The following is a 115343-nucleotide window of genomic DNA, read 5'->3' on the forward strand; positions in this document are numbered from 1 at the left end:
AAGATCGGGGAACCGCAGCGGGTCTCTGAAAAAGAAGACTGGTGTGTTGTTGCCGACGAGATCCCAGTTTCCTTCTTCAGTGTAGAATTTCACTGCAAAGCCACGGATGTCGCGTTCGGCATCGGCCGCCCCCCTTTCACCGGCAACCGTCGAAAACCGTACAAACACCGGAGTCTGTTTGCCAACACTGGCGAATAGCGAAGCCTTGGTAAACCGGGTGATGTCCTTGGTGAGGGTGAAAGTGCCGTGGGCCCCGGAGCCTTTAGCGTGCATCCGGCGCTCTGGGATGACTTCTCTGTCGAAATGGGCGAGCTTTTCAATTAGCCAGGTGTCTTCTAACAAGGCAGGCCCACGACTGCCAGCCGTCTTGATATTGAGATTATCAACAACGGGCGCGCCGCTAGCATGCGTTAACTTTTTATCGGTCATGCTATTCTCCGATCGTTTGCGTCGTTTAGCTGGTTCACCTGACTCCGACATCATCTTTGCTTCAGTTTATACGGAAGTCAGTTTCGTGGCACAGATTGAGGGCGCCAGAGGCGCGTTTCATGCATATTCTTGGTAGGCAAGGTCACCTATTAGCGTGGGCACGAGCTCGGAAACTGTAGGATGTATAGGCACGGCCCACTTGAGCTCGGATGTTGCGGCCTGTAGATTCATGGCAGTCAGAATACTGTGGATCGCTTCGTCTCCGCCCGTCCCCAAAATTGCTGCTCCGAGAATACGATCCGTCTCCGCGTCAGCAATAAGCTTCATGAACCCAAGGACCTCACCTTTCTCTATCGCTCTTCCCACCTTGCTCATTGGACGGCGCGAAATCTTGAGCCGGTAGCCGGCCTTTAGCGCTTGCTGCTCGCTTAATCCGACGCGGCCTAAAGGCGGATCGATATAAAGGGCATAGCCGACAATTCGATCGGAGACCTTCCGGTCGTCACCGTCAAGAAGATTGGCCGCCACGATCTCAAAGTCATTGTAAGAAGTATGAGTGAACGCGCCCCGGCCGTTGCAGTCCCCCAACGCGTAGACACCGTCCACACTTGTCTGCAGATGTTCATTTACGACGATGTAGCCGTGACGATCGAGATCGATGCCTGCCCTTTCCAGCCCGAGATCGTCGGTATTCGGCTTGCGGCCCACCGCTACCAGAAGGTGGCTTCCACGAATGGTTGTCTTATTCGTGTGAACCAATATGTCATCGTCCAGCTTTCCAATGGAGGTCACATCACATTGAAGAAGAAGTTCGATTTGGTCCTGCCGGAGAATATCGGCGATTGCTGCCGATATATCTAAGTCCTCTCGCGAAGCTACACGCGGGCCGCGCTCGATGATTGTCACCTCAGCACCGAATCGTCGGTACATTTGAGCAAATTCAAGACCTATATAGCTTCCCCCCAAAACAATAAGATGTCTTGGCAGCTCACGAAGGGCTATGATTGAGCTGCTAGTTAGATGAGGCACAGTAGCCAGTCCCGGTACATCTGGAATATACGGACGGGCGCCAACGTTGATGAATATCTGCGGGGCGCAATAGCATTCACTATCGACCGACACAGTTTTCTCACCGATGAACCGCGCATGGCCGTAGACGATATCCACCGTCTGAAGACTGTTCAGCCAAGAGGCCAGACCACCTCTTGCGTGTAGCGTCACCGCTTCGGCGCGATCCGCCACGACATTCATATCGACGGAAACATTTATGCCAGAGCTAACACCGAATTCAGAAGCGCGGCGCGCCACCTCCGCAGTCTTGGCACATGCAACCAGCGTTTTGGTGGGCATACATCCGGCATTTACGCAGGTGCCGCCGAGATACTTTCGCTCAATAAGCGCCACTTTTGCACCCATGGCAGCCATTCGTGCGGCAAGGAAGGGAGCGGCTTGTCCCGCGCCTAGAAAGATCGCATCATATTTCTTCATGACACGGCCGCCACAGTGAGAACTGCAGTTACTATAGCGATGGCGTCTTCGATGAGTGCCGCGGGTCGGTCACTGCCTAAGCGTCCTGCGAGGTAGTTCCGCACGGAAGCACCGCCAAGTGTTCCCAGAACCGCTCCGAGCGTGCCCAAAGCCAACCCGACGAGCCAGTGCCCCTGTACAGCCATAATGGCCGCACCGCTAAATGCGCCCGTGAAGAGGCGTGTCCCGAATTGGACAGGGACTCGCCGGGAGGGTGTGCTCGGCAACTGGTCCGCTATGAACTCGGCGAATGCCAGAATAGAAAGCGCCAGGACGCTTCCAGCAGATCCGATGAAGGAAAAGCTGCTTTGAGAGTAGTCTAGCCAGCCGAGGTACGCGGCCCAAGCTATAGCAGCAGGCGCAGTCATAGCTCGTAGACCGGCCACTATCCCGATCATCAAAGTTAACAAGGCCAACATTAAATAAACCCTTTCTGGCGTCTGCGTTGTTCATCCAACGGGGTGCCTTTGGACAACATCGTGCCGAACAGGGAGGTGTGAATCTAGTAAAGCGTCGTAAATGACCTGAGCCCCTGAACTTCCACCAGAATTTGGTGGAGTCCGTCAGGTCAAGGAGCCGGACGGATCAAGCGTTCACGTTTCACAGAAGAACAGATCATCGGGTAGCTTCTGAGCGGCGGCGCTTCGTTTACCGGCGCCTCCACGCCATGGTCAACCAGGCAGGGACCGTCATGAACCTGAAGAAGCTTCGACGTCATTATCGGGAGGAGAAGCTGACGGGGCGCAAGCGTGTAGCTGAAGGCCGGCCTTGGAACGAGGCGCCCTCTGGCTCTGCCCTCACGGCCCAACGAGCGCTGGAGCCTGGACTTCATCAGCGATGTCTTCACCGACAGCTGCGGATTCCGTGTTCTGGGGGTGGTCGACGACTCCACGCGTGAATGCCTGTGGCTGGTCACAGACACATCGCTGTCAGGCGCTCGGCTTGCCTCGGACCGGACAGTCTCATCGTCAGACGCGGCAACCGAGGACGATTGTCTCGGGCAACGGCACGGGGATGACCAGCATTGCCGGCCTCAAACGGTGCCAGCAAACCAAGGTCGAATGGCACTGCATCGCCCCCGGCAAGCAGATGCAAAACGCCTTCGTGGAAAGCTTCAATGGCAGCCCCCGTGACCAACGCCTGAACGAGACGCTGTTCTCGTCGCTCACCCAAGCCCGCACCGCCTTCATTGTACGGAAGGAGGATTACAACAGAAACAGACCGCACTCGTCGCTGGCAATATCACTCCCGACGAGTTCACAATGAAAATGGCTATGGAAAACAGGCTGCATGAGGCTAGATTGAAAACCCAAGACTCCCCCGAAAATTGGAGGGACGTCGGGTCTGAAGTCGAGTGACGCCTGGCAAGCGCCACTCGGTTTTTGCCCATCACGACCTTGCTCTCACTGGTGCGAGGCGGATCCGCACGGATATCTGTAGAGGCAACGACAATGCACCACTGGAGACGGTTGAGCAGAACCTAATCAGATGCCAAGGCTTTATGTTAGTCCGTGCGCTGGCATTGTTCACTTTGACTAGCGAAGGTTATGCTGCGGCGAAATTGGCGCGCCCCGCCTCAGAGATCTTAAGTATTTCAGCCATGCGAACTAAATCAGGAAGCGTCCTAGCGCCCATTTTTCGCATTGCCGCCCCGCGATGCATCTTCACAGTGATCTCGCTAAGGCCCAGTTCACCGGCGACCTGTTTGTTCAAAAGCCCCGCCGTTACCATACTCATGACTTGCTGCTCACGCAGCGACATGGCCTTGAACGATTTAGCGAGCCGTTCCGCATTGGAACTTGCTTGGCGGCCCATCCTATCTTTTTCGATCGCAACACCGACAGCATCCAGTAATTCTTGATCCCGAAACGGTTTTGGCAGGAAATCGACTGCGCCGGCCTTCATTGCTCTTACTGACATTGGAACATCCGCGTGCCCTGTCATCATGACCACCGGAAGGTCCACCCCGTACTGCGCAAGCTTACACTGAAAGTCCAGTCCGCTGATGCCTGGCAGCCTCACATCCAGCAGGAGGCATCCAGGCTCCGGTCCGCGCTTTGCAACCAGAAACTCTTCTACGTTTGAGAACGTATTGCAACCTACTCCTACACTGTCGAACAGGAGTGACAGGGCTTGTGCGAGAGAAGCATCATCATCGATGACATACACAGTGGAAGCATTTGCTGACATTGCCGAACTCCGTTCTAATGATGCCCGGCGTGGGCTTCTTGACGATTGGCAATATCCCATGAAAGGCGCGGACGGGCGAATAAAAAGGTGTAAACCCGCATTCAGGAAGTTACAGATGCGCCAAGAAGGTCCGTGATTAGTGACTATGGAGCGAGAATTCCATCTGAAGACGGTGAAGAAACATCAATCGCCCGCAGGCAAGATTATCCTGAACAAGGCACCATCCCCAGCGTTGTGAGCGGACAGCTCTCCCCCGTGAGCTTCGACAATCTGCTTACAGATCGCCAGCCCCATACCAAGTCCAGTGGCTTTCGTAGTGAAAAAATTGTCAAATAAGCGGTGGAAATTCTCCACCGGAATGCCCAGCCCAGTGTCTTTGACTTCGATCGCTATACGATCGGCCTCGGCAAATGTGCGAAAGGTAAGCGATCGCCGAGTATGCGGTACCTTTTGCATTTCCTGAATGGCGTTCAATGCCAAATTTACAAGCACCTGCTGAAGTTGAACCGGATCCACAGCGACAGTCAATTGTTCATCCGAGAAAACCATACTCAGGCGCACCGAGTTCATTTTCAACTCGTGCTCTGCGTATTTCATGGACTCCCCTACGAGCGTACTCAACTTCACTACGGTTTTGTCTGTTCCCTGACCGTTTGCCATTGTGCGCGTTCGCGCGATGACTTCCGCTGTTCGTCGCGCATCAGCAACGATTTGGTCGTGGATCAGAATGAGCTTCCCCTTATCAACCTGTGGGCGCTCTAAAAGTCTTTTGGCGGCGGCTCCATAAGTCATGATGGCGGTAAGTGGCTGATTAATCTCGTGGCTGATAGAGGCAGTGAGTTCACCGAGCAGGGCGAGGCGCGTGTGGTGTGCGAAGGATTTGCTTACCTCAGCCAGGGCTGTTTCTGCCGCAACTCGCTCACTGATGTTAAGTAAACCGACCAGCAGCCGACCCTGCTCCCTGAGCGTCGGAGAGGGGTTGAATGACATACGTACGGCGACTGGTGTGCCATCCACCCGGAGTTGCTCCGTCTCCTCCTCAAATCCCGGCATAAAGTTATAGCCAGCCTCAAGGGCACGGAGGAACGTCGGGATCCCTTTAGGCGACCAAAGGCCCTTAACGCTCTCCCCTACCAATTCCTCAGCACACTTCGCCCCATAAAGCGCAACGGCCGCGTTGTTCACTTCTGCGATGATGGTCGATTCCATTGCCTCGAGAATGAGGTCTGGGTTAATCTCGATGTAGGCGCGCAGATCTTCCACGCCCTGTTGTTTCAAGCGATCAAAGATCCGCCAAAGCTGACGAGTATCCAAGTGGACAAGCCCCATACTCATTGCCTGAAATAGCTCGCGGTAGCGGGCTTCGCCAGCGATGAGTTCAGCCTCAGAGCGCTTTCTGTCCGTGATATCGATCACTCCAACGAGCACGGATCCGTTGCCTTCATGACCAGGAGGCCAACAAACAGTGAAAAGAGCATCAAAGAGGCTGCCATCAGTGCGGCACAAGACCGTTTCTGCAGACAACCGCTGCTCTTTTCGGACCGCGTGTAGAAGAGCGTCAGCAAACAGATGCCGGCTCTCACTCGGCCAGGCTGAGATGATATTGCCGCCGATTAACGCCTCGCGACTTTCAGCTCCAAAAATCTCGACTGTCTTTTGGTTAACGTCCAAAACTATTGTGTTTCTCAAGGCTTCTTCCAGCCATTTTTCGTCATTGTGGAAATGATATGCCAGATCAGAAACTCCATTTCGAATAAGTTCACCGATCATTCGTCGAACTTCCGAGAAGTCGAGTTCCCAAAAAGACGCAGCCATGGCTTGAAAAACGTTCTCATAACGGTGAGATGCAGTGCGAGCTTGCTCGGCGATTGCTGTCAATCTCGTTATGTCCCAGCTACGCTCAACCACGAACTCAGCTTCGTCGCAGTCAAGCGTCCATTCTAGGCCGATCTTAAGCTCTGCACCTGTAGAAGAGCGTCGGTATACGTCGCCTTTCCATGAACCCGATGCCGCAAGATTATCTCTGATTGATTGCAATCCGTGGGGATGACGTGTCGCCAGCAAATCGTCGACGATACTTCCCTCCGCTACCGAGGCCGGAAAGCCGTAAAGCGTCTGCGCCGCCTGGTTGAGCAAGAGGATCCGCCCGTCCCTGTTGAATACGATCACAGCGTCCGGGACGGCCTCGAGGGCTGAGCTTAGAGTTCGCATTCTCAAACTTGCTGCCGAGACAATCGTCGCGGATGACATGATCTCTGCCCCTTTTCAAAACTTCGAAAAAACGCGGTCGAGACAGCCAAGCAGTTGATGGCTTTCAAACGGCTTCGACAACACGCAGACCGGATGAGACTCCCTTGCGCTATCCAAAGCGAGCTTTCCCTGAAGCGCGGTCATGATTATCACAGGAAAGGGCCCACGCCTCTGCCTAAGAACTCGATTGAGCTCTATCCCGTTCATCCCCGACATCTGGATATCCGTGATCAGGCAATCCGTTGTTTCACTCTCGGCTGACTCCAAAAAGCTTTCAGCATTGTCAAATCCCTTCGCGTGGTAATCGAAAGCCTGTAGCAGACTTACGAGAGCGTTGCGCAGGGACGCATCGTCATCAACGACAGCAACGGAAATTTCTACCACGAGCTTATCCTTCAGGGATCCTTATTCTATAAGTCTAATGCTCAATGGTAGAGAAAGAAATCATACGATGGTGCGCTCGGTCGGGACAAATGTCTGTATTCAAGTGCTCCCAGTTTCGACTTGCAGATAGTACGCTTCTGACATGGGACGAGCTTCGCCATAACTCAACGGCTGGGAGAACTGGCTGTGGGAGTGCCGCGCTGGACGACGGTGGGACCTCGAGCAGGAGCGACAGAGGCGAACCGCCACGCCTGATGTTCTGTTATGGGAACTATCGGTCGAATATCCTCGCCGCTATCTTGGCAACATGAGCGCCTTGATATCTTGCGCCTTCGAGCTCTATGGGCGAGGGCTGCCTAGAGCCGTCACCGACAATCGTCGCGGAGCCGTATGGTGAACCTCCGTTGACATCTTCCACGCCGGACTGGCCAGAATACGTGTAGGGAAGGCCGACGACCACCATCCCATGATGCAGGAGCGTTGGAATAAAGCCCAAGATCGTACTTTCCTGCCCGCCGTGCTGAGTGGCAGAAGATGTAAAAATTGACCCGACTTTCCCTACCAATCTGCCTTCCGCCCAGAGGCCTCCGGTCTGATCGATGAAGTGTCGCATTTGCGCAGTCATCGTCCCAAAGCGCGTCCCAGAACCAAAGACGATAGCATCGTATTGGTCGAGTTCCGCCGGCGATGCAAAGGGCGCGGCTTGGTTGGTCTTGTAACCACGGGACAGACAAAAATCGTCCGGGTACAACTCTGGAACTCGCTTAACATCGACCGATGCCATCGCAGATCGGGCACCTTCTGCGACTGCGTGAGCCATTGTTTCGATGTGCCCATATGCTGAGTAATAGAGGACAAGTACCTTAGCCATTTCGTTGGAACCTTCCTATGATCTGAGCCCGAGAGGGCACGAGGGAGTTCTTTCTGTAGCTCCACTCGTGCAACTAGATTCAAAAAGTCGCATTACAGGTCGGCCTTTACGAAGGCGTCGATGTACTCTGCGGACAGCTGCGGAAACTGATGTTGAGGCCCATGGCCGGTGCGCGGCATTATAAGGAGTTGCCCACGGGGCAATGTACGAATAAGCGGCAGCCAATTGTCAGCAGGTGTTCCGGGGTCATTGTCGCCGCAGATAATGAGCATCGGAACATTGGACTCGGTGAGTGCCTTACGAACCCCCTCCTTATCCTCGTGAAATTTTTGTGCTGCCGCGAAGTAAAGTTTGAATTCTTCCATAGTGGACGGGATGCGGTCTGCTACACCAGGGCGGGAATAGATCCGGTCGTGGGAGGCTCTCGCTGCGGCAAGGCTCTCTGGATACGCTGGCTCAAAGAACAGGGTTTCTTCGTCTTTCAGGTCATTGATCGGCTTCACCGCGAGTTTGAACCAATCATCACGCATCTGGTGTTCGATTGTGCCTGCCGGGTTCGTCCCAATTAAGACTGCCCGGTTGATCATCTCAGGGTGCCGGACCAGGAAAACCTGTCCCAACGCTCCACCCCATGACCAACCAATCAGGTTGAATTTTGGAGCTTGTACGGCCTTGGCGAAGTTCGCCATTATGTCGGACAACACGACCATGTCGGGCGGCAGCTCACCATTGGAGTAGCCGACTCCAGGATAGTCCACCAAGATTACGCGGTAGTCCTCAGCCAGAGCGTCGATAAAGGCGGGATCCCAAGTATCAACTGTGCCGCGCAAGCGGTTGAAGAGAATAAGGGGATCACCAGAACCGACTTCTCTGTAGGCGAGTTTCAAGCCTTCGACGTCGGCGAACTCTGTCTTAGCGCTCAAAGCGCTGTCGGCTGCAAAGGCTTGCAGAGGCAGTGACAGAAAGTAAAGAACCAATGCGACGAACTGTTTCATGTTGAAGTCCTTTGGTTAGGGGCCACCGCTACACCAGCGGCGACTGCTTCAGGAGCCCGCCGCAGCCAGGCGCGCGGGGATAGCCTCAACGTGTGGCGCACACGCGAATGAAATCGTATTGAAGTGGATTTTGGTTGCTGAGTGTTCGACTACAACGCGAAGCGGGCAGCCGGCTTGTTCAGTGAGAGATAGGGGCTCATTTGAAGCCGTGCGCTTTCAAACGCAGCCCAGAGTGCCTCGTTTTCTAGAGAGGGTATGGTGATAACCTCTCCCGCGTCAAAACCTGCGAGAGCGGCATCTACCATATCACCCGGGTCCATCATCATCTCCGTTGGAATAGCGGATGTGTCGACACCTGCACGCTCAAATATCTCAGTCCTGGTAAATCCTGGTAGGACGGCCTGAATTCGCACCCCTTGCGGTCGCAATTCGGCGTCGAGTGCTTGAGAGAGTGAAACCACAAAAGCTTTACCCGCGGCGTAACTTCCGTTGAAGCGTTCGGGCATAAGAGCAACGACGGAGGCAAGGTTAATGATAGCTCCCGATCCCCGCGCTGCGAAGGCCTTTGCCGCGGCTACGGTAAGAGTGTGGAGCACGTTTACATTCAGAAAGACCATCCGATCTAACGAAACATCGTCGGATGCGATGACGGTGGCATGTGGTCCGACGCCTGCGCTGTTGACGATAAGATCGATGCTTTGGTCGCGGCGGATACGGCCAAGGAGTGTGTCCATGTCGCCATCCCTGCTTAAATCAAGAGGAAGAGGTGTGGTTGCGACACCGTACCTGTCAGCGATGCGATTGGCACGATCACTGAGCCGCTCCGTGTCCCGCGCGACCAGAATCAGGTCATATCCCCTGGCCGCCAGCCGATCGGCATATACTGCACCAATGCCAGACGAAGCACCGGTGACGATTGCGGAAGACATACGCATGTCAATCTCCTTTTAGCTCCCGAAGGATTGAGCGCATAGCGCTCGACGATTAAGCAGCGTCTGGAACCAACTTTTCTGATTGTTGCGAGGAAGCCGGCTGAGCATGGCGGACGGCCCAATCCAGAGCATAATCGGCAACCTCTTCCCAGCCAGGATCTATGCAAGTGAAGTGAGATCGCTCTTCGAAGATTTTGAGTGCTGTATCAGACCCAGCCCGCTTTTGTTTTAGATATATCGCTTTCGTCATGGTTGCATCAGCGATAAGATCGATACCACCCCCAATCAAAAGCAATGGGGCACGGTTGGGATTGTCCCAATGGATCTTGCCGACTGAGGTAAGGATGCCGTCCCAATAGACCTTACCCGCAGTGGGCACCACGAAACGGTCGTAGTAATAGTCGACTAGATCCCGCGGCAAGGTGTTGGCAAATCGGTCTGCGAAGAATTTGCGTGACATGTGCATAACGCGACGCCAGCTTCCCCAGGAGCCCAGGACCGGCAAGGCTGAAACAATCGCGTGACGCCCAAGCCGAACACCTGTTGTCGGCGCTGGGTTGATGGCAACACCGGACGCTCCTAAACCCCGATCGAGTAGAATCTGGACGAAGACCGCGCCGGCAGAGTGACCTATCAAAATTGGCGGCTCTTTGAGTTTCCGGATCTCGATCTCGAAACTGTCAACGATGCCTCCGACACCCACTGCTGCGAGTCGCGGGTCGGGCGCTGAGCGCAGCACTTCAGGGTCGCGGTCGTCATATGGCCAGTTAGGAGCAATCACGTTAAAGCCTCTGGCCTCGTAGTGCGTCTTGAAGTTCTCCCAACTCTTTGCGTTTAGCCAGGCGCCGTGGATTAGCATGATGGTATTCGTCATGGCAGTTCTCCATAGAACGGGAATGGTCACTCGACTTTGGCTTACGTCCTGAAGAACTGCAGGAGATCGGCGTTGATAATCTCGGGGTGCGTTGTGCACATGCCATGCGGCAGGCCAGCGTACGTCTTCAAAGTGCCATTTTTGAGCAACTTTGCCGACAAAGGTGCGGATGCCGCGTATGGGACGATTTGATCGTCGTCGCCATGCATAACCAGAACAGGCACCTCAATTTTCTTGAGGTCCTCGGTAAAGTCCGTTTCGGAAAATGCTTGAATGCAGTCGTAGTGCGCCTTGGCACCGCCCATCATCCCTTGCCGCCACCAGTTCTGAATGACGCCTTCCGATACTTCCGCACCGTCTCGGTTGAACCCGTAGAAGGGTCCGGCGGGAACATCGCGAAAAAATTGGGCCCGGTTCGCTACGAGTGCGGCGCGAAAACCATCGAATACCTCAATGGGAAGTCCTCCTGGATTCTTCTCAGACTTCACCATAACGGGGGGAACCGCACCAATGATCACAGCCTTCGAGACGCGTCCAGGTTCTGCTTGAGCGACATATCGTACGACTTCGCCCCCGCCAGTAGAGTGGCCGACATGGATGGCACCCTTAAGGTCCAGAGCTGCGACCAGCGATGCGACGTCAGCCGCATAGGTGTTCATCTCGTTCCCGGTATCTGTCTGGCTCGACCGACCGTGTCCACGCCGGTCATGGGCGATCACGCGGAAGCCCTTCTCCAAGAAGAACATCATCTGATTGTCCCAATCATCTGCCGAAAGCGGCCAACCATGATGGAAGACGATGGCCTGAGCGTCTTTCCGACCCCAGTCTTTGTAGAAGATTTCGGTTCCGTCAGTGGTGGTAATATACGACATCGAGGTTCTTCCTTTTTTGCCTGAGGCTGCCGCAGCCGCGGCCGGTGAAGGTTTTGGGAGCGCGATCACGGCGAGGGCCGCGCCACCTCCAAGGAGCAGATCGCGCCGGGTGGTGGTGATCGAAGAAAGAGCAATGGATTGAGCTGTCATTTTCGTCCCCGTTTCGGCTTGAGTGCATCTTGTCGGTGAGATCAATCTCGCTCACTCGGCGGAACAACACGAGTAAACGCTCGTGAATCGGTGATAATTGACGTGGCTTGGCGGATACAAAAAAGCGAACGAGGGACCTGCATAAAACAGGCCCCTCGTTCGCCGTGGAGAGCACCATTAGGCTCCGACGAAACGGTAGGCTTCGCCTTTTCGCTCAGCGTATCCGACCCCAGGGTAGGTCCAGTGATAACCCAGCATCTTCAGTTTTTCCGTCGCTGCTCGATCCAAAAGTTGGCGACGAGACTTCAACGCCAGTTCCGGGTCTGTATCAAAGCCGAAATGCCAGTTCGGATTTTGAAAGAAGATGACGTCGTTGGTGCATGCGTCGCCTGTAATCAACAAGTTGTCACGGCCCTGCAGTTCAACTGAAATGTGCCCGGGCGTGTGACCTGGTGTATTTACAATGGCCATACCTGGCACTACCTCGTCACCCTCCCCTACCAGCTGAATACGATCCTTGACGGCTAGAAGATCGCGCTTCGCCCCTTCGGCGAAGGCGTGTAGGGCATGCGGCCTTCGGCTCTCAAAATCTCTGTCGGTCCAGAAGTCCCACTCAGTTTGACTCACGTAATAGGTCGCGTTTGGATAGAGAATTTCACCTGACGCAGTAGTCGTCGCACCGGAGTGGTCGGGATGCGCGTGTGTGAAGATGACTTTGGTGATAGCCGCTGGGTCGAAACCAGCTGATAGAAGGTTCTGTAAAAGACGACCGGTGCTTGGCTGAAAATTGTCACCGCCGCCATTATCAATCAAGATTAGGTCTTTCCCGTAGCGAACGAGGGGAACATTAGCTTGCACTCTGGCGCCTGAATCGTCCCCTCCAAGTGACGTCAGAATGGGAGAACGAACTTCTGGCGACGCATCTGGGAGCAGAATATCTGCTGATAGCGTTAGGAAGCCGTCGCTTAGAACCGTGATATCAAACTCGCCGTGTAAAAAACGGTGCCTTCCTGAGGCCCTGCTGGGAGACGGGACCGCACCTGCGATTGCCGCACCGCCAGCAACCGAAAGAAACTCCCTTCTTTTCATAGGAGAACGCGTGAGCTTATTCATGATAGGTCTCCATTGCTTCTAAGGTGACCTGAGGATTTTGACGTCAATCACGGACGCTGTACGAGTGAATCATCGTAATTCCATGCGAACCTTATCGTAGAAGCTTGTCGAGCCACGTCACATCACACGTTGGACTGGAGATGATGACAAACTTCCGAGGAAGCTTCGCCAACGACCAGCTCTCAAGAATCGCGATAGGCTTGCCTGTTTCCAAGAACGTCTGCTTGAGAGCTAGCGCCGCTCCCAAACGGTCACCTTCGCTTGGGAAAAATACAGCGGCGTCGAAATCTTCCACGATTATATGCTCGATCGGCAGGGTGTCGGCTATCTCGCTTCGCGCGACAGGATCTTGAAGAAAGGGCGCTATGCCTGGATCCTTTGCGAACCGCCGCATGTCTGCTGCTACGATTGGGAACCCTCCGCCTTCGCAGGCGAGCACTGGTTCGAGGTCAGCATGCCGAATGCTGAAGTAGATTCTTGCAACCGCACGCGCGAGTTCTTTGTCGGGTGCGGCGACAGAATCACCGCCATCCACGACAATTAGTATCCTGGTTTGCACGGCCACCATGCCTTCGCCTCTTCAAAACAAGGCTATGGGCTCGTTCCTCTGGCAACCAGTAAGGACTTGTAAATCGGTGTAAATGCAATATGGCTAATGAAGCGGCCTTCCGCCCGGTCCTTCTGAATCGGTCCGTGCTTGTTCCCCCCCTTGACATCGAGGGTTGTCGCCGGTGCCGCTCAAAATCTGGGCTTCATCTAAACACACCATTCGCTCCCACCCGATCGCTTTCTGCTTCCTTGCTTCGATCTTGGCGGCCTCGAGCCATTCAGCTGCAGCTAACGCAACGTCCGGCCCCTGTGCGTTGTAGTACAATCGGCCTTTCAGTCGCAAAAGGTGTGGCTTGCACCACCTTTCCCCTGAAGATTCGCAATGGGCCAGAGCGACGTCGAGAGCTTCGTCTGCTTCGGAAAATCTTCTAAGGCGACAAAGCGCGCGAGCCTTAACTGATATAAAATACGTCCTGAAAAGACTAAATCCCGCGCCTTCAAGCACCGACGTGCTGACAGAAAGGTCTTTTAGGCATTCCTCGGCGTATCCATCTCGGAGCTTTATTTCAGCTTCAAAGCAGGTCGCGTATGAATTCCAAACATCTAGCGAAAGCGCCTTGGTATGTTCCTTTAGGAGGGCAATATAGTATTTCGCGAGATCAATCTTTTCTTCGAGAAGTGCGAGAGGACACGCAGCTTCCGCAAGTACATTGGTGAGCGAAAGCTCATGCCCAATTGACACCGCTTGCTCCACACTGGACTGAACTTCTTCCAAGGCTCGGTCAGCATCCCCCAGCATCCATAAATCACGTGCAAGTATAATCCTCGCGGTGATCCGCTGATCGAATTGGAACCGGGTCGTCTGCGGCGACGGTAGGCGGTCATACTCCATTATCATTTCTTGCAAGAGGTCACGTGACTGCTCGTGCTGGCCAAGCCAGTGCAACGTTGCGCCTAGAAGGCGTTTCGCCACCACCTTGTCAAAAGGATCACTGGAAGCGGCTGCCACGCTGGAAAAGCGGTGTGCGAAATGGAGACCCAGTTGCGGTTCCGCCCTGTTGATCGCGTCCACCCAGATCGCCCAGATCGCTCGGAGCTGATAGTCGATATCGCCGAGCTTCTCTGCGATTTTCAACACCTCGCTCCAGGCGTCAACTCCTTTGCGCGGAGAGTCGGCAGAGTGCATCTGCGGCCATCCCAGCGCGGTGTAAAGCTTCATCTTGCGACGCTCATCAGCTTCGGGGTCTGCTTCAACGCGAGCTATCGCCTCGGTGACTGATCGGAAGCACTCGTCGAGCATGGATAGACGAAAGAACAGAGGCAGTGCCGCGACTGTGAGTCGGACCCCGATCGATGGATCGCCCTCACCGCCAAAAGCCCACTCCAGCGCCAGCCTCAAGCTTGGCACATGCTGCCCGAAATCCTCTGCCCAGTCGTCGGTGGACGTCGAATAAAGCTGCTGTTCGTTGAGCTCGAACAGGCTGGAAAGATATGCGGCGAGCCGGGCTATCGCTTCATGATGTAGTCCGCTTTCCTGGAGCTTTTCCGCTGCATATATCCTGGTGGTGTCCAAGAGCCTGTACCGGGTCAGCTCGGATAGCGGTTCAGCCACGACTAGAGACTTCTGGACCAAGCTTTCTACAACGTCATCCGGAGCCGCTAAGACAGACAAGGCAGCATCGCCTGTAAACCAGCCTCTGAAAATTGACAGCTTTTGCAGAGCGCTTTGCTCCTCTGCAGTAAGGACAAAGTAGCTCCAGTCTAAGGTAGCTCTCAAAGTCTGATGACGCGGGAGAGCCGTCCGTCTCCCGCGGCTCAATACCCGGCAACTCTCCTTCAGAGACGCAGAAAGTGCTTTGGCCGACATACTATCCATACGCGCTGCTGCCAGTTCTATAGCAAGCGCGATGCCGTCGAGTTGTTGGCACAGCTCAACCACGTGGTGAACATCCTCACCATCCAGCTCGTATCCTCCTCTACAGGCTGAAGCACGTTCAACGAACAGCTGCACCGCTGGCGATTCCATCGCACGTGCCACGTCGGCTTGAAGTTCGGGAAGATCTAGTGATCCGAGGCGGTGGACCCATTCGCCTTGCGCCCGCAGGGGCTCCCGACTTGTAGCCAATACGCGGGGCGTTGAAGTAAGATAAAGGAGAGACTCCACAAACAATGCGGCCTCATCTACTACATGCTCACAGCTATCCAGAACAATGACGATATCGCGCCCTTCGAGCTCCCTGGCAATATCTCCATCGATGTCGTCAGTTTTTGAGAGAATGTCGAGCTTAGTAGCCACCTCAGTAGATATAATTTCACCCGAGCTCAGTTCGGCAAGATCCACCCAGACTACTTCCGCAGCAACCCGTCGCAGCAAAGCTCGCGCCACCGTTGACTTGCCGATGCCGCCCGGCCCAACGATGGTGAGTAGCCGAGCGTCGGATAGCTTCGTGGTCAGCGAGTCGATGACTTGAGCACGGCCAAAGAGCTTGGCGTCAGCCATTCTGCGGTCCGTGTTCAAGCTATGTGCAGATCTTTGCGCACCGTCATCAAGTGATGAGGTGGCATGCGTCACGACCTGCGCAACAAACGTATAGCCGCGACCCGGCACGTTGGTGATGTAAACAGACTCTCGCTTTGCATCACCTAAGGCACGGCGGATGGCAGAAATATGGACTCGCAGGTTTGTTTCGTCGACGAAGGTATCAGGCCACGCGTACCTGATAATTTCAGCATTGGTCAAAAGCGTCCCAGGATTGGAAACGAGGCACGTCAAAATGTCCAGTGCCCGACTGCCCAAGGCTACCGCGCTACCTTCTTTCAGAAGTGTTCGTCTTGACGGTCTTAATACAAAAGGACCGAATTCTAGCTCGACTTCCACGATCTATCGGCCTTCGTCTTCCCCTGCTAATTGGCACCGTTACTGCAGTCGCTCAGTATCGGACAATACGATACAGATTCACACTCACCCACACGGGTACAACGTAGGAGCCAACTGGCAGCATCGACTCGTCGGATGCATCTGAGACCAGCTCCCCGCTCTTAACCAGCAGCATCGGTCACCCGACGCAACGTTTACCTGAAGAAAGCGCACAGCCACGGCCAACGCAAGTCTCTTCGCCTGAAATTAGCAAATGTGAAGCTGAAGTTCGACTAAAGTTTTGCACCAGTCGCCCCGAGCACTGACCACGAGATACACCTTTACTATTCCTAGTTGAAATCCTACTTTGAACAGCCATTCCTGATTGCGGGCAGCATCGTGCATGCTTTGTCACTTTAACTGCACATCAAACATGCAGGAATGACCTCACTCACTCCAAAGCCATACCATCGTTCATTCGTCACTGCCTTTTGCATAGCGTTCCCGAACCAATGTGCGTCGCGGGTAGACACAGGTTCAGTAGCGATCAACGGGTGCCGATGACATCCTGAACTGGCTGATCAACCACGCGGTCACCCCCCAGAGACGCGGATTAGCACCCTTCAAGGGTTTTCCTCTTGAACGTTACAGCGCGATCAACTTGCCAACTTCGGCATCACAAAACTAGAAGGACTCTTAAAATGAACGTCATCCTCTCCACCCTTTCCGCCGCCCTGATCACAGTCACGTTCGGTTCTGCTGCCTTTGCGGCGCTTCAGCCGATCCCGGGCTCCATCACCTACGATAATCCGAATGCCATGCTCGAGAAGGCACCAGCTGGTTCGACCTTCTTCCATACATTTCCGAATGGCGACGGCCGCGATGTTCGCGAAATTTACAAGGTGAACCAGGACAAGTCTGTGACCCTGGTCAACCGCACCGTCTCCAACGCTTCTTAAGCTCATACTTCTGAACCTAGCAAAAAAAGGCCGGCGGCAGCACCTCCCCGCCCGCCGGCCTCATCCCTGCACTGCGAAGCTCACCACATTTGTCCCGGAAAGGAAACAAGATGCGCTCCATCATTTTCGCAGTGACGCTGACACTCGCCACCGGCGCAGTCGCGTCCGCCAACATTCCTCCGTTTAACCAGATACAACCTGATCTTTCGTTCTGGCCCAAGCCTCCTCAAAGCCAACTTCCGCCCGAACCTCTTTGTTCGATCCCGAAGCCTCATCCTGATGTCGCCGCGCTCAACCTCCGGGTTAAAAAATCTGCACGGCTCCCAAGGTGTCACCAGCGCGTGCTTTGAACAGCTTTCAATGCCTTTTTCTGAGTAACTGGCGGCTATCAGGCGCGACAGCTAGGCGCACTCCCACCCACCGCCTGTTGGCTCAAGAGACAACCCGCACCTTTACCAGCCTGCGCGTTGACCACACAGGGTCGAGCGGTTTCGGCAGCGCAGCATGCGCACCGGAAAGCCAGGCTCATCAAAGCTCTCGAGGAGAAAAATATGCGTCTCTTTCTTACACGTATGATTAGCACCATCGTTCTTCTCTCGCCGCTCGTAGGCGAGATGCAAGCACAAGCGTCAATTTCGATGAACTGGCCCACGGAATTGGCGGGAACGATCGCGACCTTCAACGGAGGCTTCAATGTGCAGAATGTGCGCCACTACAACACGGATCGGGATAATCAGAATCCGTCAGCGAAATCTCTTCGAGAAAGGGACATTGCGTTGATCCAGCGCGCTATAAGATCAAATAGCGGATTGGCGGATAAGCTGGCACTCGCAGGTGTGAACGTTGCACATGTTGTGAACGCCCAGCAAGCGGCAAACGGAAACATTACGTTCTGGATCCGGTAGATGCGGCACGACAGTATGAGTTGCTGTCAAGCGTTTTGAGGAACTGTCATGTGGAGCGCTTCGGTCGGCTCGGTTGGATAAGTGCCTCGACCCTTGGCGCAGTTTCGTGCGCGGGTCGGGCTCGATAGAGACATTAATCCGGGCACAAGTAGTTCCGATGCTGCATACATTTCACGGCGGTCGTGGCGTCGCCCGTTCGGCCGCGCAGCGGGCGAAGGATCCGTTTGAGCCAGACAATGCACTCCCTGCCGTTGAACGTGACCTGCAACAACTGCGTTGCCTCCAACGCTCTTGAAGAGAATCGAACCGTCACTCGACAAGTTGTGGGAGTACTGACTTCCTAAGCATTTGATTTGTCGACCGTTGCTATTCCCACATCAACCCACCGCGGCGGTGCGCCAATATGGGCCTTGAGTGCTTCCGTAAACGCCCTGACCTTGGCGGACGGCACCTGGAGAGCACGCAGGAGATAGATGCCTGACGATCGCTCGTTCCATCGCTCGCCGCGGAGCTTCAGCCGGATGAGATCACCTGCCTGCGTGGAGGGTCCCGAAACCCAGCTTGGCAAAAAGGCCACTCCCATTCCGGAGATCGCAGCGCTGTTTAACGCTTCGAAATCATCGGACCGGAAAGCCACCTGTTTGCAGGCTTCGCCGGCGGGGCTTCCGAAAACATCAGACCATCCGAGCAGATCATTGCCATGGAGCTTGTCGAGAAGGCGATGATGGCGGAGCGCATTCTCGTCTCCCGGCTCGCCATGCTGTTCGACATAGCCACGGCTTGCAACGAGGATGCGGTCAAGCGGAGCAAGCTTCGTGGCAATCAGGGAGCTGTCCGCAAGCTCCCCCATCCTCACCACCAGGTCGAGCCGTTCGGCCACGGGATCAGCCAGCCGCTCGGTAAGATCCAGCTCGACATGCAGGCCCGGGTGTTGATGGGCTAGCGATGCGAGAACAGGAATAACATAGCGTTTTCCGAAAGTCGGGAAACAAGCGATCCGCAGCGTGCCGCTGACCGCACTATCGAAGGCGGCAACCTCGGCATGGGTATCGGCCAAATCGTCGAGCAGGCGCTGGGCGCGTTCAAACAGGTGACGGCCCGCGTCCGTCAATGACAACGCCCGTGTCGAGCGAACAAGGAGAGTAACGCCCAGGTCCTGTTCGAGCGCATCGATCTGTCGAACGACAGCCGAAGGCGTGACAGCCCTGCGCCGAGAGGCAGCTGAGAAGCTCCCTGTGCGGACAACGTCGACGTAAACAGCAAGATGTTCAGCGAACCGTGGGTCTCTCATCTTTGCCTACAGCGCAAAACCGTTTCGACCATTCAGTTCGTTATCATCTGCGGGCATCCGGAGCACTTTCCTTTTCGTCAACGGGCGGTCGCCCAACAAACAGAAGGAACACTCCAATGGTCAAGGTCCTAGATACAATTCTCTCCCAGTCCGCCTATTCCGCAGAGATCGACGTTCCGTTCGAAAAGATCGACATTGCCGACTGGCTCTTCACCCTGCCGGAAGCCGAATACCTGCGCTGCTGCCCGCCTGATCACATTGCAGCCGGCGTCACATGGACCGACGACGGTCGTCGCATGTCGATCAATGTTGAGCAGATCGGCTCGGGCCTCGTTGTGCAGCATTATGTGGCCGAGGTCGCCGAGCCTGCCTACTGCCGCATGAACTCGATCTCCGATGTCTTCACAGCCAACGGACGGACCCAGGTGAATGTTGTCTGGGAACTGATTGCCGAGAAGATCGACGATGGCAGGACCCGCTATACCAACAAGGTTACCGCCCATCCTACGGATGTGTTCATGGCTTTCCTCAGCGAGCACAGCATCAAGTTCGAAGATGCTGCGGCAGCCCGTCAGGCCGCAGGCGGCGACCACAACAGTCGTGAGACACCACTCTTTGCTGCAAGCATCGCCCGCCGGGCCCTTTCCAAGTAAGGAGATATCCAAATGAAGGCGATCATCTTCGATGACTTTGGAGGCGCGGATGTTCTGCACCTCGCCGATGCACCCATGCCCGAATTGCGCCCAGACGATCTTCTGATCAAGGTCATGGCGGCCGGTGTCAACCGCGCTGACCTTCTTCAACGCGAAGGCGTCTATGGCTCGCAAAGCTACGGAGACAGCCCTATTCTCGGGCTTGAGGTCGCTGGCGAAGTCATGGCCATTGGAGACACCGTTAGCGGTTTTGGTGTCGGAGACCGTGTCATGGGCATCGTCGGTGGGGGCGCATATGCCCAGTATGCCCGCCTCGATAGTGGAATGGCAGTTGCCATTCCGGCGAGCTTGTCCTTCATCGAGGCTGCCGCAGTCATGGAAAGCTTTGTCACGGGCTGGGAGGCGCTTGCCCATCTCGGACACGTCGCAAAAGGCGAGACCGTCCTCGTTCATGCTGCAGCAGGCGGCATCGGATCGGCTGCCGTCCAGCTTGCGAAGACTGCCGGAGCCACTGTCCTGGCCACTGCTTCGGCAAGCAATATCGACAACGTGCTGTCACTTGGAGCCGATGCTGTTTTTGATTACAAGCGGTCGGACTTCGAGGCGGAGGTCGTCGATGCGACAGCATCTCGTGGGGTCGATCTGATCATCGACTTTGTCGGCGGGCCCTACCTCGCCCGCAACATTCGCAGTCTTGCTCCCGGCGGGCGGCTCGTCCAGGTTGGTCTTTTAGGGCGCGATGACAACGCCATCATTCCGCTCGGCGTCGTGCTTCATAACCACCTACGGCTGATCGGAACGGTCATGAAGTCACGGTCGAGGGCGGAAAAGAGAGCAATGGTCCAGCGCTTCACGGAACAGGTTCTGCCGATGATGGGACAAGTGCTTAAGCCGGTCATCGGAGCGGTATATCCGCTCGCGGTTACATCGGAGGCCCATCGCCGAATGGAGGCTGGCGGGTTGTTTGGGAAGATCGTTCTGACAGATTTTCCTGAATGACGCAGGCACACGGCGCGTCCGACCAATCGCCTTGAAGGGATCTGAACCGGCGACCCGTGGCTCTGAAAAGCTAACCGCCTGATACTGTTTGGCAACGTCGTCCATCATATGAATGGGCATAGGATCAGGAACAGATGCTGGGGCTACAACCTGACAATAGGTAATCTGACCACCCGACCGTTCGGCTGTGCTCACCAGGATATCGATGTGATCGGGTATGCACCTAAACGGCTTGAGTCGTTGTATTCCGAGGCAAGGAGGGCTCGGGGCGAAGCCTATCCCTTGCGCGCCACTTGGGTCGCCACAAGCTTTGCTACCAAATGAACCAGGTTGCGGGCGTCGAAGCGGTTTTTCAGCTTGTCGATACGATGCTCAATAGTGCGCGGCGAGAGGTGAAGCACTTGCGCGATTTCCTTGGCGGTGTGTCCCTCGATGAGAAGCTGGATGACGTTGTCGTCCGTCGTGTCGGTCTTGGCATCCTGCACCGGCGGCATGAAGAAGCGGCCCTCGGCGAGACTGATGCACCAACCGGGTTTTCCTTGGCTCTTCTGTGGTAAGATCAGGCGCTCGTAGCCGATGCGAATGCCGATGAGCTTCACCTTCACCATGTCGATGGTCGGGCGACGCAACTCAAGCGCACTGAGATAAGCGGGAATGATGGCATCGTCCACGAAACCACGATTTAGATCGCGCAGCGGAGCATCCGGGAATTCACGCTTCATCCGATCAAGCTGCGGGCTTTTGAAGCCAAAATCCGTGACCCGCCGAAACTGCCAGTCATAAGGATCATCGGGCACGGTGCCAACAACCGAAAGCGCCATCTTGATGGTCAACTTTCCTAAAACCGCGGCGTAAAGATCTTCCGACCTCGTATTGGAATCGGATTGCAGCCAAGCGTCGATCAACTCATGGCAAAAGGTATTGAAAGAAGTCATTCGATCCGGAAACTGTCATTATTTGCAGACGCATATACACTGTATATTTGTTAGCAAACCATTGTCCGCATGACTGAATCTCAAAGGTTTTTCAGCGCCTAGAGCACGCAGAGGACACGCGCGCATCCGCTAACGATTTCTTCAACATAAGAGGTCGCAGTTAACCCGCGACATCAGCAGAGGGTAATTCTACCGTCGGCATTTTTGCCCTGTTTAAGATTTTGGTGAAAATGTGGCAATCGACAGCGGCGATGATTGCCGTGGCCATCCGCCCGGATGGCGCCACTTGGGACAGGCCACTCCGGCCATACCCCGCATCATGAGAAGCGGCCCCATTTTCTAGCCCAAATGATTAAACGAAAACGGAGTTGCCGAAATGACCGACGTCACACAACAGATCGTTGAAACGCAAGAGAACAAGACCCTGGGCTATGTGGCCGGTTTTCTCATGCTGGTCTGCGCGCCCGCCGGCGTGATCCTGAGCTATATCGACCGCGGCAAGGCTTCCCCGCTGCTCGCTTCGCACTACAGCTACCTGATCGGCACGTTCTGGAAGGGCCTGCTGTTCCTTGTCATCAGCGCCATCCTGACCTTCGTGCTGATCGGCCTGATCGCCTATTTCGTCACCTCGATCTGGTATCTCGCCCGCTGCATCAAGAGCCTCGTCTACCTGCATCGCGGCGATGCCATCGCCACCCCCTCGACCTGGCTGTTCTAAGACATGGGCAGACAGGACAAGGCAATGCGCATGATTTCCATGAATTCGATGACACGAATTGCAACGCTGGGCGGCCTCGCCGTCCTGCTCGCCTCCTGCTCGGGCGAGCCGTCGGCGAGCGACATCAGCAAGGCGATGAATGCCTCGATCCAGGCAGAAATGCAGCAGGTGAAGGGGCTGACGGCAGGGCTTGCGGCGGGATTGCCCTCCGGCACTGCCAACCCGATGGATGACCTGATGTCGATGCAGGTTTCCGACCTCGAGAAGATCGGCTGCAGCGAGAGCGGCGACAACGCCTATCTCTGCGATGTGAGCTACACGCTCAAGGGCGGCATGTTCGGCAAGAAGGGCAAGACCATGACCGCGCCGGTGCGCATGCTCAATGCCCGCGACGGATGGGTAGCCTCAGCCCGCTGACGCCACTGCTGGCCCTACCGCCGACCTATGGCCGCCCGAGGGCGGCCCCTTCCACGGCTGCAGACTTCAATCCAGAAAGACATAAGATGCGATATCTCTTCACGACGGCGCTGGCCTCCGGCGCGCTCATCGGCACGGCTCTGAGCGCTGTTACCGCCAGCGCCCAGCAGGCGCAGAAGATCCACTATTCCGGCGGTTTCAACTGCGGCGAGGACGAATACACGACGAACTGGAACATCCGCAAGGATGCCGCCGGCGAGATCGCCTTGACCGTCTACTTCCAGCAGCGCGGCTCCAGCCAGGTGAGCTGGCTCGACCTGACCGAGCACAAGTCGGCCAAGGGCATGGAGCTTCGTGATGCCAATGGCAATCCGCGCCTCGACGTGGCGGCCGATGGCGACACGATCCGCGCGTCCTGGATGAGGGGTGCGCCCCAGCAGGATTGCTCGATCTTTGCCGTCAGCCGCTCGGACAGCCCGCGCGACCGTTTCGACCAGCTGTTCACGCTGCTGGATGCACCCGCCGCTGACGAGGACGCGGCGGCGAAGGTGGCGGATGAGACCCGTTTCCCGCCGATCGTGCATGCCCTGCCGGAACTGGACCAGAACAGCTATTCGCAACGTTACCAGACGTCGCTGGCCGAATTCTGGAAGCGCTATCGCGAAACGATGACCAGCGAGATCGCCGCACTGCCGATCACCACCGAGGCCGAGCGCCAGGCGCTGAAGGCCCGCGTGGATGCGGCCCTTTCCAGCACGATGCGCGCATCGGCTGCCCAGGGCGGCCATGAGGATATCCTCAGGATGCTGCAGACAACGGCCGACCGGCTGGCGGATGCCGGCATTGATCCGGCAGCCATCCTTGGCACCAGCGATGCAGCCTTGATGTGCCAGCGCTATGCCAACATCAACTACGCGTTCCACTATCAGGACATGGACAAGGTGCAGATCGCCATGGCCGTGCCGCTCGATTACTGGAGCCGTGACCTTGCCGAAAGGTTCCTGGAGGATGCTCCGGGCTGCAGCGTCATGCACAGGAGCTACACGGAATCGCTGGTCAACACTTGGGGCGACATCCAGCAGCGCCAGCAGCTGATCCAGACCATGCGCGAGGAACAGGCGCGCCTGCGGGCGCTACCGGCAACGATGGACACGCTGGTGGACACCAACAATCTTCAGCCCGATTCCGAGAAATTCCGGCGGGGCTACATGCCTTCCGACCTAGCGGAACGCTTCTTCGGCGCGCCGCTCGATGCCCGCCGCGCGGAAATCCTCTCTGTCGCCATGAGGGAACTCGACGGCAAGGTCGCAGCCTACACAATCGACCAGCCGGAGACGGCGACGCAGGTCAGCGATCTCTGCAACCAGCTTTCCTACCTGCGCAATCTCGATGACGTGGCCAAGGGCTCCGTACACGAAAAATGCGAGACGGCGCAGGCGACGCTGGAGGAAAAGCAGAGCGTTGCCGCGCTGGCGAAGATCGAGGCTGCCTTTGCCTCCGCGGAGCCGGACAGCGATGCAGCCAAGGCGGCGCGCGAACTCTGCGACAGCCTGCCGGCAAGCCTGAACGGCAGTGCACGCACCGCCGCCTACGGCGCCTGCCAGGACGAGACCGTGAAGCTGGCCAAGAAGCAAGACGAACTGCGCTGCACCACTGCGCTGGCCAATTCCGGTGTTTCCGCCGACTTCCTCGAAACCACCGTGGCGGTAACCGATACCGACGGCATGTCGAAGGCCCCGCTGAAGGACCTGGTCTGCGGCGGCGCCACCCGCGAGATCGCCGTCAGCTTCTCCTCCAGCGGCATCCTGATGTGGAAGACCCACGCGATGACCGTGAATTTTCCCCGCGACGATGCCCCGTGGCGATTCGTGCTTGTCAAGGACGAGGCAGAGGACGGCGCCGACTGGACGCTGGCCGTCGAGGATCCTTCGACGCTTGAGCGGCTGGACAAGGAGGACATGCCAGTCGAGATGGTCTCGGCCTGCTTCACCGGCTCTTCGGCCTGCCGGCCCGGCCGGTAATGCGCAAACACGGCGGTGGGCGAAACAGGCCCGCCGCTCCCCCTTCCTCCATCGCGGATCCCCTCCATGACTGCTTCCAGACTGTCCGCCCTCGGGCTCATTGCCGGCCTTGGTCTCGCGCCCGCCGCCCCCACCGCCAATGCCGTCGAGTTCCGTTCGACCTATTCCGAAACCCGCAATTGTCCGGTGACGGAGGAAGGCGACGATGGCTTCATCCGCGAATGCACGGGACCGGGCAATGTCCGTGCCGTGCTTCAATATGTTGATGGCCTGTTCGGCGTGTTCTATCTGCCAATGGGCGGCAAGGCACGGATGGGGCTCGACGACATGCTGGAGGTTAGCCCCAACGCCCGACAACCGTATGGCGCAAAACACGAATGGCGCCAACGGGTCGGCGATGGCGCTCCCTGTGCCGCCATCATCCGCGCCTACACGCCGCTCGGCGAACTGCTGGTCGTGACCGAGCTTGCGACCGGCAGCCGGCTCGGCCGGGTCAAGACCAACCAGCAGGCTCGCGACCTCGCTGACCGCGCCTGCAGGAACATGGACCAGCAGCCCGCCGTCGCAGCCACCACCACCAGTATCGAGACTGGTTCCGCCTTGGCGGCAAGGCCCGCATCCCTACCGCCATCCACAACGACGACGACCGCCGCGGCGATGGTTCCGGTAGCAACCGACGACATTGACGGTCTGATCGCGAGCGGCCAAGAGCGCTTTAGGAAGGTATATATCGAGACCGGCATTTCAGGTGCGATCGAGGCAATCGAAGAGTGCTACAGCGCCTTTAATCGCGAGCCGTCGTTCGCGCGGCTTGTCCAATGCGGCGCCCTGGACCTGGTCGCAGCTGATACTGATCAGTCGGTTCTCGCCGGACAAAGCGATCTGCAGCAAGCCTTTCTTGCAAAGGAAGCCCCGGCCGAGCGGATTGCAGCCGGAGTGGCTCGACTCGGACTTGACCACGCGGCGCGTGACAACCTTAGCGAAGTCCTTGGAATCGGTGCTGCACCTACGCGGCAGTCACAGAAGGAAACTGGGTCGGTTTTTGATTTTTCAGAATAACGATGGCGTATCACCGAGAGGTCGGCACCTAATGCAGGTGGCCAAAGACTGAGCTCCAAGCACGGAACAGCTGGGCCAAATGGGCGGAGCATTGCAGCTTTTCGGCGATCAGAGATGAATTGCTGAGGCGGTCGCATAGGCCAAAGCAACGGCTTTCGCTTTGAACGGATTCGAACTAGCGACGCGTTGGTAACAGCCGCATCTCAATTGTTTTTGCTTCTGATTTCTAACGCCACCGCGCCGTTCACATGAGATTTTTCCTGGGCATCAAAGGCAGCTTGGCTGACCGACCGCTGCGTAAGATGCGAATGGAACCGCTTGCAGTCCAATCGCGAACAATATGCCGTGGCATGCGGCCCAGAACAATTTGCTGGCTCGGAGTTGAGGCCGGATGATCGATGTCAGCAAGATCGCGATACTAACGAAACCCACGGCAAGCCAAAGGAGCGTTAGCGGGGGGTTATAAATCATAATCACCTGGAGACAGCTCGTAAGCATATAGTGTCCTGCCGTCGCGTAAGACCAAGCCACCACCGCTATCCAAAGCGCCGTATGCGCGAGCATCGCCCCGCGCCTCAAACTCGTACTCTTTCGCAGGTCTGCCTCCATCGTTGCAGCTTCTTCGTTCATCAGGATTTCGCTCTATGGCAAATGGAACTGCCGGACGTGACCGCACGTCATGTGTTACGTCACCTCCCGCCAGATCTGGGCTCGGCACGCTGCCAGATATGGACTTCCATGAGCTGCAACAGATGCCTCCTGACCACAAGCTTACTTTGAAAACCTGCCGAAGCGTACGCTAGTCCGCCTTGGCACCTTTTCTTCGCCCTCGAACCTCCAAGTCACGCTGAACTGGTGCCCGCCCACCGAAGGAATCCAGGCAAGTAGAGTGTTTGCAAGCACGTACCCTCCGGTCCAATCAGAAACGGCCGGGAACGAGCGCAAGACATCTATGAAAGCAAAAAACTCTCTACTGCATCCAACCGCATGTTGCTGCCGGGTATACATAGAGTAGTCGTGATACCGACACCGAAAGCCATCGCTTTCCAGAATTTTCATGAGATTGAGGCTATGCGGATTCTTCTCATGATGCGGTTTCGCGCCAGACAGAATGAGATGCAGGCAAACCTCCATATCACGCTCATTGCGAACACGGTGGAATTGCAACCGGCGCACTCCCGAGCTGTCCGTCCATAAGCAATCATCAGCTGACTGAAACCTGTAAAACGCAAGCGCGTAGCGTCCGCGATCGATTGGATGGCGGGTGGCCCACAGCGCTGGCAGGCGATGCCCCATCTCGAAGATCTTCTGCTCGGCGCTCAGACGACGAGGATCCCAATCTGTTTGCCAAAGGCCTACGGCTAAAGCAGGAAGCAGCAACCAAGCGAGGAACAAATTGATAAGGCCGCCCAGCATGGCCACGAACATCAACAGATATTTCAGCATCCGCGATGTCCTATGAGATGATCGGAATTCATCACGGTCCACATTTTGGCGCCACCTATAGGTGTTCCGCTGCAAACCTAAACCTATACGCATGCTGCTCCAACGGCACAAGGTTTGTCCGCCGTCTGCAAGATAGGCTTTCAGCCGCGCATGGCGTGGCAGCTTCATGCGGAAAGCGCGACTGACTACCTGGCCTTTATGGAGACGAGCGCCGCAGATTGGAACATCTACGGCTGCCAATCCTTCATCTGCAGCACATTTCCTCCTAGCTTCTGAAACGCCCGCTGACGGCAGGAGAACACGATAATCTGCTGATCTCGAGACTGCCTGTGGAGTGCGTCGAACATCCTTTCGATGCGGTCGTCGTCCGAATAGACCAGCGCATCATCGAGGATGACGGGGGCCGGCCGGCCGTCACGCGCGAGGAGCCGCGCAAACGCCAGCCGCGTCAGCACTGACAACTGCTCCCGCATTCCGCCGCTCAGGCGGTCGACATCCTCTTCCTGCCCATTGCGCAGGATGGTCTGGGGTAGAAGCGTCTTGTCATCGAAGGTGATCGAAACATCGTCGAAGAGCAGTCTCAGCAGCGGCCCGAGCTCAGCCATGACAGGTTTGAGGTAGAGTTCTCGAGCCTCAGACCTGGCATTTTCCAAGGCAGTGGTCACACGCTGGAGGACAGCCACCTCCTTCTCGAATGCCGCCACCCGCGCAATCGCCGCAGTGAGTGCCTCCGAGGTCTCCCGCCACTTCTCTTCTACGGCTTCGTCGGATTGTGCCCGGATCTCTGCGTTCAGGCCGGCCATGGTCTCCCGTAGTGTATTGATCTCCTTGTCGACCGCAGCTTCGATCGAGCGAGCACGGGTCAGCGCCGCTTCTATAGACGCGAGATCACCGGCATCTTCACCCAGTTTGAGGACATAGGCCTCCGCCTCAAAAAGCGATTTATCCAGATCGCTTAGCTTGGCAGATAATGTGTGCTCGCGCTCTGCACGCGCTTCTTCCGGCCCGAGGATCACAGCCAACTGTGCCTGATCGGAAGTCAGAGACGCCAATCTCGTCTCCGCGGCGACGAAGGCGTCATCGGCACGAGACTGGTTTGGCTCTACCTCACGGAGGGCGAGACGCGCCTGCTTGCGGCGTTCTTCGGCTTGTGCCAGCGCGGTGCGAAGCAGCGCCGGATCCTCATCCAGGTCGAGACCCTCAAGGCCGGTCGTGTTACCTGCTTCGACTTCCTCTCTGAGTTTCGCCAGGCCCTCTGGAGCAATGAAGGACAGCCGGTCTTTCAATCCCCGCAAGTCAGAATCGGCCAGTTGTGCCCTTGCCTGCCTGTCTCGCGCTGCAGAGAGTCTATCGACGCCCATTGACGCAAGAAGGGCGGTTCTTGCCGCTTCTGCCTGCACCAGTTGGTTGTCGCTCCGACCGGGGCGGTTCGAACGCAAGGTAATTGTCCCAATTCCTGCGACTTCAAGCCGAGCATGTCCGTCGTAGGTCCGGTCTTCGCCATCTACCAAGGGCTGGCCGTCGAGGGTCACCGTTCCGGCTGTATCGGCTTCGTAGTGGATCGAGACTGACGGGCGAGCGGCCTCATCGATGGCACGCAGCTTGGCGATTTCGACTTCGCATGCTTGCAGTTCCTCGATGGACTTTGTCGGGATTTGCAGAAGTGCGAGTTGAGCCTCACCCTCTTCAATGCTCTGACGTAGCTTCTCCGCCTCGGCCAATCGCTGCTTCAAGTCAGCCAGGCGTTTGTGCGCCTCGCGTGCCTTTGTTGCCGCCTCGAAGTGGGTTAGCCGCTCGCGGAGCTCCTGCTCCTCAGCCTCCGCGAGGTCCACGTTCTCACGTGCCTTTTCGATTGCGTCGGACGCCTTCCGGCGCCGCTTGATTGCTTCAGCCCGATTGATCTCTGCAGAAGAAATATCGCCTTGCAGAAGGGCTGCCCTCTCCCGAGCGCTGGTAAACGCCTTAAACTCCCGCTCTGCTGCGTTTCGCCGTTCGCGAACAAGCTTCAGTTCCGCTTCTGCCGTCTTCAGCTTTTCGTCCTGCGCCTTGGCGGCATCGAACCTGATCTGGGCTGTCTGAATGGCCGCCCTGCGCTGTTCTCTTTCTGGAGGACTGTCGAGTTCGACGAGCTTCGCTGCTGCGTTCGCACGTTGGTCTAGCGCTTGGCGCAATCGAGTTACCTCGGCTGCCAGCCGCGCCTCATCCGCGGCGAGCCTATCACGTTCCTCGATCGCAGCCGCGTAGCGACCGCCAGCCTTCGGCCTGCCGGTCCCCGTGACCATGTCTGACAGGGCCTCTTTCACGGCCGCCATAATCTCGGCCATCCGACGCCCACCAGTGACTGCCTCCACTTCGCCTTGGACGGATTCGAGGAGGCTCTGGCGTACCTGTTTCTCCCCCTCCTCCTCGGTCCGGCTTCGCTTTTCAATGCCCGTGATGCCTTGGCGTACCCAGAGGAGGCCTGCAGGTCCAGAGGTCCCTCCCCTGATCAGGCTGCTGATAAAGTTTTCTGCCTCATCCGCTTGAGCGACGAGCTGACCGGAGCCAAGATCGAGCACTCGGGCTGACCGACCACCATAGTACTGCTTGGTAATTCGGAAGTTGCCCTCGCCGGTCGTGATATCGGCCTCGACCAACGGGTTTCCACCACTATAGGGGCGTAATCTCTGAACATCACTCGGGGTGCCCGAATGAGGTTGGAAGAAAAGTGCATGAAGGGCTTCAAAGCTCGTCGATTTGCCGTACTCGTTGGCGGCGCAAAGCACGTTCACGCCATCTCCGATGCCTTCGATGGCAACACCGCGGCCGGCGAACCGTTTGACGTTGAAGAGACGTAGGGCCGAGATCTTCATGCCGTAATCGCGTGAGTATAGGCGTAGAGGCGCATCAAGGCCGCCCGCGCGATCTCGCGCTCAGACAAGGGTCGACGTTCATCCGTAGACTCGGCAAGCAGCGCATTGGCAGCTTCACGCAGCGCGCCGCCGCGATCGATCTGGTCAAGGTCTTCGAGCTCGCATTCCGTGGCTAATCCATCGTGAGCCAGCTCCAGAAAAGCGAAATCCGGAGCTGCCCTTTCAACCGCGGCGACGAGCTCAGCACGCCCTGCGAGGCGAGTGTACCCTGATGCCACCACCCGGATCAGCGAGTTTCTGCGTTCCCGCAAAGCCGGGAGCAGGGAATTGAGTGCAGACTCTGGAGCGTCGCTTTCGAGCAGATGAAGATCGAGGCTACGCCAAGCGAAGGTCGCGGTGGGCAACGCCTCAATGTCCGGGATGCTCGACGGGCCGGCAATCGTGACCAAAAGGGCCGTACCCGGCGCGTCGTGCTTGAAACGGTCAGGCTCTGGCGTCCCACAATAATGGGTTCGCTGGTCTACACTGACCATGCCGTGCCAATCGCCGAGCGCGAGATAGTCGAGCCCTGCACGTCTTGCCCGGTCCGGCGCGATGACCTCGGACACGGCACCCTCTTCTGAAAAACTGCGAATGGCTCCATGAGCCAGTCCAATCCGCAGCGTCCCATCGGGTGTCGCTTGGCCATCCATCCATTCCGTCAGGTCTCGGCCAGGGCGACGGGTGGTGCACGGTGCGGGCAACAGGACGACACCGCTCGCCTCGACCGGCTGAGGCTCCACCGCGAGCACAACGTTTTCGGGTGCTTCTGCCCTTAACGTGGTCCAGAGCTGGGAGGCCTGCAGGGAGTCGTGATTTCCCGGCAAGATGACCCACCTGATCGCGGGATCGTGCGCCATCTCGGCAAAGGCTTGGCGTCGCACGTGCGAGGCAGGCGTCTCGGTATCGAAGGTGTCTCCTGCGAGAAGCACCGTTGTCGCGTTTTGCTCGCGCGCGTGTGCAGCCAGCCGGGCGATCGCGTGGTGTCTTGCATCCCGCAAACGGCTGGGCAAATCACCCTCGAAGTTGCCGAAACGCTTTCCAAGATGAAGATCGCTGGAATGAATAAATCGAAACATGACCACCAGACTTTTGAGAGGCTTATCGGGACCTAGATGCAGAACCGCCCCGAGCTCGAATACCTTCAATTTGAAGGATTGAGTTCAGCTGTCCTTCAAGGATTTCCGCTACCAAACCGCGATGTTTCACGAGATTCTCGCATCAAGAGCCGTCTCAGCGAAAGGGCCTGTCGCTCAGTTCGCTCCTTATCTTGTTCTGCAGGCACTGCCATGGCTTCTCCTAGCGACTGTCCTGCGGTTGTATATGAAGACCGCCCCAAACGCACTTGTGCTTTTGATGTTCGTCTCGGTCCAACTATGTGTCTTCATAGCCTTTCTGGCCACCTGCGAAAGAATGATCAAGCTGTCAGGTGGCTGGACGTCGTTGGATCGGCTCACCATGAGGCAACGGGCACGCTTTGCTTGGCAGGTGATCTGGAGGTTGCTCACTGTCTTTCTCGGCGCGGTCGTGTTGGCCGTCACTACAGGGGTAGACAGATATGCGGCTGCAACCTTGTGGGTCGGTTTTGATGGGCTGGCGTTTCCGTGGCGTCAGGGAGTGCTGCAGGTGTGGATCGCTTTCATCGCGGTAATCACCTTCATCTTTGTCCTTGAGAAAGGGACTGGAAATCTGGTGAGGTTCACAGGCGTACTCAGACAGGTAAGAATCCACCGACATTCCCTGTTCTTCTCCGGGATTTACCTGGGGGTATTCCTGGTGAGCATCACGTTTATTCAATCCAAACTTGCACTGGTGCTGGGTGGCCTTCTTGATGACGGGAAGCTCGGAACGGTCCGAACATATCTGCTGATCGGCTTTCTCGTCCTGTTCTCATATCTCCGCATTTGGGTCGTCGTGGCAATTTTGACCTATTCGATTAGAGCCTCGTATCGGCGCCTGGCCTCGGGCCGAAGTTTACATTGCCCGTGACCTGATCACGCCCGATGAGATCATGCGACTGCCGGCTGAGGCCATGATCCTGTGCGCCCAAGGGCAGAGGCCGGCGTTGGCGCGGAAGATCGGCTACTATGCGGACCCGGAGTTTTAAACGCTATTCGATCCGTCTTGAGCAGCAATCAACGTACCTATCGAAACAGCCGCCCAAAACCCGCCCGGATCAAAGCCGCGCACGCGAGATCCGGGCCGGACAATGAAGAATATCGGAGCTTTCAGCATCGCGGCGACCGCAGGGCGCGAAAGCGGGAATTCTCGTCACGTCAGGGCCCGAAGAAGGGAAGCCGCAGGAGCCTGAGCGGAGCGACCCGAAGGGTCAGGCGGGACCGACTTCCCCCGGCCATGGCGTTCCGCATGAAGGGGCACTGAGCTTGCTGACCACAGTCGCAAACCTCGCCGCCCTCACCTGCCCGGCCGCCCCAGAGACCTCGCGATGTCAATGATGTCATCGCGTGCAGCCGTCGGATCATCCTTGCTCCAGGCGACACCGAGCCCGATCTTCAGATCGATACCCGTCACCTTCTTCAAAACGACGTCCCTGCCCGGCAGATCCCCCGTCCATTCCGGGGCAAAGCCGACACCGAGGCCTGAGGAGACGAGTGAGATCAGTGAGAAGGTATCGTCACAGGTATAGGCGACATTGTCATTCAGCCCGTGCTCCGCGAAGGTCTCGGAGAAATAGCGCTCCGTGTAGGAAAGATTCTGCCGCTTGAATGCGATGATCTTCTCAGCTTTCAGATCCTCGATCGTCACTTCTTGTCTCGATGCAAGCGGATTTCCGATCGGCACCGCCAGCAGATAGCGCTCATGGGCAATCGAAAAGAAGCGCAAGGATCCGATGTTCTCGACAGGCCGGATGAAGCCAAGATTGAGTTTGCCGCATTCCAGCTGGCGGATGATATCTGCGGTCGAGCCATTGGAGACATGCAGGCGGATATCAGGAAACTTCCGCCCGATCCGGGCGAGAAACGCCGGCAACACGCCCGTCGTTGCCGGATAGATCGTCCCAATCCTGATCTCCCGCATCGTCCTTCCCCCCGCCGCACGCGCCATCTCCGCTGACAGATCGAGCTCTCCCAGCATCCGCACGCATCGATCGTAGAACACTTCCCCTGCCCGCGTCAGTTCGACCTTGCGAGTCGAACGCACAAGCAACGGCACGCCAAGCCCCTTCTCCAAGGCCTGGACCTGCGTACTCAATGCCGGCTGAGCAATGTTCACCCGCATGGCCGCACGCCCGAAATGCAGCTCTTCAGCAACGGCGACGAAGTAGGAGAGTTGGCGGAGTTCCATACGCAGCTCCATTCGTTGCATCAGCCACTCGATACAAGCTGATCAGTGGCTCCCGCAGAAAGAATACCCGATTTTGGGGTACTCGAAAAGAGGGTTCAATGTGCTTTGGTCACCAATCGAGCTTGGCCTTTGAATGTCTTCCTTCCACGCAATTGTTTACGGGCGACTGATTGATGCGTTGATAGTTGCTCGCAAGTCCGCAAACCTTACTCAAGCCGAGGTGGGGGAACGCATCGGCGCGCGCCAAACCTTTGTATCGAAAATAGAGCTAGGAGAGAGACGCCTGGACGTGGCGGAGTTTCTTAAGGTAAGCCGAGCCATTGGCGCAGATCCGCATCAGCTCATACGAGATGCAGAGTCCGACATACCCCCTCAAAACACAGACAGTTAATAGACATGCTATTTTTGGCGGGCTTCGGGTTCCAGGCTTACGCCGGGAATTCGCTAACCGTTCTTGCAGTTGATCGAAGTCGAACTGACAACCCCGTCATTTTTTTCATCAGTGCCTTGATAGGTATCGAACCTGCCCCCTGTTCGTCTTGACCCTCGAGTTAACTGTGACTGCAGGCACTTGGGATAGACAGCTCAACGGTGCGGCATATCGTTCAATTATGAAACTTGCAGCTTCGGCGACCAACAACCAGTTTACGGACCCAAGTGACTGCGGCCAGCTGCCATTGTCGGTGTGAACGGAATCGAACCTAAGCCACGCTCGGAACAGCGCGCAAAGCTCAGTCCTCAGTCATCGCCCTTGCTAACTGATCCGACAACGGCTTGAGCAGATAGGACATGGCCGTCCTTTCACCTGTCTTGACGAACACCTCCACTGGCATGCCTGAAAGCAAGGTTAGGTTTCCGAGCTTGGCCATCTCTTCGGCCGGGATTCGGATGCGGATCGAATACCAGGCCTCGCCAGTTTGCGGATTTGTGACGAGATCGGCAGCGACCGTTTCCACCTTGGCAAAAACCTCCGGCGTCGTGCGCTGGTTGAAGGCAGAAAAACGCAGGACGGCCTTCTGCCCCGGATGAACCTGATCGATATCGGCCGGCAGAATACGGGCTTCTACGACGAGGCTGTCATTGCTGGGCACGATCTGCATCACAGTTTCGCCCGGCGCGACCACGCCACCGATCGTGTGCACGGCAAGCTCATGCACGATCCCGTCCTGGGGCGAACGGATGTCCACTCGCTTCAACTCATCCTCAGCCGTGACCTGCTGCTCCTCGAGCTCCGCAAGCTTGTTGTCGACATCACGGAGCTCCGTGACGATCTCAGTCCTGCGATCCTGGTCCAGTTGAAGGATCTGCAATTCAGTCTCTGTGACCCGCGTCCCGGCCCGGGCGATCTCGGCGATCAGCTGGCCCCGCTCCCCGTCTAGCTGCGCTTTCAGCCGTTCCAGTTCTGCCAGCCGGTTGAACTGGATGAGCTGCTGGCCGCTGAGGCTGCGGACCCGCACGAGCTCCTGTTCGACCCAGGACAGTTCCTGCTCCTTCGCCTTCAACCGCACGGTGAGCCCATCAGTCTCCTGCCCAATCTGGTCGATCCTCTGTCGCAGCTGGCTCTGCTGGCTCTGAAGCGTCTCCCGACGCGCTGTAAACAGCGCCTCCTCGGCTCGGACATAACTCCCACCATCTTCCGTTTCGCTCATATCAGACAAGGCCATGGCTGCAAGCCCATCACGCTCAGCGACAAGCCGCAGCCTTCGGCCGGACAGTTGATCGACCTGCTTGGTGACAATGGCAAGGTTGGCACGCGTGATCGTATCATCCATCCGGATCAGCAGGTCACCGACCGCAACTCGAGCACCGTTGCGAACGAGGATCTCGCCGACAATGCCGCCTGTCCGGTGCTGGATCTTTTTGACATTGCCATCCACCACCACGACACCGTGACCTATCACGGCCCCGGAAAGCTTCACCGTTGCAGCCCAACCACCGAAGCCCATCACCAGGATCAGAATGGTCACGAAGGCCAGGAGCGAATAGTTGCGGATCGAACGCGCGATCGGCGTCATGCTTTGTCTGTCTGTCATTTCTCGCCCACCGCCCGCATGGTCGTCTTGCGCAGCACCTCGTCTCGAGGGCCAAAGGTGACCATCGCGCCTTGCGCCACCACCAGAACCTGATCGACCGCCGCCAGCGCGCTCGGTCGATGCGCAATGACAATGACGATTGATCCCGCTTCCCGCAGTGCCAGCATAGCATTTGTCAGCGCTGTCTCGCCCTCCGCGTCAAGGCTCGCATTAGGCTCGTCGAGCACGATGAGGAACGGCTTGCCAAACAGCGCTCTCGCAAGCCCGACCCTCTGCCGCTGGCCGGCTGACAGGATCGCGCCACTTGCGCCAATCCGCGTGTCGTAGCCCTCCGGCATCGAGAGGATGAGATCATGCACGCCGGCAAGCTTTGCCGCCTCGATGATCTGGTTTGGGTGTGCGTCCACAGAAAACCGGCAGATGTTCTCGGCGATCGTGCCGTCGAACAGTTCGACACCCTGCGGCAGATAACCGATGGAAGGCCCGAGCGCCTCTGGATCCCATTGGTCGAGCTCAGCACCGTCCAACCGCACACTGCCTCTTGCCGGCGGCCAGATACCGACCAGCGCCCGTGCGAGCGAGGACTTCCCAGACCCACTCGGCCCGATGATGCCGACACCCTGGCCCGCACTGACGCTGAAACTGATATCCCGGATGATAGGCGTATTGGCGCCTGGCGCCACGACAGTCAGAGCCGCGACTGTGAAAGATGCCGCCGGTTTCGGTAGTGCCATGCGGGGACCATCCTCGTGGAACTGCTCCAGAAGCTTGTACAGTCGATCCCGCGCCTGCCTTGCATTGACGAAGCCCCGCCACTGGCCAATTGCCTGTTCGATCGGGGCCAGCGCTCGTGCGGTTAGGATCGAGGCTGCTATCATCGCGCCCGGAGAAGCCATCCCGTTGATCGCAAGCCAGGCGCCGAGTGCAAGAACGGCCGATTGAAGGGCCAACCGGAAGATCTTCGACGTGGTTGAGAAGCTGCTGGTCGCATCGCCGGTGCGCTGCTGCTCGGCCAGGTACTCTGCATTCGCCTCGCGCCAGCGCGAGGTATAGGCACCTCGCATGCCCATCGCTTGCAACGCCTCAGCGTTTCGCCGTCCAGCCTCAAGGAATTCTGCTCGCGCCGCTGAAAACTGCGCAATGCGCCGCATCGGATCACGCAAGAGGATTTCGCTGATGATCGTGAGCGCAATCAGAACCACCGCACCGGCAATCGCGAGCCAGCCCAGCAGAGGATGGAAGAGGAAAAGGATGCCGACGTAGAGCGGCAACCAGGGCATGTCGCAAATCGCGACTGGCCCTGGTCCGCCCATGAATTGCCGGATCTGTTCGAGATCGCGGATCGGCTGCGATACAGCTTCCTTGCGCGACATCCTAAGCGGCAGCACCATCACCGAGCGGAAGGTGGCATCGCCGAGATCCTCCTCAATCCGCTGCCCAACGCGCGTCAGGATCCGGGATCGCAGAAGTTCTAGAATGCCGAGGAACAGGTAGAGACCCACTGCCAGCAGCGACAGCGCAACGAGCGTGGGCACGCTTCGGCTCGCAAGCACCCGGTCATAGACTTGCATCATGAACAAGGGACCGGTCAGCATCAGCACGTTGGTTACCGCGCTCACGACAGCTACAGTTAGAAACGTCGACCGCACCTGGTTCAACGCAGCGGCGACCAATGGCCGCCGCTGCTCAGTGTTCAGAGATTTCATCGACATTCAGGTTATGCCACAAACCGGAAGTCATCCTGATGCAGCGACGTCAGCGCTACGTTACTCAAGGTAATGACGTTGTCGACATCGTATGTGATGAGGGTATCGGATCCCACTTGGTTCGAAGCGGCCAGCACCTCAGCGAAATTGCTGAAAAGTGCGTTTTGGAACTCGATCACATCTTCAGAGGAGGCGCCGGCCTGAAAATCAACGACAGTGTCTTGGCCAAAATTGGCTCTGAAGACAAAGACATCATCACCGAGGCCACCACTCAACTCATCGGCGCCTGCGCCGCCGATCAAAGTGTCGTCCCCTTCGTCGCCAAACAGGGTGTCCGCACCCGCTTCACCATCGATGACGTTGGCCGCCGATGTCCCCCAGATCGTATTATCTCCAGCCCCAGCTCTCACATTTTCGAAGGAACCCTGTGCTAGCGCGTACTGGAAGTTGTTAGAACCTGTGTAGACCAGAGTATCGATGCCGTCACCTCCGCTGAACCAGGTATCCTCAGCATCAGCATGTATTTCATCGTTGCCATCGCCACCCATCAGCGAATCAGCACCCTCACCACCAATGATTAGGTCGTTGCCGCCATAACCAAAGAGTGTGTCATCACCACCTTCACCCAGCATAACGTTATCCTGGTCGGTGCCCCAGACGATGTTGCTGCCGGTACCGGCCCGTATGTTTTCAAACTCCCCTTGTTCCAACGACAAATCGCGGTTGTCTTCGCCGTGATAAAAGAGAGTGTCAGTCCCAGCGCCTCCGCTAAACCATACATCGTCGGCGTCCGCATGAATCTCGTCGTCACCCTCGCCGCCCATAAGCGAATCCGCTCCGGCGCCCCCGATGATGACATCGTTGCCGCCGTAGCCGAACAATGTGTCGTCACCAGATCCGCCGTCTATGATGTTATCTGCTTCAGTGCCCCAGATCGTGTCGTCGCCGGAACCTGATCTTACGTTTTCGAAGTCGCCCTGCGCCAGGGAGTACGCGAGAGCACTCGTCCCGGCGAAAAATAGTGTGTCTATGCCTGCGCCGCCGCTAAACCAAATATCCTGTTCGTCCGCATAAATTTCGTCGTCCCCGTCGCCGCCTGAAAGGGAGTCCGCCCCTGCCCCGCCAAACAGCTTGTCGTTACCCGCGTCTCCCACAATGGTATCGTCACCACCTCGGCCGTATAAAACGTCGTCTCCAATCGAGCCCGTGATGATGTCTCCATCGGGTGTGCCCTCCGCAGCCCTCACTCCCGACGAAGCGCCGACCAGCTCCACGATTGGCCCAGATATCTGCAGGCCAAAAATTGGCTCCAGGAACAACGAGGAAAAATTGTAGAAGAACACCAGTACCTTGATTACATCACCAACGAACTCGTCGAAATATTCGTCTTCGATTGCGGAAAGGCTGAATGTGCCGAAATCTGCAACAAACACCTCCCGATCGCCATACTGATATCCGTCGCTCGTGAGCGTATAGGAGTCGAACACATAGTCCTGCTGAAAGTCACCGTTCACGTATGTCGAGACGGTGACCGTATCCTCCAGCTGCTCAAAATCGCGGATGATATCATACGACCCACGCGAGCCTTCATTGAAGACTAGGTCCTCAACGTCGTCATTCCAGGTCATGAGAACTTCACCAGACCCGCTCACCGTGTTCTTGCCAAGGAATATTTCGTCTTTGCCCTGCCCCGAGGTTATATAGTCACCTGCCTCGTCGTAGGGAGCGATAAGAAATGAGGCGTAAATTGTGTCGTCGCCCATTCCACCAACAATCCGGTCCGTCCCAGCGCCCCCGGCGATCAGATCGTCATTGTTGCCTCCTCGCAGAAAGTCATTTCCGTCCGTTCCAGCGAAATTAACGCTGAGACCATCCTCAGAGAGCGTTCCGCTTTCGATGACAGACATTAGGACGTTAGTTGCCACTCCAGGAAATCGCTGAACATCTTCAGGCATCACCTGAAAGATGTAATCACCGACGTTGATGCCGGCTGCATAAAGAGCTGATGTAACAAAGCTGTTGCTATTTTGGGCCGGTATGTAGTCGTAGTCTACGTTCGACCCGATAGAAGACATGCTCTGAAAAATGCTGTTAAGGACCGCCCAGAGTTGCTCGGCGGTTTGCCCCTCGCCGGGACTAATCTCGACACGAGCGTACCTAGCTTCATCGGTGGGGACCCCATCTAACCCAACATAGTCTGCGTCATCAGGTGCCTCTCCGTGGTTCGCACGCGAGGTGTATTGCCAGTTCCCACCCGAAACATCTCCGATACCGTAAAGCTCTCTCCACCCAGGAGCTTGAACCTCAATTTCCTCAAATACACCGGCGTCATTCAGATAAATGATTTGTAAGTGCCCCGAGTCCTCAAGCTGTGAAGGTGTCAAGTAACTTTCGCTTGCCGTGACGAAATTTGCGGCTAGAAATACTTTTCCCATTTTCCTCTCCCATAAAAAATTGCCACTACTTTGTTTCCAGACGGTAGGTTACAATTACCTTCTGGGGCCTAAATCGACTTGAGTTAGAAAATTCAAGGCGAATCCGAAGCAACCAGTCGCCTGAACCACGTAGGGCAACGACCTGATCCAGTGGGTTTAAAACTTCGAGAGCCCACGGCGATAGCGGCCCAAAGTATTGAGCGGCGCTCGCATACCCTGAAAAGACGCGCCAGCCCTCGACAACTCTGATTCCGGAATGAAATTCCCCGGCGGCGGTTCGGAAACCGTGCTGAGACAGAAACGTCTCGAACAATTTCGCATCACCCAATTCGATCGCCACGCTGAAGAAGCAAACCTCGGCCTGCTTCTCACTTCGAATTGATCCCCAATCAACCAGAACAGCCTGCTTGCCGTCAATTTCATAGCAAGGATCCGGCAGTATTTTCTGACGAGCATTGGCTTCATCGTCAGCGAATACATCGAACCCTGCAGGGGTACTGCCTACCTGAGTTGAGAGAAGGTAAGTCCGCTGCGAGCGAGAAGCCACTTGGCTAGATATAGCAGAATTAGGCCCTGTATAGAATATGAAGACCAGCGTGCCTACTAGCCGGACCGATAGGCGAATCTGGGATCGTCTCCGAAGGCCTGAAGGCCGCAAGCAAGAAGGATAAGGTTGGCAATTTGTCTTCATGCATGCCCCCACACCTCAAAATGCAACCATTAACGGCACATATGAGATCCAGCAACCTATACTTCTTGCAGGTTCAAAAATGGGGTCTTGTAGGTGAAGTTGCGTAAGCAATGGAGCTGCAAAGGGGCGGCAGTCGTTCTGAGTAAAAGGAGCTTGTGGATGTAGCTGAGGTAGCTAACGCCCGCGGACAGAGCTTGCGGAGCTCAGAGTTTTAGCACCAGGCAGTTGAAGGGATATGAACCAAAGACCGTCCATGACGTCGGATGGATGCCGGCAGAAAAACTAGCTAGATCATGCATCTGGTTCATTTGGGGTGTCCGGAAAGGGGCCGAAAGCGGACTGTCCGCTCTTAGGGCGGACACCAAAGAAGCGGAAGTCCGACCGCGAGTGTCTGGCCCCCTTTGGGCAGGGCCAGAACCACGAGTGCATTACAAGCGGCTTTACGCGAAGATTATACGTCGACCGGTCCGAACGCTTTCAAGTGCCGCGTCGGCGAGTTCAAGTGCAAGCAGGCCATCTTCGCCACTGGGCGAGATTGGAGCACCGCTTTCAATTGCTGCAATGAAGCCAGCGATCTCATTAGCATAGGCCTCGGTGTATCTGGTCATGAAGAAGTCGTGGAGCGGCGGGCGGGTATAGCCGTCGGCCGTCGCGACCTCGATTGAGATGGGTCGCTGGTTTTCCGCAGAGGCAGAACCTTTCGAGCCATGGACTTCGATGCGCTGGTCGTAGCCGTAAGTGGCGCGACGGGAATTGGAGATCACCGCCTGGCGACCCGTTGGCGTTTCGAGGATGACGGTCACGCTGTCAAAGTCGCCGGCGGTCCCGATCTCTGGATCGACGAGGACAGCGGCGTGGGCGGAAACGGACGAGATCGCCTCGCCGTCCAGCAGGAACCGAGCCATGTCGAAATCGTGGATTGTCATGTCGCGGAAGATCCCGCCGGAGCGGGCGATATAGTCGAGCGGCGGCGGACCGGGATCGCGCGAGGTGATCGTGATCATCTCGACCTTACCGATGCGGCCATCATCGATCGTCTGTTTGACTGCCATGAAATGCGGATCGAAGCGTCGGTTGAAGCCGACCATCAGTTTGGCCTTCGTCTGCTTGACCACATCGATGCAGGCTTTGACCCTGACAACGTCGAGATCGACGGGCTTCTCGCAGAAGATCGCTTTGCCGGCCCGAGCAAAGCGCTCGATCAGGTCGGCATGGGTATCTGTCGGTGTGCAGATGATGACCGCATGAATGTCGCGGGCTGCTTCGATGTCATCGATCGTGCGAACCTCGGCACCGTATTGAGCGGCGATCGATTGGGCGGCCGCCGGAAATGCATCGGCGACTGCGACCAGCTTCGCGTCAGGATTGTTACTTACAGCCTTGGCGTGCGCGCGGCCGATCCGGCCCGCACCGAGTAGAGCGAAATTCACTGTCATCGTCTCGTCTCCTATCGACTCGATCAGCCGTTGATCATGGTTGTGAAGCGAGCAAGCTCGTCCGCTGGCACACCGACATTCTGTCGATCCGCCGGATAGGCGCCGCTTTCGACGTCCTGGCGGAACTCCCGGAAGGCGGCGATCCGCTCTTGCTGAAGGCGGTCATATTCGGCCGCGAAGTTGCGGTAGTTCTTGGCGTGGCGGGGAACGTGGCCACGGGTCTGACCGAGCACGTCGTCAGCAAAGAGGTACTGCGCGTCACAGCCGGCGCCCGCGCCCATCGAGATCATGAAGAGTGAGGTCTTCGCGCTGATGAGTGCGGCGACCTCAGCGGGGACAACTTCGATCTCTGCGGCGAAAGCACCAGCTTCTTCCAGTGCTTGCACCGCCATCCAGATGGACAGTGCGCTGTCGGCCGTCTTGCCGACGGCCCTGAAGCCGCCGGTCCATGTGGCCTTGGAAGGGATGAGACCGACATGGCTGCAGACCGGAATCCCTTCGTCGCGTAGCCTGCGAATGATGCCGAGACTGGCCGCGCAATAGACGGCGTCACCACCTGCCCGCATCGCCTGGAAGGCAGCCCGGAGATACTCTTCCGCCGTGACGAAGTCGCCATATTCCAGGCCGGGAACAGCAAAGACTGTGGGCGCCGCTTCACGGAAGGCAGGGCCGAGCAAGGCCGGGGGGACGGAGACCATTTCGATGCCGGCCTTCTCGGCGGCCTCGGCCTCCTCGAGTGTGACGACACGCAGCATGCTCAATTGCCGCTTGCCCTTGAGCGCCAGGATATCGGCGACGGTGGGACGGTTGGATTTCATCGGATCTTCCTCTGGCGCCTTGCGCCTACAAAAGGGATTTCAGTTTGACGGAGGGGTCGGCAAGCGCTGAAGGATCCGGATGTGCCCGCCTTGCAACCAGCATTTCCGCGAGGCGAATGTCGCGCGCGACCGCTCCGCCGGGCCCAAGGCCGCTCGCCGCCAGGAGGCGTCCGTCGGCATCGAGATGGAAGAGGATTTCGGCCTCGGTCGAAACCGAGCGTGAGACCGTTGCTGTCGCGCCGTCCGACAGCCCGGCCACCTGCAGCGTCAGGTCGTATTGATCCGACCAGAACCACGGAACAGCATCGAAGGCCTCTGCCTTGCCCAGCATGTTGGCGGCCGCGACATTGCCCTGTTCCTGGGCATTGCGCCAGGATTCGAGCCGCACCCGCCGCCCTCCATAGACTGCGACCGGATAGGAACAGCAGTCGCCTGCGGCGAAGATGTCGGGATCGCTCGTCCGGAGACGGTCATCGACCGCTATGCCGTTTTCGAGAGCGAGCCCCGCCCCTGCCGCAAGCATCGTGTTGGGCTCGGCGCCGATACCGACCACGAGCGCATCCGCGGCGATCCGGCGGCCGTCGGCGAGTGCGATGCTGACTAATGTATCGTTCTCGGTGATGGTCTCGATGCCCACGCCGCAGATGATGTTCACACCCTCCGCTTGATGACGCGTCTGCAGCGCGAGCGCCAATGGCTCGGGCACACCGCGCATCAGGACCCGCGGCTGGACCTCGATCAGTGTCACCGTGGCTCCGAGTGCGCGCCCCATGGCTGCAAGCTCCAGGCCGATGAAGCCGCCGCCGAGAATGGCCAAGTGACGGCCGTGTCGCATGACCTCGCGAATGGCGGCTGCCTGCTCGACGGTTCTCAGAACATGGACGCGCGTCCCACACTCCAATCCTGGCAGCCGACGCGGCGAGGCGCCTGTTGCCAGGAGAAGACGCTCATAGGGAAGCGAATCCCCGTCGCCGAGTGCAAGCGTGTGGCCAGCCGTATCGATGGCCGTGACCTTGCGCCCCCGAAACAGGGTAATGCCGGCCTCTGCAAATCGGGCCTCGGCAACAATCGGCCGTACGCTTTCGGCCTCTGCACCCGTCTTCGACAAGGGCGGCCGCTCATAGGGCAGATGGGGTTCATCCCCGATCAAGGTGACGGTTCCCTGATATCCCTGCTCGCGCAGAGCAAAGCCAGCGCGCACGCCCGCCTCGCCCGCCCCGACGATCACCATGCCGGAAGAGCCCATCTCAGCCGACCTGAATGAAGACGCGGCCGCCTTCGACCTTGACCGGATAGGTCTTCAGGTTGACGCAGACAGGAGCCCCCTTGGCCTCGCCCGTCTTGTAGTTGAAGCGGCCATTGTGTTTCGGACATTCGATGATGTCGTCCATGACGAGACCGTCTGCCAGATGCACGTTTTCATGGGTGCAGTGGCCAGCCGTCGCATGGTAACTATCCTCCGGGCTTCGATAGATGGCGAAGCTCTTGCCGTCGTGATCGAAGCGGATGACATCCTCTTCGTCGATCTCATGTCTGTCGCAGACGTCGATCCAGGTGCTCATCGGGTTCTCCTCCCCAAATTTTTGGTTGTCTCGGCAACCGGCGTTACTCCGCCGCCGGTGCCATGGCTTCGCTGTGGAAATCTTCACGGTAAGGCTTGGCCGTCATGGGCAGTTCGCGCCTGAGGAAATAGTCCTCGTTACGGAGCTGGCGCAGGAAGGCCGGGATCATCTCGCGGTAGCCGTCGAGGATCGACGGGTTTGGTGCAGGAAGATCGTCCTTGATCATCGCGTGCAGTTTCGGCAGCGCATGATACGGCACCATCGGGAACATGTGGTGCTCGACGTGATAGTTCATGTTCCAGTAAATGAACCGGCTGATCGGGTTCATGTAGACAGTGCGGCTGTTCAGACGGTGGTCGATCACATTGTCAGCAAGACCACCATGCTGCAGGAGCCCGGTCATGACATGGTGCCAGGCACCATAGAGGCGCGGCAAGCCAACCAGCATCAGCGGCAGGATCGAACCGAGGTAAACCGCGAGCGCCACCGTCGCCACGTAGATCGCAAGCCAGATGCGAGCTGCAAAGATGGCCTTGGGCTGCTCGGTCTCCGGCACGAAAGTCTTTTCTTCGGCGCTGATGATGCCGAAGGCATTGCGCACCATGTCGACCATTGCGTACCAGGCGTCCAAGAGACCAAAAAAGTTGAGTACGAGGCGCAGAAGATCCGGGGGGCGCATGACCGCAATTTCTGGATCACGACCGACGATGACAGTGTCCGTGTGATGGCGCGTATGGCTCCAGCGCCAAGTAACCGGGTTGCGCATGATCATGAAGCAGGCGATCTGATAGACGACCGTGTTCATCCACATGGTCTTGAAGGCCGTGCCGTGGCTGCATTCATGCCAACGGCTATCGGATGCGGACCCGTAGAGCACTCCGTAGGCAAGGAAGAACGGGATCGCCCAGAGACTGCCCCAGAAGTAGATGCCGAAGCCCGCGAACACGATCATCGACCCCAGCCAGATCGCCGTATCGCGAATGGCCGGTCCATCCTCCCGTTTCATCAGCTCTTTCATCTGCTTGCGCGGAACGTCCGTGTGGTACCACTCGGCCGCCGAAAGGCCGTTCGCCACGGCGGCCTGGGCGTCGCGTCCCAGCAGACTGTAATCTCTCTTGCTCGCTAGCCGCGCCACGATATCCTCCTGCCTGTCCGGTTCTCGCCGGAACAATTCGTTTGACGAATGCCAGAAGGAATATCGCGGATTTCATTCTGCTCAATGGGGCCTTGATATATTCTATCATTTCACATCATACTGACGCTGATTAATGATGGAATGACATCAAGAGAGAGCTTATGGCATCGCGCCCCACTATTGCCGACCTGGCCAAGGCAGCCAATGTCAGTGTCGCCACCGTCGACCGTGTTCTGAATGGACGCCACAAGGTACGGGAGGACACGGCAAGACGCGTCTATGATGCGGCCAACGAGATAGGTTTTCATGCCGTCGGCCTGCTGAGACAACGGGTCTTTGAAGGCTTGCCACAATACAAGCTGGGCTTCGTGCTGCAGAAGCCCGACCATCACTTCTATCAGGCCTTTGCGCGCGAGATCGAGAACGCGGTCCAGAACCATCCCGGGATCCGTGGCAATGCGCATATCGACTTCTGCACATCGCAGACGCCATCAGAACTGGCCGACAAATTGCGGGAGATCGGCGGGCGGAACCAGGCCGTGGCGATGACCGCTCCCGATTATCCAGCGTTGTCCGTTGCAGTCGAAGAAATGAAGGCGAAGGGCGTCCCCGTCTTCTCGCTGCTGTCGGATTTCGCCTCCGGCATTCGCGAAGGCTATGTCGGCCTCAACAATCGCAAAGCCGGGCGCACCGCAGCATGGATGATCGCAAAGACGGCGAAAAAGCCAGGAAAGGTGGCGGTTTTCGTCGGCAGCCATCGCTTTCATGGTCACGAATTGCGCGAGATCGGCTTCCGCTCCTATTTCCGCGAACATGCGCCGGACTTTGAGGTTCTCGACACTTTGGTGAACCTTGAGACGGTTCAGATCACCCATGAAGCAACCCTCGACCTTTTGCTCCGCCACCCCGACCTGGTCGGCTTCTATGTGGCCGGCGGCGGCATGGAAGGCGCGATCACGGCCATTCGCGAGGAGAAACTCGGCGGCAAGCACATCGTCGTCGTTAATGAACTCACGCCGATTTCGAGGGCCGCCCTGGCAGACGAGGTCGTGACCATGGCGATTGCCACGCCGCTGGCAAACCTTTGCCGGGAGCTGGTGCAATTGATGGTGGCCGCAGTGGATGACGGCCCAGCAACTGCACCAGGCCAGACATTTCTGCCGCTGGAGCTCTATGTTCCAGAGAACATCTGATGCCGAGGATGTAATTCCATCATTCTAATTCTCAAATTCTATCATGAATGACATAGAATCGCGTCATTTCCTCTTTGACGAACGTCATGAAACCTGATGATTTCGAAGTCAGCGAGCGGAGGAGGACAAGCTTGCTCGCTAGCACATCGGGAGAATTTCATGACTGCGCCCACTTTCGCGCTCAACCACATGGTTGCGCCACAGATACCGCTTGGTGCTTTTTTCAAGCTCGGCAAAACTCTTGGCATCAACCAGTTCGAGATCCGCAATGATCTCACGGACAACGCCATTCTAGACGGAACTTCCCCTCACCAGGTCCGCGAGCTTGCGGCAGGAGAAGGCGCGGAAATCATTTCCATCAACGCCCTTCAGCGGTTCAACGAATGGACGCCAGCGCGTGAGGAAGAAGCGCGAAGCCTTGCGACCTATGCAGCCGCATGCGGGGCAAAAGCCCTCGTGCTGGTGCCCGTGAATGATGGCTCCGGCAAGCTCGAAGGCGAGCGCCAGGGCAATCTTCGTGTTGCACTCAAGGGGCTGAAGCCGATCCTTGAGCAGGCGGGCATCATCGGCCTCGTCGAGCCGCTGGGCTTTCAGATCTGTTCATTGCGCTCCAAGAAGGAAGCCGTCGATGCGATCCAGGCGATCAACGGTACCGACCGCTTCAAGCTGGTGCATGACACCTTCCATCACGTTCTCGCTGGCGAGCCGGACGTGTTTCCGGCGATGACGGGCCTCGTCCACATCTCCGGGGTGGACGACAGCCAAGTGAGTGTCGACGATATGCGCGATCCGCACCGGGTCATGGTGACCGCTGGGGATCGCCTCGCCAATGTGGCGCAAATTCGGGCCCTGCTCGCTCATGGCTATGCAGGCCCCTTCTCTTTCGAGCCTTTCTCGCCCGCTGTTCATGCCACGACCGATGTGGTCGGCCTTGTCAAAGGCAGCATGGATTTCATCCGCGAGACGCTCTGACCAGATCCCTACCCGCCCAGGAGGAGTTGGGCGTGTGGGCGAATTGCCTCCTGGGGAGGAGGCGTGCCGGCTTTCAGGGGTGTTGCCGGGCACCGCACAACATGTGGAGGATTACAATGAAGAAGATCGTGGCAGGAGCCCTTCTGGGCGTGCTGATGGCATCCAGCGCAATGGCTGGCAATATCGGCGTCTCGATGGCGAACTCCGATACCTTTCTGACGGTGCTGCGCAAGGGCATCGAGAAGGCGGCAGGCGATGCCAGCCAGCCCGTTCAGATCGAGATTGCCGACGACGACGTGCAGAAGCAGCTTTCGCAGATCCAGAACTTCATCGCATCTAAGGTCGATGCGATCATCGTCAACGCCGTCGATACCTCGGCAACCGCCCCGATGACCAAGCTTGCCATCGATGCCGGAATCCCGATCGTCTACGTGAACCGCCAGCCGGCAGACGTGGACGCGCTCGGTGACAAGGGTGCTTTCGTCGCTTCCAACGAAGTCGAGTCCGGCACCCTCCAGACCCAGGAAATCTGCAAGATCCTCGGCGGCAAGGGCGACATTCTCGTGATGGTCGGCGATCTGGCCAACCAGGCAGCCGTCCAGCGCACGAAGGACATCCACGATGTGATCGCGACGCCTGAATGCGCGGGCCTGAAGATCCTTGATGAACAGACCGCCGCCTGGGATCCGGTCAAGGCTCAGGATCTGATGACCAACTGGATTGCCGCCGGGCACAAGCCGGCTGCCGTCATCGCCAACAATGACAACATGGCCATCGGCGCGATCAATGCCATGAAGTCGGCTGGTTGGGACATGAAGGATGTCGTCGTCGGCGGCATCGACGCGACCCAGGAAGCGCTCGCCTACATGAAGGCCGGCGACCTCGACGTTACCGTCTTCCAGGACGCCTTCGGTCAGGGAGCAGGCGCTGTGGATGCAGCCGTCAAGCTCGCCAAGGGTGAGAAGGTCGACGCCAAGGTCTGGATCCCCTTCCAGCTCGTCACGCCTGAAAACATGGATCAGTTCGTCACCAAGAACTGATGCTACGATAAACAGGCCTGCCGCCAGAACGGCGGCGGGCCTGTCATTCGGGGAGGAGCCGACATGGCACGATCACAGGCAGTGAGCCCGCAAACCATGCAGGCCGTCAGACAGAGCGGAGCCGTACCGCAGAGCGAATACCTGCTTGAGGTCTCGGATGTGCGGAAGGAATTTCCAGGCGTCGTCGCGCTCGACGATGTCCAGTTGAAACTCCGCCGCGGAACCGTTCATGCGCTGATGGGTGAAAACGGCGCTGGCAAGTCGACCTTGATGAAAATTCTCGCCGGCATCTACACGCCGGACAGCGGCAGCTTCAAGCTGCGCGGCATAGACATTCGCCTCAAGAACCCGCTCGATGCCCTGCAAAACGGGATCGCGATGATCCATCAGGAACTGAACCTGATGGCGCCGATGACGGTTTCGGAAAATATCTGGATCGGGCGCGAGCCGCTGACGCGCTTCGGGCTGATCGACCATGCCGAGATGAACCGCCGCACGGCAGCGCTATTCGAGCGTCTTGGCATCGACATCGAGCCCGAGATCAAGGTCGGCAAGCTCAGCGTCGCCAGTCGCCAGATGGTCGAAATCGCGAAGGCAGTCTCCTTCAATTCCGACGTCCTGATCATGGACGAGCCCACCTCTGCGCTCACAGAGACGGAGGTCGACCACCTCTTCCGGATCATCCGTTCACTGCGCGAGGACGGAAAGGGCATCATCTACATCACGCACAAGATGAACGAGCTCTTCGAGATTGCCGACGAGTTCTCCGTGTTTCGCGACGGCAAATACATTGCGACCTGCAATTCCGCCGACGTGACGCGCGATGACATCATCCGGATGATGGTGGGACGCGAGATCACCCAGATGTTCCCGAAGGAGCCCGCCCAGATCGGGGATGTCGTCCTGTCCGCAAAAGGCCTGACATTGAACGGCGTCTTCCGCGACGTGTCGTTCGACCTGCGCGCGGGCGAAATCCTCGGCTTTGCAGGACTTGTCGGTTCGGGCCGCTCGAATGTGGCGGAAACCATCTTCGGCGTCACGCCCGCCGATGCAGGCACAATCGAGCTGTTCGGGAAGCGAGTAGACGTCTCGTCGCCATCCATCGCGATGGCTCACGGCATGGCTTTTCTGACTGAAGACCGCAAGGAAACCGGGTGTTTCCTGTTGCTCGATATTCAGGAAAACGCCCAGATGGCGGTTCTTCAGCAGCGCTACGTCAATCTCGGCTTCGTCCAGCAGGAGAAGCTCAACAGAGCGGCAGCCGAGATGGCCAACAGGCTGCGCGTGCGCACGCCGGATATGAACGAGCCGATCATCAATCTCTCCGGCGGCAATCAGCAGAAGGTTTTGATCTGTCGGTGGCTGATGACCAATCCAAAGATCCTGATCCTCGATGAACCGACCCGCGGCATCGATGTGGGCGCCAAGGCCGAGATCCATCGCCTGATCTCACAGCTCGCAGGCCAGGGTGTGGCGATCATCATGATCTCATCGGAAATGCCCGAAGTGCTCGGCATGAGCGACCGTATCGTCGTGCTGCATGGGGGCCGGGTCACGGGGATCCTGGACCGGGCGGAAGCCGATCAAGTCAAGATAATGGAGCTGGCGTCGCGTTGACGACCGGCGGGGAGGAAATCATGTCAGATGCCACCAACGAACTGGGCGAGACGTCCAAGACGGGCCTCAAAAAGGTCCGACGGCTGCCACCTGAAGTCTCGATCCTGGCCGTCCTGATCGGGATCGCCCTCGTTTTCGAAGTCATCGGCTGGTATGTTGTCGGCGAGAGCTTCCTCGGCAACAAGCAGCGCCTGTCGATCATCGTGCTGCAGGTCGCGGTCACCGGCATCATCGCTGTCGGGGTCACCCAGGTGATCATCACAGGCGGCATCGATCTGTCGTCAGGATCGATGGTGGGCTTCATCGCCATGGTCGTAGCGAGTTTCGCCCAAACATCGATGAACGCGCGAGCCGTGTTTCTGCAACCCGAATACGCCGCCTTCGGCATGGACTGGTTTATCGATTCAAGCCCGTTATGGCCGCTTCTGGCCGGCATCCTGCTCGGCGCGTTGCTCGGCTACATCAACGGTCTCATTATTGCAAAGACTGGTATTCCGCCATTCATCGCCACGCTTGGCATGATGGTGACTGCACGTGGCCTCGCCAAATGGTACACCGAGGGGCAACCTGTCGCTCTGCTCAACGAGAACTTCACCTGGCTGGGACAGAGCTTCGATCTCTGGGGCTTTCCGGTGCCACGCACGGTGATCGTCTTCTTCATCGTGGCCACGATCTGCCATGTCGCGCTCTGCTACACCCGCTACGGCAAGTTCACTTATGCCATTGGCGCGAACCCGCAGGCGGCCCGCGTCTCCGGCATCGACATCGGCAAGCATCTCATCAAGGTCTATGCTGTTGCGGGTTTGCTATCGGGTCTTGCGGGGGTGATGCTGGCAGCGCGAGCACAATCCGGTCAACCAAACATGGGCATTTCGTTCGAGCTCGACGCGATCGCCGCAGCCGTCATCGGCGGCACCTCGCTGACGGGCGGCATTGGCCGCATCACGGGAACTGTCATTGGCACCATCATTCTCGGTGTTGTCACGTCCGGGTTCACCTTCCTCAAGGTCGGCGCTTACTATCAGGAGATCGTCAAGGGTGCGATCATCGTCGCGGCCGTCGTCATCGACGTACACCGCCAGAAGAAGAAATCCCGCGCCTGAACCTCCTCCCGGGCGACCTGAGGCGATGCGGTGATGAAAAGATCCGCATCGCCTCCCTTTTCAGCTGACCCACTTCCAGACCGACATTCGGAGAATTCGCCTCCCATGAAGACCTATGTGCTCACCGTATCCTGCCAGTCGACCCGCGGCATCGTGGCCGCGATCTCCGGCTACCTGGCCGAGCAGGGCTGCAACATCGTCGATAGCTCCCAGTTCGATGACCTCCACACCGGCCAATTCTTCATGCGCGTCTCCTTCATCTCGGAGGAAGGCAGCGCCCAGACGGCAATCGAAAAGGGGTTTGCTGCTGTTGCCGAGCGCTTCGGCATGAACTGGAACCTCTACGACTCCTCGAAGCGCGAAAAAGTCCTGCTGATGGTCTCCCGCTTCGGCCATTGCCTCAACGACCTGCTCTACCGCTGGAAGATCGGGGCTCTGCCGATCGAGATCGTCGGCGTCGTCTCAAATCATTTCGACTACCAGAAGGTCGTCGTGAACCACGACATCCCCTTCCACCACATTCCGGTGACCAAGGCCAACAAGCTTGAGGCTGAGGCCCGCATCATGGACCTCGTCGAGCAGACCGGTACCGAACTCATCGTGCTCGCCCGCTACATGCAGATCCTCTCCGACCAGATGTGCAGCAAGATGTCCGGCAAGATCATCAACATCCACCACTCCTTCCTGCCCTCTTTCAAGGGTGCAAACCCCTACAAGCAGGCCTTCGAGCGCGGTGTGAAGCTGATCGGTGCCACCGCCCACTACGTCACCGCCGACCTCGACGAAGGTCCGATCATCGAACAGGACGTTGCCCGCATCACCCATGCGCAGTCAGCGGACGACTATGTCTCGATTGGCCGTGATGTCGAAAGCCAGGTGCTGGCGCGTGCCATCCACGCCCACATCCATCACCGCACCTTCATCAACGGCAATCGTACGGTCGTCTTCCCCGCAAGCCCTGGCTCTTATGCCTCCGAGCGCATGGGGTGACGCATGGCTGTTATCATCGATGGAAAAGCAGCCGCCGCTTCGGTGATCGAAGCGGTAACCTCATGGTCAACGAAGCTGGAAGCGTCCGGCCATCGCAAACCAGGTCTCGCGGTCGTCATTGTCGGTGATGATCCGGCAAGCCATGCCTATGTCGGCGCTAAGAGCCGCATGGCAAAGCAGTGCGGCTTCAACTCTATCCAGCACACGCTGCCCGAGCAGACTTCGCAGGACGACTTGATGACGCTCGTCGCGTCCCTCAATGCCGATCCCGATATCGACGGCATCCTGGTGCAGTTGCCGCTTCCCAAGCAACTCGACAGCGACACCGTCATCCAGTCGATCCTGCCAGAGAAAGATGTCGACGGTCTACACATTGTGAATGCCGGCAAGCTTGCGACGGGCGACCTCAAGACCGGACTTCTTTCCTGCACACCCGCTGGCGCGATGATCCTCGTGCGGCAGATCCACGGCAAGGACCTCTCAGGCTTCAACGCCCTTGTCATCGGTCGCTCCAACCTATTCGGCAAACCGATGGTGCAGCTCCTACTTAATGCAAACGCCACAGTCACCATTGGCCATTCGCGCAGCAGCGACCTGCCGGAACTCGCCCGCCAGGCCGACATTTTGGTCGCTGCCGTCGGTCGTGCGGAGATGGTCAAGGCCGATTGGCTGAAGCCGGGCGCCACCGTCATTGATGTTGGCATCAATCGTGTGGCAGCGCCGGAAGAGGGCGAGGGCAAGTTCAAGTTGGTCGGCGATGTTGCATTCGCCGAATGCAAACAGGTCGCCAAGGCAATCTCACCGGTCCCCGGCGGTGTCGGCCCCATGACGATCGCCATGCTGATGGCCAATACCGTGATCGCCGCCCATCGCCGAGCGGACATTGCGGCGCCGAGCTTCTAATAACCTGCACAGAAGAACTGGACAACTGGGAGAGCGTGATGGGGGTGGGCGTAGGATTGATCGGTTCTGGCTATATGGGCAAGTGCCATGCCCTGGCCTGGACCTCCGTGGCAACGGTCTTTCCGGATGTGGAGAGACCACGGCTTGTCGCGCTCGCCGATGCCACGCCGGAGCTCGCGCAGCAGCACGCGCAGGCCTTCGGTTTCGGCAGAGGCACGGGAGACTGGCGCGATCTCGTGGCCAATCCAGCGATTGATGTGATCTCGATCGCAGCCCCCAACCAGTTCCACGCGGAAATGGCTGTCGCGGCTCTGGAAGAGGGCAAGCATGTCTGGTGCGAAAAACCAATGGCCACGTCTCTGGAGGATGCGACGCGCATGCGGGATGTGGCGAAGCAGTCGGGCCGAGCAGCGATCCTTGGCTACAATTACATTCAGAACCCAATGATCCGGCATGCACGCAGACTGATAGCCGAAGGGAAGATTGGCACCGTCAACCATCTCCGGCTGGAGATGGACGAGGATTTTATGGCAAACCCTGGCGAGCCCTTCTACTGGAAGAGCGAAAGGGCATCGGGCTATGGCGCGCTCGATGACTTCGCGGTTCATCCGCTCTCGCTGCTGGCCGTCCTCCACGGACGCGTCACCGCAGTGGTCGCCGATATGGCCAGACCCTATCCGGAAAGACCAACGACAGATGGAGGCTTCCGACCCGTCGAGAACGACGATATCGCCCAGGCGCTGTTTCGGACGGAGACTGGCGCATCCGGTGTGCTGATGGTCAATCGTGCCGCTTGGGGCAGAAAGGGTCGGATTGCGCTGCAGGTCTTTGGTTCGAACGGATCAATTCTTTTCGACCAGGAAAGGATGAACGAGTTGCAGATCTATTCGACGGACGACGCGGCGGGTCTTCAGGGTTATCGCACGCTTCTGGCGGCTCCCAGCCATCCGCCCTATCGTCAGTTCATTCCTGCACCGGGTCACGGCTTGGGGTTCAACGAACTCAAGGTGATCGAATGTTATGAGCTCCTGCAGGCGATCTCCGGCAAGCGCGACGCTCATGTGATTGACTTTGAACGGGGCCTGGAGATCGAGCGTGTGGTGCACGCGATGGCGCAGTCGGCTGAAGGCGGCGTGTGGGTCAAGGTGTAGTCCGTTGGCTTGAAATGATGCCGGAGACGCTCACTCGTAAATGTCCGCTTTTGGCGCAGAGGCTGCGCATCCCAACGTCTGAAACGACTGCGCGAAGCGGTAAATATCTCCGTTACGGGACCGGTTGCAGAATGGCGGGTTATGGGCTGCTCAAGATGAAATCAGACACACTCGGCAGCGATGGTCCGAAGTCGGCCCAATTTCGGTCGTAAGCAAGCGACATAAAATGCCACTCGGTCCGTCTTATGCAGTGTCAGGCGCGCCTTCGCCTGTTGCGCGCGAAAACAGGATCCGCACTTTGAGTCGCATGGCGTCGTCCGCCGCGCCGGAGGTATCCATTAGCTCCAAGACCTTGTCCGCTTGCTCGGGCGAATTCAATGGACGTGCGTAGACCTGCGCCAATTGCGCCTCGTCCAGATACTTTGGCAGATGCCGATGTACGTGTGGGGTCGGCACATTCTGTAGCCAATTACCAATAACGGCACTCCAGTTCATCCGTATCGAATACCGCGTTCTCTCGAGTTGGCAGCGGTCATAGTCGGCAAGCTCGGGAGGCGTTGCGCTGGCAATGCGATCTTTGATCCAACCATTGAAGCGGCGGCACCTATCACCGTAGTCTGAGAACAGAGTGGCGAGATCAATCTGGTCGGGTAGTTGCTCAAGGCAACTCCTCATGCGGCCTAGCTGACCGTTAGAGAAGCTGCCCGAAAACTCTTCTAACGTCCTTTTCACGTCCGCTTTGTCCAGAGTGAAGGTGGCAGTACTAGGCCCTCCCAATGACCGCGTGCGTTGCCATCCTGCCTTTACAACCTCAAGGTGATGAAGAAGCACCCGCAAACCAGTAACTAAGTCGTGGAGGCCGTCTTCCTTGAATGCTTCAAGCCGCATGGCGTTGTAGCCGACGACGTCCAAATCCTTCTGCAGCCTTCGGCCGTGATCTACCAGCGAAAGCGCGGCGTTCGTGACTGCAAATAGCTCCTTCTGAATTTGCAACTCAATTGCCTCCAGACGTTTGCGCTGCCCCAAGTCAAAGAGCTCTGTTCCTTCGCGAGTGGCGTCTTCTTCAAATCTAGCAATACCAGCCAGAAGATCGCCTAAGGCGACTTCGAAAACTTGCACGCTCGCAAAATAGGATTCTCGAAGCCGAAAAAGTCGGTGCCCTGGATGTTTCCTTAGGATAGATAGTGCCGTATCCCCGAATTTAGTGATGATTTTCGCCAGCAGCTCGTCAGCTATGGGAATCGAGCTGGCTTCCACTTCTTGATGCAGAAGATCAATTTCCTCCGCCTCACGCTGCCGTTGCGCAGCCAAGATGCGAAGGATGTCTGGGCGTGAGGGCATAGTAGACGTCATAGTGGCTCTGCGGTAAGGAGTTCATACTCTAAGGTTATGTTTATTTGGCCATTTTCGAGTCCAATTGACAACGCTTATCAATTTGTACCTAGCCAAATGTTAGTCTGCTCAATTGGCCCGCTGCCAGTTTCCTGGACACCTAGTTAAGGTGTTTGGGCCTCCTTGAGCGGCGCTCTGGTGGGATCAGACGACTTCGATCTGACCCTGCGCCTGAGGCAGTTCCGGGATCTCCTCATTACGGAAAAAACGCCACATGGCGCGAACAAGATTCTTAAGCATTTCGCTTTCGCGACCCTGCGCTTTGGCGTGCAGAAGCGTCTGATATACAACTTCAGGAATTTTCTGCGTATCGTTGCTAGGATCCACGCCAAATGGTTCGCAGGCAGCAGCAAGGCACGCCGCGTGCATTTCGGGCGTTAGATCGTCCTTTAGCTTGTGCTCCAACGTCTTTTCGAAATGCGCGTAGCAATCGCTTATAAGATCATGGGCTGGGGCGGCGTCGAACTGATCGTCCGGCTTGGCGAGCTTACTCAAAGCAATATCGGTTGCCGGCGTTCTTTTGGCCTCGGGCAGTTGCTGGTCGCAATCCCATAGGATGAAGGTCGGGATACCCAACTCACGGAAGATTACATAGGGGCGATCGAGATTAGCTTTCCCTTCAGCGGACAAGATGGCGATGCCTGCCGCCTCGAAACTCACGCCAAGCATCCGCGCCGCCGCGGTCAGCGCCGCTTTATCGCTTCGACCCTCGACCAGAATTACGCCGTTGGCGAAAAAGCCTTCGGCCAGCTCAGCACCAAGAATGTGGAGCCGCGGCATCAATGTCTCTGCGCTGAAGGTGCCTGCAGGTTTGCCCCAGCCCTGTTCGAGCTTCTGCGCAACGATACCGAGATCCAACGTTTGCAGCGTGCATTGCTTTAACTCACTGTCCGCACAAGGTGAGCGGCGAGTGAGCCTGATCTCGTCGGCCTTCCCCATTGAGATGAACATTGGTGAGTGCGAGCCAAAGATAACTTGCGTGTGACCCTGGACTCCGGGAAGCGTACCGCTGCTTAGGCCCCGCAACACTTCCGCGAAATGCCGCTGCTTAGTGGGATGCTGATACAGCTCAGGTTCTTCGATAGCGAGAATAAGTGTCGGTGCCTGGACTGCGGCGGCAGCCGGCGCACCATCGCCTTCACTAACATCACTCTCCAGTCGTGCCTCGTCGGACTCCGGAACCGCCGTTCGTGCAAGATGCTGTAGCAGCGTAAAAATGAAGGCGCGCTGAAGACCATGGCCTTGCCTGTCCACCGGACCACCGAAACCATCGTCCTTGAGAAATACATCCGCCATCGGCAGCGGGACCGGCATCTCGCCAATCTCACGCCAGTTTAACGAAACCTCTGCATCCTGGTACAAACCTCGTAAGTCGGCGGTAAGAGTCCCGGCAAGTGCGCCGAGTTCGGGCATATTTTCAGCGGAAACCAGAGCTTGATAGGCTTCCGTCATCTGCGCCTTGAACGCTTGAATGTCCGGTCTCTGGAGAATCTGACTACGCACGAGAAGCTCCAACAACTTGCCGATAACACTCGTCTTCCCGTCCGCCGCGTCCGCCGCAGCCTCGCGCACCGCCGGTATAAACACGAAACTCGTGTGTTGCTGGAGCTTGCCGCGGCTATTGTTCTGGAACCCAAAGAACTGACCATCGTCAGGCAACAACACTAGCTGGTCGGGATGATTAGATTCCCAATCCCGCAACGCTTGGTCTACTGCCGCTGCGCTCCCAGCATTGGGTAAGTCGGCGTACAACGGATTATTCTCCCGCAGGGAATTGTAGGCAGCGCGTTTGGGTGCCGCACCGGTATGCATCCGGATCGCCGCGAAGTCCGCAATCTGCGGAACGAGGCCTTGATAGCGTCCGCTTGAGGCACTGCCGTCAAAGATGCGGGTGACGACTAGTTTCCCATCACGGACTCGTTCCTCGAACGCCGCGACTTCTTGATCGCCTAGTTGATGGAACGTAAGCTCTATTTCGATCGATTGCCCTTGATCGCGTCCGAAGTAGTCATCAGCATCACAACTCTTCGAAGTTGAATAGAACTTCTCGATCGCCTTCAGGATCGATGACTTACCTGCACCGTTACCGCCGATCAGCGCGGTATGGGCTCCAAAGGAAACTTCGACTTCGCGAAGAGATCTGAAATTCTTTATGCGTGCACGCTCAAGCTGCATTGTCGCCTCCCTGCGAGCATCATTATTCGATTTCAGAAGGCGGGAATGCAAGCGCGATCAGCTCGCCTTTTCAGTAAACTGCTGAGCCCAACTAGCACTTATCGCGTGTAACCTTGATACCTGCGTAAAGGATGTCGGCTTTCAGGAACCGCGGACAGGTGTTCGAATGACCGAAAAGGAGGCGCAAAGCGGAAATGATTTCCGCAAGGGGGCCGCTAGCGGAACGGCAACTTCTTAACGTCGAGCCATGTAAAGCTGCCGTTGGAATGACTCAAAATCTCAATGTGGAAATAGCGCCAACCCGCTTGAAGAATGATAGGTAAAGAACCTACAACCTATGCGGGGGATCCGATGCCTATTACCTTCAGCGCCATTAGCAACAAAGACGATTGGGCCGGCAGTAGCTGGACTATTGCAAAGGACGACGACCTTGCCGAGTTAATCGCAAGGGTTGCTCTCGGCCAAAGTCGGTATGTGCGGCGTGTTCTCAAAGAGACGGGCTTTGCGGCACCGGACCCCAAGGAGACGGAGTTGTCGGGAGCGCTTAAATTGCTTACCGCAAACGACCCCAAAAAACCTTGGCATCGGGATGGATGGATGTTCCAAGTCATCTCGTGGATCGCAGCAAATCTTCAGGACCCTGAAAATCTCATCGCACCGCCGCACATGATCCATGCGCATAAGGGCTTTGATGGCATTCATGTCAGAGTCGATCCAAAGACACATCAGATAATTTCAGTTGTTATCTGCGAAGAGAAAGCCACAGACAACGCCCGAAAGATGGTCCGCGATCGCATCTGGAAAGAGTTCAAGGGGATGCAGAGCGGCGAACGGGACAACGAGCTTGCTGCCGAGATCACGCGGCTTCTTGAGACAGCGAAGGGTATCGATGTTGATGAGGCGGTGGAGACAGTTATTTGGAAGAACGCGCGTCACTACCGCATCGCCATTACCATCGATGATAACCACGTCGACGCTGAGGGCCAGAAAGAGCTCTTCGATGGCTTTAGCGCTGTCGTGGGCGGTGAGGTAGGGCGCCGTCGCGGCGAGGTGCTTCACCTGGGCAATATGCGAGCTTGGATGGCAGAACTGGCCGACAATGCCGTCGAAAGGGCGAAGGTCATGGTGGCAGCAAATGTATGATGCCGACACCGCGGAATTGATCCGTTCAACTCCTTCTCTGGAGGGACTTGACCGTGAGCGCCTTCCTGAGGAGTTGTCGAAAGCCTTCGCGCAGATCGCAGCAGCCAGGTTTCGTTTGCGGTCGGGGGCTTTAGAAGACGATCACGAGATCGTTGCTCTCATTTCTGAGATGCAGCGGCTTGCGATCACCAACGAAGTGTTGGTGGCAGTATCTCCTAGCCGTGACGACAGGGCTGCCGCTGCTTTCGTTGCAGGCTCGGCGCACCAGCTTTGTTTCAATGCGCGCAGGATCGGCGCGGAAGACAAAGTAACCGCGACTTACGTGGATGCCAACAGTATCTCCTCCGATATCGCAGCGATGCTACTCTTCCTGGTTGCTGAAGCCACGGCCGATGCTAGTGAAATCGCTGATCGTTTGGATCTGGAGGGTATGCACCGTGTCGAACGTTCTCTCGTCGAAGCTTTGCGATCCCTAGCGCGCGGCCAGCTTGTCGCTATCACCTCGGCAACGTTGCCACCGAAGGATCTCGTGACGGGCGCGAGCGCGGCCGAGGTCGCTGCGCTGGCGCTTTATTACAATATACTGCTGGGTGTTCGAGCACTTGCAAACCAGTTGCTTCGGGGAGACGAGGACATTGAGGGTGCGCACGCCAACAAGATATTCAACTCGATCTTGAACTTGAGCTCGGCAGCGAGCAGCGAGGACAAGGGGTGGCTCGGTGAGGAAATTGGATCTTTCGCCGGTCCCCATCACTTGGCGTCGCTGCTGCTCGCAGTCGCGGGCGATCTTTCGGGCAGCGCTGTCACAGGCGTTGCGCCACCATCAGGCATCGACGGCGAGAAATGGCTTAACGCTATGCGTCGCATCGCGCGCAGGCGTCCGTACCTCTGGCGCAATCATCGTGAGGCAGTGGCGAAGGGTTACCTGGATCCTCAAAATTCCGCCGCTGTTAGCTTCCCTACCGGAGCGGGCAAATCAACTCTTGCGGAACTCAAGATTTACGCAACGCTCCTAAGCGACAAAAAAGTTGTCTTCCTCGCCCCGACAAACGCGCTGGTCGCGCAGACGACCATAAGCCTACGCAAGACTTTTAAGAGAACCAAGGTCGAGAAGGAGCGGTTCGACGAGGTAGGTTTCCTCAGTGACGAAGATGAGTTGCCGGAAATTTTTGTAATGACGCCGGAATCGTGTCTCGCGCAGATGAGTATTGAACCTGCGGTCTTCGAGGATGTGGGGCTGCTCATTTTCGACGAATGCCATTTGCTTCATCCCGAGGAAGGCCGCGGAAGACGCGCGCTCGACGCGATGCTGTGTGTGCTCAACTTCGCTGGTCTGGTACCTGGAGCTAGTTTCCTGCTTCTGTCAGCCATGATGAAGAACACAGATGAGATCGCTGGCTGGATCGAGGATCTGACAGAGCGGCCATGTCTTCCGCTTGCGCTGCCGTGGAAACCAACGCGGCAGTTGCGCGGCAGTGTCGTCTATCCTCAAGCCGACGTGGACAATCTCGCTCGCGGGTTGGCGAAAGCGGCGCGTGCGCGCAAGACCAAAGCACCATCCACTGGTGACAAGGCAAGGCTCCAGTGTGTCCCGATGGGCCTGTTTGGTCTCCAACAGACATGGGCGACCCGTAATACCGAGGACTACGCTTTGCTCGGATTGATGGAAGATGCCGTAGAGCTATCCGCCAACAAGTGGTGGAGGCTGACTCCGAACTCCGGCGTGGTCTCTGCGGCCATTGCATCCGCCGCTGCAGATGCGGGCGTAAAGACCTTGGTGTTCTTTCAGACGATCCAGAACGCGGTAAGCGCGAAGAATAAGATCATTGACGAGCTGGGAGAAGTGAGCATCAAGCTTACTGACGAGGAACGAGAGTGGCTCGCGATAAGCAAATTGGAAATGGGCGGCATAGACCATTTGTACCTCGACGTGAAGAAGGGAGAGCTATCCTCGCCATGCGTGGTGCATCATGGTCTGCTGTTGCCAGAGGAGCGACAGCTCTGCGAATCTCTTTATCAGCGCGCCGACGGAGCAACCGTGATGGCGGCGACCTCAACTGTCTCACAAGGAATGAACTTTCCGAGCGAGCTTGTGGTTATCGCCGAGGATAGCCGCTTCGACGAAGCCAAGGATCGTCGCGAAATTCTCCAGGCTCAGGAGCTGCTGAACGCAGCCGGAAGAGCTGGCCGAGCAGGTCAGAATGCCAATGGGATCGTTTTGGTCATTCCTGGTAAAGTCGTCGGCATCGACATTGAGGATGCGAAGATCGGTGCGCATTGGACCAAGCTGCAGAAGGTCTTTGGCCAATCAGACCAATGTCTTGAGATAGACGATCCTTTGACCGCGGTTCTGGATCGGGTCCATGCGGCGGCAGGCGACCGGAACAATATCGACCGCTACGTCATCGCTCGGTTGGCCTCGGTAAGTCTCGACGGCGCCGTGAAGAAGTCATTATCGGGTTTTCGTGCGAAAAAACGAGGCGATGCGGATTGGGTGAAGAGCCGCCTGACAGCGGCCACCGACTTTCAGAAGAAAGAGAAGCCGGAGACGGATGAGGACCTAGTCGGCCACCAGGTCGCCTCCACGTTGGGTATCGCGCATCCCGTCATGAAGCAGCTCTCAAAAGACTTGGTCGGGGCTCCCGTCAACGAGACGGTGACCGATTGGCGAAAATGGTTCTTTCACTGGATTGCCGCCAATGGAGAGTTGTTCGATCAAGTGTTTCGCCCTGAGACTATCGACGATCTGTTCGGAAAGGACGTCACATCGCTAAACACTAGCGAGGAGCGATGCGCCTTTGCGGTCCCATATCTCAAAGAGCTAACAAGGCTGTGGGTGCGCGGCAAGCCTTTGACCGATCTTGAAGAGGCACTCGGGACACCGGCTGACAAACTGAAAACTTGTATCGGCGCGCGAAAGTTCGTCCTGCGCGCGATCCCGGAACTGGGGTACCTATTCGGTGTTCCTGCGCTGTTGACGCAGCGTCTGGCGGCCTCCGACGGCAAGGAACTCTCGCTTAGCCCTGCGCTCACAAAGTTGAGTTCGTGCATTCGGAATGGCTATCAAACGTATGAGCAAGCGGCACTCGGGTTTCGGTTGAGACGCGATAAGTTATCGCGAAGGCAGCTTCATAAGCGTTTTAAAGTACTGGCGCCGTACATCCCGCCTGCAAAAAAGGCCGAGTCGTGGGATGACGCAGTAGCTAGGATCGAGTTGGCGCTGTTAGCCGAAGAGATCAGCTAGGAAGATCAGCGCACGAAAAACCTCCGTCATTGAACAAATGACACGAGGCGAATGGCAGCTCTTTGCAAAATCGAAAGCCATGACGACGGTCCGAATTGAAGGCGCATTCTTGCCGTCAGTGTTGTAGCGGAATTTTTCGGTAAGCCGAATCAAGCCTGGTCAATGTGCAAGGAAAACACCGCTTACGTTAGACGCGTTTCGCGAGCCAATACAAACCACGGGCGTAAAGATATCGATATCACGCAACCGAGGGCTACGCATTGCTCTGGCCCTAAGTGCAGATGCACTAGACTATTCCCCAGGCCCGGAACCTCCCCCTGCCCGTCATCTCGCGAAGACCAAGCTCCTGCACGATGCGCCTCGCTCCTTGAGGCGTGACCTCGAGCGTCTTTGCCACCATGCCGGCGGAGATCAGCGGCCGCGCCATGACAAGCTCAACAAGCTCCGGCAGCCTGGACGACGTTCGCCGTCCCTCAAGCTTGCGCATCATCATCTGCCGCGCCAGCACCAACCGGTCATGCTCCTTCAGCCCCGTCTCGGCGGTAATGATCAGCGCCTTGGTTATTGCCAGTAACCGCGTGTCGCGATCACGATGCCGGCGCCGATCGACAGCAATGGCCTTGAGCCCCAGATTGATCGCCGCGAGATGTCCGCCGGTGGTAACGCCGCCCGGGCGCAGGACCGAGGCGGCCAGCAGCCGACCGAGCCAGGGCGCATGCTGTAGGACGGCGATCTCGTTCCAGGCATCCAGCGCCACAATGGCCAGCAGGACCGGCGGCAGATCCTGGGCACGAGCCAGCACGGCCTGCCACTCCTCAAGCCGCTCGTCCTCATCCCAGTCGAGATCGTAGACGAAGGGATCCTTCTCCTGAGCGTTCTTTACCCGGCCCGGCTTCTTCGCATCCTCGATCGCGGCCTCGGAGCGCGCAAGCACTGCATCAATCGCGGCAAGCGCATTACCCAGGCCATCAATGTCGGGATCCTCCGCCTCCCCCACCCCAACCGGAGCGTCGCTCACCTCACCACTCCCATCTGGCACGCCCTCTCCGTCTCCACCCGATGATGCTGCAGACCACGTCTGCCCTCGGAGGGAGGCGATACCTTGAGCAGAAAGCGCCCAGGCGGGGGGATGGGCGGCGATGCGGCGTCGGGTTTTCAGGATGTCGCGGGCAATGGTGAGTTCGTGGGTGGGCGCGCGGATGTCGCGGAGTGCGTCATGCAGGACGAGGTCCTCCAAATGGACAAGTTCACCGTCGACCCACAGCGAGGCATGCGCATCGAGGAAATGCGAGCGCTCTAGAAAGCCCCCACCAACAGGAGAACGGGCAATGCGCTCGTCGAGACGGGTGAGCGCAACCGCTGCCTCGGAGATCGGCCGCAGCAGGCTCTGGATGGGCAATTTTGTAAGATCGTAAGACATTGAAATTATGGTAAATGATTCCTTAAGCGAAAGCTATAGCGGCAATACGGTTCTGTACCTCGCACAAATGAGGCTGGGATCCCTGACCCCCGATAAGTAACCCTTATCGGAAGTGATTGATTTAACGGCTCTCAACGCTTAAAGTCATGGCAAATCACGGCGAAGCTCACAGCTGGACGCACGGACCTCGATGACGGACACAGGATAATGAACTGCTTAGTCGCTGCGGACGGTCACCGTGTTACACTGGCTTCTGGCGAGATAGACATCCTGATTGCATGACCTCCCTGTCGAATGCTTGTCTCCTAAAGCCGCGCAGATCGGGAGATAACTCCTTGAGCTCTGGAGAATAAGCGTTTTCCGGAATCTTTGCCACCAAGGGGATAACTCTCTAGTTCATACTGTCAAAACAGCGAAAGACACCATGACCGAACCGCAGCTTTCCATCCGCAGCAGCAAGGCCCGCGCTCTGGCGTATGCGCTTTCTCGGCGCACCGGCCAGCCGATAAACCGGCTCGTTGAACTTGCGCTTGAACGCTACGAACAGGAATTGCGCGAGAAGTCAGCTCATACGCCGGCCGATGCTTTGTGGCAGCTCATGGCCGAGGGTCGACGCACCATACCTGCAGGCACCACTTCTAACCATGACGACTTCTACGACGAAAACGGTCTGCCAATATGATTGTCATCGATAACTCGGTTATCGTTGCGACTTCGCTCAACGAACCGCAGGCAAGCCTCTTCCACTCGCTCGTGTCTCGCGAAGAAATTCGCGTCGGCTGGCCGGCCCTCGTTGATGCGCGAATGGTGGTTGCAGGCCGGAAGTTTTCGAATGTCCGCGACTTCGTCAAACGACTTGCCGAATTGCCCAATGCGACCGCGATTGCTTTCGGGGAGCGTCACCATTTCGCAGCGGAAAAGGCGTTCGCGCAGTTTGGTAAAGGGCATCATCCGGCAAGCTTGAATATGGGCGATTGTTTTTCGTACGCAGTATCCGCCGTCGCCAAGGCACCTCTACTCTTCAAGGGTCGGGGCTTCAGCCAGACGGACCTGAAACTTCATCCCCCTTCTTCGACCGCATGATCACTGCAAGCAACAACCACATCAATCTCCGCCTCGACCAACTCGACACCATTGCGGCGGTTCTGCCCATGGAGCGACGGGACGAGCTGGCCGAGCTTCTGACCGATCAGGATGTCGAGACACTCCGTCATCTCGTCAACGAAGGGATGGGCGCCAACACGCTGCGAGCACTCGCCTCCGATCTGGCCTACCTGCAGGCCTGGTCGCTTGCGGCAACCGGCCGATCGCTTCCCTGGCCTGCGCCTGAGGCCCTCCTTTTGAAGTTCATCGCGCATCATCTTTGGGACCCGGAAAGGCGTTTGACGGATCCGGAGCATGGCATGCCGGCTCCCGTCGAGCAAAAGCTTCGCGTTCAAGGATTACTCCGAGCCCCCGGCCCGCATGCGCCCGATACCGTGCGCCGGCGGCTCGCCACTTGGTCGACGCTGACGAAATGGCGCGGGTTTCAAGGTTTCTTCAGCTCACCTGCCCTCCGATCCGCCATCAGACTTTCTATCCGAGCAACGCCGCGACCGAGAAAGAGAAAGAGCGCGAAAGCGGTCACCGGAGACGTACTCGCAAAGCTCCTAGCGACTTGTACGACCGACAGTTTGCGAGACGTGAGAGATCGGGCCATTCTGATGGTGGCGTTCGCGTCTGGAGGTCGGCGCCGCAGCGAGATCGCGGGCCTCAGAAAAGAACAGTTACAGCCGGAGGAGCCTATCGTGGTGGATGGCGGCCCTTCCCTGCCCTCTCTTTCCATTCATCTCGGTCGCACTAAGACCAGTGGCGCGGAAAACGACGAAGTGGTTTATCTCACCGGCCGCCCGGTCGAGAGCCTGAATGCCTGGCTTAATGTTGCAAAGATCGACAAGGGCAGTGTCTTTCGAGCCATCGATCGGTGGGGGAATGTTTCACGTCGGCCGTTGGACCCGAAGGCCATCACTGACATCGTGAAGCATCGAGCTGGATTGGCAGGGCTGGATCCTGCGGAGTTTTCCGCCCACGGCCTACGCTCGGGCTATCTGACCGAAGCTGCCAATCGCGGAATTCCCCTCCCTGAGGCCATGGAGCAGTCGAGGCATCGATCCGTTCAGCAGGCATCAGAGTACTACAATCACGCACAGCGACGGAGTGGAAGAGCATCGCGTATGCTTGATTGATTGGGTAACTTCGCAACCCGAACTCAGTTCGGGCTGAATAGCCCCGAGTTTCCTAGACACAGAAGGGGCCAATATCACTGTGGGCAGTTTCGCATCCTATAAAGGGCAACGCGCCGCTGGTATTTCCCTATGCCCCAGCGCTGAGGTTAATGCGGCGTTTGTCGCTTGGCTCAGCATCGCCCTGCCAGCTGTCAGCACCCACCGTCATGCCCCGCTCCCATGCCTCCGGCCATCCGTCGGATAGCTCCACTCGCCGCCGCTTGAGCGTAAGGGCTTCGCGCAAGCTTCCGGCCTGTCGAAGATCCTTGTCACGCTTCAAAGCTCCTCCCTGCCCTTCTCTGCGCTTTGTGGCGATGATCCACTGTGCGCCGTATAGCGCTCAGTTGTTGAAACCGCGGCCGATATTCCGCCTCTGTGAAGCATCACAGTCCGCATAGGATCTCGAATAGGGAAATCGAGGTAGCGGAGGGGTTCCGCACCGACACCGCCGAGCGCAGCCATGGATGACGGACGCCCTGTGAGATCGTCGCTCGCCCGGCAGGACGTCAGAAACTCCACTCGATATTCTGAGCGGTTTTCGAAGGCCGTCACGCGGGATTTGCCGGTCATGCTCGCAGGCGTATGCCATTAGATGCCATGCCGTGTAGCCAAATCGAACTGGCAATAAAAGTTTGGAGCGGCGAAGGCACGGAGTAGCCGGTGCTCGTTACGCTGGCTCCATCCGGTGGCAGGGGAGGGGACCTGATTGCTGCTCAATCAGAGCATGGCTTTAGCGTTGGGGCATCAGTATGCGGGTCCAGTTCGCTGTGTAGCCGCATTGCCCTCAACAAGGCTCGAATTCGGGTGTCGATGGGCCGTATTTGGAAAAGAGCCTTTGCGCTGCCGAGGGTTGAGCCGAAAGCTGGGAGATGGCTGATGAAGGCGTTCCCTTGGGGTTGGGGCTGAAAGCCTGCCCGTAGATTGTCGATTATGGTCCGGGCAGGGTGATAACCCAATCGCACGATCTGATGCAGGTTGCCGTCGTCGTGCGGTCAACGATGAGCATCGGTCCGACGGGCTGTCAGGATACCTTTGAGGCCATGGGACCCGCAAACGCGGCGGTCGCGGTGGCCGCGATCCCGGAAAGGGCAGGGCACATCAATTCGGGGGTAGTTATCTGCGTGATCTCACAAGACGGGCGACACGTGGCGAGATGCCCATTCGAGCCCGATGATCATGGCTCTGTGCCCGCGGACGGGGGGCAAGCCTGGCAGCGAGATGAGTTTTTCACGGACAGAAGTCGGCGGGAATTGGGTCATTAAAGCAAAATCGCTTTTAACAGGGAAGTCTTCAGGCCTCAAAGAGATGCTGAGATGCGGGGAGAGAATGTCGATCAGCATCACTAGGCTTCAGCGATCCGTTGTCAGCCGTACAGATTGATGTTTTCTGTATGTGGATCAGGGCCTTAGGGCCCCTGTCGAACGGCGGAACGGGGCATGGAGGGAAAGGCTCGAGGCGAGGTGCAACGGATCGCGCGCGCTCGATCACCCGACGCAGCCCGGCAAAAATAAAAGTCGTGATCTCGGCATGGGGTTATGCCCATCAGCGGGATGCCTATGAGCAATGCGACCCGAGAGCGCTGCGTTTTGCGGCAATCTGCGTCATTTACATCAGCGAACCCGGCGAGGCGAGTGTCACTGTTCACGCCGAAGTACGCGGCGACTGAAGGATGGGCTGCGCGGCAGAGGAAAGATGAGTATGCGATCGCGCACGTTCGGCCGTCCGTTGTCACCCGTACAGATTGACGTTTTATGTAGCAATATCATGGTGTTAGACCATGCAAGGAACAGATGTGGGAAGAATGTTTTACGCTTCAACCCACCGGCGCCGCCGCAGAACGGTAATCTGGTTCCGTCCAGAGGATGAAGCCGCGTACAAAAAAATCCCCGAAATCGAAGCAAGGCGTCAGCCCGTCACGGGATCAGTATGCAAGTCCAGCTTGCCGTGTAGCCGTTTTGCCATCATCAATGCGTCAAGTTCGGGTGCCGATGGCCCGTATTTGGAAAAAAGCCTTTCCGCTTCGGACTCGCTCAGCTGGTAGGCGTCCCTGAACTGGTCGAGTGTGTAGGAATTCGACGATTGCGAGCGATATTTGACTGGAATGGTCATCTGGTCCCCGGAGACGTTAATAGAAGGTGAAGCCGGATGACGTAGGAACTCGCCTGCCCATTCGTTGGCCACGAAGAGAAACCGGAAAAATCCTCGTGTTTTCCATATCATCATGTCCGGTTGACACGGACAAACCTTCCACCGTGAAAACGCGCAGCCCGGGCTCAGGTTCCCTAGGTGAGCGCCGCACACGACCACATTTCAACGGCGGTCGTCCGGTCGGGAAGGTCCTGATCTCGTGGGGAAGGGCTAGAATTGCAAGCTGAGGCCAACAGTTTCGTGGTGCCCTTACACTTTAATATGGCACTGGAACCTGCTCTTGATGCCGAGATACCAACGACGTAACGGTACACATCATTTGCAATTTGCGCCCGCCGTTCGCAACCGTGTTGCGCTGCTGACAAGAGTGATGTCTGGTAGAAATTGCCGAAGCAGGCTTGGGGAAGAACGATTGATCAGTGGCCATTATTTCGATGATGAGCAGGAAATTGGCCCACAGGCTTTGACGCTGTTGCGCAAAGTGCTGGCGGACCTTTTTCGGGACCAGACAGACAATCTGGACGCAGATGCTAAGCTGGACTTGGCGAAGGAGCTTGTTGCGCTCTTCAAATCGGGCTTTCGCAGCGAGGAGGAACTCAAGGCAATGGTTCAGCGCAGCCTTCCCCTAGATCAGGGAAACGGGTAGCGACGCGCCGCCCACGTCTTAGACGAGGGGGATGCAAGGGCAACTCGGACTCGCGGCCACCGGCGTGATTGCCTTGAGTTCTTCCGTGCAGTCGCCTGAGCCGATGCGTAGGAAAATGGGATCGTCATCAAAACTGGACCTTTTCGTGAGTTGTTTGAGGTGCGCAACAGCTAGCGCTGTGAACCGCATCTTGGGTACGGTTTGTCATTCACTCGTCTCATGCTCCGTCTAACGATGCAGCTGGTCCATCAACCGGGCAGCGCGGCCGCTGCGACGCTGGGCGTTGCTGTCGTACTCTGATGCCTGCTGAACGGATCGATGCCGTGACTGCTCCATGGCTTCGGATAGCGGAACGCCGCGATTTGCCGCCTTCGTCAAGTATCCGGACCGCAAGCCATGCGCTGAAAACTCCGCGAGACCGAACCCGGCAAGTTCGACCCGGCGCGAAATATTCCCCCAGCGATCGATAGCCCGGAAGACACTGCGCTTGTCGATCTTCGCAGCATCAAGCCAGGCGTTCAGTGCGTCAACGGGACGTCCAGCAAGATAGGTCACTTCAATCGCTCTCAGCGCCGCTGGTTTTCCTACGACCCAGATGAAGCGAACGAGACGTAAGGGGAGGGGCATCGTCGATCTGGATCGGCTCTTCAGACTGCAGCTAGTCGATCCTGAGGGCCGCGGTTTCGCTGCGGCCGGCCGCCCGAGGTAAAGACAACCATCAGGATTGCACGGTCTCTGACATCACGCAGGTCGCCCGTTATGCAGGTCGCGATGAGCTTGGACAGAATATGCACGGTGACGGCCTTGGCGCTTTTCCGCTTACTTGTTCGCGGCGTTGCGCGGACAGCCAGCCGGATGGCCGATCGCAGGGTAGGGGAGCTGGATAAGCTATCAAGTCCACGGCATTTGGTCAGCCCCCCGACGAAACATCTCACTTATCACTGGAAGCCTGAATTTCCGCGAAGTCCTTCTCCAACTGCTTCAGGAGCATCGCTGCCAGCTCTTCAGACATTTCTCCCGTCTTGAACACGCGGCGAGGATCCGCACGGCCTTTAGTTTTTCGAAGAGCTCGACAGGCAGGACAACGACTGATGGCCGGCCATGCTTGGTCGACGTGATCGGGCTCTCCTTGGCCTCGTCGGGGTACCGGCCGAAGTGCCGCATGATTTCGACTGTCGTAACGGTACGCACATAAAATACCCCACTCATTTTTCTGATTTATTCAGAAAACACAGAAACCCGCAAACAGTTTGGTATGAAAATTGCTTTCAGGGTGTAATGGCCATCGACGCGCCTGGTTCATAGAATGAGATGCGGTCGAATTGAGTGCGTTGCAGCGAGCGCAACGAGATGTCGTTTGTGGGAGGGGCGAAATTCTACGCCAAAACTTGCGCCTCCCAAATTTGCCGGTGAGCTGATGTGCCCCATCAGAGCGGGGAGACATGGGCTAACAGGTCGGGCGACGATCAGAAAGCAGATCTGCCTTGGAGCCTGACTTTGCCAGGCAGAAGTACGACTGACAACGGATGCAAAAACGCGGGCGATCTCATACGCATCTTTCCACCGCCGCTCGGCGCCACGTTCAACCGCCGGGAGCTTCGGTGTAAACGAGCTTCTACCTTCATCACCGAAGTTCGCTCAAGTGACCTCCGAGACCATCCCATACGCGGTCTCCAAGTTCGCTCGCATTAGACATGAACATGTTGAAGTGGACGGCTCCCGGCGGCATGGAATGTGCCAGAATGAGTACGTCGAAATCTCAATCGAAGGAGGACGTCCGTTGAAGAGTCTATTCGAACTGGCATGGCCACGTCAAAATGCGGTTTTCAACTGCATGCGGTGAACTTGATGGAGCAGCCCATCTTGCGCAGAAGGCTCTCGTCTAAGAAGATGCTGAAATGCTTCAAAAATACACTACCAACCACCGTTGCGGTGGAAGCATACGGTGGTTCTCACCAGCCGATGGCTGGGTTCGTTTAGTCACGATGTGAAGCTTATTGTCCCGCAGCTCGCCAAACTTTTTGTCAAGCGTGGGAAGAACGACGGTGCAGATGCCGAAGCTTTGAGTCAGGCGATGAGCCCGCCGACGATGCGGTTCGTCACCGCGAAGACGACCGATCAGCAGGCAGCTTTTTTGCTGGTCGGGGTCAGGCAGAGACTACTGGACAATCGCACCCAACTCGCCAATGCCATTCCTGGTTTTCCTATGGAGTTCGGGGGCGTCGCGGCGAAAGGTATGCGCCGAATAGAACCTTTGTTGGAGCGCCTCGCAGCAGATGAATCCTTGCCGGGATCGGGGCGCGAACTATTCGCCCTGCATGGAGAGGAGCATCGCGAATTAATTCGAAAAATTGAACAAGTCGATGAATGGCTGATGAAGTTGCATCGCGCTGATGAATGCAGCAAGCGCCTGGCCGCAATCCCGGGGGTCGGCCCGGTAGGGCATCGCTCCTGATGAAGAAAACTCCAGATCCGTGGATGTTCAAAGAATGGCCGCGCATATGCAAGCAAGCTATCCGCTCTAAATCATCTGAAACAATGCTCGCAAGTCGTGCGCCGTGCCGGCCGAGCGAGATAACGCAGCTTCGTGCATACTGCAGCGTTTTCGCGTCCATTACCTTATCGGCATTGATGGCCAGCTTCCTATGCTCTGATTGCGGAAGCCCGGACCTTGCCTTAGATATTTGCCCGGACGGCGGCGTATCGTCGGGTAGTAGCGTTCCCGAAGCACCCCGCCCACCTGCCTTTTCCTCCAGGCCTTCTTCCACCGTTTGCCATCACCCGTACGTATCTGCTTTTCATATAGAAAAAATCAATCTGTACGGCTGACAATGGATGGATGAACCCGAGCGATGCTGAATTCATCCTTGCGACCGCCGGTCAGCACCCCTTCGGTCCGGCAGACCTCCATATGGCGGAGATTTTGCCTTGACTACCCGACTTCTGTCGCCCTGCCTTCGTCGAAACCTCATCCCGCTGCCAGCCTTTCTTCCCCGTTCGCCCGCATCAGGGCCATGATCATCGGGCCGAGGGAAAACTCGCCACGTGTCGCCCGTCTTGTGAGATCACGCAGATAACCACCCGCCGAGTTGATATGTCCTGCCCTTTCCAGGATCGCGGCCACCGCAACCGCCGCGTTTTCGGGCCCCATCGCCTCACAGGCATCCTGATAGGCCGAGGGACTAATGCCCATCATCGACCGCACGACGACGGCGGCCTGCATCAGATCCCGCCATTGGGTAATCGCGCCGCCCGGACCGTAATCGACAATCTGCGGGCAGGCTTTCAGCACCAGAGCCAAGGGAAACGCCTTCATCGGCTCCCTCTGAGCTTTCGGCTCAATCCTCGGGCTTTCCCCCTGCTCTTTTCCAGAGCTAGGTTCAAGTTCATGGATAGATTCGGTATTTGAATTCTGTATATGACGCTCATTATCAGCGGCATTGCCGCTCATATTCTCAGAATTAAGCACATTTTCCAGCAGGTTGGACACATCCGAGCGCAACAGGTTCAGTTCTGCCAAGCACGCTTCGGCGATCTGGATTGTAAGGGTGCGTGGAAGGTGTGCGACGATCGTCAGATAGCGATCCTCCAATGCCTGCCAGTCGCCATCTACGCCCTCTTCGAGCGCTGCGGAGATCAGCTTGCGAATGTCTCGCCTGCAGATCGTCAGCGCCTCCTTTGCCAACTGAAAACGCCGGCGATCAGCGACGACCTTTTGTGCCAGCAGTGCGAGTTCTTCCCTGCGTGCCAGAAGCGGCTCGAGACTGAAGCCGAATGCGTCTTCGACGCTTCCATCACGCGCCTTATGGGCATATCGCTTGCCATTGGGGCTGTCTTTGCGGGCAATCAAGCCCACCTCGATCAGGAGCCCGATATGGCGTCTCAGCGTTGCGTCGGCCATGCCATGTGCCCGAAGGCTCAATTGTGCATTGGAAGGAAACACGATCAGCCCGGCCTCCTCTGACAATTCGGTCTGAGGATAGAAGCTCAGCAAGGCATCGAGAACTGTCAGCGCACGATCGGGAATCCCGATGAGAAGCCGTGCTTCGCACACATCGCGAAACAGCTTCCACTTGTCGGCGGTTCTTCCCTGCCTGGCCTTTGCAGTTTCGATCTGACGGCTCACCTGGGCGAGCTTTATCGCTCCCCGCCCAAAGGGCGTGGATATGGAATTCCTCTGCATTTTTCTTCACCTTCTTGAAGGCAACAGAAAACTGCTCACCAAAAACGGTGCCAAAGACTCTTGACTAGAATTCCCGGAGATGCGATTCTCAATCTGCTAGGATATGAGGAAGGCTTCCAGGGCGGCGACGCTTGGGGGGCCTTTTTCTTTTGCGTTTCGTCTCCTTTAAGACTTGGACTGTTTCCGGAACTCGGCATGAAGCCGCTCGAGATTCTCGGCGATGTAACGTCCGAAACTCGCGGCTTCCTTGGATTTCAGGGAAATCGAATACGTCTTGCCCGTTCCCTTGAACTCGGCCGTCACCGCAGCATCATCCGACTGCCAGCTGCCTGACGGGCGCATGGGACGGCGGGGCTTGGCTGCATTGCGAACAGTCGCCATCAGGCGCTCGAAGCGCTCCTCGGACGACAGGCCCGAAAAGCCTTCGCTATTGATGGCAGTCTCGGCTTGAACAAGCGCGTCTGGGTGTTCGACAGCGCCGGCCAGATCAAGCCAACGGTCGCGACCAATGCCTTTCGCCGCGCCAATCGCCTGAATGATCGTCTCCGGCACGCGTGCGGTGACCGACGACATGCGCGTCAACAGTGCTCCATCGATAGACAGAGCGAGCTGAATCGTCCTGCGGTCATGGCCCATGGCCTGAAGATGATGGGCAAAGGCTGCACGCTCGATGAAGGACAGGTTCTCGCGGGCAGAATTTTCCTGCCCCTGGGCGATGACGTGGTCGACATCCGAAACATGCTTGACCACTGCCTTGACAGGACGCCCGAGCAGACGTGCAGCGCGCACACGCCGGTGTCCAAAGACGATCTGATATCGCCCCTTGTCGGCGGGATTGGGCCGCACCAGTACGGGTGTGTCCTGTCCGCGCTCACGGATGGCTTCCACCAGTTCGTTGAACGCCTCTTCATCTTCGCCCATGCGGTCAGAAACAAAGGATTTGTCGACGAGCGATGGATCAAGCTCGATCACCGCCTCTCCAACCAATGCCTGATCGGCGATCGCGGCTTTCTCCGCCAGTTCGCTGAGCGAACTGATCATCGATCTTGATGCCCCCCTGTTGGCATAGCCAGGCGTGGCCTTGCGCTCGGGGCGAGGACCGTCAGCGGCCGTGATATTGGCAAAGATGTCCTTACGCGCCATGAACCCTGTCCTTCACCATGTCCAGGGCGATAAAAAGCCTGGATAAAACCTCATTCTGTACGGCTGACAACGGACTATGCACGGCGACGCCCCCAAGCCCGTTCAAGCAGATCGACGACCTCAGCGTTGACGAGGTCCATTGCCTCTCTTGCTCGGTCATACGTCGAAGATGTGAACTGCGAGCGCTCAACCTCGTAAAGTGTCTGCTTGGTCAAACCCGCATCTGACACCGCTGTTGTCTTGACCATGTGGTTCTTCATCATCTGCTGGGCAAACATCGACTGCATGAAGCCCACCATCTGCTGCTGTGGAATATCCATGGGTTCGAAACGCGTGATCAGGTAGCGGAACCAGTCCAGGCTCACATTCACGCCGGCGCTTTCGACGCTTTTCAGGATGTCACCCAGCATCAGAAGGAACTGGGACATCGACATGATGTCAAGCATCTGCGGGTGAACCGTGATTAGAACGGAAGTGGCGGCTGTCAGAGCCGTCAGCGTCAGATAACCGAGTTGGGGAGGGCAATCGATGACGACGACATCATATTGGTCTTCCACCTCGGCTAGAGCGTTGCCGATGCGGGTATAGAAGAGCTTGCCCTCCATACTGTCCTTCCGCTGCATGGCGAGCGGAGTCTCGTATTCATATTCCTGCAGCTCTAGATTGGCCGGAACGACATGCAGGTTTGGTAAGTTCGTCGGCTGGATGATCTCCGTGATCGAGCGGCGGCTGTCGTCATAACGAATGGACTCGTAGAAGGACGGCTTCTCATCGAGTTCCGGCTGGATCCCGTAAAGCGCTGTCAGTGAAGCCTGCGGGTCGAGATCGATCGCAAGGACCCGGTACCCGCTCAAGGCCAAGTATTGGGCGAGATGTGCCGAGGTCGTTGTCTTGCCGGAACCACCCTTGAAGTTGACGACTGCGAGTACCTGGAGTTTTTCACCCGGGCGCCGATGCGGTACGCGGTCAAGAAGGGCGCGCAGTTCGTCGATCTGCGCTGCCGTGTAGTACCGACGACCCGTGGACGTGGTATAAGGTTCGCCACCCTTGCCCTGAAGGTGGAGCTTCTTCAGATAACTGGGCGACACACCGACAAACTGCGCCACTTCGGCCAAGGGAAACAGGCGTAGCGTCTTTTGCGCATTTGGAGGAAATTTCTCCATGCGCAGCATGTCGAGCTTCGAGGAGATCTCGCCGCCCTGTTCGAGGATGATATCGGCAAAACTCGGCACCGTATCCAGCATCGCTCGTTTCACATTCATTTGCCCGGAAGCCCTTTGTCACGATATTTTCGCGAAAACACGGAAATTATCGTGACTGTTATCCGATTCCCGAGTCTTGGCAAGCAATAAGCCCCGACCCCCAAGGCCAAGTCCGACGGATGTCCGTGTGCTTCAGGCCCGGAATTCTGCAAATACGCGAGCGATTCCAATACCTTGTGCGAAGCTTGACTCAAAAGGCCGATGACAGATCTGCAACCGGAACGGGGCATTCGAGGCGCCGTCGGCCCCGTGTTTCACCCGTCAAAGCCGAGCAAAACCGATTCTTGGCGCTGCACAAGCCCGACTCACCCGCCACCGCGTGATCATCCACCGCTTAACAGATTTGCAACTAGACCGAGGCCCGACACTCATCTCTGCTTAGACCCTCAACCGAGGGAAATCCTATGCAGCTGATTGTCGTGAATGAAACGGAAGGCACACAACACCGCCAGCTTATGGAGTCTATGCTGCGCCTGAGAGCCCGTGTCTTTGCCGGTCGCTTGAACTGGCAGGTCGACAGCCATGGCGGCCTGGAACGGGATCGCTTCGACGATCAGGGACCCACCTATATCGTTGGTGTCGAGGACAACTTTGGCGTTGTCGGCTGCGTCAGGCTGTCGCCACCGATGCGCTCCAGCATGCTGACCGAAGTCTTTCCTGGCCTTCTCGACGGTCACTCACTCCAAATGCATGAGCGCATGATTGAAAGCTCACGGTTCTGTATCGATAGGGATCCCCCGAACCAGACGGACCCCACCGGAGGGCAAACGGCGAATGCAGCTGGAGCCGGCAGGAGAGAGGGGCGGGAAGACACCTCCATCATTCAGTCGAGAACGCGCGTACTGCTTGCGGGCATCGTAGAATGGAGCCTCGCTTGTGGTTATGACGAACTGGTCACGGCAACGGACCTCAGGTTCGAACGTCTGCTGAAGATGGTGGGCTGGCCGCTCCGACGTCTCGGCTCGCCCCGCATGATCAACGAGACGCACAGCGTTGCGGGTTCGCTGGAGATCTCGGCGGACGTTTTCCAGTCTTTGAAGCCCGAGGGCTATCGCTCGCTATTCGATCAGACGGCGAGGGCAGGGTGAGGCGATGATGGCGGCGACTGGCACCCGAGACCGGCTCATCCGCAAGCTTAAGGACGCGTTTGGCGCATCGTTGTGCCATGCACTCGGCGATGCGGACGTCACCGAAATCATGTTGAACCCGGATGGACGGCTTTACATAGAGAAACTGGGCATGGGCATGGAGCCGGCCGGCACCCTCGACCCAGGACGGGCGGAAGTGCTGATCGGAGTGGTTGCCCATGCGCTCGGACAGGAGATCAACGCAAGCAAGCCGATCATATCGGGGGAAATCCCGCTTGGCGGCCACCGTTTCGAGGGGCTGTTGCCGCCGGCCGTCAAGGCGCCCGCATTCTCGATCAGACGGCGTGCAACAAGCCGCATCGCGCTTCATGACTATGTCACGACAGGTGTCATGACATCGCTCCAGTACCAGCACATCCATGATGCAATCAAGGAGCGGCGTAATATCCTTGTCTGCGGTGGCACGGGTTCGGGCAAGACGACGCTTGCCAATGCGCTCATGCTGGAAATCCACCGCCTGTTTCCACGCGATCGCATCCTTCTCATCGAAGACACGGTCGAGATCGAGGTTGCCGCTGAAAATGCCGTCATGCTCAGAAGCAGCGACGACGTCCCGATCGACCGGCTTTTGAAAAGCACGCTCAGACTGCGCCCCGACCGGATCATGGTCGGCGAGGTGAGGGACGGCGCTGCACTCACCCTCCTGAAAGCCTGGAATACCGGCCATCCAGGGGGCTTCACCACGCTCCATGCCAATGATGCGCGTGCAGCACTCACCCGGCTTGAACAGCTGGTGTCCGAGGTCAGCCAGACGTCCATGAGCCGTGTGATCGCCGATGCGGTCGATCTTGTCGTGTCGATCAGGCGCACCGATGGCGGGCGCCGGGTCGAAGAGGTGCTTTGCGTCGAAGGCTTCGACCAGGGCCAATATCAGCTCACCTGAAAAGAAAGGGACAGATCATGAAAATGCCTGCCAGAACCTCCCGAACATTCGCCATCCTCCTGATCACGGCGACTGCAAGCCCTGCCGTCGCAAGTTCTGGCGGCGGATTGCCTTGGGAAGCTCCACTCGAGCAGATCCAGCAATCCATTACCGGACCGGTTGCCGGTTTCATTGCACTGGCCGCCGTCGCCGTTGCGGGTGGCATGCTGATCTTCGGCGGAGAGCTGAACGATTTTGCCCGCCGGCTCATGTATGTCGTGCTGGTTGCCGGCATTCTGCTCGGCGCCAGCCAGATCGTTTCGCTCTTTGGAGCAACAGGGGCAACGATCTCGGCTGGTGCACCAAAGCCAGAGGAAGCGGACAAAGACCGGCCCCATGACAACGGTACCGAATGGACCGGCACTGCTCACGCCAATTCGATCGCCGCATCTGCTGATGGGAGGATGCGCTGATGACCGAAGCCGACAACGCGCTTGAGCTTCATCCGATCCACCGGGCCCTGTCACGGCCCAATCTGATCTTCGGTGCAGACCGGGAGCTCGTTCTGGTGACAGGACTGATCTGCGCCATTCTGATCTTCGTGGTGATCACGCCATATGCAGCCGTGCTCGGCATCATGGCCTGGACCGTAATCGTGGCTGCCCTTCGCCGAATGGCGAAATCGGATCCGATGATGCGCCGGGTCTATCTGCGCCACATCCGCTACCGGCCCGTCTATCGGGCAACATCAACACCCTTTGCCCGAAGCTAAAGGAGGCCTCGCATGGTTGCCCTGTCTGCCTTTCGCCATACCGGTCCGTCCTTTGCAGACCTTACGCCCTATGCTGCCATGGTCGATGATGGAACGCTGCTCTTGAAAGACGGCAGCCTTCTGGCCGCCTGGTATTTTGCAGGCCCCGATACCGAAAGCTCGACCAATCTTGAGCGGAATAGAATATCACATGAAATCAATGGGATAATATCGAGACTGGGATCGGGCTGGATGCTTCAGGTGGAAAGCCTGAGGCTTGCAAGTGCCTCTTATCCGGAGCCTGAGCGCTCGCATTTCCCGGATCCCGTGTCGCTGGCAATCGACCGGGAACGGCGGGATCATTTCGAGCGACAGCGCAGCCATTTCATCACGAAGCATGCGCTGATCCTCACCTATAGGCCTTCGACCCTCATGAATGAAGGGCTTTCAGCCTACCTTTATTCGGGTGAGGGGGGCCGCGAGCAGACAGCAGCCGACAAGGCCTTGCGAGGCTTTTCGGATGCCATACGAGAAATCGAACAATATCTCGCCGGAACGATCTCGATCGAGAGAATGGGAGCGCGGACCGTCGACGATGCCTCAAGCCTGCGCCCTGCACGTTTCGACAGCCTGCTGCAATTCATCCGTTTCTGCATCAGCGGACAAAACCTGCCGGTCAGACTGCCGGATGTCGGCATGTATCTCGACTGCCTTGTCACGGCCCAGATGGAGCACGGGCTCACCCCCAGGATCGATGACCGTCATGTCGCGGTCGTCGCCATCGACGGATTTCCGGCGCAAAGCTGGCCGGGAATCCTAAATGCGCTCGACCAGATGCCGCTTTCCTATCGCTGGTCTTCCCGTTTCATCTTTCTCGATGCGCCGGATGCAAGGGCGAGGCTGGAGAAAACGCGGCGACGATGGCAGCAGAAGGTAAGGCCCTTTTTGGACCAGCTTTTCCAGACGAAAGGCCGATCGATAGACCAGGATGCCGCCTCCATGGTGCTCGAGGCGGAGAGCGCGATCGCCGAGGCCAATTCCGGACTGGTTGCCTTCGGCTATTACACACCCGTCATCGTGCTCTTCGACGAAGATCAGACACACCTGGTCGAGAACGCCGAATATGTCCGGCGTGTCATCCAGGCGGAAGGCTTCGGTGCCCGGATCGAGACACTCAATGCCACAGACGCCTATCTCGGCAGTCTTCCGGGCAACTGGTACTGCAATGTCCGCGATCCCCTGATCAACACGCTGAGCCTTTCCGACCTCGTGCCGTTGAACTCGGTCTGGTCGGGCGATAGCACGGCACCGTGCCCTTTTTATCCGCCAGATGCGCCTTCCCTGATGCAGGTGGCCTCGGGCTCGACACCGTTTAACTTCAACCTCCATGTCGACGATGTCGGCCACACCCTGATCTTCGGCCCAACGGGGTCGGGCAAATCAACGCTGCTTGCGCTCATTGCCGCACAGTTCAGGCGCTACCGCGACGCCCAGGTCTTTGCCTTCGACAAGGGGATGTCGCTTCTGCCGCTGACACTTGCGGTCGGCGGCGTGCATTACAGGATCGGTGGCCATGGAGAAGAGACAGGGGAGGGGGAAGGGAAGCTTGCCTTCTGCCCGCTTGCCGACTTGAGGACCGATGCCGACCGTGCATGGGCTTCAGAATTCGTCGAAATGCTGATTGCGCTGCAAGGCGTGGAGGTGGGACCCGAACACCGCAATGCGATCGCCCGCCAGATCGCACTCATGGCCTCGTCCGCCGGTCGCTCGCTTTCAGACTTCGTGAGCGGGGTGCAGCTGCGCGACATCAAGGATGGTCTGAAGCACTACACCATCGAGGGGCCCATGGGGCATCTAATGGATGCGGAATCCGACACCCTCGACCTGCAGCCCTTCCAATGCGTCGAAGTCGAGGAACTGATGAACATGGGTGAGCGCAACCTCGTCCCGGTTCTCAGTTATCTCTTCCGCCGCATCGAAAAGCGCCTCACTGGTGCGCCGAGCCTCATCATTCTCGACGAGGCCTGGTTGATGCTTGCGCATCCGGTCTTTCGCGAAAAGATCCGCGAATGGCTGAAGGTCTTAAGAAAAGCCAACTGCGCAGTGGTGCTGGCAACCCAGTCGATTTCTGACGCCGAGCGATCCGGGATCATCGACGTGCTTTTCGAAAGCTGCCCGACAAAGATCTGCCTCGCCAATCCGGCAGCCCAGACACCGGGAATGCGCGCCTTCTATGAGCGGCTCGGCTTCAACGAGCGACAGATCGAGATCGTCGCCCATGCCCGACCCAAGCGCGACTATTACTGTGTGTCCCCGCAGGGACGCCGTCTTTTCGAGATGTCGCTCGGCCCCCTCACACTCGCCTTTTCCGGTGTCTCGGACCGCAAGCAGATCGCAAAAATCCAGGAACTCTACGAGGCCTTTGGCGCTGATTGGCCGCGCCACTGGCTGATGCTGAAAGGACAGGACGATGCGCTATCATTTTTCGACGCCTGAGCTTGCCCGCACACGCTACCCGCTGGTCTTCGTCTGCTGGGGCCTTGTCGCATCAATTGTCCATCCAGCCTTTGGCGGGTCGGTTACGGGCGCTGCGACTGAATGGACGCAGCTTGCCAACAATGCCGAACTTGTCGCCATCCTCGAAAGCTCCGGGATTCAGGTCGACAATCAGCTGACCCAGATCGGCCAGCTCACGCAGCAGATCCAGAACCAGCTGGAGATGTATCGCACCATGCTGCAGAACATGGCCGCATTGCCGGCTCATGTCTGGGGCGAAGTCGAGGCGGAACTTGAGCGACTGAGGGAGATCACGACGCAAGGGGAGGGCATCGCGTTTACCATGGGCAATACCGACGCGCTTCTGGCGCAACGATTTCCAGACTATGCGAAGCTCCGAGAGGACCTTCCGGGCGGCGCCCGATTTGCGGAAACCTACGAGACTTGGTCGAGGACCAATCGCGAGACGATCGGGGCTTCCCTCAGGGTCGCCGGCCTGACGGCTGAACAGTTCGACAGCGAGGAGGCAACGACCAGGTCGCTGAAGCGTCTTTCTGAAACGGCCGACGGGCAGATGAAGGCGCTTCAGGTCGGGCATGACATTGCCGTCGAACAGGTGGCCCAATTGCAGAAACTGCGCGCGCTTTTCTCCCAGCAAATGACGATGTCGGCGACCTGGCTGCAGTCGGAACAAAGCCTTCGCGATCTGGCTCAGGCCCGCCGGGAGAAGTTTTTCGGGGCAACGGTCCGCGAGATCCCGCCCGGTCAGAAGATGGAGCCACGCTGGTGAGCCGCGGATCGAAAACAGACGTGGAAGCCCCCCAGACCAACGGTTACCGGCTTGTCCTTGCCTGCATCGCAGCGTTGATCGTCACGAGCTGCGGCGATGCTGCATGGGCACAGCAGGGCGAGGTCCTGACCGAGTTGGAGAACCAGGTGATGGGCGCCACGCGCGACTGGCAGGATACGGTTATGGAAGCGGCCCGCTCGCTTTTCTGGATCCTTGCCTCGATCGAGATCGGGCTTGCCGCCATAGGGCTCGCATTGGCTGCGGCATCGCTGGACAGCTGGTTTGCCGAACTTGTCCGTCGCATCCTCTTCATCGGCTTCTTTGCCTTTGTTCTCGACCGGGGTCCAGCCTTTGCACAGGCTGTCGTCGACAGCCTGTTTGCGATCGGAGCAGGTCAGGGATCGGCATCTCCGGCCGAGGTTTTCGATGCCGGCATCAGGGTCGCTTCGGCCTTGTCCGAACATGCAAGCTTCGGAGTTTTCGAAGACAATGCGCTGGCGATTGCCTCGGTCATCGCGATGGGCGTCGTCGTCATCTGCTTTTCGCTGGTTGCTGCAATCTTCGTAGCGGTCATGGTGGAAATGTATGTCGGACTTCTCGCCGGCATGATCATGCTCGGGCTGGGTGGCTCCTCCTTCACCAAGGATTTTTCGGTCCGCTATCTGATCTATTCCTTTTCCGTCGGCATGAAGCTGATGGCGCTGGTGATGATTGCCAGGATCGGGTCGGAGGTCCTGCTTGGCCTGGCATCTGCCCCCGTCAGTGAAAGCGACCCGCTCGTATCCACCCTCTCAATTGCCGGCATCTCGGTGGTCGTCTTCATTGTCTCCCTCTACGTGCCGAGCATTGTTCAAGGGGTCGTTCAGGGCGTCTCGGTCACCCAGGGCGGCGAAGCGATCCGGCATGGCATGCAGGCAACCACCATGGCAGCAGGCGGTGCCTTTGTGGTGGCGACAGGCGCACAACAGGCGACCAGCGCTGCAAGCTCGGCCAGGGCCGGCGGCGCCTCGCTTGTTCGTGCGGCCATGACGGGGCTGTCTGCAGGAGCCGGCCAGACGGCCCGTGCGCTGGGTTCGGCTGCCCGCGACAAGCTGATCGCAGCACCAGGCGCCAGCCATGCCTCTTTGCTCGGTCTTGCCAATGAGAAGCTTCGCTCGGGTCCCTCGCAGAAAAGAGGCAAGGAGACATCACCATGACGGATCGGAAACGCCATTCGGACAATCCCTATCTTGCCGGTCGGATGGAGTGGAACGAACGCTATGGCGGCTTCGTGCGCGAAGCCAGGGCCTGGCGCATGGTCGCGGTCTTGAGCCTTGCTCTTGCGACGATCGGCTTTGGCTACGCGCTCTTCCTCAGCCAGCAGAGCCGCATCATTCCCTATATCGTCGAGGTCGACCGGCTGGGCAGCCCGGTTGCGGTCGGCGTGCCCGAACAGATCGAATATGCCGACCAGCGTGTGGTCCGTGCGACCCTTGCCAATTTCGTGGCGAGCTTTCGTTCCGTCACGCCCGATGCGGTCGTGCAGAAAAGATACATCGACCGCACCTACGCGCTTTTGAGAGCCTCGGATCCATCGACCGAGAAGATCAATGGATGGTTTCGCGCCAATTCGCCCTTCGAGGCCGCCAAGCGGCTGACGGTCGCTGTCGAGGTTTCCAACATCGTTTCGCTCTCTGAGCGCACCTGGCAGATCGACTGGACCGAATTCGAGAGGGATCGCCGGGGCCGGGAGACTGCGAGCCGCAGATTTCGCGGCATTGCGACGGTGACCCTGACGGAACCGCAGGACGAAGCGGTGATCAGGCTGAACCCGATCGGCCTTTATGTGCGTGACTTCGACTGGACGGCGCAGCTTTGAACCAGGTGACCCCAACAGCAGACGGAGAGGACCTATGAACTACGGGATCAGACAGGACACGACCGGCCTTTTCCTTGCCATGCTCATCCTGGCGATGGGCGGTTCGAGAGACGGGCATGGCCAGCAGATGACGCCCGAGGAACTGAAGGCGACGCATCAGTCGGGCGAGTGGCAGAAGGGAAGCGGGATCGTCACCCGCGGGCCAGAGGGCAAGGTTGTCTTTCTCTACGGTCAGGGGCAACCCTCGATCATCTGTGCTCCCTTGCAGGTCTGCGACATCGAACTGGAGGCCCAGGAAAGCATCAAGGATGTCCTTCTCGGCGACAGCGTCCGCTGGAGCGTTGAGGCTGCAAGCTCGGGGGAGGGGAGGGGTGAGACAATCCATCTGATCGTCCGGCCGACAGAGCCTGGGCTCCACACCTCGATGATCGTCACCACATCGAAACGGACATACCATATCCGGCTTCGATCGCATGAAAGCCGTTACATGGCACGTGTCGGCTTTTCCTATCCCAATCCGCTATCCGCCGATCTGGCAACGGTCAATGCCAGACTCCACGACAGCGGCGCCCGGCCCTCTGCCTCCCGTCTCGATTTCGCCTACCGGGTCACCGGACATGCGAGATGGCGTCCCAAACGGGTCTATTCCGACGGCCAGAAAACCTACATCCAGTTTCCGTCTGCAGTCTCGGGCCAGGAAATGCCGGTTCTCTTTCTCCTCTCCGAGGGACAGAGACAGCTCGTCAATTACCGGGTCAACAAGGACATGATGATCATCGACCATCATGTCGAGCGCGCCGTCCTCGTCTCCGGCGTTGGCTGGCGGCAGAAAAAGATCACCATCAAAAGGGGCGGATGAAATGAACCAGTCAGCGGGATTTCTGTTCGTGGCCCTGGTCCTTTGCGGCTGCCAGACAACAAGTGGCGGAGAGGTCCGTGAAAACCGCGAGGAAGGTGCGCTTCGCAACCCGGCCATTGCGGCATCCATCGCGTCTGATCTGTCAGGCGATCTTGCCCCCTTCATCCCCCAAGGATCGGCGGTCGCCTTCGGGGCGGATGAGACACAGCCCCTGTCCTACGCCCTCAGTGAGGCACTGATCCGCCAGGGCTATCGCTCAGGCGGCGACGACGATCGGGCACAGGAGGCGATCCAGCTCCGGATATGGAGCGCCGAAGTCGAGGGCGATCTTCTGGTGCGTCTATCGACGCCGTCGCATCGCCTCTCCAAGGTCTACAGGCAAGGCGGCACCAATCACGGTGGAAACCCCGATCCCGTTCAATCGGGCAGCGTCTTTCCAGCGGGTCCGCTTCTCGTGGAGACAATGACCGGGGGAGCCTCATCATGAGCGAGGGCCATCAACTTCTGGGAGCCCCCCATATCATGAGGGGCAAGCCGGGAGCGGACAAACATACTGAGATCAGGCGATTGAACCGTCTGCCCGTCTTTCTGGCCATCGGCGTCATCCTCCTGGTCATTGCGACCGTGATTTTCGGTCTCTCGGCCCGCGGCCTCTGGCGCAATGGATCGCCAGGTGAAGCAATTGACGACAGAGGACCGGCATCGAGCTTTGCCGACAACCTGAAACGCGGTGTCAGCGACGGGATCATCGGGGAAAACCCGCCGGTCGATGTCCGCCCGCCACTTGTGGAAGCACCTCAGGTGATCGCGGCACCCAGGCCTGATCCAGCAGCAGTTCCTCGACCCGTCAGCCAGCCGGCCGGCAATTCGCCGCGACGCCTTGAGCAAGACGAGGATCTGTGGCGGGAAAGACTGAAACGCGAACATGAAGAGCAGATGCTGAATGAGCGTCACCGCCAGGCGATGGCGCGGCTACAAAGGGCAGACGGAGCGCGCGCCTCGCCCCTGCGTATCGATACCGGGAATGTGGCCGCCCTTTCCCCCGATCCGGCTTTCAGAAATGGTGCGGATGGACGCAGCAGCGCTTCTGCCGGCGACGCCTTGGGCGCGCGCCTCATGGCGGCAGCCGAGGCAATGGGGGCACAAGGTTCGGGTATCAGTGATCCGAATGGACAGGGGCAGAAGCAAGCCTTCCTCGATGCGGGCAAAAGCCGATGGGCCGCGGACACTGGCATGACGAAGCAGGCCTCGCGCCTCACGCTCAGCCGGGGCTCTGTCATCCCGGCCATGCTGATTACTGGCATCAATGCCGACCTTCCAGGGCGCATACTCGCGCAGGTGAGCCAGAACGTCTATGACAGTGCGACCGGCCGGCACCTGCTCATACCGCAGGGATCGCGGCTTGTCGGCCGCTACGATTCGAAAGTGTCCCACGGCCAGTCGCGCATCCTGGTCGTCTGGACCGATATCGTGCTTGCGAATGGACAAAGCCTCGATATCGGCTCCATGGCCGGTATCGATCAGGAAGGGCAGGCGGGCTTCAGGGACAAGATCGATCGGCATCTGCTGCGCACCTTCGGGTCAGCCGCGCTTGTCGCACTGATCGGAACAGGAATGGATCTGGCACTTCCCGACAATTCAAGCCTTGGTGAGAGTGACGCATCCGATGCGGCACGGCGCAGTTTCAGCGAAACCTTCGGGCGACTGGCCGAAAGGACCATCTCGAAGAACCTCGATGTCCAGCCGACGCTGTCGATCCGGCCCGGTTACCGTTTCAACATTCTGGTCGATCAGGATCTCGTGTTTGGCTGAGCATCTCGTCAGATCGAGGTTGAGCGAAGCGGCAAGCTGAGCTGGCCTTGGCGCACTGGCTCAAATCAGCATCAGACGTGTGGCGACTGCAGTTGCCTGCTGCAGCGTCACCGCCTCGAGCTTGCCTTTCGCCCTGTCAACCGACACGCGAACCTTCGAATATTTTTCCTCGAGGAGGTCCGCCACATCCTGCAGCGTCTTGCCTTCTGCGACCCAACGCAGGCATGTCGCCTCAAAAGTGTTCAGATTGCCCGCGGACGCACGAGACCAGCGGTTCCTGCGCATGGCGAAGGCGAAATGCAGCATGGCGGCGGCGGCGGCCGCCTCGATGATATCCATCGTGACCGCGTCTTTTAGGCATGCGGTATCGGAGGAGGCGAAGGTCAGGACCGCCTGATGACTGAAACCGACACGGATCGGGATCGACAGACCCGCAACGATGCCATGGGCAATTGCCTCGTCGCGAAATGCGATCACCTCTGGCCGCTCACGATTGAGTACGGAATCATAAAGCGACCAGCAGAAGGGATGTGCACCTCGCTTGACGGCGCGGACGATGGGATCGATCTGGCTGAAGTTCTGCGAATAATAGCGGTCAAGCCAATCGGAAGGATAGTTCGAAACCGCCCTCCACTGACTGCCATCCAGACGCAGATAGGCAAAATGGGCAAAGCCATGGCTCTGGCTGAAACTCTCAAGAGCCTCGCCGAGCGCATCGGGACTGCGCGCGGTGATGATGGCCTCGATCAGGGGATCAAACGGATGCTTCTTCCTCATGGCAGGGATCCTCTTTTGCAATGATAGCCGGATGCCGGCCGCCACTAGAGACGACCGACGCAATGCGGACCGATTTGAATTGGATTGGTATTTTCCGGCGAAAAATTCGACCGGCACATAATAGTGACACACGCAATTATTATGAATTGAAGTTATAACCAGTACGAGAGCCGGTGCAACTTTTCGAGATAAAAGACATAAAATTTAACATTGGCCACAATTGCCGCTTCAGCTGGGGGAGCATTGCCCCCGGGCTGGGCCGACAGCGCTAGGCCCAAACCTGCGATCATGGGCTGCGACCGCTTTGGCGGTCAGGCAAGAGATCTGCCTCGACCCGTGGTGTGAAGACATATCCACCCAGCCGGACCGTCCTTAAGAATATCGGGCGATGGGGATCATGCTCGATCTTGCGTCGAAGTCGATTGATATGGACGTCGATACTGCGGTCCACTGGGCGTGCGGCACCCACGCGGGTGAAGGTCAGCAGTGTTTGTCTCGACAGTGTCTTGCCGCTGTTGCGACAAAAAGCCCAAAGAAGATCGAATTCCGCAGCCGTCAGGTCGATATTGCGACCGTCTGGATCCATGAGCAGGCGCAGGTGAGGGTCAATCGACCAGCCCGCAAATCGCAGGACACGGCCCATTGAGAGCACGCCTGCTCCAAAGGCGGCGCGTCTTAACAGGCCTGTCACGCGCGCCTTGATCTCGCGCGTGCCAAGCGACCTTACGAAACACTCGTCGGCTCCTGCTTCGAGCATCTGGATCCGGTAGTCGGAATCATCGGCGGCGACCAGAATGATGATGGCGACCGAACTGGTGAGGCGAATGCTGCGGCACACATGGGCCATGTCCTCCTCGATGAGGGCGGTGTGATCGAGAATGAGGAGATCGGCGCCGCGCACCGCCAGCGCCGAGCGCAAGGCGGTAATATCAATGACGGTCCTTGTGGCATGCTCGACGTTGAGAGCATCTATAATCTCGCTTATCACCGCATCGTTCGGCGCCAGCACGAGGATTTCGGCACGCCTTCGGTCGTCGACACCGCGCGAAATCCGAGAGGACTTTGATTTTCCCATGGACCGCCTTTCATTCTCGAAATTGCGTCTGGCGAGCGAAGGTCCCGGCAGTCGGCATTAACTGACACCGGGCCAACCTCAACCGGGGCGCGCACGATCACAATTGGCACTTTTTCCGCCGGGTTTGCCAAGTGACAAATCTGCTAGTGCGGGGCGGATAGAGGTCAGCAACAATTCTTCATATGGATCGACGACTTGGCGTTTGAACCGTAGCGCCTGCAATGCCATGCTGTCGTCGCGAGCAAACAGGAAATCGAGGCCTGTTCATGGAAAAGCGGCACGGCGCGGCGCTCGACGGCGCACCCCTGGTTGTCGTCTGTTCCGCTGCGGCAGAGCTTTGTCTCTTCCTCCGGCATCTTTTGGAAGGGCAGGGCCTGGCTGTTGAAATTGCCGTAGCGACAGACGATGCGATCGATCGGATTAACAGGCGTCAGGCAGCCGTTGTTCTGGTGGACTGCCAGTTGGAAGGCGCGCTTGAGCTGTGCAGGGCGGCGAGAGAGGCGATGGACGAGACGGGCGGCCGGATCGTGGTTCTCTTCAGCACGAACGCGCTCCATGAATACCCGGATTTTCTTGCAGCCGGGATAGACGAAGGCTTGGTGCGGCCAGTCGAGCCGGGCGCCATCGTTTCTGCCGTCTGGCGCAAGACGAGGCAATCGAATGCCAATGACGTCTCTCTCATTTCGTTTCGGGATGTCGAGATCGACATGCGGGGCCGTCGTGTAAGACGCGGGGGCAAGGAGGTCCGATTGACCCGGATCGAGTTCGAGCTGCTCATCTTCTTCGCGCAAAACCCGATGACCGTCTTTTCACGCGAGGCGCTGATTGCCGGAGCTTGGCCGAAAGGGGTCTTCGTCGAACCACGCACGGTCAACATCCATATCGGGCGGCTCAGGCGACGCCTGATGGAAAGCGGTGGAGGGAACCTGATCCGCACCGTGCGGGGGAGCGGCTATGCGCTGGATGAAACCGAGATGTCACGACAGGAGGAAAAAGCCCATGGTGACGAAGAGTGAACCGTATGGCGATCGCATCCTGATGCGCGGCGGTAGCCTGGTCACAGGTGACGGACGGACCTTCCTGGACTGCGCGTCCATCCGCATCCGCAAGGGTCTGATCATAGAAGTCATGGCCGGCATTCAGGATTGCGTGGAGGGTGAAACCGTGATCGCGACCGGTGGCGCATTAATGTTGCCGGGCTTCATCAACGGACACGCCCATGCGACCATTCTCGGCCCCTCCATGCCGAGTGGGTCGCAACCGCTGCCGCCGACCGAGGTTGAATGGCAGCGCAATCGCCATCTTCTGTCGGGCACGACCTCGCTGATCAATGTCTGCGGTCTTGCCATGATGGACGAGCGTGACGGTCAACTCGCGCCCCATCCCATGGACATCCACATGACGAGCGCCCATACGCCGCATTCGATTTCGGCGGCGGACCAGATCGATGGAAACGGGCTTTCCCCCCGCCACAGGTCCGCACGTATCGAGGATCTCATCCGGGCAGGCTGCCGGGTCTTGGGCGAAGCGGGTGGCGGCCAGACACTCGGGGGCGGTGCGCAGGACTATCGCTTCATTCCAGATGCGATCGAAGAACGGACGGGTCAGCGGATCACCGTCCTGATGGCAAGGCGACTGAAGGAGGCGGTCCTTGGACGGAGACTGGACGGTGTATCGACCGCAAGCGATGGGGACCTGATGAACCTGGCTGAGGAAGCGCAGCTTCAAGACAGGATAACACCGCAGGCGCTGCGAAGCCTGCTCGAGGAAAGGGTGCTCGCCCCGGTAAAGAACGCACTTCTGGGCATCGAGGAGATTGCCGAGGCTGCCACCGAATTCGGGCTTCCTGCGATTTTTCATCACGCCGCGCCGACGGCAGCCACGCTGCTTTCACTGAAGAGACGCCTGCCGAATACGCGGATGATCGCAGCCCATGCCAATCATCCCTCGTTTCTGCCCGACGAGGCCGTCGAGACGGCACGTCAACTCAAGGCTCTCGGCGTCACGATCGACGTCTCGACACTCGACGTGATCGACACGAGGTTTCGCAATCGCCCCGACAATCTCGACGTCCTGATCGAAGCTGGCTTGGTGGATACGATCTCTACCGATTATGCGGGCGGAGACTGGGACACGATCCCATCAGCCCTTCACAGAATGACAAGGGTGCACGGACAAAGCCTGCCGCAGGTGGCGGCACTTGCGACAGGCAATGTTGCGCGTGTCTTTCCCGAGATATTTGGCGATCGCGGTCTCATCGCACCCGGCAAAAGGGCAGATATCGTCATCACGGATCTGCACAATGTCTCCAAGGTTCGACATGTCTTCATAGCCGGAAAGGCCCACGTCCTTGATGGCCGGTTTTAGCCTGTCGCCATCATGTTTTCCAGATTTGGGCGACGGCCATCAGAGCTGGCTCGGGAGAGCTGCACAGCGGGTGGGTGGGGTTGTCCCAACGGTTTGATATGCACGCAACCAGATTAGACAGTGGAAAGACCAGCTCCTTGAGGAACGCGACGACCGTTTTCGGCGATGAAGCGACGGAGCCGGCGGGTCCAACCGTCAATGTCAAACCACTGCACACCAGACATTCAATCTTGCGACTTGTGCCCCAGTTATACTGTTTTTCAAAAACAGTATAACTGGGGCACACAAGCTTATGAAGTCCATCGCGCGCGTGTATCAACGATGCTCACCAAGCTCGGGCGGCCGATTTGCCACCGAAGGTCGGTTCCCCCAGAAACCATCAAGGGTGCAAGTACTGGTATCTCGACATCCAGGATATGTCGATGATGACGACACGCTCCCATGAGAATGGGAACGCCCGAATTGCCCGAAACTCCCGATTGGGGCGGCGCATCACTATCGCCCCGCAGCTTCACTATCCAGCCAGATTTTTGGCTGGAAGCCGGCCCCTCTCACACCTCAAGCCAACCCAACAATATGCGCGACGCGTTGGCAGGCGACTTTGCAGGCGCGGCGCCGGATAGGCGGGGGCAATGTTCGATTTCCTTTGAGGGCAGTAAGGCTTGCATCCTAGCTTGCGACCCAATCACCCGAGAGTTATACTGTTTTTGAAAAACAGTATAACGTGGAATTCGAGCTTATGAAGTCTATCGACCTCATGTATCAGACGATGCTCGCCGAGCTCGGTCAGCGTTCGCTTGACGCCGCATGGACAGCCGATTTCCCCCCGGAGGGTCGGTTCACCCCTGCGAACATAAAGGGCCGCAAGTACTGGTACTTCGACATCCCGGATGGACATGGTGGTACGAAACGCCGTTACGTAGGTCCTGCACAAGATCCGGATATCGCGCAGCGTGTGGCTGATCACAAGCGAGACAAGGACGATCTGCGCGCTCGCAGGCGCCTGGTAAATACCCTGACCCGCGAAGGTGGGATGATTGCTCCAGAGGCCATGTCGGGGGACATTGTCGAGGCTCTCGCTGATGGCGGTCTCTTTCGTCTCCGGGGTGTGCTCATCGGAACTGTCGCATTTCAGTGCTATTCGGGCCTACTGGGCGTGCGCCTACCCATTGCTGCAATCCTCACCGGCGACGCGGATATCGCCCAGGACTATGCTATCAGCCGAGAGGTTCAAGACAGCCTTCCTCCGATCCTTGAGTTGCTGCAGAAGGTCGACGCCACCTTCCGTCCAGTACCACACCGATCAGGTTCCGCAGCCTCATCGGCATTTCAGAATGCCGACGGCTATAGGGTTGAGTTCCTGACATCGAACCGTGGTTCGAATGACTTCATCGACCAGCCGGCGAAGATGCCCGCCCTTGGTGGCGCCAGCGCCGATCCACTACGCTTCCTCGACTTCCTGATCAGGGAACCCGTCAGGACGATGCTGCTTCACCGAAGCGGGGTCCCCGTTGTGGTCCCTGATCCATCCCGGTACGCGATCCACAAGCTGATCGTCGCCAGCCGCCGACACACCGACGGGCAGGGGCCGGCAAAGCGAGAGAAGGACATTCGTCAAGCAGCTCTGCTCTTTGAAGCCCTGCAGCAGACAAGGCGAACAACTGATCTGGCGCTCGTCTATAACGAAGCTTGGGAGCGCGGGCCTGCGTGGCAAGACGGTATTCGAACCGGGGCGGGGATGCTGCCGGCACAAGATGCCGAGCGGCTCCAGACGATCCTGATGGAAGGGGCAAAGAAGAACCGCGAAGATATTCAACTTCCGTTCGGCGAATAAGCTGCCCTCACATGATGGCACCACCATGGCTGCGGAAGGGCTGGAGCCAAGCAATAGCGCAGAATGGTCGGGGATACGGCTGGGTCCTTCGTGCAACGGAGATCAGAGCCGGCCGCAGCGCGTCACATTTGCGAGGCTTTCAAACCTTTGCCCGCATGAGTGCCCGGACAGACCGAGAAGCCGAGCAACGCGCCGGGGGCCGTGGCTCAAAGTGGGGCGGCACGCCCTCGGATAGAACGGCGACAGTCATTCAACCGTCACGGAGCGATGCAATGGCATGCGGACCCCGCGGGATAGGCTTGCCTCGTGGCCGGGACCAGGGACAATATCTGCAAGGGCTTGGACAACCAGCAGGCAAAAGGACGCGGCTCAGACGGTCATCGATGATGATGCTCCATGCCCGCCTGGACCTCAGCTTGACTGATCGAAGGGATACGCAAGGACATGAAGACCAATCAGCCACAGTCGCTCGACCAGGATGAGGTCGGCCCCTGCCGACCGCATGCTCACGGATCATACTCTCCTTTTCCGGCAGCGTGTCATGCGCCGGAATAACTCGCCCCTCTTTGTCAGCGCCAAGGCGGTCGCCGAGCGGGCGGGTGTGTCCCGCTCCGCCGTGTCGCGCACCTTCACCGATGGCGCGAGTGTATCAGAGGAGACGCGGCGCAAGGTGATCGAGGCGGCTGAAGCGCTCGGCTACCATGTCAACCATCTCGCCCGGCAGTTGCGCGAGCGCAGCAATATCGTCTGCCTCATTGTTTCGGATCTCACAACGCCCGTGAGGGCTGCGATGGTAGATCACCTCACCCGCAAACTTCAGGCGGCCGGGAAGATCACCGTGGTCCTGAACACGGAAAGCGATGAGGCAAGCGTCAATCACGCCCTCAAACTGACCCTTCACTACCGTGCCGACGCCACGGTCGTTCTCTCCGGAACGCCCTCGATTGCGCTGGTGAAGACAGCCCTCAGCAACGGACAGCAGGTCGTCCTGATCAATCGTGATGACCGTCTGGAAGGATGCGACATCGTCGGCCTCGACAATGCGACTGCCGCGAGGGAAGCGCTCTTCCTGCTACGCCGAGCGGGGTGTAGGCGGGTCGGGCTCCTGACATCTGCGGCGCGCACGCCAAGCCTGGTCGAACGCGAACAGCATTTCCTGGCGGCTGCCTCCACCGAGGGGCTTTCCGTCGTCACGCTTGAGGCTGAGGCAACCAGCTACGGCGCCGGCCTGCAATCCGCCAAAAGGGCCTTTGCGAGATCCGATCCTCCCGACGGTGTCTTTTGCGTGACGGATCTGCTGGCTCTTGGCTTCATGGACGGCGCGCGCCATGAATTCGGACTTTGCATCCCTAAGGACCTCTGCGTCATCGGTTTCGACAATATAGAGCAGGCGTCCTGGGAGGCCTATCGTCTGACCACCTTCGAGCAGCCGCTCGAGAAGATCGCAAACCATGTCGTGTCGCTTCTGGTGGGCACGGACTTGTCCGTGCCGCAGGCAATGCGCAGCGCAGTCTTCGAACCGGTCGCGATCTGGAGACGCTCGGTTCGTCACCATCCGATCTGATCCCTCCACCCGCATAGATCCAGGCGCCCTGAACCATTCGAACGGACAATGCACGCATGTGCATTGCTTCAGTGTCATCAAAGCTTCGTCTAACGCCCCTAGTTAAGACTGCGCTGGGCGATCCGGATTGCACGCATGTGCAAGCGGATGGCGCCGTCCTTGCCGGTTGACAGTCAATGCCAGCTCGGCGGCCGTGTCCGAAGCAGTTTTCCGGGAGGCGTGATCTCTCCAGCCCTTCTCGTCCAGGGCCGGCGATCGGCCTTCGGGGGTTTTGACCGTGAGCCGACGTCTAAGGGCGCGGCAACCAAGGGAGAAGACGATGAAGCGTCGCGCATTCCTGATTTCCACCGCCGGCTCCGTTGCCGGCATGATGATCCTGCCGAAGCTGTCCTTAGCAGCCGAGGGCCAGATCGACTGGTACACCGGCTCCGATGCCAATGTACTCGATTTCTGGACCAACACCGTCAAGCCGGCTTTCGAAGCAGCGAATGCCGGCGTGAAGCTCAACCTCGTCGATGCTGGTGACAATGCCGGTGTCCAGGCGATTGCCGAGCGTGCCATCGCTGCGATGCAGACGAATACGGACCCGCAGGCTGATTATTTCGAGCACACGGATCCGCGTCTTCCCAACGGCGCGATCGAAGCCGGCCTCTACGTCAACATGAAGGAAGCTGGCCTGTCGAACTATGCGAAGGTCAATCCGCTCGCGATCGACAGCGACTTCTCACTCCCCTATCGCGGCAGCCAGGTCCTTCTGGCCTATGACACGACCAAACTCTCGGCTGCCGATGCGCCAAAGACCTGGGACGCTCTGGTCGCCTGGATCAAGGCGAACCCCGGTCAGTTCGTCTATAACCGTCCCGACAAGGGTGGTTCGGGCGGCAATTTCGTTCGTCGTGCGATCCACCAGGCAAACGGTCTCGACCCCAAGGCCTTCACGGTCGACAACTATACCGAAGCCTTCGGCAATGAGGCACTCGGCAAGGCCTGGGACCTGCTCAAGGATATCTCCCCGGCCCTTTACGACAATGGCGCCTATTCCTCCGGCAATACTCAGTCGATCCAGTTGCTTGCCCAGGGCGTGGTCACCATGACGCCTGTCTGGTCCGACCAGATCCTCCAGGCAATTGACCAGGGCGTGCTGCCGGAGACAACGGGTATCGTGCAGCTCCAGGATCTGGCTTTGTGCGGCAATTTCTCGCGTGCCGTGGTGCTGAGCAATGGCAGGAATCGTGATGCAGCGCTGAAGCTGGCCGACTTCATGCTGACTGAAGAAATCCAGGGTGCCATTCTGTCAGAGCTCGGCGGCTTCCCCGGCGTGAGCTGGGACCATGTTTCCGCCGATCTGCGCGAGAAGTTCGCCGACATCATTCCGAGCAGCATCCCGACCTTCCCGTCGGGTGCCTGGGAAGTTGCGATCAATGACGGATGGTACCGCAACGTGGCACCGACCATCGACCGGAAGTCGTGAGGACAGGCGTGACACTGTCTGGCATGTCAGCCAAGAAATCGGGCAGGGGGCTTATCGGCCTCCTGCTCGTCGCCTTGCCGGTTTCACTCGTCGGCTGGCTGGTGATCTGGCCGATCATCAGTGCCGTCCTGCGGACCGTGTGGCGAAGCACTCCCGAGGGCACAGTTGGCTTCGACCTGTCGAGTTACATATTTTTCTTTTCGGATGCCTATAGTCTCAACAATCTCAGCCTGACGCTCTGGACCACGGGCGTCTGCGCCCTGCTGCTGCTCATCGTGTCGCTGCCGATTGCACTTTATCTGCGGTTTGCCAGAGGCGGCATCGCGTCTTACGTGCAGGCGCTTGCAATCCTGCCGATCTTCGTGCCGTCGATCATCCTCGCCTATGCGCTGATCCGCGTCCTGGGCCCGAACGGCATGGTGGACCTTCTCCTGAATTTTGCCGACCTCCCCAAGCTGCGCACGCCCTATCTTACGCCCTGGGGCCCGGTCATTGGACTGGTCTGGGACAATATCCCACTGACGGTCCTCATTCTTCTTTCGGGTCTCGGATCGGTCGGCAATATGGCAATCGAGGCGGCGCGTGACGTCGGTGCAAGCCGAATTCAGGTGCTTTGGCACATCATCCTGCCACAGATCACCAATTCTATCCTGGTCGCGCTTTCCTTCGCAGTGCTCGGCATCTTCTCGGCCTTCACGCTGCCTTATCTGCTGGGACCTGCCTCGCCAGAGATGATGGGACCCTTCATGCAGCGCACCTTCCGGGACCTGAACGATCCCGTCAGTGCCATCACGCAGGCCGTCATCACCTTCGGCTTCTGCATTGTCTTCGGCCTGTTTTACGTGCGGTCGGTCGCCCGCAATCAGGGGAAATGAGGACCATGCGCGAACCCCTAGCCAAACCACGTCCGTTTGACAGCACCGGCATTCTGCTTGCCCTTGTGCTCACGATCGTGGTTGTTCTTCCGCTCCTGGTCGTCGGCGTCTGGGCCTTTACCGAGGTCTGGCGCTATCCCAATGTGCTTCCGCAACAATTCGGTCTGCGTTTTTGGGAGCAGACGCTGAACCGCTCGGATGTGTGGAATGCGCTTTGGCTCAGCCTCACACTTTCGGCCGTCGTCACACTGGCGTCTGCCATTATCTGCCTTCCGGCCGCCTACGCTTTTGCACGGATGCGGTTCCCGGGCCGGGACCTCCTGTTCTTCTCATTTCTTGCCGGGCATGCCTTCCCGAAGTTCGGGCTTCTTGTGGCAATCGCTGCCATCTTCCTGCAACTCGACCTCATCGGCACTTTCTGGGGCGTTGCCCTGATCCAGCTCGTCAACACGCTGATGTTCATGATCTGGATCCCGGTTGCGGCTTTCCAGGCGGTCGACCGGCGCATGGAAGAGGCCGCCCGCGATGTGGGCGCCGGCCCGTTTCGCGTCTTCTGGTCGATTACCCTGCCACAGGCAGCCCCCACGATCGCGGCGGCACTGCTCCTGACCTTCGTCGGCACCTTCTATGAAACGGAGGGCGCCTGGCTGATCGGCGCGCCGGGCATTCGCACCATGCCCGTTCTAATGATCAGCTTCATCAACAACCAGATGGTCATCCAGTTTGGTGCGGTCTTGTCCGTCATGCTCTGGGTCCCGTCCTCCATCGCCCTGATGTTCGCCCGGAGCGTCATCGGCGGCAACGCCTTCGCCAGGGGGTTCGGGGGATGAAGTGCAGCATTACAGGGTTCCGAACATGTCGAAACTGAGCATCCGCGGCGTCTCCAAGGTCTTTGCGGGCGGCACGACCGCCGTCGACAACGTCTCCCTCGACGTGGCGGATGGCGAGCTTGTCTGCCTGCTCGGTCCTTCAGGGTCGGGCAAATCGACATTGTTGCGCATGGTTGGCGGTTTCGAACAGCCTACATCGGGGACGATTGCAATCGATGGGCAGGACGTGACGCGTCTCCCGCCCGAGCAGCGACCGACGGGCATGGTGTTCCAGAGCCATGCGCTCTGGTCGCACATGAACGTCTTTGCCAATCTCGCTTTCGGTCTCAAGCTGCGCCGGCGTCCGGCATCGGAAATCCGCGACAGGGTCGAGGCCGTGCTCGAGCTTGTCGGCTTGAAGGGTTACGGCAGCCGCATGACCAACGAGCTTTCGGGTGGTCAGCAGCAGCGCGTGGCAGTGGCGCGTTCCCTGATCCTGGAGCCGAAGATCCTGTTACTCGATGAACCCTTCGCGAGCCTCGACCAGCATTTGCGCGAACGCCTGCGTGAAGAGGTGCGCGACATCCAACTTCGCCTGAAGATCACGACCTTGTTCGTCACCCACGGCCAGGACGAGGCGCTCTCGATGGCAGACCGGATCGTGGTCATGCGGAACGGTGGAACGGAACAGGCCGATAGGCCTGACGTCATCTACCGCGATCCGCAAACACCCTTCGTTGCCGGCTTCATCGGCACGATGAACTTCATCGAGGGCAGGGTGGAGAACGGCTGCTTCAAACATGCCGATGTGACCGTGGATCTGCCCGTGGACGATGGGCCGATTACGCTTGCCGTGCGACCCGAGGCACTCGACCTTGTCGGGCAGGGAACCGGTCAGGCGATAATTCACCGAGTGACGGACTTCGGAACGCATGGCCTCGTCGATCTGCACCTCTCCGATGGTACGCGGGTGAAATCCATGGTGCGCAGTCCGGAGCCCTTCAGCGCCGGCCAGACCGTTTCCCTCAGCCCGCGCGCCTTTGCCGCCTTCCGCGACAATGTCAAACTCTACCGGACGTCAGATGCACACTGATCCCATATTCATCGAGAGCGATGGCCACCGGACCCTGTTCAAGTGGCACCGAGCAAGACGAAAGGCGTCCGATCCCGAATTCACGCCGACCCGTATTCTCGAAGCCATGCGCCTTGGCGCCAGCGTCGAGGTCGATCTCGTCGTTCATGCCGATCAGGGCTTTGCCATCCTGCACGACCTCGAACTGGATTACGGAACGACCGGAACCGGCACTGTCGCAGCGGCGTCGGCGAACCACCTCCGACAGCTCTTCCTTCGGGCAAATGACGGGACGCCGATCGGCGACAGGGTAATGTTGCTCGAAGACCTTTGCGCGCTGTTGAAGACCAATCCCGCGCATCCCGATGCGCTTTTGCAGCTCGACTACAAGGAAGACCTTTCCCGTCTTTCGCCATCGGTTGTCGCCAATTTTGCGGCTGCCGTTTCGCCGGTGTCTCACACGATGATCCTGTCCGGCGGCGATATCGCGGCGGTAACACTGCTCGCGGCAGCGACGCTAGATCTGCAAACGGGCTACGACCCGACTTATGTCGGCATACTCGACGATCTGAAATCAGCTGAAGACTTCTCAAACTTCATCGCCGCGGCGCTGAAAAGAGCGCCGGACGCTGCGATGATCTATCTGGCCTATGAGCTCATCCTTGCGGCGGATGCTGCAGGCGTCGATCTCATCGCGGCCGCCCATGCCGACAAGCGCCGTGTCGATGCCTGGACGATCCGGTCGATCAACCCGACCACACTGCGCCAGGTGCGACGCCTTCTGGAATTGCGCGTCGACCAGATCACCACGGATGATCCCGAGGGGCTTGCCGTCCAAATGGCAAAAGGAACTGCTTGATGCTCATCGATCCCGCTACTGTACTCGCCGACATGATCGAGGCCGCGCGTCGCGCAGGCACGCTCACGCTTGCCCATTTTCACCGTCGCGAGAGCCTGGAAATCGGGATCAAGGGACCAGGCGATTTCGTCAGCATCGCCGACGAGGAGTCCGAGACGCTGATCCGTGATTACCTGCTGACACGCTATCCAGACTGGAGCCTGATCGGGGAAGAATTCCCGCCCGTCGAAGGTGTGGATGCGTCGTACCGCTTCCTGGTCGATCCCATCGACGGCACCACCAACTTTCTGAGCGGCCTCGACTACACGATCACGATTGCGCTGCGGAAGGCCGGCGAGACCATTTGCGGCCTTGTCTACAATCCGGTGACCGACGAGATGTTCACGGCACGGAAGGGTCATGGCGCCTATCTCAATGGAAGAAGGCTCACCATGCGAGACAGTGCGGATATCGGCCAGATGGTGGTGGGCACCGGTCTTCCGACCCCCAACCTGACGATGCATGCCGGTGCCTATGCAAGGCTCGACGCGATCCGCGCACCGATCGGTGCGGTCCGCGTTCTGGGAAGTGCTGCCAATTGCTGCGCCTTTGTCGCCTGCGGTCGCTTTACCGGCTATTTCGAGCAGACCGGTTTCGTGGATACGGCGGCCGGGATCCTGCTCGTCGAAGAGGCAGGTGGGATCGTGACGGACTGGTGGGGAAGGGGGCCGGAGTTTTTCGAGAAATCCGGATTGCTGATCGTGGCCAACCGCGGCACGCATGCTTTTCTCCTGGAGCACCTGTCTCGGATCCAGACCCCGGCCCAATGATCAGAACACAAGGGCTTAAGGAGAAGCGCCTATCGTCCGTCTGCGACGCGAAAATCATTTCCGCCTCAACGCATCAAACTTGCGGCCGGCACCCATGATTTGGAGAGGGTACACGCCTCACCTTACCATTCGCTGAAAGTATCTTGAAATCTCTGCAATGCTACGGGCTGGTGCAACCGTTCATTCATCTTGAATTGACCTCCGGCAGGCCTGCGAGCCGATATGGGGTTTTCCCCCTCGTTCCTTCTCCAAAACGGTAAGGTTTCAACCGCTTACTTCGTCTCAGGCGCGAACCCTACGTTTCCTAGCGCCTTGATTGTCGAACATGGATGGGCCGAACCGATGTCAACTGCCGCAGCAATCCTACCTGTATCCCAGGAATACGAAATCTCCACCACCTCTAATCCCGTTCACCTTCCCCCCAAGGAAGCTACACTGGTTTCCTTCAACGGGGTCAGATTGGAGGCCGAGCGCATCTCCGGAACGGTCGTCGGTTCCCGCATCAAGCAGCATGACCAGATCTACACGACCCATCACAACAGCTATGGTTATGACGGGGAAAGGCATGTCCACTCAACCGTGCAGAACAAACAGTGGGAAACCAGCGAAGTTCGGCTGAAACTCGATGGTGGGCGTGAAAAGCTGTTCCAATTGCCATTCGCCATCAGCGTGGGGGAAGGCGATCTGCTGAGCGTGATCAGCGTTTGCAACACGAAGAGCGGCAAGGCATTCACGGCTGCTGCTCAAAACCACAACATTGAGCAATGGTTTTCACTGGACCGCGACGGGTTGCAGAAGATGTGCGCCCAGCTTGGGGTTTTCAAGCTGACCGCGCTTTTGGGCAACAAGCCCGTGCTGTGTGTTTTCGCCGTCGTCATACTTTCCCTTTACGGGATTTTTGGTTCGTTGTTGTGGGCTGCAATTGGCGGCTTCTTTCTCGCCGCTTTGCTCTTGTTGGGCTTCCAGTATCTGGTCCTGCTCCCCTATGTGCTCGCAGTCTGGCCGAACACAAATCGTCAGCTGCGCGCATTCTTTGAAGATTTCTCCCCGTGGCCGTAATGCCGGGGCCGCATCGATTGAACCGCAGCCCTTAACATTCACCCTTTGCCACTTTCACTCCGGATCACCTCCAATGTCTCTGCTCGCGCCCATTATCCTACTCGCCTCTGGAATTCCGTCCCTGCCACCTGCGCCGATCGGTGATGAATTTCCCGCGAATAGTAAGGGTGTTGCCGCGATCATCTTCGAATTCTCCGACTATGGAGGCAGGACCGCGACGATGAGAGCGAAGGTCAACCAAGCATCGGTAGAAAGCTGGTGCGGGGCATGGTCGCCGAGCGATGCAACATGTGCGACGTCCCGTGAGATTGATGATCAGGTCTATGAAGCTCGCGCGAACTGCGAAACCGGTGACCTGTGGACCGAAGGCCGGCACTTCACCTTTGCCGGTCCCGAAACCGAGAACGAGCTCTTTTACGGCTACATTACCGTCAAAGACGCCGAGACGGGAAATCGCGTCGGGCTCTCGAATTCGGAGCGTGGACGGGAGTTTGCCGCCATGTGGCTCAAGCTTTGCCCGATGGGATGGCCCTACAAGGATGTGGCAATCGAGCCGACATTCGAGTCCGAGGATCGTTATGGTGAGTTCATGGGGCACAACGGCTCGACGATGTTTCATCATCAGAAACAGCACATCATCGTGTATGCGGACCCTAAACCGTCAATCGCGGGATCGATCAAACCCGACACTGTGCTCTTTCGTGGTTGGGCAGTTCCAAACGAAGGGATTTCTGGCATTGCCTACACATTCAAGAAGGGATGTGACCCGGCCCCATACCTTGTTACCGGATATGACAACGGCTCGTTCCAGCTCACCTTGAGGGGTCAGGCCCCTGTAAGAGAAGGTTGCAAGGTTGTCGGCTACAGCGACAAAGGCCCCAATGCGACACTGGTGTTCGATCGAGGGGAGTGAATGACGAGACCCGGTTTTGCTGGGCGGCATCTTGTATGACGGATGTCGAACCGCCGAATACGTTTTGCTATGCCAGACCTTGGTGTCTGCATGAACGGTCGAATGTAGCTATTGCCGACGTATAGCAATTGTTTCGTAACCATTTATGGTTGCATATGCGACTAGAAAAACCAGATTCTGGTGTCGCATCAATGAGCTCATTCAATAGCCTCTCTCAAGGTCTTATCGACGTCTGGCTTGCATCGGACGAAATGACAATGCCGGAAAGTCTCTACTCCGGCTTCATCGGCAGTCTATCGATCAAGATGGCTCTCTCCGTCGTCGGAACGGCGCACGGGGACCCTTATGATTGGACGTTTCAGCGCATCAAGGATTTTGGTTTCAAAAGTCATTTGCTGGGCCAGCTCAGGCTGCAGTTCCCGGACGCCACTCTTAGGGATCTAGATCGACGATTTGTCGATGAGGCGATCATTCCAGCCTATTCGCGTTGTCTGCAAGTCGGACGACCGACCCTCGAGCTTGTCAGAACAAAGCTTCTTGGTGTCCGGATCGGCTATGAGCGGCTGATACTTCCACAGAAGTGTGAAGGCAGGCCGAGCTGGTGCATCAGCTTGGTCGAAGGCCGTTTTTTCATTCCACCCTCGAAAGAGGCGAAGACCGACATGACGGATGAGAACATCATCCAGCTCTTGATCGAGGGACAGACAACCAGGGAAATCGCCGAGGTGCTTCACCTGTCGCCAAGAACGATCGAGCATCGCATCGACAAGCTGAAAGCCAGGTTCGAGGCCAAGAACCTTGTTCATCTTGTGGCAAAACTTGTCGCCACTCAGATTGGCCGTCGTGAAACGGAGAACCACTAGGTTTCGACTATTGGCGCGGTTGACGGCGGCACGCACTTTCAACGCTTTCAGAGACAGGCCGGGACGAGCTGAAGCGACGTCGCAAAGGATCGTCTAACGCCCTTTCTCGAGACTGCGCTGCCTATTGAACGCTCGCACGGTGGCCGTCTTCGAAGCAGGTTTTGAGAAGCTGTGGTCTCGCCAGCCCTATTTCAGCGGCGTGCCTTCGGGAGTTGACACTGAGCCGACGTCGGGTGACACGGCAACCAAGGAGCTGACCGTGAAGCGTCGCGCGACCGTCCAAGGCTCGAATGGCTCGCGACACAGCATGATGTGAGACCCGCAACTGCCATCACTCCTCAATCCGATGCCAGCTACTCTGGCGTCCGACATGCGGTCATGGACCTCTGCTTGGTAAGTATCTGGCCCTTGCGACATTCGCGGCTTGTGCAGTTGCCTGGACCAGGCTTGCAAGCTAAGTAAAGCTTACCAAAAGCATCAACATTTAACAGTCTTGGAAGCATGAGCGCCCAGACCCCGCGCCAGATCGCGTTTTTCCTGGAACATAGACCGGCCCTGGTGGACTACGCCACCCGGTTGCTGGGGTCCCGTGATCAGGCGGAGGATATCGTGCAGGACGCATTTCTGCGGCTGAAGTCCGGGGATAACAATGAATATGCGCCTCGGCAGGTTCTGTCCTATTTCTACAGCATCGTACGCAATCTCGCGCTCGACCAATTGAAGCGTCGCAATGTCGAGATGCGCGGTCGCGAGATCGATCCGCCGTTCTGGATCCTGCCGCTGGACCCAGGGACACCGGAAGAAGCGGTCTTGTATTCAGACCAGGCTCGCGTCGCCTTGCAAACACTGGACGCGTTGCCACATGACACACGTCGCGCGATCGAACTCTACCGGAGCGAGGGCTGGACATTGGAGGCAATTGCCAGCGAACTGAAGATTTCCGTGGCGACTGCCCACCGACTGATCCGCAGTGGCATGGTGAAGATCGCCCTGTCACTCGATCAAGCGAGCCAATGAAAAAATGCCGACAACCTTGAAAAATCCGAAGGCGCCGATCGTTTACACTAAAGCGGCAAAGACATGCCTGCAGGCCGTCACAGACCGTATCGAACAGGGAAGCGCCCACCAGTGACCATGCCGGAGCAAGCAGAAGATGAGCGAGCATTGCTTCTCGATGAGGCCATGGACTGGTTCATGCGCCTTAGAGACGCGCCGGCCGAACCGGAACTTTTCCGGCAATGGGAGGCATGGCTACAGACATCGGACGCCCATGCCGCGGCCTGGACGCGGATCTGTCGCAGCTGGGCGGCGCTCGGGGAACGTACGGCTTGCCCGCCTGCATCAACCAGAGCCGTTCACCGCGCGGGGATGCTGCCGCGCCGCGTGTCGCGACGCGGCTTGGGGTTGGCGACTGCCGCGCTCCTTTGCGCAGGACTGACCGCCGCCATCTTCGGGCCTTTTCTGCAGACCCGGCTCGAGGCAGACTTCCACACCGGTGCGGGCCAAACACAGGTGGTGATGCTGGCTGATGGATCGCGCGTGACGCTGGCGCCTCAAACGGCACTTGCCGAGGATTTCGACAGTCAGTCCCGTCAGGTCCGACTGCTGGCTGGTGAAGCCTTTTTCGAGGTCGAACGGGATGCGACCCGGCCCTTTGTCGTCGCAGCGCGTGACGCCTCGGTGCGCGTGCTCGGCACGGCCTTCGGGGTGCGTGACACCGGCCAAGGGACGCGGGTCGAACTGGCACACGGGGCCATAACGCTCACGCTAGGCCGCGCAACCGGCGGTCAGGAAATTGCCCTTGCACCCGGCGATGTCGTGACGGTCGACCGCCGCCTGGGCAGGGCGGAACGCAGCCAGGTCGACCCCGCCGAGATCGCGCTCTGGCGTGAAGGGAGCCTGTCGGTGACCAACCAGACATTCGGCGATGTGGTAAGCCTGATCCAGCGCCAGTCCCATGCCTGGATCGTCGTGGCCGATAGCACAATCTCATCGCTTCGGGTAACCGGTCTCTACGATCTTCACGATCCCGACAAGGCGCTCGATGCGCTAGCAGCGCCCTTCGATTTGAAGGTCAGGACCCTCTCCCCCTATCTGCGCGTGATTTCAAAGGACTGACTTTATATCGATATATCAGACACTTGATTGTCATCTCGCGAACTGATCGCAAAAAGATCGTCCGCGCGTGAAAAACTTGTCTCTTTCACTCGTATTTACCCTTGAACGTGGCGCTGAGCCGGTTTCAGTATGGGGATGAGTATGACGCTTGAGAGATTTTCCACGCATCGCGACGCCTTGATCAGGGCCATGTCGCGCCGCCTTCTAGCCACCACGGCCTTCACCTTGGTCCTTCTGGCAGGGCCCTGCAGCCTGCCCCTCATGGCGCAGACAGCGACCGAGATCGCCACAATGCGAAGCTATGATATTCCAGCACAGCCGCTTGCCAATGCGCTCAAGGCCTTCGGCCGTCAGTCGAGCCTGCAAGTGTCGCTGGCTGCAGAGGCTGCCCAGGGTGCAAGCTCAGCCACCGTTATCGGCAATCTGACAGCAGATGCAGCGCTCGCACGCCTGCTCGCCGGCACGGGTCTCACCTATCGCATCAGCAATGGTGTCGTGCTGGTCGGCGATCAGTCATCCGCGGTCACCAGTGGCGAACCGTCCGCCGACGGATCGACCGTGATCGGTGAGATCAACGTGACTGGCCAAAGGACTCAGACCAGCGTCAACTCGGTCAATATCGGGGCCGAGCGCCTCGAGGCCCGCAATCCGACCAGCATCGCCGATGTCTTCCGCGACGAAGCGGGTGTCAGCGTCGGCAGCTCGATGCCGACCTCACAGAAGGTCTATGTCAACGGCCTGGAGGAAACGACGCTCGCCGTGACGATCGACGGCAGCCGACAGAACAACCGGGTCTTCCACCACAACGCCACCAATCTCATCGACCCGTCGCTCCTGAAGGCCGTCGATGTCGATGCGGGCATTGCGCCTGCCGATATCGGCCCCGGTGCACTTGCAGGCTCGATCGCCTATGAGACGAAGGATGTGAAGGACCTGCTCGCGCAAGACGGGTTTGGCGGCCTGGTTTCGGAAAGCTACAATTCGAACAGCCGCACCTTTACCACTGGTCTCGGGGGCTGGGCCATGCAGGACGGCTTCGAATTCCTCGGCTTCCTGAACTATGGCAAGGGCGAGAATTACGAGGCCGGGAATGGCGCCGAGGTCCGGGGCACAGAAACGAATCTCCTGAGCGGACTGGGCAAGTTCGCCTATGAAGCGGAAAGCGGCGATCGCTTCGAATTCAGCCATGAGCGCGTGCGCGACGATGCGGAACGGCCTTACAGGGCCAATGCCAGCGTCGTCACGACCGGCCGCCCCTGGGAACCCGCCTATCGCAACTACAAGCTCGACCGCGACAACACCGTCTTCACCTACACGGATACGACACCAGAGGGTTGGTGGGATCCGACCATTCGTCTCGCCTACAGCCACAGCTCGGTCGAGACCCCGATCTTCTACAATGCCGGCGGTGGTGTGGGCGCATCTTACGACGGACAGGGCGAGAGCGGCAGCTTTAACGGCAAGTTCGAAAACAGGTTCGCATTGGAAAACGGCAGCCTCGTCGCCGGGGTGGATTTCTACAATGACAAGATTTCACTGGAGACCGACAGTGAACCCTTAGGGTATTCCGAGGACGCCTCAGAACGGGCCCGCAATATCGGCATTTACACACAGGCACGGATCGAACCGATCGACGACCTTCGGCTTTCCTTCGGTGGACGCGCTGACAAGCAGTGGTTCGAAGGCACGACAGGGGAGAAGTGGGACCATGCCGGCCTGAGCGGCAATGCGTCGATGGAATACGACCTGACCAGCTTCCTGACTGCCAAGGCCGGAGCAAGCCATGTCTGGGCGGGAATCCCGATTGCGGAAGCCTTCATTATGAATCCGGCCTGGGACTACGGGACCAGCGGGCCCGAAGTTACGACTGCCAACAATGCCATGCTCGGCCTCGAATTTCACCATGAGGGGTTTACGGTGGAGGGAAGCCTCTTTCGTAGCAGCATTCAGGATGCGCGCGTGGCGAAATGGGCCGTGGCCCGGGCGAACGACAATTACGACGTAGAAACGCAAGGCTTCGAGCTCGGTGCTGGCTACGACTGGGTCGATGGCTTCATCAAGGTCAAATACGTGCATGTCGACGCAGAGATCGATGGCATGCCGGTCGACTCCGATACGGGTACCTATCTGACGACGCCGGTCGGCAATATCATCACCGTCTCGGCGGCCCATACTTTTGTGGACTGGGGGCTCACCGTCGGTGGTGACATGGAATTCGCGCCGGAATATCAGGACGGCACGACCACCTATGCGGCTTACGAAGTGGTCAATCTCTATACCGAGTGGAAGCCTGAACAACTGCCGCACATGACCTTCCGCGCGGAGGTGCAAAACCTGTTCAACGAGACCTATGCGAGCCGTGCCACATACGGTCAGGAGTTCGGCAATGTGGAACCGCTCTATGAGCAGGGCCGCACTTTCCTGCTCTCGGTGAAGGCGACCTTCTGATCGACGAGAACCTCGCATCGATTGAGGGGCATGTTCATGCATGACCCTCAATCGATCAAAACGCGGCCATCTCTACACAAGGCATTGTCATGATCATTGTATCCCCCGTCCGCCACGCGCTCGTCGCCGCCGGCCTCTTTCTCTCAGCCTTTTCCGCGCTTGCTCTCGACGTCGAGACCTATACTGGCAAGGTGACCATCGATGGCACGCCGTCGAAGGTCGCCGTCTTCGACATTGCAGCCATCGACACGCTGACTGCGATCGGCGTCATGCCTTCCGGCATCCCTGAGAACCTCTATCTCCCTGACCTGTCGAACCTGAAAGGAAAGGCCGAGGTCGTGGGCGACATCTTCGAGCCCGATCTCGAGGCGCTGAGCGCGCTTCAGCCCGATCTTATCATCGTCGGCGGCCGCTCCTCGGGTAAGGAAAAGGACACTTCCAAGGTCGCGCCCTCGCTCGACATGACCATGGACGGCGTCGATGTGGTCGACCAGGCGCGTGCGCGGACCATGACCTATGGCGCGATCTTCGGCAGGGAGGCGCAAGCCGAAAAGGCTGTCGCCGATTTCGACGCAGCGCTTGCCCGCGCCAAGACGGCCGTAAAGGGCAAAGGCAGGGGGCTCATCCTCATGACCAATGGGCCGAAGATCACCGCCTACGGTGTCGATTCCCGCTTCGGCTGGGTGCACAAGGCGCTCGACCTGCCGCCGGCGGTGGAGGATGTCGAGGCCGCAACTCATGGCGAGCCGGTCTCCTTCGAATTCATCGCCAAGGCCAATCCCGACTGGCTGCTGGTGCTCGACCGGGCAGCGGCGATCGGTGCCAATGACCAGACTGCGAAGGCGACGCTCGACAATGCGCTGGTGGCTGAGACCAAGGCATGGAAGGCTGGCCAGGTGATCTATCTGCCATCGGCTGACTTCTATATCGCAGCCGGCGGCCTGAAGGCCACCGAACGGGTGCTGGCCACGATCGAGGCCGGTTTCTCCGACAGCCAGTGATGTCCATCATCGCTGACACAACACATCGCCGCACAATGATGAGCGCTGGGCTCTGCCTGGCGCTTCTCGTCGTCTCAAGCCTTGCCATTGGGGTCGAGGACCTGTCGTTTTCCGGGGCGGACGGCGCAATGCCGGCTGGCGATCTTCTTGCGATCAGCAGGCTCCCGCGCACGCTGGCGGCCTTGCTTTGTGGCGCAGGGCTGGCGGTGGCAGGCCAGATCATGCAGACACTGACGCGCAACCGCTTCGTCGAACCCTCGACATCCGGCACTGCCCAGAGTGCAGCACTCGGTATCCTGATCGTCACGCTCTTTCTGCCCGCCGCAGGCCTTGGGGTGAAGGCGCTCGTCGCGAGCGGCTGTGCGCTCGCCGGCACAGCACTGTTTCTAGCCACCGCCCATCGCCTTCCGCCGGAACAGCCGCATCTGGTACCGCTTTTCGGCCTCGTCTATGGCGGCGTGGTGGGGGCGGCTGTCACCTATGTCGCCTGGCAGAACGATCTTTTGCAATATCTCGAGATCTGGACGAATGGCGAATTCTCCGGCGTGTTGAAGGGGCGTTACGAGTTGCTCTTCGTCGCCGTCGTGATCGTCGCCGCCGCAATCCTGATTGCCGACCGGCTGACGATCATGACGCTTGGAGAGCAACAGTCGACCAGCCTTGGCATTGATTATCGCCGGATGACCCAGATCGGGCTGGTGCTGATCTCGGTCATGTCGGCGCTTTCGGTCGTGGTCGTCGGGCTCATCCCCTTTGTCGGGCTCGTCGTGCCGAACCTCGTCTCGCGGATCTTGGGCGACAATCTGCGTGGCACGCTGCCGCTTCTGGCACTCGGCGGTGCCATCCTCGTTCTCGGCTCCGATATTGCCGGGCGCCTCATCCGTTTTCCCTACGAGATCCCCGTGGGCACCGTGATGGGCGTGATCGGACCGGCGGTGTTCCTCTGGTTTATCCTCAAAGGGCGGCGCGATGCGTGACCGGATCGTCATCGCAGTCCTCTTCGGTCTCGCTCTCATCGCGGTCCTCGCCTTTCTGGGGGTGAACCTGCGCGGCAATATCGGTTTTGCGTTGGAGTTGCGCGCGATCAGGCTCGCTGCGCTGGTGACCGTTGCCGTCGCCATTGCGCTTTCAACCGTCACCTTTCAGACCATCACTGCCAACCGCATCCTGACCCCATCGATCATGGGGCTCGACGCACTCTACCAGTTCGGTCAGGTAGCGCTGGTCTCTGCACTGGGTGGGCTGGGTTACGTCTCGCTCTCGCCGCACCTGAAATTCGGTCTGGAAGCGGCAGCATTGATGCTGCTTGCAATGGTCATCCTCTGGCCATCGCTGAAGAGCCGCATGGACCTCACGCTGATGCTGCTTGCCGGCATTGTCATCGGCGGGCTCTTTCGCAGCCTGACCAGTCTTCTAGCCCGGCTGATCGACCCGCAGGAATTCGCCGTGGCGCAGCGGGCGATGTATGCCAACTTCTCCTCCCCAAATACGGAGCTCCTGCTGATTGCAGCGCTTGCGACGGTGGTCGCCGGCGGCTTCCTTTTTTCTCGCCGACATCTGCTCGACGTTGCAGCACTTGGCCGCGATACGGCAATCGGCCTCGGCGTCGACTGGAACCGGGTGATGCTGGTGCATCTCGTGATCGTTTCGGCTCTGGTTGCCGTTTCAACCGCTTTGGTCGGCCCCGTCACTTTCTTCGGCCTGTTGATTACAGCCCTTGCCGAACGGCTCACGGCATCGCGCCGCCATGTTTCCGTCTTCGTGGTTGCCATGCTTCTCGGGGTGATCGTACTCGTCGGCGGCCAGACGCTTCTGCAGCACGGGCTCGGTCAGGCCTCAACGCTCTCTGTGGTCGTCGATTTCGTCGGTGGCCTCGTCTTCATCCTGCTTCTGTTTGCGAGGCGCACCTGATGATCGAATTCAAATCTCTGAGCCTCCGGCGCGAAGGCCAGCGCGTGCTTGACAATATCGACCTCACGCTGCCCAAGGGCGGCCTGACTGCGCTGGTGGGCCCGAATGGGGCCGGCAAATCGACGCTGCTCTCGCTTGCAGCGCGGCTCTTGCCCTTGCAGCAGGGCTCGATCACGATCGACGGGCTGCCGGTTGCGTCGACGCCGGGCAAGGTACTGGCCAAGAAGCTCGCGATCCTCAGGCAGGACCCAGGACCTCCACCGCGCATCACGGTCCGCGAGATGATCGGCTTCGGTCGATTCCCACATAGCGGCGGGCGGATGATGGTCGAGGATCGCACCATGGTGGAGGAGGCTCTGACGCGCTTCGAGCTGGACGCCCTTTCCCACCGGACGCTCGACAGGCTCTCCGGCGGTCAGCGACAGCGCGTCATGGTGGCCATGACCTATGCGCAGGGTACGGATTACATGCTTCTGGATGAGCCCTTGAACAATCTCGACATGTATCACGCTCGTCAATTGATGCAGGAACTGCGCCGCCTCGCGGATAAAACCGGCCGTACCATCGTCATCGTGCTGCATGATATCAATCACGCCGCCGCCAGTGCCGACAGGATCATTGCCATGAAGGACGGCCGGATCGCAGCTGATGGCGCAGCCGACGCAATCATGCAGACACCGGTCCTCGAGAGGATTTATGGTTTTCCGGTGCCCGTCATCGAGGCAGCCGGGATGCGCCTTGCCGTACAGTATGCACGAAAGGCGGATGAGGCTGCCAGCTGAGGCTGTTTTGCGAGGTGGCATGGCCGATCGATCGCTGCCTGAACCACGACCAGGTTTAGCTGGACTGTCCGTCATCGCAAGACATGTCGGACATGCGCCTTTCCAGTATTTGCAGGAGGTCGCAGGCATTTCCCTCGCCGAGAAGATCGACCGAGCGAATGATACGGTCCTGATCCAATCGCTGGAACCGTTTTCCGGAGACCGAGCGGAACTTCGAGACAAGTGCCTCACGGTCCATGGGCCAAGCGGGATCTCCACGCGCACCGGTCATGTCAGACACAAGCCGCATGCCGGATTTGAGATGAATGGTGACCCTTGCACAGGTCTGCGCCGGAAACCGGGTTTCAGCCTCGGGATCGTCACGTAACGTAACCTTTGCGGCGAGTGCTGACAGCTCGGCTTGGTGAAGAAGGCATGGCGTCACAGGGGCGAGTGCTTCTTCACCGTGAAGCACGAGAACGGCCAGGCAATAGGGGAGGCTGTACTGGAGTGCCGTCAGATTTTCCGGACCGCAGCTATTGGCAAGTCTGAGCGCGAACCGGAAAGTACCCACCTCGATCCGATCGATATCACCCGTTGTGAAGTCGTGGTCACGGCGAAGAGCGAGATAGGCGTCGAGGGCGGGATGGATGTAGCGGCAACAGGCATAGGGCTTGAAATAGGTGTCCGAGATCTCGAAACGGCGGCCCAGTCCATCGAGGATACGGTCTCGGTCATAGAATTGCCCGTGATCGAGCAGATCGACCGGACCGGTAAAGCCGGCCCTCGCCAGAAAAGCAGCCTGAAGACCGGTCTGGGCACTGAAGGCAATACCTTCCTTGACCAGGTTGCCGGTCACCCGAGAATAGCCGGAACTGCCATTGGCCCTCTGATTGGGTGCCGTCACGCCTGCAATGGCAAGAGCCTCTGTCAGATGAGAAGGCTCCATCTTCAAGAGGCGGCCAACAGCGGCCGCAGAGGCAAAAGCTGCCCACCGCCCGGTCTGACGCGTGGGAATGGCGTCGATGTTCTGGGTGGCGGCGATCCTGACGCCGACATCATAGCCGGCAATGATGGCTGAGAGGATGTCTGGCGCACCGATCTGCGGCATGACGGAAGCAAGGGTGAGGACCGTCGGAATGACACTTGCACCCGGGTGGCCACGGGCCGCGCGATTGCCATCATCCAGATCAAGCGCCGAAGCGCATAGAGCGTTGTGAAGAAGGGCTGAAAGCAGCGAGCGTGTCTGTCCGGTGAACCAGGCTGGTGCCCGACCGTTCCCATAGAGCAGGTCAGAGGTTGCAATTGCAGCTGACGGTGCCGGCGATCCCGCACCCGCCATTGCGGCGGCCAACAGGTCGAGCACGCAAAGAAGCGTCACCTCTTTCACGTCAGGAGAGAGCCGCTCCACATCGATTGCAAGCGCATGGTCGGCCAGCCGACGCGTCAGATAGAGCATGATGCATTTCCTCTCACCAGACTTGCCAATTGCCTTCTCCAGGCAGCGGAAAATACGAGCGCTCAACCCGCGGCGAGATATTTCTCATAGAGTGCTGCAACGACGTAGAGGTCGAGCATGGGCAGTCCGACACAGGTGACGGAGACCGGGCTGCCCGGATCAAGGCCCCAGTCGGCTGTCTTCGACAATTCCAGAATTCCAAGATGGGGACCGAGTGCTTCTAGCGTGGTGCCTGCCTTGGAATATTGCAGGGCGAGGCTCTGCGAGTTTCGTCTGGAGACGGTTTCAAGGTCGTCGCAGCCGAGATGACCCTGGCGCAAGATCCGCCGCAAGGTCTCGACCGGCACTTCGTCGCCACCCAGATGGAGAAGGCAGGCGTCACGCCTCAGCTCGCCATCGGCAAAGACAGGAGAAACGGAATTTGTGGCGGTGATGACAAAATCTGCATCAGCCAAGAAGCGGTTGTCTTCCACAGCGACGATCTCGAAGGGAAGCTTAGGCGACAGGGAGGCTTGAAGCGCTTTGGCACTTTCCAGCCTGCGCGCCCTGACATGGACACGGGCGATGCGCTCCCCGGCACTATGAGCGAGCGAGGCAAGGATGGCGCCTGCGATTGGCCCGGCTCCGAACAAAAACACGTTGATCCTGTCGGCCTTCGCCAGACAGAGACGAAGAACCTGTGATGCATAAGCGCCTGTACGGCCGGCAGAAAGCCGGGTCGCATCGACGATTGCGAGCGGCTGCATCGAGAATTTCTCCATGAGGATGAAAGTCGATCTGGAGCGTGGAAGACCAAGCACGCGGTTGAAGGCATTCGCACCGATCACTTTCACACCGGCAAATCGTGGATTGACGCCATAAAGGCAGGAGAGCTTCCAGCCGAGCCGCTCGCCGGTAAACTCGGACGGACGGATCTCGTACCCGGCCTCCTGCCAGAACGTCGCCTCGGAAAGAGACATAACGGACTTAGCCCCTGAAGCCCGGCCAGTCCGGATATCGGCCCAGGCCTGGTCCAATACCTCATGCACCTCGCCGACCGAAAGCATGCAGTCGCAGTCCACGATCCTGGTCTCGTCGAGCAGCACCGGCGTGGTCGGAACATGACTGAACAGCGAAGCTGAAGTCAAAATGGAATTTGTCTCATTGCCTGGCATGTGCCCTGATCCTCCTCGGCGCTCCCATGACCGATCCGAGGGTGATGATAGCGGAGCAGAAGGCGGCTGGAGGCGAAGTCTCGGCAAAGACTTGGGGGACATCCCATGTCAAGGATCGGCAAAGCTCAGTGTCGTCGAAGGCCGAGCGGTCAGGCGTAAGAAAGGGTTTGATGGAGGTCGCACCGGAGCAAGCCAAACACGTTTTGGCCTGAGGGTGGCCACAGCACCAATCAGACGTATTGGCGTCGCACTAACTAGGTGCCTTATCAATACACTAGTTTGATGCATTTGGCCTGGTTGAAGAAGCAGGCGGAGCGCCTGGATTTCTTGTTTGGCCATACAGACAGCCAGGAATATGTAGATGCCCTGACAGGCGACGTAAGGACAAATGGCTTGCATGGAGCAAGTGGCCAGTTCGGCAACAAGGCTCGAGTCATATGACAGACCTGGCCCTGATCCTGGCCGCCTGCCGATAGGCACGGGGTGTCAGCCCGGTCTCGAGGCGGAAATACCGATTGAAGTTCGACAGATTGTTGAAGCCTGCTTCAAAACAGATATCGGTGATCGACGTGTCGGTTTCGCCAAGCAGCGTTCTGGCCCTCCATACGCGGACCGAGCGGCTGTAGTCGGAAAAGTTCATGCCCGTGAGACGCCGAAAAGCCCGGGAAAATGCAGAGGGCTCGAAACCCACCCGTTCGGCCACCTCGTGCATCTGGGCGCCTGGATCCGATTGCAGGATCTGGATGGCCTGGTCGATGCGCCGGTGCCTTCGGTCCGAGACCTGATTGTAGATCGAGATAAAATGTTCACTGGCGAGCAGGCGCTTTTCGGGGGCTGCCTCGATCGCCTCGAGGATCTCCAGAAACAGCCCGAGCCCGCCGCGAGGTCCGATCGCATGAAGTTCGAGGATCTTCTCACCGATCGCAAAGGCATCCGCGCCGAACACCTCGATCCCCCGCTGTGCCAAGGGTTTGAGCCGGTGGAGCACGTCGAACTCGGGGCAGACCGCGCGAACACCGATCAGGGAATCCGCATCGAATTGCAGGACCATGTCGCGACCGGGAAGCGACGGTGCGCCGGGTGTGATCCAGTTATGCGGCAAATTGGTGCCGGTCAGCATCAGATGCCCCGGCCGAAAGGGCCCAATATAGTCACCGACATAGGCAAAGCCACTGGCATCCGGGATGAAGTGGATCTCCCATTCGGGATGGTAATTCCAGATGCAGATCGGATTGGGATAGTCGTCCCGGCGGATGAGGTAGGACGCGCCTCCGGGCAGGACGATCTGCTCGCGGGTTGCGGTGAAGGTCTCGGAGACCGACTGCGGAAAATCTGATGCAATAGGCATTCAGGGACTCATGTTGTGGTGCACAATTGTCAAAATAATACCAGTTCTGCGCTGAAGGCAAACTAGTTCGCGCTGATCTCTTCAGCAAAAGTGCCCTCGTCGATGGCAAGGGAGTTGCCATCCAGGGAGGAAATCATGACATCAAATGCTCTCCGCGCCGGTTGCGCGGTCATCGCCATACTTGCCGCTTCGAACGCGCTTGCCGCGGCCCAATGCACGGAAGATGTCCGTGTGCTCGCCCAGCCGCGCGACGGTCTGACGCTTCTCGAAGACTATGTCGACGAGTTCGAGGAACTTTCGGGCGCCGGCTTCGAGATCAGCTATCTCAATGAAAACGACCGCCGCGCCAAGTCGCAGGCCGATGCCTCGACCGTCGGCAGTTTCGACGTCTACTATATCGATGAAGCCAATCTGGCGCTCTTCGCCTCATCCGGCTGGGTCGTGCCTCTCGAGGGCTTCTATCCGCAAGAATACGACTATAACGATTTCGACGCCGGCATGCGGGCAGCTGCCACCTATGACGGCAAGCAGTGGTTTGCCCCGGTTCAGGGCGGCGGCGACCTGATGGTCTATCGCACCGATCTTCTCGAAGAGGCCGGCATCGCTCCGCCGAAGACCTGGGACGAGTATTTTGCCGCCGTCCAGAAACTGCATGATCCGGACAATGGCGTCTATGGCACGGCTCTGCGTGGCCAGCGCGGATCAGGCGCCAATGTCTGGCGCTGGATGCCCTTCTTCAAGGCCAATGGCGGCGAGTGGTTCAAGGACGGCAAGCCGGCCTTCAACTCGGACGCGGCCGTGAAAGCGACCGAGACCTATCTC

The 115343-nt window shown here is 58.2% G+C and carries 101 protein-coding genes and 4 pseudogenes (2 of these 105 only partly in view); 61 read left to right on the plus strand and 44 right to left on the minus strand.

Translation table 11 applies throughout. From position 1 onward, the window contains the following. The 3 genes from E9677_RS18300 to E9677_RS18310 form a co-directional block, all read right to left on the minus strand. Window positions 1-429 carry the 5' end (the start) of a catalase gene (locus E9677_RS18300; protein ID WP_136559467.1) on the minus strand. 1032 nt of this gene lie to the left of the window's left edge, so 429 of the gene's 1461 nt are visible here — the first part of the coding sequence; its start codon is at window positions 427-429; its stop codon lies off the left edge, out of view. Window positions 430-546: 117 nt separating this feature from the next. Then, complete coding sequence (locus E9677_RS18305) at window positions 547-1917, minus strand: FAD-containing oxidoreductase (protein WP_136559468.1); 1371 nt, start codon at window positions 1915-1917, stop codon at window positions 547-549. Then, on the minus strand, window positions 1914-2375 hold the full coding sequence (locus tag E9677_RS18310; RefSeq protein WP_136559469.1) for a DUF4126 family protein: 462 nt from the start codon (window positions 2373-2375) through the stop codon (window positions 1914-1916). Before E9677_RS18310 ends, E9677_RS18305 begins: the two co-directional genes overlap by 4 nt. A gap of 595 nt (window positions 2376-2970) precedes the next feature. Here E9677_RS18310 and E9677_RS25275 point away from each other — a divergent pair. After that, window positions 2971-3222: an integrase core domain-containing protein gene (locus E9677_RS25275; protein WP_168801268.1), complete on the plus strand. Its 252-nt coding sequence runs from the start codon at window positions 2971-2973 to the stop codon at window positions 3220-3222. Window positions 3223-3501: 279 nt separating this feature from the next. Here the strand turns inward: E9677_RS25275 and E9677_RS18320 are convergent, their stop codons facing one another. From E9677_RS18320 to E9677_RS18370, 11 genes are all read right to left on the minus strand, one after another. Further along, window positions 3502-4146, minus strand: a complete 645-nt coding sequence (locus E9677_RS18320; RefSeq protein WP_136559471.1) for a response regulator transcription factor — start codon at window positions 4144-4146, stop codon at window positions 3502-3504. Between the two features lie 183 nt (window positions 4147-4329). Then, window positions 4330-6396 (minus strand): PAS domain-containing sensor histidine kinase, encoded by a 2067-nt coding sequence (locus E9677_RS18325; protein WP_136559472.1) that lies wholly within the window; start codon window positions 6394-6396, stop codon window positions 4330-4332. A gap of 15 nt (window positions 6397-6411) precedes the next feature. Beyond that, a complete protein-coding gene (locus tag E9677_RS18330; RefSeq protein WP_168801269.1) occupies window positions 6412-6780 on the minus strand; it encodes a response regulator transcription factor in 369 nt (122 codons plus the stop codon). A 271-nt stretch (window positions 6781-7051) separates the two neighbouring features. Then, window positions 7052-7651, minus strand: coding sequence for an NAD(P)H:quinone oxidoreductase (gene wrbA, locus E9677_RS18335; RefSeq protein WP_136559474.1), 600 nt, complete (start codon window positions 7649-7651; stop codon window positions 7052-7054). A 92-nt stretch (window positions 7652-7743) separates the two neighbouring features. Further along, on the minus strand, window positions 7744-8646 hold the full coding sequence (locus E9677_RS18340; RefSeq protein ID WP_136559475.1) for an alpha/beta fold hydrolase: 903 nt from the start codon (window positions 8644-8646) through the stop codon (window positions 7744-7746). Window positions 8647-8795: 149 nt separating this feature from the next. Further along, window positions 8796-9581, minus strand: a complete 786-nt coding sequence (locus tag E9677_RS18345) for an SDR family NAD(P)-dependent oxidoreductase (RefSeq protein WP_136559476.1) — start codon at window positions 9579-9581, stop codon at window positions 8796-8798. Between the two features lie 49 nt (window positions 9582-9630). Then, window positions 9631-10452, minus strand: coding sequence for an alpha/beta hydrolase (locus tag E9677_RS18350; protein WP_136559477.1), 822 nt, complete (start codon window positions 10450-10452; stop codon window positions 9631-9633). A 41-nt stretch (window positions 10453-10493) separates the two neighbouring features. Continuing rightward, window positions 10494-11324 (minus strand): alpha/beta fold hydrolase, encoded by an 831-nt coding sequence (locus tag E9677_RS18355; protein ID WP_328591180.1) that lies wholly within the window; start codon window positions 11322-11324, stop codon window positions 10494-10496. A 327-nt stretch (window positions 11325-11651) separates the two neighbouring features. Then, a complete protein-coding gene (locus tag E9677_RS18360; protein ID WP_136559479.1) occupies window positions 11652-12587 on the minus strand; it encodes an MBL fold metallo-hydrolase in 936 nt (311 codons plus the stop codon). 91 nt (window positions 12588-12678) lie between these two features. Continuing rightward, the gene (locus E9677_RS18365) at window positions 12679-13155 is read right to left on the minus strand and encodes a hypothetical protein (RefSeq protein WP_136559480.1); all 477 of its coding nucleotides are present in this window, start codon (window positions 13153-13155) and stop codon (window positions 12679-12681) included. 84 nt (window positions 13156-13239) lie between these two features. Further along, window positions 13240-16014 carry an ATP-binding protein gene (locus E9677_RS18370; RefSeq protein WP_136559481.1) on the minus strand — a complete coding sequence of 925 codons (2775 nt, stop codon included), beginning with the start codon at window positions 16012-16014 and terminating at the stop codon, window positions 13240-13242. Between the two features lie 680 nt (window positions 16015-16694). Here E9677_RS18370 and E9677_RS18375 point away from each other — a divergent pair. After that, complete coding sequence (locus E9677_RS18375) at window positions 16695-16952, plus strand: hypothetical protein (RefSeq protein WP_235883028.1); 258 nt, start codon at window positions 16695-16697, stop codon at window positions 16950-16952. Window positions 16953-17503: 551 nt separating this feature from the next. Next, the gene (locus E9677_RS18380; RefSeq protein ID WP_136559482.1) at window positions 17504-17857 is read left to right on the plus strand and encodes a hypothetical protein; all 354 of its coding nucleotides are present in this window, start codon (window positions 17504-17506) and stop codon (window positions 17855-17857) included. 340 nt (window positions 17858-18197) lie between these two features. Here E9677_RS18380 and E9677_RS18385 read toward each other — a convergent pair whose 3' ends face one another. Further along, complete coding sequence (locus tag E9677_RS18385) at window positions 18198-19148, minus strand: LysR family transcriptional regulator (protein WP_136559483.1); 951 nt, start codon at window positions 19146-19148, stop codon at window positions 18198-18200. 116 nt (window positions 19149-19264) lie between these two features. Between E9677_RS18385 and E9677_RS18390 the strand changes: the two genes are divergently transcribed. Together E9677_RS18390 and E9677_RS18395 are read left to right on the plus strand one after the other, a co-directional pair. After that, window positions 19265-19801, plus strand: coding sequence for a hypothetical protein (locus tag E9677_RS18390; RefSeq protein WP_136559484.1), 537 nt, complete (start codon window positions 19265-19267; stop codon window positions 19799-19801). A 12-nt stretch (window positions 19802-19813) separates the two neighbouring features. Further along, a complete protein-coding gene (locus tag E9677_RS18395) occupies window positions 19814-20800 on the plus strand; it encodes an NAD(P)H-quinone oxidoreductase (protein ID WP_136559485.1) in 987 nt (328 codons plus the stop codon). Between the two features lie 275 nt (window positions 20801-21075). Here E9677_RS18395 and E9677_RS18400 read toward each other — a convergent pair whose 3' ends face one another. Continuing rightward, window positions 21076-21735, minus strand: coding sequence for a helix-turn-helix domain-containing protein (locus E9677_RS18400; protein ID WP_136559486.1), 660 nt, complete (start codon window positions 21733-21735; stop codon window positions 21076-21078). Window positions 21736-22111: 376 nt separating this feature from the next. On the opposite strand from E9677_RS18400, the gene E9677_RS18405 reads away from it, so the two are divergent. The 4 genes from E9677_RS18405 to E9677_RS18420 all read left to right on the plus strand — a co-directional run bounded on the left by E9677_RS18405 (window position 22112) and on the right by E9677_RS18420 (window position 25950). Beyond that, window positions 22112-22453: a DUF4870 family protein gene (locus E9677_RS18405; protein WP_136559487.1), complete on the plus strand. Its 342-nt coding sequence runs from the start codon at window positions 22112-22114 to the stop codon at window positions 22451-22453. Between the two features lie 24 nt (window positions 22454-22477). Beyond that, the gene (locus E9677_RS18410; RefSeq protein ID WP_136559488.1) at window positions 22478-22870 is read left to right on the plus strand and encodes a hypothetical protein; all 393 of its coding nucleotides are present in this window, start codon (window positions 22478-22480) and stop codon (window positions 22868-22870) included. An 86-nt stretch (window positions 22871-22956) separates the two neighbouring features. Next, window positions 22957-24891, plus strand: coding sequence for a hypothetical protein (locus E9677_RS18415; protein ID WP_136559489.1), 1935 nt, complete (start codon window positions 22957-22959; stop codon window positions 24889-24891). 66 nt (window positions 24892-24957) lie between these two features. Next, the gene (locus E9677_RS18420) at window positions 24958-25950 is read left to right on the plus strand and encodes a hypothetical protein (RefSeq protein ID WP_136559490.1); all 993 of its coding nucleotides are present in this window, start codon (window positions 24958-24960) and stop codon (window positions 25948-25950) included. Window positions 25951-26721: 771 nt separating this feature from the next. Here E9677_RS18420 and E9677_RS18425 read toward each other — a convergent pair. The 3 genes from E9677_RS18425 to E9677_RS18435 all read right to left on the minus strand — a co-directional run bounded on the left by E9677_RS18425 (window position 26722) and on the right by E9677_RS18435 (window position 31366). Continuing rightward, window positions 26722-27396, minus strand: a complete 675-nt coding sequence (locus tag E9677_RS18425) for a hypothetical protein (RefSeq protein ID WP_136559491.1) — start codon at window positions 27394-27396, stop codon at window positions 26722-26724. A gap of 227 nt (window positions 27397-27623) precedes the next feature. Then, window positions 27624-30248 (minus strand): AAA family ATPase, encoded by a 2625-nt coding sequence (locus tag E9677_RS18430; protein WP_136559492.1) that lies wholly within the window; start codon window positions 30246-30248, stop codon window positions 27624-27626. Next, window positions 30245-31366, minus strand: coding sequence for a metallophosphoesterase family protein (locus tag E9677_RS18435; RefSeq protein WP_136559640.1), 1122 nt, complete (start codon window positions 31364-31366; stop codon window positions 30245-30247). Before E9677_RS18435 ends, E9677_RS18430 begins: the two co-directional genes overlap by 4 nt. A 334-nt stretch (window positions 31367-31700) precedes the next feature. Here E9677_RS18435 and E9677_RS18440 point away from each other — a divergent pair, with 334 nt between their 5' ends. Next, window positions 31701-32276, plus strand: a complete 576-nt coding sequence (locus E9677_RS18440; RefSeq protein WP_136559493.1) for a hypothetical protein — start codon at window positions 31701-31703, stop codon at window positions 32274-32276. A 43-nt stretch (window positions 32277-32319) separates the two neighbouring features. Beyond that, window positions 32320-32394 carry a hypothetical protein gene (locus E9677_RS25640; RefSeq protein ID WP_235883036.1) on the plus strand — a complete coding sequence of 25 codons (75 nt, stop codon included), beginning with the start codon at window positions 32320-32322 and terminating at the stop codon, window positions 32392-32394. 308 nt (window positions 32395-32702) lie between these two features. On the opposite strand, the gene E9677_RS18450 is transcribed toward E9677_RS25640, so the two are convergent. After that, entirely contained in the window at window positions 32703-33593 is an 891-nt protein-coding gene (locus E9677_RS18450; protein ID WP_136559494.1) for a LysR family transcriptional regulator, read from the minus strand. Between the two features lie 133 nt (window positions 33594-33726). Between E9677_RS18450 and E9677_RS18455 the strand changes: the two genes are divergently transcribed. Continuing rightward, the gene (locus E9677_RS18455) at window positions 33727-33984 is read left to right on the plus strand and encodes a helix-turn-helix domain-containing protein (protein ID WP_136559495.1); all 258 of its coding nucleotides are present in this window, start codon (window positions 33727-33729) and stop codon (window positions 33982-33984) included. A 340-nt stretch (window positions 33985-34324) separates the two neighbouring features. Here E9677_RS18455 and E9677_RS18460 read toward each other — a convergent pair whose 3' ends face one another. The 8 genes from E9677_RS18460 to E9677_RS18495 all read right to left on the minus strand — a co-directional run bounded on the left by E9677_RS18460 (window position 34325) and on the right by E9677_RS18495 (window position 45409). Continuing rightward, entirely contained in the window at window positions 34325-35626 is a 1302-nt protein-coding gene (locus E9677_RS18460) for an HlyD family type I secretion periplasmic adaptor subunit (protein ID WP_136559496.1), read from the minus strand. Then, complete coding sequence (locus E9677_RS18465; protein WP_328591177.1) at window positions 35623-37338, minus strand: type I secretion system permease/ATPase; 1716 nt, start codon at window positions 37336-37338, stop codon at window positions 35623-35625. The genes E9677_RS18460 and E9677_RS18465 overlap by 4 nt, the downstream gene beginning before the upstream one ends. Window positions 37339-37343: 5 nt before the next feature. Continuing rightward, window positions 37344-39767 carry a calcium-binding protein gene (locus E9677_RS18470; RefSeq protein WP_136559497.1) on the minus strand — a complete coding sequence of 808 codons (2424 nt, stop codon included), beginning with the start codon at window positions 39765-39767 and terminating at the stop codon, window positions 37344-37346. A 1131-nt stretch (window positions 39768-40898) separates the two neighbouring features. Continuing rightward, window positions 40899-41894, minus strand: coding sequence for an inositol 2-dehydrogenase (gene iolG / locus E9677_RS18475; protein WP_136559498.1), 996 nt, complete (start codon window positions 41892-41894; stop codon window positions 40899-40901). 23 nt (window positions 41895-41917) lie between these two features. After that, a complete protein-coding gene (locus E9677_RS18480) occupies window positions 41918-42712 on the minus strand; it encodes a 3-methyl-2-oxobutanoate hydroxymethyltransferase (RefSeq protein ID WP_136559499.1) in 795 nt (264 codons plus the stop codon). A 25-nt stretch (window positions 42713-42737) separates the two neighbouring features. Beyond that, complete coding sequence (locus tag E9677_RS18485) at window positions 42738-43958, minus strand: NAD(P)/FAD-dependent oxidoreductase (protein WP_136559500.1); 1221 nt, start codon at window positions 43956-43958, stop codon at window positions 42738-42740. 1 nt (window position 43959) lies between these two features. Continuing rightward, window positions 43960-44274, minus strand: coding sequence for a MocE family 2Fe-2S type ferredoxin (locus E9677_RS18490; protein ID WP_136559501.1), 315 nt, complete (start codon window positions 44272-44274; stop codon window positions 43960-43962). A 43-nt stretch (window positions 44275-44317) separates the two neighbouring features. After that, the gene (locus E9677_RS18495) at window positions 44318-45409 is read right to left on the minus strand and encodes a fatty acid desaturase family protein (protein ID WP_136559502.1); all 1092 of its coding nucleotides are present in this window, start codon (window positions 45407-45409) and stop codon (window positions 44318-44320) included. A 161-nt stretch (window positions 45410-45570) separates the two neighbouring features. Here E9677_RS18495 and E9677_RS18500 point away from each other — a divergent pair, with 161 nt between their 5' ends. From E9677_RS18500 to E9677_RS18535, 8 genes are all read left to right on the plus strand, one after another. Next, window positions 45571-46602, plus strand: coding sequence for a LacI family DNA-binding transcriptional regulator (locus E9677_RS18500; protein ID WP_136559503.1), 1032 nt, complete (start codon window positions 45571-45573; stop codon window positions 46600-46602). A gap of 159 nt (window positions 46603-46761) precedes the next feature. After that, on the plus strand, window positions 46762-47574 hold the full coding sequence (locus E9677_RS18505; protein WP_136559504.1) for a TIM barrel protein: 813 nt from the start codon (window positions 46762-46764) through the stop codon (window positions 47572-47574). Between the two features lie 116 nt (window positions 47575-47690). Next, window positions 47691-48614, plus strand: coding sequence for a sugar ABC transporter substrate-binding protein (locus E9677_RS18510; RefSeq protein WP_136559505.1), 924 nt, complete (start codon window positions 47691-47693; stop codon window positions 48612-48614). Between the two features lie 63 nt (window positions 48615-48677). Continuing rightward, entirely contained in the window at window positions 48678-50231 is a 1554-nt protein-coding gene (locus E9677_RS18515; RefSeq protein WP_136559506.1) for a sugar ABC transporter ATP-binding protein, read from the plus strand. A 20-nt stretch (window positions 50232-50251) separates the two neighbouring features. Then, the gene (locus tag E9677_RS18520; RefSeq protein ID WP_136559507.1) at window positions 50252-51334 is read left to right on the plus strand and encodes an ABC transporter permease; all 1083 of its coding nucleotides are present in this window, start codon (window positions 50252-50254) and stop codon (window positions 51332-51334) included. A gap of 105 nt (window positions 51335-51439) precedes the next feature. Beyond that, window positions 51440-52324, plus strand: a complete 885-nt coding sequence (gene purU, locus E9677_RS18525; RefSeq protein ID WP_136559508.1) for a formyltetrahydrofolate deformylase — start codon at window positions 51440-51442, stop codon at window positions 52322-52324. A 3-nt stretch (window positions 52325-52327) separates the two neighbouring features. Further along, window positions 52328-53227: a bifunctional methylenetetrahydrofolate dehydrogenase/methenyltetrahydrofolate cyclohydrolase FolD gene (folD, locus tag E9677_RS18530; RefSeq protein ID WP_136559509.1), complete on the plus strand. Its 900-nt coding sequence runs from the start codon at window positions 52328-52330 to the stop codon at window positions 53225-53227. A gap of 35 nt (window positions 53228-53262) precedes the next feature. Continuing rightward, on the plus strand, window positions 53263-54378 hold the full coding sequence (locus E9677_RS18535) for a Gfo/Idh/MocA family protein (RefSeq protein WP_136559510.1): 1116 nt from the start codon (window positions 53263-53265) through the stop codon (window positions 54376-54378). Between the two features lie 243 nt (window positions 54379-54621). Here the strand turns inward: E9677_RS18535 and E9677_RS18540 are convergent, their stop codons facing one another. Further along, on the minus strand, window positions 54622-55731 hold the full coding sequence (locus E9677_RS18540; RefSeq protein WP_136559511.1) for a hypothetical protein: 1110 nt from the start codon (window positions 55729-55731) through the stop codon (window positions 54622-54624). A gap of 183 nt (window positions 55732-55914) precedes the next feature. Next, window positions 55915-57945, minus strand: a complete 2031-nt coding sequence (locus E9677_RS18545; RefSeq protein ID WP_136559512.1) for an ATP-dependent nuclease — start codon at window positions 57943-57945, stop codon at window positions 55915-55917. Window positions 57946-58296: 351 nt separating this feature from the next. Here E9677_RS18545 and E9677_RS18550 point away from each other — a divergent pair, with 351 nt between their 5' ends. Then, complete coding sequence (locus tag E9677_RS18550; RefSeq protein WP_136559513.1) at window positions 58297-59088, plus strand: hypothetical protein; 792 nt, start codon at window positions 58297-58299, stop codon at window positions 59086-59088. After that, the gene (locus tag E9677_RS18555) at window positions 59081-62332 is read left to right on the plus strand and encodes a DEAD/DEAH box helicase (RefSeq protein WP_168801270.1); all 3252 of its coding nucleotides are present in this window, start codon (window positions 59081-59083) and stop codon (window positions 62330-62332) included. Before E9677_RS18550 ends, E9677_RS18555 begins: the two co-directional genes overlap by 8 nt. A gap of 286 nt (window positions 62333-62618) precedes the next feature. Here the strand turns inward: E9677_RS18555 and E9677_RS18560 are convergent, their stop codons facing one another. Then, on the minus strand, window positions 62619-63752 hold the full coding sequence (locus E9677_RS18560; protein WP_136559515.1) for an RHE_PE00001 family protein: 1134 nt from the start codon (window positions 63750-63752) through the stop codon (window positions 62619-62621). Window positions 63753-64176: 424 nt separating this feature from the next. On the opposite strand from E9677_RS18560, the gene E9677_RS18565 reads away from it, so the two are divergent. The 3 genes from E9677_RS18565 to E9677_RS18575 are packed head-to-tail and all read left to right on the plus strand — an operon-like array spanning window position 64177 to window position 65977. Then, window positions 64177-64434, plus strand: a complete 258-nt coding sequence (locus E9677_RS18565) for a type II toxin-antitoxin system VapB family antitoxin (RefSeq protein ID WP_136559516.1) — start codon at window positions 64177-64179, stop codon at window positions 64432-64434. Beyond that, a complete protein-coding gene (locus E9677_RS18570; protein ID WP_136559517.1) occupies window positions 64431-64835 on the plus strand; it encodes a type II toxin-antitoxin system VapC family toxin in 405 nt (134 codons plus the stop codon). Before E9677_RS18565 ends, E9677_RS18570 begins: the two co-directional genes overlap by 4 nt. After that, entirely contained in the window at window positions 64832-65977 is a 1146-nt protein-coding gene (locus E9677_RS18575) for a site-specific integrase (RefSeq protein ID WP_136559518.1), read from the plus strand. The genes E9677_RS18570 and E9677_RS18575 overlap by 4 nt, the downstream gene beginning before the upstream one ends. A gap of 315 nt (window positions 65978-66292) precedes the next feature. Here the strand turns inward: E9677_RS18575 and E9677_RS25935 are convergent, their stop codons facing one another. Further along, the gene (locus E9677_RS25935) at window positions 66293-66586 is read right to left on the minus strand and encodes a GSU2403 family nucleotidyltransferase fold protein (RefSeq protein WP_136559519.1); all 294 of its coding nucleotides are present in this window, start codon (window positions 66584-66586) and stop codon (window positions 66293-66295) included. Window positions 66587-66984: 398 nt separating this feature from the next. Here E9677_RS25935 and E9677_RS25645 point away from each other — a divergent pair. Further along, window positions 66985-67062: pseudogene (locus tag E9677_RS25645) on the plus strand (hypothetical protein); the annotation flags it as partial. A gap of 81 nt (window positions 67063-67143) precedes the next feature. Here the strand turns inward: E9677_RS25645 and E9677_RS25280 are convergent. Next, window positions 67144-67356, minus strand: a complete 213-nt coding sequence (locus tag E9677_RS25280) for a hypothetical protein (protein ID WP_168801235.1) — start codon at window positions 67354-67356, stop codon at window positions 67144-67146. Window positions 67357-67921: 565 nt separating this feature from the next. Further along, a complete protein-coding gene (locus tag E9677_RS18595; RefSeq protein WP_136559520.1) occupies window positions 67922-68125 on the minus strand; it encodes a hypothetical protein in 204 nt (67 codons plus the stop codon). Window positions 68126-68447: 322 nt separating this feature from the next. On the opposite strand from E9677_RS18595, the gene E9677_RS18600 reads away from it, so the two are divergent. Continuing rightward, complete coding sequence (locus E9677_RS18600; protein WP_136559521.1) at window positions 68448-68810, plus strand: hypothetical protein; 363 nt, start codon at window positions 68448-68450, stop codon at window positions 68808-68810. A gap of 228 nt (window positions 68811-69038) precedes the next feature. Here the strand turns inward: E9677_RS18600 and E9677_RS18605 are convergent. After that, a pseudogene (locus E9677_RS18605) lies at window positions 69039-69724 on the minus strand (tyrosine-type recombinase/integrase); the annotation flags it as partial. 67 nt (window positions 69725-69791) lie between these two features. Then, window positions 69792-70019: a type II toxin-antitoxin system Phd/YefM family antitoxin gene (locus E9677_RS18610; RefSeq protein ID WP_328591178.1), complete on the minus strand. Its 228-nt coding sequence runs from the start codon at window positions 70017-70019 to the stop codon at window positions 69792-69794. Between the two features lie 594 nt (window positions 70020-70613). Here E9677_RS18610 and E9677_RS18615 point away from each other — a divergent pair. Next, window positions 70614-71297: pseudogene (locus E9677_RS18615) on the plus strand (IS110 family transposase); the annotation flags it as partial. Between the two features lie 481 nt (window positions 71298-71778). Here E9677_RS18615 and repC read toward each other — a convergent pair. The 3 genes from repC to repA all read right to left on the minus strand — a co-directional run bounded on the left by repC (window position 71779) and on the right by repA (window position 75398). After that, complete coding sequence (repC, locus tag E9677_RS18620; protein WP_136559523.1) at window positions 71779-72993, minus strand: plasmid replication protein RepC; 1215 nt, start codon at window positions 72991-72993, stop codon at window positions 71779-71781. 165 nt (window positions 72994-73158) lie between these two features. Beyond that, the gene (repB, locus tag E9677_RS18625) at window positions 73159-74136 is read right to left on the minus strand and encodes a plasmid partitioning protein RepB (RefSeq protein WP_136559524.1); all 978 of its coding nucleotides are present in this window, start codon (window positions 74134-74136) and stop codon (window positions 73159-73161) included. A 74-nt stretch (window positions 74137-74210) separates the two neighbouring features. After that, complete coding sequence (gene repA, locus E9677_RS18630) at window positions 74211-75398, minus strand: plasmid partitioning protein RepA (protein ID WP_136559525.1); 1188 nt, start codon at window positions 75396-75398, stop codon at window positions 74211-74213. Window positions 75399-75802: 404 nt separating this feature from the next. On the opposite strand from repA, the gene E9677_RS18635 reads away from it, so the two are divergent. From E9677_RS18635 to trbI, 11 genes are all read left to right on the plus strand, one after another. Next, on the plus strand, window positions 75803-76486 hold the full coding sequence (locus E9677_RS18635) for an acyl-homoserine-lactone synthase (protein WP_136559526.1): 684 nt from the start codon (window positions 75803-75805) through the stop codon (window positions 76484-76486). A gap of 7 nt (window positions 76487-76493) precedes the next feature. Beyond that, entirely contained in the window at window positions 76494-77429 is a 936-nt protein-coding gene (trbB, locus tag E9677_RS18640) for a P-type conjugative transfer ATPase TrbB (protein ID WP_136559643.1), read from the plus strand. A 23-nt stretch (window positions 77430-77452) separates the two neighbouring features. After that, window positions 77453-77881, plus strand: coding sequence for a TrbC/VirB2 family protein (locus E9677_RS18645; RefSeq protein WP_136559644.1), 429 nt, complete (start codon window positions 77453-77455; stop codon window positions 77879-77881). After that, a complete protein-coding gene (locus E9677_RS18650; protein ID WP_136559527.1) occupies window positions 77881-78180 on the plus strand; it encodes a conjugal transfer protein TrbD in 300 nt (99 codons plus the stop codon). The genes E9677_RS18645 and E9677_RS18650 overlap by 1 nt, the downstream gene beginning before the upstream one ends. Window positions 78181-78192: 12 nt before the next feature. Further along, entirely contained in the window at window positions 78193-80655 is a 2463-nt protein-coding gene (locus tag E9677_RS18655) for a conjugal transfer protein TrbE (protein WP_136559528.1), read from the plus strand. Further along, window positions 80630-81445 carry a P-type conjugative transfer protein TrbJ gene (trbJ, locus tag E9677_RS18660; RefSeq protein ID WP_136559529.1) on the plus strand — a complete coding sequence of 272 codons (816 nt, stop codon included), beginning with the start codon at window positions 80630-80632 and terminating at the stop codon, window positions 81443-81445. Before E9677_RS18655 ends, trbJ begins: the two co-directional genes overlap by 26 nt. Before the next feature lie 65 nt (window positions 81446-81510). Further along, the gene (trbL, locus tag E9677_RS18665) at window positions 81511-82641 is read left to right on the plus strand and encodes a P-type conjugative transfer protein TrbL (protein ID WP_136559645.1); all 1131 of its coding nucleotides are present in this window, start codon (window positions 81511-81513) and stop codon (window positions 82639-82641) included. Further along, window positions 82638-83303, plus strand: a complete 666-nt coding sequence (gene trbF, locus E9677_RS18670; RefSeq protein WP_136559530.1) for a conjugal transfer protein TrbF — start codon at window positions 82638-82640, stop codon at window positions 83301-83303. The genes trbL and trbF overlap by 4 nt, the downstream gene beginning before the upstream one ends. 34 nt (window positions 83304-83337) lie before the next feature. After that, window positions 83338-84162 carry a P-type conjugative transfer protein TrbG gene (trbG, locus tag E9677_RS18675; protein ID WP_408014746.1) on the plus strand — a complete coding sequence of 275 codons (825 nt, stop codon included), beginning with the start codon at window positions 83338-83340 and terminating at the stop codon, window positions 84160-84162. Window position 84163: 1 nt separating this feature from the next. After that, a complete protein-coding gene (locus tag E9677_RS18680) occupies window positions 84164-84649 on the plus strand; it encodes a hypothetical protein (protein WP_136559531.1) in 486 nt (161 codons plus the stop codon). Further along, window positions 84646-85974: an IncP-type conjugal transfer protein TrbI gene (trbI, locus tag E9677_RS18685; RefSeq protein ID WP_136559532.1), complete on the plus strand. Its 1329-nt coding sequence runs from the start codon at window positions 84646-84648 to the stop codon at window positions 85972-85974. Before E9677_RS18680 ends, trbI begins: the two co-directional genes overlap by 4 nt. Window positions 85975-86034: 60 nt before the next feature. On the opposite strand, the gene E9677_RS18690 is transcribed toward trbI, so the two are convergent. Further along, window positions 86035-86751 carry an autoinducer binding domain-containing protein gene (locus tag E9677_RS18690; protein ID WP_136559533.1) on the minus strand — a complete coding sequence of 239 codons (717 nt, stop codon included), beginning with the start codon at window positions 86749-86751 and terminating at the stop codon, window positions 86035-86037. A gap of 286 nt (window positions 86752-87037) precedes the next feature. Next, window positions 87038-87826, minus strand: a complete 789-nt coding sequence (locus E9677_RS18695) for a response regulator transcription factor (RefSeq protein ID WP_136559534.1) — start codon at window positions 87824-87826, stop codon at window positions 87038-87040. 266 nt (window positions 87827-88092) lie between these two features. Here E9677_RS18695 and E9677_RS18700 point away from each other — a divergent pair, with 266 nt between their 5' ends. From E9677_RS18700 to E9677_RS18800, 21 genes and pseudogenes are all read left to right on the plus strand, one after another. Beyond that, the gene (locus tag E9677_RS18700) at window positions 88093-88842 is read left to right on the plus strand and encodes a winged helix-turn-helix transcriptional regulator (RefSeq protein WP_168801271.1); all 750 of its coding nucleotides are present in this window, start codon (window positions 88093-88095) and stop codon (window positions 88840-88842) included. After that, window positions 88826-90193: an amidohydrolase family protein gene (locus E9677_RS18705; RefSeq protein ID WP_136559536.1), complete on the plus strand. Its 1368-nt coding sequence runs from the start codon at window positions 88826-88828 to the stop codon at window positions 90191-90193. Before E9677_RS18700 ends, E9677_RS18705 begins: the two co-directional genes overlap by 17 nt. Before the next feature lie 74 nt (window positions 90194-90267). Further along, window positions 90268-90432, plus strand: a pseudogene (locus tag E9677_RS25940) (IS3 family transposase); the annotation flags it as partial. A 500-nt stretch (window positions 90433-90932) separates the two neighbouring features. After that, window positions 90933-92027, plus strand: coding sequence for a nucleotidyltransferase family protein (locus tag E9677_RS18715; protein WP_136559537.1), 1095 nt, complete (start codon window positions 90933-90935; stop codon window positions 92025-92027). Between the two features lie 541 nt (window positions 92028-92568). Beyond that, the gene (locus E9677_RS18720; protein ID WP_136559538.1) at window positions 92569-93591 is read left to right on the plus strand and encodes a LacI family DNA-binding transcriptional regulator; all 1023 of its coding nucleotides are present in this window, start codon (window positions 92569-92571) and stop codon (window positions 93589-93591) included. Between the two features lie 319 nt (window positions 93592-93910). Continuing rightward, a complete protein-coding gene (locus E9677_RS18725) occupies window positions 93911-95062 on the plus strand; it encodes an extracellular solute-binding protein (protein WP_136559539.1) in 1152 nt (383 codons plus the stop codon). Between the two features lie 23 nt (window positions 95063-95085). Further along, window positions 95086-95937, plus strand: a complete 852-nt coding sequence (locus E9677_RS18730; protein ID WP_136559540.1) for an ABC transporter permease — start codon at window positions 95086-95088, stop codon at window positions 95935-95937. Window positions 95938-95942: 5 nt separating this feature from the next. Further along, the gene (locus E9677_RS18735; RefSeq protein ID WP_408014747.1) at window positions 95943-96767 is read left to right on the plus strand and encodes an ABC transporter permease; all 825 of its coding nucleotides are present in this window, start codon (window positions 95943-95945) and stop codon (window positions 96765-96767) included. A gap of 25 nt (window positions 96768-96792) precedes the next feature. Then, window positions 96793-97839 (plus strand): ABC transporter ATP-binding protein, encoded by a 1047-nt coding sequence (locus E9677_RS18740; RefSeq protein WP_136559542.1) that lies wholly within the window; start codon window positions 96793-96795, stop codon window positions 97837-97839. Further along, complete coding sequence (locus tag E9677_RS18745) at window positions 97829-98677, plus strand: glycerophosphodiester phosphodiesterase (protein WP_136559543.1); 849 nt, start codon at window positions 97829-97831, stop codon at window positions 98675-98677. Before E9677_RS18740 ends, E9677_RS18745 begins: the two co-directional genes overlap by 11 nt. Continuing rightward, a complete protein-coding gene (locus E9677_RS18750; RefSeq protein ID WP_136559544.1) occupies window positions 98677-99486 on the plus strand; it encodes an inositol monophosphatase family protein in 810 nt (269 codons plus the stop codon). Before E9677_RS18745 ends, E9677_RS18750 begins: the two co-directional genes overlap by 1 nt. A gap of 342 nt (window positions 99487-99828) precedes the next feature. After that, window positions 99829-100545 carry a hypothetical protein gene (locus E9677_RS18755; RefSeq protein WP_136559545.1) on the plus strand — a complete coding sequence of 239 codons (717 nt, stop codon included), beginning with the start codon at window positions 99829-99831 and terminating at the stop codon, window positions 100543-100545. A 73-nt stretch (window positions 100546-100618) separates the two neighbouring features. Then, a complete protein-coding gene (locus tag E9677_RS18760) occupies window positions 100619-101458 on the plus strand; it encodes a hypothetical protein (protein WP_136559546.1) in 840 nt (279 codons plus the stop codon). A gap of 191 nt (window positions 101459-101649) precedes the next feature. Further along, on the plus strand, window positions 101650-102321 hold the full coding sequence (locus E9677_RS18765) for a helix-turn-helix domain-containing protein (RefSeq protein ID WP_168801272.1): 672 nt from the start codon (window positions 101650-101652) through the stop codon (window positions 102319-102321). A 501-nt stretch (window positions 102322-102822) separates the two neighbouring features. Beyond that, window positions 102823-103338: an RNA polymerase sigma factor gene (locus E9677_RS18770; RefSeq protein WP_136559548.1), complete on the plus strand. Its 516-nt coding sequence runs from the start codon at window positions 102823-102825 to the stop codon at window positions 103336-103338. 165 nt (window positions 103339-103503) lie between these two features. Then, window positions 103504-104439, plus strand: coding sequence for a FecR family protein (locus tag E9677_RS18775; RefSeq protein WP_268960317.1), 936 nt, complete (start codon window positions 103504-103506; stop codon window positions 104437-104439). Between the two features lie 141 nt (window positions 104440-104580). After that, window positions 104581-106887, plus strand: coding sequence for a TonB-dependent receptor domain-containing protein (locus E9677_RS18780; protein WP_136559550.1), 2307 nt, complete (start codon window positions 104581-104583; stop codon window positions 106885-106887). Between the two features lie 89 nt (window positions 106888-106976). After that, window positions 106977-107888: a siderophore ABC transporter substrate-binding protein gene (locus tag E9677_RS18785; protein WP_136559551.1), complete on the plus strand. Its 912-nt coding sequence runs from the start codon at window positions 106977-106979 to the stop codon at window positions 107886-107888. Continuing rightward, a complete protein-coding gene (locus E9677_RS18790; protein WP_136559552.1) occupies window positions 107888-108865 on the plus strand; it encodes an ABC transporter permease in 978 nt (325 codons plus the stop codon). The genes E9677_RS18785 and E9677_RS18790 overlap by 1 nt, the downstream gene beginning before the upstream one ends. Next, window positions 108858-109799 (plus strand): iron chelate uptake ABC transporter family permease subunit, encoded by a 942-nt coding sequence (locus tag E9677_RS18795; protein ID WP_136559553.1) that lies wholly within the window; start codon window positions 108858-108860, stop codon window positions 109797-109799. The genes E9677_RS18790 and E9677_RS18795 overlap by 8 nt, the downstream gene beginning before the upstream one ends. After that, window positions 109799-110581: an iron ABC transporter ATP-binding protein gene (locus E9677_RS18800; RefSeq protein ID WP_136559554.1), complete on the plus strand. Its 783-nt coding sequence runs from the start codon at window positions 109799-109801 to the stop codon at window positions 110579-110581. Before E9677_RS18795 ends, E9677_RS18800 begins: the two co-directional genes overlap by 1 nt. Before the next feature lie 55 nt (window positions 110582-110636). Here E9677_RS18800 and E9677_RS18805 read toward each other — a convergent pair whose 3' ends face one another. From E9677_RS18805 to E9677_RS18815, 3 genes are all read right to left on the minus strand, one after another. Next, on the minus strand, window positions 110637-112019 hold the full coding sequence (locus E9677_RS18805) for an MmgE/PrpD family protein (protein WP_136559555.1): 1383 nt from the start codon (window positions 112017-112019) through the stop codon (window positions 110637-110639). 62 nt (window positions 112020-112081) lie between these two features. Further along, a complete protein-coding gene (locus tag E9677_RS18810; protein WP_168801274.1) occupies window positions 112082-113173 on the minus strand; it encodes an ornithine cyclodeaminase in 1092 nt (363 codons plus the stop codon). Between the two features lie 433 nt (window positions 113174-113606). Next, the gene (locus E9677_RS18815; protein ID WP_136559557.1) at window positions 113607-114521 is read right to left on the minus strand and encodes an AraC family transcriptional regulator; all 915 of its coding nucleotides are present in this window, start codon (window positions 114519-114521) and stop codon (window positions 113607-113609) included. A 135-nt stretch (window positions 114522-114656) separates the two neighbouring features. On the opposite strand from E9677_RS18815, the gene E9677_RS18820 reads away from it, so the two are divergent. Beyond that, window positions 114657-115343, plus strand: the 5' portion of a protein-coding gene (locus E9677_RS18820; protein ID WP_136559558.1) for an ABC transporter substrate-binding protein. The gene runs 564 nt beyond the window's last position; the window shows 687 of its 1251 coding nt (coding positions 1-687); it begins with the start codon at window positions 114657-114659; the stop codon falls past the right edge of the window.

The sequence above is a fragment of the Peteryoungia rhizophila genome, assembly GCF_004912145.1.
In the GTDB taxonomy this organism is placed as follows: Bacteria; Pseudomonadota; Alphaproteobacteria; order Rhizobiales; family Rhizobiaceae; genus Allorhizobium; species Allorhizobium rhizophilum.

Coding starts and splice junctions, on each gene's coding strand:
- E9677_RS18305 (WP_136559468.1), bottom strand. CDS start 1,917: ATGAAGAAATATGATGCGATCTTTCTAGGCGCGGGACAAGCCGCTCCC.
- E9677_RS18310 (WP_136559469.1), bottom strand. CDS start 2,375: ATGTTGGCCTTGTTAACTTTGATGATCGGGATAGTGGCCGGTCTACGA.
- E9677_RS25275 (WP_168801268.1), top strand. CDS start 2,971: ATGACCAGCATTGCCGGCCTCAAACGGTGCCAGCAAACCAAGGTCGAA.
- E9677_RS18320 (WP_136559471.1), bottom strand. CDS start 4,146: ATGTCAGCAAATGCTTCCACTGTGTATGTCATCGATGATGATGCTTCT.
- E9677_RS18325 (WP_136559472.1), bottom strand. CDS start 6,396: ATGTCATCCGCGACGATTGTCTCGGCAGCAAGTTTGAGAATGCGAACT.
- wrbA (WP_136559474.1), bottom strand. CDS start 7,651: ATGGCTAAGGTACTTGTCCTCTATTACTCAGCATATGGGCACATCGAA.
- E9677_RS18340 (WP_136559475.1), bottom strand. CDS start 8,646: ATGAAACAGTTCGTCGCATTGGTTCTTTACTTTCTGTCACTGCCTCTG.
- E9677_RS18345 (WP_136559476.1), bottom strand. CDS start 9,581: ATGCGTATGTCTTCCGCAATCGTCACCGGTGCTTCGTCTGGCATTGGT.
- E9677_RS18350 (WP_136559477.1), bottom strand. CDS start 10,452: ATGACGAATACCATCATGCTAATCCACGGCGCCTGGCTAAACGCAAAG.
- E9677_RS18355 (WP_328591180.1), bottom strand. CDS start 11,324: ATGTCGTATATTACCACCACTGACGGAACCGAAATCTTCTACAAAGAC.
- E9677_RS18360 (WP_136559479.1), bottom strand. CDS start 12,587: ATGAATAAGCTCACGCGTTCTCCTATGAAAAGAAGGGAGTTTCTTTCG.
- E9677_RS18365 (WP_136559480.1), bottom strand. CDS start 13,155: ATGGTGGCCGTGCAAACCAGGATACTAATTGTCGTGGATGGCGGTGAT.
- E9677_RS18375 (WP_235883028.1), top strand. CDS start 16,695: ATGAACGTCATCCTCTCCACCCTTTCCGCCGCCCTGATCACAGTCACG.
- E9677_RS18380 (WP_136559482.1), top strand. CDS start 17,504: ATGCGTCTCTTTCTTACACGTATGATTAGCACCATCGTTCTTCTCTCG.
- E9677_RS18385 (WP_136559483.1), bottom strand. CDS start 19,148: ATGAGAGACCCACGGTTCGCTGAACATCTTGCTGTTTACGTCGACGTT.
- E9677_RS18390 (WP_136559484.1), top strand. CDS start 19,265: ATGGTCAAGGTCCTAGATACAATTCTCTCCCAGTCCGCCTATTCCGCA.
- E9677_RS18395 (WP_136559485.1), top strand. CDS start 19,814: ATGAAGGCGATCATCTTCGATGACTTTGGAGGCGCGGATGTTCTGCAC.
- E9677_RS18400 (WP_136559486.1), bottom strand. CDS start 21,735: ATGACTTCTTTCAATACCTTTTGCCATGAGTTGATCGACGCTTGGCTG.
- E9677_RS18405 (WP_136559487.1), top strand. CDS start 22,112: ATGACCGACGTCACACAACAGATCGTTGAAACGCAAGAGAACAAGACC.
- E9677_RS18410 (WP_136559488.1), top strand. CDS start 22,478: ATGCGCATGATTTCCATGAATTCGATGACACGAATTGCAACGCTGGGC.
- E9677_RS18415 (WP_136559489.1), top strand. CDS start 22,957: ATGCGATATCTCTTCACGACGGCGCTGGCCTCCGGCGCGCTCATCGGC.
- E9677_RS18420 (WP_136559490.1), top strand. CDS start 24,958: ATGACTGCTTCCAGACTGTCCGCCCTCGGGCTCATTGCCGGCCTTGGT.
- E9677_RS18425 (WP_136559491.1), bottom strand. CDS start 27,396: ATGCTGAAATATCTGTTGATGTTCGTGGCCATGCTGGGCGGCCTTATC.
- E9677_RS18430 (WP_136559492.1), bottom strand. CDS start 30,248: ATGAAGATCTCGGCCCTACGTCTCTTCAACGTCAAACGGTTCGCCGGC.
- E9677_RS18435 (WP_136559640.1), bottom strand. CDS start 31,366: ATGTTTCGATTTATTCATTCCAGCGATCTTCATCTTGGAAAGCGTTTC.
- E9677_RS18440 (WP_136559493.1), top strand. CDS start 31,701: ATGATCAAGCTGTCAGGTGGCTGGACGTCGTTGGATCGGCTCACCATG.
- E9677_RS18450 (WP_136559494.1), bottom strand. CDS start 33,593: ATGGAACTCCGCCAACTCTCCTACTTCGTCGCCGTTGCTGAAGAGCTG.
- E9677_RS18455 (WP_136559495.1), top strand. CDS start 33,727: ATGTCTTCCTTCCACGCAATTGTTTACGGGCGACTGATTGATGCGTTG.
- E9677_RS18460 (WP_136559496.1), bottom strand. CDS start 35,626: ATGACAGACAGACAAAGCATGACGCCGATCGCGCGTTCGATCCGCAAC.
- E9677_RS18465 (WP_328591177.1), bottom strand. CDS start 37,338: ATGTCGATGAAATCTCTGAACACTGAGCAGCGGCGGCCATTGGTCGCC.
- E9677_RS18470 (WP_136559497.1), bottom strand. CDS start 39,767: ATGGGAAAAGTATTTCTAGCCGCAAATTTCGTCACGGCAAGCGAAAGT.
- iolG (WP_136559498.1), bottom strand. CDS start 41,894: ATGACAGTGAATTTCGCTCTACTCGGTGCGGGCCGGATCGGCCGCGCG.
- E9677_RS18480 (WP_136559499.1), bottom strand. CDS start 42,712: ATGAAATCCAACCGTCCCACCGTCGCCGATATCCTGGCGCTCAAGGGC.
- E9677_RS18485 (WP_136559500.1), bottom strand. CDS start 43,958: ATGGGCTCTTCCGGCATGGTGATCGTCGGGGCGGGCGAGGCGGGCGTG.
- E9677_RS18490 (WP_136559501.1), bottom strand. CDS start 44,274: ATGAGCACCTGGATCGACGTCTGCGACAGACATGAGATCGACGAAGAG.
- E9677_RS18500 (WP_136559503.1), top strand. CDS start 45,571: ATGGCATCGCGCCCCACTATTGCCGACCTGGCCAAGGCAGCCAATGTC.
- E9677_RS18505 (WP_136559504.1), top strand. CDS start 46,762: ATGACTGCGCCCACTTTCGCGCTCAACCACATGGTTGCGCCACAGATA.
- E9677_RS18510 (WP_136559505.1), top strand. CDS start 47,691: ATGAAGAAGATCGTGGCAGGAGCCCTTCTGGGCGTGCTGATGGCATCC.
- E9677_RS18515 (WP_136559506.1), top strand. CDS start 48,678: ATGGCACGATCACAGGCAGTGAGCCCGCAAACCATGCAGGCCGTCAGA.
- E9677_RS18520 (WP_136559507.1), top strand. CDS start 50,252: ATGTCAGATGCCACCAACGAACTGGGCGAGACGTCCAAGACGGGCCTC.
- purU (WP_136559508.1), top strand. CDS start 51,440: ATGAAGACCTATGTGCTCACCGTATCCTGCCAGTCGACCCGCGGCATC.
- folD (WP_136559509.1), top strand. CDS start 52,328: ATGGCTGTTATCATCGATGGAAAAGCAGCCGCCGCTTCGGTGATCGAA.
- E9677_RS18540 (WP_136559511.1), bottom strand. CDS start 55,731: ATGACGTCTACTATGCCCTCACGCCCAGACATCCTTCGCATCTTGGCT.
- E9677_RS18545 (WP_136559512.1), bottom strand. CDS start 57,945: ATGCAGCTTGAGCGTGCACGCATAAAGAATTTCAGATCTCTTCGCGAA.
- E9677_RS18550 (WP_136559513.1), top strand. CDS start 58,297: ATGCCTATTACCTTCAGCGCCATTAGCAACAAAGACGATTGGGCCGGC.
- E9677_RS18555 (WP_168801270.1), top strand. CDS start 59,081: ATGTATGATGCCGACACCGCGGAATTGATCCGTTCAACTCCTTCTCTG.
- E9677_RS18560 (WP_136559515.1), bottom strand. CDS start 63,752: ATGTCTTACGATCTTACAAAATTGCCCATCCAGAGCCTGCTGCGGCCG.
- E9677_RS18565 (WP_136559516.1), top strand. CDS start 64,177: ATGACCGAACCGCAGCTTTCCATCCGCAGCAGCAAGGCCCGCGCTCTG.
- E9677_RS18570 (WP_136559517.1), top strand. CDS start 64,431: ATGATTGTCATCGATAACTCGGTTATCGTTGCGACTTCGCTCAACGAA.
- E9677_RS18575 (WP_136559518.1), top strand. CDS start 64,832: ATGATCACTGCAAGCAACAACCACATCAATCTCCGCCTCGACCAACTC.
- E9677_RS25935 (WP_136559519.1), bottom strand. CDS start 66,586: ATGACCGGCAAATCCCGCGTGACGGCCTTCGAAAACCGCTCAGAATAT.
- E9677_RS25280 (WP_168801235.1), bottom strand. CDS start 67,356: ATGCTGATCGACATTCTCTCCCCGCATCTCAGCATCTCTTTGAGGCCT.
- E9677_RS18595 (WP_136559520.1), bottom strand. CDS start 68,125: ATGACCATTCCAGTCAAATATCGCTCGCAATCGTCGAATTCCTACACA.
- E9677_RS18600 (WP_136559521.1), top strand. CDS start 68,448: ATGCCGAGATACCAACGACGTAACGGTACACATCATTTGCAATTTGCG.
- E9677_RS18610 (WP_328591178.1), bottom strand. CDS start 70,019: ATGAGTGGGGTATTTTATGTGCGTACCGTTACGACAGTCGAAATCATG.
- repC (WP_136559523.1), bottom strand. CDS start 72,993: ATGCAGAGGAATTCCATATCCACGCCCTTTGGGCGGGGAGCGATAAAG.
- repB (WP_136559524.1), bottom strand. CDS start 74,136: ATGGCGCGTAAGGACATCTTTGCCAATATCACGGCCGCTGACGGTCCT.
- repA (WP_136559525.1), bottom strand. CDS start 75,398: ATGAATGTGAAACGAGCGATGCTGGATACGGTGCCGAGTTTTGCCGAT.
- E9677_RS18635 (WP_136559526.1), top strand. CDS start 75,803: ATGCAGCTGATTGTCGTGAATGAAACGGAAGGCACACAACACCGCCAG.
- trbB (WP_136559643.1), top strand. CDS start 76,494: ATGGCGGCGACTGGCACCCGAGACCGGCTCATCCGCAAGCTTAAGGAC.
- E9677_RS18645 (WP_136559644.1), top strand. CDS start 77,453: ATGCCTGCCAGAACCTCCCGAACATTCGCCATCCTCCTGATCACGGCG.
- E9677_RS18650 (WP_136559527.1), top strand. CDS start 77,881: ATGACCGAAGCCGACAACGCGCTTGAGCTTCATCCGATCCACCGGGCC.
- E9677_RS18655 (WP_136559528.1), top strand. CDS start 78,193: ATGGTTGCCCTGTCTGCCTTTCGCCATACCGGTCCGTCCTTTGCAGAC.
- trbJ (WP_136559529.1), top strand. CDS start 80,630: ATGCGCTATCATTTTTCGACGCCTGAGCTTGCCCGCACACGCTACCCG.
- trbF (WP_136559530.1), top strand. CDS start 82,638: ATGACGGATCGGAAACGCCATTCGGACAATCCCTATCTTGCCGGTCGG.
- trbG (WP_408014746.1), top strand. CDS start 83,338: ATGAACTACGGGATCAGACAGGACACGACCGGCCTTTTCCTTGCCATG.
- E9677_RS18680 (WP_136559531.1), top strand. CDS start 84,164: ATGAACCAGTCAGCGGGATTTCTGTTCGTGGCCCTGGTCCTTTGCGGC.
- trbI (WP_136559532.1), top strand. CDS start 84,646: ATGAGCGAGGGCCATCAACTTCTGGGAGCCCCCCATATCATGAGGGGC.
- E9677_RS18690 (WP_136559533.1), bottom strand. CDS start 86,751: ATGAGGAAGAAGCATCCGTTTGATCCCCTGATCGAGGCCATCATCACC.
- E9677_RS18695 (WP_136559534.1), bottom strand. CDS start 87,826: ATGGGAAAATCAAAGTCCTCTCGGATTTCGCGCGGTGTCGACGACCGA.
- E9677_RS18700 (WP_168801271.1), top strand. CDS start 88,093: ATGGAAAAGCGGCACGGCGCGGCGCTCGACGGCGCACCCCTGGTTGTC.
- E9677_RS18705 (WP_136559536.1), top strand. CDS start 88,826: ATGGTGACGAAGAGTGAACCGTATGGCGATCGCATCCTGATGCGCGGC.
- E9677_RS18715 (WP_136559537.1), top strand. CDS start 90,933: ATGAAGTCTATCGACCTCATGTATCAGACGATGCTCGCCGAGCTCGGT.
- E9677_RS18720 (WP_136559538.1), top strand. CDS start 92,569: ATGCGCCGGAATAACTCGCCCCTCTTTGTCAGCGCCAAGGCGGTCGCC.
- E9677_RS18725 (WP_136559539.1), top strand. CDS start 93,911: ATGAAGCGTCGCGCATTCCTGATTTCCACCGCCGGCTCCGTTGCCGGC.
- E9677_RS18730 (WP_136559540.1), top strand. CDS start 95,086: ATGTCAGCCAAGAAATCGGGCAGGGGGCTTATCGGCCTCCTGCTCGTC.
- E9677_RS18735 (WP_408014747.1), top strand. CDS start 95,943: ATGCGCGAACCCCTAGCCAAACCACGTCCGTTTGACAGCACCGGCATT.
- E9677_RS18740 (WP_136559542.1), top strand. CDS start 96,793: ATGTCGAAACTGAGCATCCGCGGCGTCTCCAAGGTCTTTGCGGGCGGC.
- E9677_RS18745 (WP_136559543.1), top strand. CDS start 97,829: ATGCACACTGATCCCATATTCATCGAGAGCGATGGCCACCGGACCCTG.
- E9677_RS18750 (WP_136559544.1), top strand. CDS start 98,677: ATGCTCATCGATCCCGCTACTGTACTCGCCGACATGATCGAGGCCGCG.
- E9677_RS18755 (WP_136559545.1), top strand. CDS start 99,829: ATGTCAACTGCCGCAGCAATCCTACCTGTATCCCAGGAATACGAAATC.
- E9677_RS18760 (WP_136559546.1), top strand. CDS start 100,619: ATGTCTCTGCTCGCGCCCATTATCCTACTCGCCTCTGGAATTCCGTCC.
- E9677_RS18765 (WP_168801272.1), top strand. CDS start 101,650: ATGAGCTCATTCAATAGCCTCTCTCAAGGTCTTATCGACGTCTGGCTT.
- E9677_RS18770 (WP_136559548.1), top strand. CDS start 102,823: ATGAGCGCCCAGACCCCGCGCCAGATCGCGTTTTTCCTGGAACATAGA.
- E9677_RS18775 (WP_268960317.1), top strand. CDS start 103,504: ATGGACTGGTTCATGCGCCTTAGAGACGCGCCGGCCGAACCGGAACTT.
- E9677_RS18780 (WP_136559550.1), top strand. CDS start 104,581: ATGACGCTTGAGAGATTTTCCACGCATCGCGACGCCTTGATCAGGGCC.
- E9677_RS18785 (WP_136559551.1), top strand. CDS start 106,977: ATGATCATTGTATCCCCCGTCCGCCACGCGCTCGTCGCCGCCGGCCTC.
- E9677_RS18790 (WP_136559552.1), top strand. CDS start 107,888: ATGTCCATCATCGCTGACACAACACATCGCCGCACAATGATGAGCGCT.
- E9677_RS18795 (WP_136559553.1), top strand. CDS start 108,858: ATGCGTGACCGGATCGTCATCGCAGTCCTCTTCGGTCTCGCTCTCATC.
- E9677_RS18800 (WP_136559554.1), top strand. CDS start 109,799: ATGATCGAATTCAAATCTCTGAGCCTCCGGCGCGAAGGCCAGCGCGTG.
- E9677_RS18805 (WP_136559555.1), bottom strand. CDS start 112,019: ATGCTCTATCTGACGCGTCGGCTGGCCGACCATGCGCTTGCAATCGAT.
- E9677_RS18810 (WP_168801274.1), bottom strand. CDS start 113,173: ATGCCAGGCAATGAGACAAATTCCATTTTGACTTCAGCTTCGCTGTTC.
- E9677_RS18815 (WP_136559557.1), bottom strand. CDS start 114,521: ATGCCTATTGCATCAGATTTTCCGCAGTCGGTCTCCGAGACCTTCACC.